Origin of the sequence: Limnohabitans sp. (assembly GCF_034680285.1) — a bacterium.
Classification (GTDB): Bacteria; Pseudomonadota; Gammaproteobacteria; order Burkholderiales; family Burkholderiaceae_C; genus Limnohabitans_A.
In genome coordinates, this window is sequence record NZ_JAXITC010000001.1 from 1 (window position 1) to 113,610 (window position 113,610).

Genomic DNA, 113,610 nt, shown 5'->3' on the forward strand with positions numbered 1-113,610 from the left:
ACAGAAGCTGCAAGATACGAACGCGACGCCGCCTACCGAAGCGTGTTTTCAAACAACCTCGGCTGAGGAGCCGCCCAATGAAGATGCGCCAACGTTGGTGTGAACCTCAATATTTGCAGGCCAACTCAGGGGAGACGTCAGTCGGCCCAGGGTTTCGCATGCTTCCAATGGCTAAGTAGCCCTCGCATTCGGGAGTGCTTGAGTGGTTGGTCGACGAGCGCGGTCGTTAAGATCGGCGAATGTCGTCAACAGCACTTTCCCATCAGCCTGTATTGCCTAAAGATGCTCAAAGCATTTTGAATCTGGCCGCCAAGTCTTTGTTTGATGTCTTTGCAAATGCCAGCGAAGGCATGTTGTTGGTCGATCGATCAGGCAGTGTGGTTTGGATCAATGACCAGTACCGCCGGTACCTACCAGCCTTGGGTTTTGCCAGTGAGGCTGACTTTGTGGGGCAACCGGTGGCCGCGGTGGTGCAAAACACACAAATGCAACGCGTGTTGGAGACGGGAAAACCCATCTTGATCGACCTGCTCACCAACAAGGCGGGCACCTTTGTGGTGAGCCGTTTTCCTTTGCGCGACGATGCGGGGCAGGTGATCGGGGCATTGGGCGTGGTGTTGTTTGACCAGCCGCAATCGAATTTGCAGCCGTTTTTGGCGAAGTTTTCCTTGATGCAGCGTGAGTTGGATGAAGCGCGTGACGCTTTGGCTGTCCAGCGTCGCTCGGGCGTTGGGCTGCGACAAGCTCGGCACAGTTTTGCCAGCTTCATTGGCTCAAGTTCGGTCGTGGTCGACCTCAAGCGCCAAGCGCGCAGGGCAGCCCAGTCCAGCAGCCCCGTGCTTTTGCTGGGTGAGACGGGTACGGGCAAAGAGTTGTTGGCCCATGCCATCCATGCTTCCTCGCCCCGAGCCAAAGGCCCGCTGGTCAGCGTGAACATCGCGGCGGTGCCCGAGACTTTGCTGGAAGCCGAGTTCTTTGGGGTGGCTCCAGGCGCTTATACCGGTGCAGACCGCAAGGGGCGCGATGGTAAATTCAAATTGGCCGATGGCGGCACCTTGTTTCTGGATGAAATTGGTGACATGCCCTTGGGTTTGCAAGCCAAGCTGTTGCGCGCATTGCAAGAAGGCGAGATGGAGCCCTTGGGTTCTAACCGATTGGTTCCGTTTGATGCCCGCATCATCGCCGCCACATCGCGAGACTTGGTCAAGCTGGTGCAGTCGGGCCAGTTCCGGGAGGACTTGTTTTACCGCCTGAATGTCTTGCCCCTGCGTTTGCCCCCTTTGCGTGAGCGGGCATCTGATGTTCCGGCTTTGATCGAGGTGCTGGCCGAAGACCTGGCCTTGCGCAGCGATTTGCCGCAACCCGAATTCAGCCCGCAAGCGGTGGCTTTGTTGTCAGCGCAATACTGGCGCGGCAATGTGCGTGAGTTGCGCAACGTTTTAGAGCAATTGCTGCTGCGCAGTGACACGGGCATGGTGGATGTGTCCGAAGTGGAGTTGGTTTTGCGGGAGTCTGGCTTGAGTCAAATTTCACCGGCCCCTGCGACACGTCAGTCCCTCTTGCCTGTGATGGCCCAAGATGCGAATGCCTGGTTGGCACCCCTGTCTGAACAGGTGGAGGCCTTGGAGCGTTTGGCCGTGGCCAAAGCATTGGAGGTCACCCAAGGCAACAAGGTGGCTGCCGCCAAAATGCTGGGCGTTTCGCGTGCGAAGCTTTATCTTCGTTTGCCGTGAAGTGTATTTATTTTGATCATGTGTATTTTTATTGATCAATAGAGTTGTATTTTAAAAATACAGTTTTGCAGTCTCTGATCTGACTGATTGGAAATATCCAGTATTGACAAGGGTTTAGGATGGGGGTGGTGCTGGATGTTTCTGGCACGGCTTGTGCAAACATTTTGTGTGACAAGCGCATGACCATTCCAACAGGAGACCCCTATGTTCCGTCGACACCTCATCTCTTTGGCCGCCTTGGCGGTTGCATCTTCCTTGGCCCCCGCCGCCATGGCCCAGGGCAAAGACATCAAAATCGCCCACATCTACAGCAAGACCGGCCCCCTGGAGGCCTACGGCAAGCAGACCCAAACCGGTTTGATGATGGGTTTGAGCTACGCCACAGGTGGCACCATGGAAGTGGCTGGCCGCAAGATTGTGGTGATTGAGAAAGACGACCAAGGCAAGCCCGACCTGGGCAAAAACCTGCTGGCCGCTGCTTATGGCGACGACAAAGTGGACTTGGCCGTGGGTCCCACCGCATCGCCTGTGGCCTTGGCCATGCTGCCTGTGGCTGAAGAGTACAAAAAAATTCTGCTGGTCGAGCCCGCCGTGGCCGACTCCATCACGGGTGAGAAGTGGAACAAATACATCTTCCGCACCGGCCGCAACAGCAGCCAGGACGCGATTGCCAACGCCGTGGCGGTGGACAAGGACGGCGTGAGCATCGTCACCATGGCGCAAGACTCGGCTTTTGGCCGGGATGGCGTGAAGGCCTTCAAGGACTCGGTCAAGAAAGCCAAGCTGGTGCACGAAGAGTACCTGCCGCCCGCCACCACCGACTTCACCGCCGGTGCGCAGCGCATGATCGACAAGCTCAAGGCGTTGCCTGGCCGCAAGATCATCTTCATCATCTGGGCCGGTGGCAACCCGTTCAAGATCGCCGACATGGACTTGAAGCGCTACGGCATCGAGATCGCTACGGGTGGCAACATCCTGCCCGCCATGGTGGCTTACAAGCAGTTCCCAGGTATGGAAGGCGCGGCTTACTATTACTTCGGCATGCCCAAGAACCCGGTGAACGATGCCTTGGTGGCCTCGCACTACCAGCAATTCAAATCGCCCCCAGACTTCTTCACCGCTGGCGGTTTCTCGTCGGCCATGGCTTTGGTGACGGCGCTGAAAAAGACCAACGGTGACACCAACACCAACAAGCTGATCAGCACCATGGAAGGCATGAGCTTTGACACGCCCAAGGGCAAGATGACCTTCCGCAAGGAAGACCACCAGGCCATGCAAAGCATGTACCACTTCAAGATCAAAATCGATCCGGCTTTCGCTTGGGGTGTGCCCGAGCTGATCCGCGAGATCAAGCCTGAAGAAATGAACGTGCCGATCCGCAACAAGCGCTGATCGAAACAACTTTGTGGGAGCCCCGCCCTCGGGGCGATGGCTTGTGAGCTGCGAGCGCTTTTTCGCGGCGAGGGCGCCGCTCCCACAAGGGCCGCTCCCACAAGGGCCTCTCACAGTAAGCTTTGACGGATGGATGGAATGCTTAAAACCCAAAACCTGACTGTGCGGTTTGGCGGTCATGTGGCGGTCAATGCGGTCTCGTGCCGCTTTGAACCCGGCACGCTGACCGCCATCGTCGGCCCCAATGGGGCTGGCAAAACCACCTACTTCAACCTGATCTCGGGGCAGTTACCCGCCACCGAGGGCACGGTGCATCTGAACGGGCGCGAGCTGACAGGCTTGTCAGCATCCGCTCGGACCCGTGCAGGCTTGGGCCGTGCGTTTCAGCTGACCAACCTGTTTCCGAATTTGTCGGTGCTGGAGAACGTGCGTTTGGCGGTGCAGGCGACGAAGGAGGGTGCCCACCGCCGGGGCCTGAACCTGTGGAGCATCTGGAGCGACCACACGGCATTGACGAACCGTGCTTTGGAGATTTTGCAATCCGTGTCGATGACCGCGCAGCAGGACGCTCCGGTGGCCAGCCTGCCGCATGGTGACCAACGCAAGCTCGAAGTGGCGCTGTTGATGGCGCTCGAACCCGCTGTCTACATGTTTGACGAACCCACTGCGGGCATGAGCCATGACGAAGCGCCGGTGATCCTGGACCTGATCCGCCAGCTCAAAAAAGACAAGACCAAAACCATTTTGTTGGTGGAGCACAAGATGGACGTGGTGCGCGAGTTGGCCGACCGCATCATCGTGCTGCACAACGGCCAGTTGGTGGCCGATGGCGAGCCGAACGAGGTGATCGCGTCGCCCATCGTGCAAGAGGCTTACCTGGGTAAAGCGAAGGTGACCGCATGAGCACGCCAAACATGGACAAAAATTTGTTGACCCTCGAAGGCGTGCACACGCACATCGGGGCGTACCACATCCTGCACGGGGTGGACTTGGTGGTGCCGCGTGGCGAGCTCACCATGTTGCTGGGCCGCAACGGCGCGGGCAAGACCACCACGCTGCGCACCATCATGGGTCTGTGGCAAGCCTCTCAAGGGCGCATCACTTTTGGCTGCGAAGACATCACCACACTCAACACGCCGGCCATTGCGCAAAAAAACATCGCCTATGTGCCCGAAAACATGGGCATTTTCTCGGACTTGACGGTGAAAGAAAACATGCTTCTGGCCGCCCGCAACGCCCAAAACGCCGGGCAGATGGACGAGGCGCGGCTGCAGTGGATTTTCAAACTCTTCCCCGCCGTAGAGAAGTTTTGGAGTCACCCGGCAGGCAAATTGTCTGGAGGGCAAAAGCAGATGCTGGCGGTGTCGCGGGCGATTGTGGAGCCGCGTGATTTGCTGATCATCGACGAGCCCAGCAAGGGCCTGGCCCCGGCCATCATCCAGAACATGATCGAGGCCTTTCAGCAACTCAAGGCCAGCGGCGTGACCATCTTGTTGGTCGAGCAAAACATCCACTTCGCCCAACAACTGGGCGACACCGTGGCCGTGATGGACAACGGCCGCGTGGTGTACGCAGGCCGCATGCAGGCGCTGGCCGAAGACACGGCTTTGCAGCAATCCTTGTTGGGACTGGCTTTATGAAATTCCTGCAAGACATCGATACCCGGCCTTTGCTGCTGGTGCCTGTGTTGGCGCTGTTGGCTTGGCCCATGATCGGCTCGGGTTCCACCTGGCTCACGCTGACTGTGGCGGGCCTGGCCATGGGCATGATCATCTTCATCATGGCCTCAGGCCTGACGCTGGTGTTTGGCTTGATGGACGTGCTGAACTTTGGCCATGGCCTGTTCATCGCGCTGGGTGCTTTTGTGGCCACCAGCGTGCTGGGCGCCATGGGCGACTGGACCGGCTCGGGCGAGTGGTGGCGCAACATGGTGGCGGTGCTGCCCGCCATGGTTGTTGCGATGGCTGTGGCCGCCGCCGTGGGGCTGGCGTTTGAGCGCTTCATCGTGCGGCCTGTGTATGGCCAGCACCTCAAGCAAATCCTCATCACCATGGGTGGCATGATCATTGGCGAGGAACTCATCAAGGTGATTTGGGGCCCGCTGCAGATCGCTTTGCCTTTGCCCGAAGCCATGCGAGGCGCGGTGCTGGTGGGTGATGCCGCGATTGAAAAGTACCGATTGCTGGCCGTGGCCGTGGGCCTGGCCGTGTTTGCCTTGCAAATGTGGGTGCTGGGCCGCACCAAGATCGGCTTACTCATCCGCGCGGGTGTGCAAGACCGCGAGATGGTCGAGTCGCTCGGTTACCGCATTCGCCGCCTGTTTGTGGGTGTGTTTGTGGTGGGCAGCGCATTGGCCGGATTGGGCGGTGTCATGTGGGGCCTGTACCAGCAAAACGTGGTGCCGCAAATGGGCGCGCAGGTCAACGTGCTGATCTTCATCGTCATCATCATCGGCGGGCTGGGCTCCACGGGTGGAGCGCTGATCGGGGCTTTGCTGGTGGGCCTGATGGCCAACTACACCGGCTTTTTGGCCCCCAAACTGGCGCTGTTCTCCAACATCGCGCTGATGGCGGGTGTGTTGTTGTGGCGTCCGCAGGGCGTGTACCCCGTGGCCAATCGTTGAAAGTCCGGACATGTTCAACCGTCTCATTTCCAACGACCAGCCCCGCAGCCGCCTGCTGGCCATCTTGCTGGTCCTCACCTTGCTGGGTTTGGCCTTTGCACCTTTTTTGTTCCCGGGCGTCAAGGCCTTGTCGGTCGCCGCCAAGGTGCTGATTTTTGTGGTCCTGGTGGCCGGTTTTGACCTGCTGCTGGGCTACACCGGCATCGTGAGCTTTGCGCACACCATGTTCTTTGGCATCGGGGCCTATGGCATCGCCATCTCGTCCAACACCTGGGGTCCGACTTGGGGCGCTTTGGCCGCCGGCTTTGCGCTGTCGCTGGCGCTCACGCTGGTGCTCTCGCTGGCCATTGGTCTGTTTTCGCTGCGGGTGCGTGCCATCTTTTTCGCCATGATCACCTTGGCCGTGGCTGCGGCTTTTCAGACGCTGGCTTCGCAATTGTCCGACTTCACGGGCGGCGAGGACGGCCTGAGCTTCAAGCTGCCCGAGCTGCTCTTGCCCAGCACCGAGTTCAGCGAAGAGCCGTTCCTCGGCGTATCGCTGGACGGGCGTTTGCTGTGCTACTACCTGTTGTTTGTGCTGGCTGTGGGGATGCTTTTGTCGCTCCTGCGCATCGTGAATTCGCCGTTTGGCCGCGTGCTGCAGGCCATCCGCGAAAACGAGTTCCGCGCCGAGGCCATTGGCTACCGCGTGGTGGTGTACCGCACGCTGTCGAGCGTGTTGTCGGCGCTTTACGCTTGTGTGGCCGGGGCCATGCTGGCGCTTTGGCTGCGCTACAACGGGCCAGACACCTCGCTGAGCTTTGAAATCATGATGGACGTGTTGCTGATCGTGGTGATTGGAGGCATGGGCACCATCTATGGCGCGGCCATCGGCTCGGTGCTGTTCTTGTTGGCGCAAAGCTATTTGCAGGATTTGCTGCGATTGGCCAGCGAGGCCACTGCTGCCGTGCCTTTGCTGTCGTCGCTCCTCTCGCCCGACCGCTGGCTGCTTTGGTTGGGTCTGCTGTTTGTGCTGTCGGTGTATTACTTCCCGACTGGGGTGGTGGGGCGTTTGCGCACCCGGGCCGCGCTGCGGGCGCTGGTCTCAGAGAAACCGGCTTCCTCCAAGATCTGAGGTCCCTATGGCTTTCATATCCAACTACATAACTTGCGCCGGACTGGAAATCCATTACACCGACTGGGGCAAGGCCGAACAAGGCACCGTGATCGCCTGGCACGGCCTGGCCCGCACCGGGCGCGACATGGACGAGCTGGCCGCGCACCTGAGTGCACGGGGTTACCGGGTCATTTGCCCAGACACGGTTGGCCGTGGCCTGTCGCAATGGAGCAGCGCGCCTGAGCAGGAGTATTGCCTGGCGTTTTATGCCCGCATCGCCCGCGAGCTGATGGATGGCCTGCAACTGCGTGCCGTGCATTGGGTAGGCACCTCCATGGGGGGCGCGATCGGCACCCTGTGCGCGGCCGGGCTGGTTGAGCCCACCTTGAAGCACCGCATCCTGAGCCTCACACTCAACGACAATGCGCCTGAATTGGCTCAAGTCGCTATTGACCGCATCAAGGCCTATGCCGGCACGCCCCCCGCTTTTTCGACGGTGTCTGAACTCGAAGCATTTTTGCGTCAGGTCTACAAACCTTATGGTTGGCTGAGCGATGCCCAGTGGCGACGCCTGGCCGAAACATCCACCCGGCGCTTGCCCGATGGACGCGTGACGCCGCACTACGACCCGGCCATGGTGGCGCAGTTCACCGCGCACCCCCATGACTACCTGATCTGGGAGCACTACGATGCCTTGAAGTTACCAGTATTGCTGCTGCGCGGTGTCAATTCCGATCTGGTCTTGCCAGCCACCGCCGCTGAAATGCGCCGCCGTGGGCCGGGTGCCCGTGGCCTGCTCAAGCACATCGAAGTGCCAGGTTGTGGCCATGCGCCAGCTTTGAACGTCTTGCAGCAACTGGAGTGGGTGACCGATTTCATCGGGTCCGTTTGAGAAGTCAAATGGCGAGATGACCCGTGGATGTTTGAAAAACGAACCTCATGTGATGAGCCAAGATGTGGTCTGTCTTTTCAGTTCACTGTAGGCTAGTACAGTTGATTGTTTGAACAGGGTTCCGTGCTACTAAAGTTAGCCACTGGCCCATACCTCAGGTCCATAAATATGACAACTGATGCTTTGAATGTGTTCGGAAAACCACTGACGGCTTGCTCATTTGACCCGCTGACAGGTTATTTCCGGGACGGGTGCTGCAATACACGAGAGGACGATACGGGCTCTCATGTGATCTGTGCAAGGATGACGGCTGAATTTCTGCAGTTTTCCTTGTCACGCGGGAACGACTTGATCAGCGCACGACCAGAATACCGTTTTCACGGGCTAAAGGCCGGGGATAGATGGTGCCTTTGCGCCATGCGTTGGAAAGAGGCCTTTGATGCGGGCGTTGCACCACCCGTGGTTCTGTCGTCCACGCACATGAAAGCTTTGGAATATGTGACGCTGGAACAGTTGCAATCCTGCGAATTCACCCCTTAATTCATTCGGGGTCATTTCACCTCAATGCTTGGCCCCATGAGCCAAGGCTCTTTCACGACTCGCCGCCATTGCCTTTTGATCCGGCGCTGACAAATCCCAAGCTTGCATGTGATCCAGGCTGATGTCGGTCAATGCCTCAATCCACTGAGCGTTGTTGTTCAGGCAAGGGATGTAGTTGAAGCCTTCTCCGCCTGCGTGCAGAAAAGCTTCTTGGGCTTCCTGTTGGATTTCCTCCAGTGTTTCCAGGCAATCGCTGGTGAAGCCCGGGCAGATCACGTCGACTTTTTTCACGCCTTGCTGAGCCAGTGCGATCAGCGTGGGCTCGGTGTAGGGCTCTAGCCACTTGGCTTTGCCAAAGCGGGACTGGAATGTGAGTTTGTACTGGTCTTTGGACAGGCCCAGTGCCTCGGCCAGCAGGCGGCCGGTTTTCATGCACTCGCAGTGGTAGGGGTCACCCAGTTGCAAGGTGCGCTCGGGCACGCCGTGAAAGCTCATCACCAATTTTTCGGCCTGGCCGTGGGTGGCCCAGTGATCGCGCACGGTTTGAGCCAGTGCCGCGATGTAACGGGGGACATCGTGGTAACGATTGACAAAGCGCAGCTCGGGGATGAGCCGGGTTTTGAGGCCCCAGCGGTACACCGCGTCGAACACGCTGGCTGTGGTGGTGCCGCTGTACTGCGGGTAGGCGGGCACGATCAGCACGCGCTGCACACCTTCAGCCTTCAGGGCGTTGAGTTGCTCGGGGACAGACGGCTGGCCATAACGCATGGCGTAACGCACCGCCACATGGTGGCCACGCTCTTGGAGGGCTGTGCCCAGTGACTGGGCTTGTTGTTCGGTGAAGGCTTTGAGGGGGGAGCCTTGTTCGGTCCAAATGCTGGCGTATTTCGCAGCCGATTTGGCCGGACGAACACGCAAGATGATGCCGTGCAGGATCAGCCACCAGATGGGTTTGGGGATCTCGACGACGCGGCTGTCGCCCAGAAACTCGGCCAAGTATTTGCGAAGGGCAGGGGCCGTGGGCGCGCTGGGGGTGCCCAAGTTGCAATACAAGACAGCCGTTTTGGCGGCCTGACCATGCTGGAAGGAGGGTTCTTTTTGAAATGCCATGTCGGGTATTCTCCCTCACCATGATTGACATTTCCCGAATCAAAGCCATTACCCTCGATCTGGACGACACTTTGTGGCCTGTTTGGCCCACGATTGGCCGTGCCGAGGTGGTTTTGCAGACTTGGCTAAGCGCCCATGCCCCTGCAGCAGCAGTGATGTCCGCAGATGCCGAAGTTAAAAAAGCGGTTCGTGCAGAAATCAACGCCCGCCATGCTGATCGGGCGCACGATTTGTCCTTTCTGCGCCGGGAGTCGATCCGCGCGCTTTTAGAACAAGCCGGGGAGCCTGGGCATCTGGCCGAAGCAGCTTTTGAGGTGTTTTTTGCTGAGCGCCAACGGGTGGATTTGTTTGACGATGCGCTGCCCGCACTGGCGTTTTGGAGCCAGCGCATGCCGGTGGTGGCGCTGTCCAATGGCAACGCCGACGTGCACCGTGTGGGCATAGGGCAGCACTTTCATGCCAGCGTGAGCGCCCAGTCCCTGGGCGTGGCCAAGCCGGACTTGCGCATTTTTGCGGCGGGAGCGGTAGCAGCGGGCGTCCAGCCCCACGAGGTGCTGCACATTGGTGACGACGCACACGCCGACTGTGTAGGCGCTTTGGCCGCCGGCATGCAAGTGGCCTGGCTCAACCGCGACGGCCACGAATGGACCCATGGCGACATTCGCCCACATTTGGACGTGCGAGACCTGCACGCGCTGTGCGCCAGCTGGCCAGATTACCAACCCTGAGGAGACCGACATGACTTTGAAAATTTACGGCATAGGCCCATCGCGCGCTGCGCGCCCCATCTGGACGGCTTTGGAGTTGGGTGTGCCGTTTGATCTCATTTCCACACCCTATGCGGGTGGGGCGACACGCACGCCCGAGTTTTTGGCGATCAACCCGAATGGCCACATTCCAGTCTTGATCGACGAGCGGGCAGAGGGTGCCGTCACTGTGTGGGAAAGCATGGCTTGCGCCTTGTACATCGCCCGTGTGCATGGCAAAGCCGACGGCCAAACCATTGCACCCGCCACCCCCCGCGAAGAAGCCGAGGCCTTGCGTTGGAGCTTTTGGACAGTGTCTGAGTTGGAGGCGGATGCGCTAACGGTGCTGATGCACCGCATGGCCATGCTCGAAGACCAGCGCAAGCCCGAGCTGGCGGATAAGGCCGAGAGCCGCCTGAAAGTGCCACTGGCCGTGCTGGAGAAACACCTGCAAGCCCAGCACGCCAAAGGCGAGACTTACTTGGCCGCCAACCGTTTCACCGTGGCCGATGTGTGTGTGGCCAGCGTGGCCAGCTGGGTGCGCCCGGCGGCTGCGTTGTTGGCCCAGTACCCGGCGGTGTCGGCTTGGCTCAAAGTTTGTCTGGATCGGCCTGCACAGGCTCAGGCACGGGCCATGAAGTGATCAGAAACGCCCGAGCGCCTGCATCTTCCACGCCAGCCACAGCTTGCGCAGCGGCGTGAGTGCAATGCGCTGGTGCAGCACCTGAAAGCCCGAGGCTTCTATTTCGCGCAGCAAGGTGCGGTAGATGCTGGCCATCATCAGACCGGGTTTTTGGGCGCGGCGGTCGGCCTCAGGCAGCAGGGCCAGCGCTTCGTCGTAGAGGGCGTGTGCGCGGTCGGTCTGGAACTTCATCAGCGCGGTGAAGTTGTCTGAATAAGTGCGCTGGATCAACTCATTGGCTTTGACACCAAAACGTTGCTGCTCGTCCAGCGGCAGGTAGATGCGCCCGCGCATGGCGTCTTCGCCCACGTCACGGATGATGTTGGTCATCTGAAAAGCCAAGCCCAGCTTGTGGGCGTACTGGGTGGTGGCCTCGTCGGTCTGGCCAAAGATGCGGGCGGCGACTTCACCCACCACGCCAGCCACCAGGTGGCAGTACGTCGTCAAGCCCACAAAGTCCAGGTAACGGGTCTGGTTCAGGTCCATCTGACAGCCTTCGATCACAGCCATCAAGTGGCGGCTTTCGATGCCGAAGGTGGGGGCCAGGGGCATGAGGGCGTGCATGACCGGGTGGCTGGGCTGGCCTGCGTAGGCTTGTTGCACTTCTTTTCGCCACCAGGCGAGTTTGGTCGCGGCCACGCCGGGGTCTTTGATTTCGTCTACCACGTCGTCCACTTCGCGGCAAAACGCATAAAAAGCGGTGATGGCCGCACGCCGCTCAGGAGGCAAAAACAAAAAGGCGTAATAGAAACTGCTGCCCGAGGCGGCGGCTTTTTGCTGGACGTAGTCTTGCGGGCTCATGGGCTGAGATTCTCGCATTCAAAGCGCGTGATCACGCCCTTGGTTCGCCGGACAGACGGAGAAATTCTTTTTGCAATACGGCTGCTGACCCCAAGCCCAAAGTGATGCGCCACAGCAGGGCGTGGACTTCGTGGCGCGGCATTTTGACGCGCTGGTTCAGGGCCGCAGGCCCGGCCTGGCGCAGCAGTGCGACGGTGCGCGCACCGATCAAGGCGGGCAAGGCGCTGGCCAGCCGCAGGCGCATTGGCTTGAGCGCCAAGGCGTAGCGCATGCCATCGGCCAGTTGGGCTTGGGTGTGGTCCAGCCATTGGGTGTAGAGCGTGGCCAAGGCGTGCAGGGTATCTGTATGTGGGGTTTGGGCCGCTGGCGCCAGCTTGGCCGGGGTCAGGCCCGCCTGCGCCAAGATTTCCACAGGCCAGTAACAACGACCGGCAGCCAGGTCGGCCCCAGCGTCGCGGATGATGTTCAGGCGCTGCAAGCCCATGCCGTATTCCCGCCCGATGCGCATCATCTCGGGCTGCGGCAGCAGGCTGTAGCCGGGCAGGTGGCGGCCGCACAGCTCAGTCCAGAACTCGCCCACACAACCGGCCACCAGCCAGGTGTAGTCGGTCAGTTCGGCTTCGGTTTGCAGGGCGTTCAGACCCGGACCAAAGCGGGTCATGTCCAGCTGTTGGCCCCGCGTGATGTGAGCCAGAACCTTCCGCACGCTGCTCTGGTCTTCCTGCCCCAAGCTGTGCAGGAGAGGCAGGCATTGGGGCAAGGCTTGCATCAGGGCGCGTTCGTGCTGGTCGGTTTGTTGCGCGGCAAAAGCCTGGGCCAGTTGGGAAAGCTCTTGGATTTGTTCGGTCGACGATGCCAAGTCTGCGATGCACTGCGTCATGCGTTCCAGCAAGACTTGGCGCTGTGCGACGGGCAAAGCGGTGGTGTCTGCGACCGTGTCGGTGGCGCGTGCCAGCAAATAACCAATCGCCACCGGCGCTTGTAAAGCAGAAGGCAGCAGCTGTATGGACAGGTGAAACGAGCGCGAGACACCGCGCAAGATGCGACGGAGTTGGGCGCTGATGGCTAGGCCGTGGGTGCGATTGAAAAAGGGGCTAATGGGCATGGTCAATGCCTATTGTCGCTTGACAAATTGGGCACCATTGCGTAGATTACTAACCAGTCAGTCATTACCTTTCCCTGGGATTTCCATGCCAAGCTCTTCTTTACTCGCCAATCGGCGAGTATTTCATTTCATAGCCACAGCTGTTTTTTTGACTACTTTGGCAGCATGTTCTAAAAAAGAAGCACCTCAAGAGCCTTTGCGGTCCGTAAAGCTGCTCACTGTAGCGGGCACAGATTTGAACATCACGGGTGACTACTCGGGGGAAGTGCGAGCGCAGGTGGAGTCACGATTGGGGTTTCAGGTGGCTGGCAAGCTGGTGCAGCGGCCTGCTGAACAGGGGCAGCGCGTAACAGCAGGGCAGTTGTTGGCCTTGATCGACGCCAAGGACTACCAATTGTCTGCACAAGCTGCAGCCGCACAAGTCCTGTCGGCGCAAAGTCAGCGTGATTTGGCGCTGGCAGACTTCAAGCGCTTTGAAGTCCTGAAGGCGCAAAACTTCATCAGCGGTGCCGAGTTGGAGCGTCGCGAAGCGGCCCTGAAAGCTGCCGATGCGCAGCTGAACCAAGCCAAAGCCCAAGCACAAGCCCAAACCAACCAAGCGGGTTACGCCCGTTTGACGGCCAGCCAGTCGGGCGTGATCACGGGTGTGGATGCGGAAGTCGGCCAAGTGGTTTCCGCAGGCCAGCCTGTGGTGCGATTGGCCCACGATGGACCCCGCGATGCGGTCTTTGCCGTCCCTGAGGCGATGGCCTTGACCCTGAAAGTAGGTCAAAAAATGAAGGCCACTTTGGTCAGCACTGGCCAACCCTTGCAAGGCAAAGTGCGTGAATTGGCCGCCAGTGCCGACCCGGTCACGCGCACCTACGCGGTCAAGTTGGCCTTGGAAGCGTCCGAGCGATTGCCTTTGGGCAGCACTGTGAATGTGCAGGCTTTGCAATTGCCGGGCAGCCAAGCGGGCGTGATCAAGTTGCCCACCAGCGCTTTGCGCCAAGAGGGTGCTGGCAATGCGGTGTGGGTGCTCGATACAGCCAGCATGACGGTCCGTAGCCAGTCGGTTCAGGTGGGTGTGGTCGATGGCAACGAGGTGGTGATCACCTCGGGCCTCCAACCCGGTCAGCAGGTGGTCAGCGCGGGTGTGCATGTGTTGTCGCCCGGTCAGAAGGTGACGATCTACAACGCGACAGGCAAAGCGGCCAGTGCATCACCGGCTTCCGCGTCTGTTTCGGCCGAATCGGCTGCTCCCGCCCAAGATGGCGCATCTGCAGCGCAGCGGTGATTGCATGAGCCAAACTGAGAACACCCGATTCAACCTCTCGCGCTGGGCGCTTGATCACCCGGCCCTGACCCGCTACCTGATGGTGGTGCTGATGGTCTTGGGCATGGCCGCTTACTTTCAGCTGGGTCAAGACGAAGACCCGCCTTTCACTTTCAGGGCCATGGTGGTGCGCGCCTATTGGCCAGGCGCCACAGCGGCACAAGTGGCCGAGCAAGTGACCGACAAGATCGAGCGAACGCTGCAAGAAGTGCCCTATGCCGACAAGATCCGCAGCTACTCCAAGCCGGGTGAGGCGCAGATCATTTTTCAGATCAAAGACAACTCCAAGCCTGGCGATGTGCCGCAGGTTTGGTATGCCGTGCGCAAAAAGATCGGTGACATGCGCGGCAGTTTGCCGCCGGGCGTGTTGGGGCCGTTTTTCAACGACGAGTTTGGCGATGTGTACGGCGTGATTTACGCCTTGGGTGGGCAGGGCTTTACCCCGGCTGAGGTCAAGGTACAAGCTGACAGCTTACGCCAGCAGTTGCTGCGCGTGCCCGATGTGGCCAAAGTCGAGTTGTTTGGTGTGCAAGACGAAAAAGTCTTTGTCGAGGTCTCTCAAAAGAAACTCGCTCAGATGGGCCTCGACATGGGTGCGGTGTTGGCCCAGTTGGGCCAACAAAATGCGGTGGAGTCGGCTGGTGCCGTGCAGTCGCCTGCCGATGTGGTGCAGGTCCGTGTGGGCGGTCAGTTTCAGACACTTGAAGACCTGCAAGCCATGCCGATCCGTGGTTCATCGGGTGCGCAGATTCGCTTGTCGGACATTGCCAAGGTGACGCGGGGCTATGCCGATCCAGCCAGCGTGAAAGTGCGCCATGACGGACTAGAGGTCATCGCCTTGGGGGTATCCATGGCCAAAGGCGGTGACATCATTGCCTTGGGCAAGTCTTTGCGTTCAACGATCGACGCCATCCAGGCTGACTTGCCTGCTGGCATGGCTTTGACCCAAGTGCAGGACCAGCCGAGCGCGGTGTCCAGTTCGGTCAACGAATTCATCAAAGTGCTGATCGAGGCGGTGGTGATCGTGTTGGCGGTGAGTTTCTTGGCGCTGGGTCTGCACAAGCGGCCTGGCGTTAACCCCCTGTGGCGGCGCTGGACACTGGACATTCGCCCCGGTTTGGTCGTGGGCATCACCATCCCGCTGGTGCTGGCCGTCACGTTCTTGGCCATGCATTACTTGGGCATTGGCCTGCACAAAATTTCGCTGGGCTCCCTCATCATCGCCTTGGGTTTGCTGGTGGATGACGCCATCATTGCGGTGGAAATGATGGTGCGCAAGATGGAAGAGGGCTATGACAAAGTCCGTGCCGCGACTTTTGCCTATGAGCTGACGGCCATGCCCATGCTCACCGGCACACTTATCACGGCGGCCGGCTTTTTGCCGATTGGCATGGCCAAGTCCATGACGGGCGAATACACCTTCGCGATTTTTGCAGTCACGGTGGTGGCGCTCTTGGTCAGTTGGGTGGCTTCGGTTTACTTCGTGCCGTATTTGGGCGCTTGGTTGCTCAAGCCCCCGACGTACGCGCTGACGGCCGAACAACTCGACTCGTCCGAGATGTACAACACCCCGTTTTACAAGCACTTTCGTGCTTGGGTGACGTGGTGTGTCACGCACCGCTGGAAGACGATTGGCATCACGGTGTTCTTGTTTGCCATGGGGATGGTGGGGATGGGCAAGGTGCAGCAGCAGTTCTTCCCGGACTCTTCGCGCCCGGAAATCATGGTGGACCTGTGGCTGCCCGAGGGTTCGCCCGTCAAAGCCAGTGAGGACATCACCCGCCGTGTGGAGCATCGATTGGTGCAAGAAGCGGGTGTGAAATCGGTCACGGCTTGGATCGGTTCAGGCGTCCCGCGCTTTTATTTGCCACTCGACCAGGTCTTTCCGCAGACCAACGTGTCGCAGCTGATTGTTTTGCCCGATGACCTGAAAACCCGCGAAGTGCTGCGGGCCAAACTGCCCGCTTTGCTGGCGCAGGAGTTCCCCGAAGTGCGTGGTCGGGTGAAGTTATTGCCCAACGGCCCACCCGTGCCTTACCCGGTGCAGTTCCGCGTGGTGGGCTCAGACCCCCAAGTTCTGCGCCAAAAGGCGGACGAGATCAAAGCCCAAATGCGACTGAACCCCAACACCCGGGGCGTGAACGACAACTGGAACGAATCGGTCAAGTCGGTACGGCTCGAGGTGGACCAAGCCAAAGCCAGGGCTTTGGGTGTGACCAGCCAATCCATCGCGCAAGCTTCGCGTACTTTGTTGTCGGGTGCCCCAGTGGGGCAGTTCCGCGAGGGTGACAAACTGATCGACATTGTGTTGCGCCAACCTTTGGCCGAGCGGGATGCCTTGTCGGATTTGAGCCATGCTTACGTGCCCACAGCCTCTGGCCGCTCGATTCCATTGCTTCAAGTGGCCAACCCGGTGTTTGCTTGGGAGCCTGGCGTCATGTGGCGCGAGGGACGGCAGTACGCCATCACCGTGCAGGCAGACATTGCCGAGGGTCTGCAAGGCGCGACCGTCACGGCGCAGCTGCTGCCGGACCTCAAAAAGACCGAAGCCACTTGGCAAGGTCAGGGTTTGAATGGTTACCGGATTGAAGTGGCCGGCGCTGTGGAGGAGAGTTCCAAAGGTTCCGCCTCGATTGCGGCAGGTGTGCCCGTCATGCTGTTCATCACATTCACCTTGCTCATGCTTCAGCTGCAAAGCTTCAGCCGTGCGATGCTGGTTTTCTTGACCGGACCTCTGGGTATGGCGGGCGTGGCAGGCGCTTTGTTGGTCCTGGACAGGCCGTTTGGATTTGTGGCGCTGCTGGGTGTGATCGCCCTGATGGGCATGATTCAGCGCAACTCGGTGATCTTGATCGACCAGATCGAGCAAGACAGAGCGGCCGGTATGCCCCCATGGCAGGCGATTGTGGAGTCGGCCGTGCGGCGCTTGCGCCCCATTGTGCTGACAGCAGCGGCTGCCGTTTTGGCCATGATTCCGCTCTCACGCAGCATCTTTTGGGGCCCGATGGCGGTGGCCATCATGGGGGGGCTGATTGTGGCCACAGCTTTGACTTTGCTGGCGCTGCCAGCCATGTACGCGGCTTGGTTCCGAATTGAGAGGCCAAATCAAGCCCGGGCCTGAAATTGCCTATTTGAAGCGGCTAAAATAGAAAGTTGACCGATTTCAAGCGGGCGGTCAGGTGAGTCACAGGGCTTTTGAGTCCTTTTGCGCACCTGTCGCCCTTTTTGTTTGGACATGCGCGGGTGGCGAAATTGGTAGACGCACCAGGTTTAGGTCCTGACGGTGGCAACACTGTGCGGGTTCGAGTCCCGCCCCGCGCACCAACCGACTTGTGGCCGATGGGATAACCAGCGGCCTGTGAGACATTCAATTAACCGAGAACGACGATGACTGTGACTGTTGAAACCCTGGAAAAGCTGGAACGCAAGATCAACCTGACTGTGCCTGTGGCGGCCATTCAGTCCGAAGTGGATGCGCGCCTGAAGAAAATGGCCCGCACGGTCAAGATGGACGGTTTCCGTCCAGGTAAAGTGCCTATGAACGTGGTTGCTCAGCGTTACGGTTACTCGGTTCAGTACGAAGTTCTGAACGACAAAGTGGGCCAGGCTTTTGCCGTGGCGGCCAACGAAGCCCAGGTTCGCGTGGCAGGTCAGCCCCGCATTTCCGAAAAAGAAGGCGCGCCTGAGGGCGAACTGAACTTTGAAGCCATCTTCGAGGTGTACCCCGAAGTCAAGCTGGGCAACCTGGCCGAGACCGAAGTTGAAAAATTGACGGCTGAAGTGTCTGACGCCGCCATCGACAAGACCGTGGAGATCCTGCGCAAACAGCGCCGCACCTTCGCCCAACGTGCGCAAGACGCCGCGGCTCAAGACGGTGACCGCGCCACCATCGACTTCGAAGGCAAGATCGACGGTGAAGTGTTTTCTGGCGGCAATGCCGAAGACTTCCAGTTCATTCTGGGCGATGGCCAGATGCTCAAGGAATTCGAAGACGCAGTGCGCGGCATGAAGTCCGGCGAAAGCAAGACTTTCCCATTGGCTTTCCCTGCCGATTACCACGGTCAAGACGTCGCTGGCAAAACGGCCGACTTCATGGTCACCGTCAAGAAAATCGAAGCGGCCAACCTCCCTGAAGTCAACGAGGCCTTGGCCAAGTCCTTGGGTATTGCCGACGCCACCGTGGATGGTTTGCGCGCCGACATCCGCAAAAACCTCGAGCGTGAAGTGAAATTCCGCCTGTTGGCCCGCAACAAGCAAGCGGCCATGGACGCTTTGGTTGCCAAGGCCGAGTTGGATCTGCCTCAGTCGATCGTGCAAAACGAGATCGAGCGCCTGAAAGAGGGTGCCCGCGCCGACCTGAAGCAGCGCGGCGTGAAAGATGCTGACAAGGCCCCGATCCCTGACGACATCTTCCGTCCTCAAGCCGAGCAGCGCGTGCGCTTGGGTCTGGTGGTGGCCGAAGTGGTGCGTGGCAACACCCTGCACGCCAAGCCCGAGCAGATCAAAGCCCACATCGAAGAGCTGGCCGCCAGCTACGAGCGTCCGGACGACGTGGTGCGTTGGTACAACAGCGACAACCAACGCATGGCTGAAGTCGAAGCCGTGGTCATCGAGAGCAATGTGTCCGATTTCGTCTTGGCGCAGGCCAAAGTGGTCGAAAAAGCCATTTCTTTTGAAGAACTGATGGGTCAACAGGCCTGATCGGTCTTTTGAATCCATGAAGAATGGGGCTTGTGCCGGGCTTGTAGTCTGGCTGACAAGCCCCATCTCATTGGTGGGGTTGAAAACCCGGTTAAAGTCATCCATGAATTTTCTGGAGAAAAGATGAGCACACTGGACATCACAAATTTGGGCATGGTCCCCATGGTCGTCGAGCAGTCGGGCCGCGGCGAGCGCGCCTACGACATTTACTCGCGTTTGCTCAAGGAGCGTGTGATCTTTTTGGTGGGTGAGGTCAACGACCACATGGCCAATCTGATCGTGGCCCAGCTGCTGTTCTTGGAGAGCGAAAACCCTGAAAAGGACATCTCGCTCTACATCAACTCACCCGGCGGTTCGGTGAGTGCTGGCATGGCCATTTATGACACGATGAACTTCATCAAACCCGATGTCTCAACGCTGTGCAACGGCATGGCCGCGAGCATGGGGGCGTTTTTGTTGTCTTCCGGTGCCAAGGGCAAGCGTTTTTCCTTGCCTAACTCCAAGATCATGATTCACCAGCCTTTGGGCGGTGCTCGTGGTCAGGCCACTGAGATTGAAATTGCAGCTCGCGAAATCGTAAAGACCCGCGCGCATTTGAACCGCATCTTGTCTGAGAACACGGGTCAACCGCTTTCTAAGATCGAAATTGACACAGAACGCGACTATTACCTGTCTGCGACCGAAGCCAAAGACTACGGTTTGGTGGACGAAGTCATTTCCAAACGCGCTTGAGCGTGGCCGGGCTGACCGGCACCCAAGCTGACGGCGTTTACCTCCAAAGGGTGAGCGCCGTTTTTCTTTCGTTATCATTGACGAATTCCGGATACCGAGGCGACATTTATGGCCGATAAAAAAGGCTCAACGACTGAGAAAAACCTGTTCTGCTCCTTTTGCGGCAAAAGCCAGCACGAGGTTAAAAAGCTGATCGCAGGTCCATCGGTGTTCATATGCGATGAATGCATTGATTTGTGCAATGACATCGTGCGCGATGAATTGGCCACCATCACCGTAGCCGAAGGCAACAAAGAAGGATTACCGACGCCTTTGGACATCAAAACCAACCTTGACAACTATGTGATTGGCCAGGAAAAGGCCAAGCGCAGCTTGGCTGTGGCGGTGTACAACCATTACAAACGACTCAAGCACAAAGAGACAGCCAAAAAAGACGAAGTGGAATTGGCCAAGAGCAACATCTTGCTCATCGGACCCACGGGGTCGGGCAAGACCCTTCTGGCCCAAACCATGGCCCGCATGCTGGATGTGCCTTTTGTCATGGCCGACGCCACCACCTTGACCGAAGCCGGTTATGTGGGCGAAGACGTCGAAAACATTGTGGCCAAGCTGCTCCAGACCTGCAATTACGACGTGGAGCGCGCTCAGCGCGGCATTGTCTACATCGACGAGATCGACAAAATCACCCGCAAATCGGACAACCCTTCGATCACCCGCGACGTGTCGGGCGAGGGCGTACAACAGGCCTTGCTCAAGCTGGTCGAAGGCACCATGGCCAGCGTGCCTCCTCAGGGTGGCCGTAAGCACCCCAACCAAGATTTCCTGCAAATCGACACGACCAACATCTTGTTCATTTGCGGCGGCGCTTTCGCAGGGCTTGAAAAAGTCATCGAGAACCGCACCGAATCCGGCGGCATTGGGTTTGGCGCTTCCGTCAAAAGCAAAAAACAGCGCTCACTGACAGATGTGTTCAACGATGTTGAACCTGAAGACTTGATCAAGTTCGGTTTGATTCCCGAGTTGGTGGGCCGTTTGCCAGTGATTGCCACTTTGGCCGAGTTGACTGAAGAGGCCTTGGTGCAAATTCTCACCGAGCCCAAAAACGCCGTCGTCAAACAATTCACCAAATTGTTGGCCATGGAAGGCGTTGAACTGGAAGTTCGCCCCAATGCATTGACTGCGATGGCACGCAAGGCTTTGGCAAGAAAGACTGGTGCCCGCGGACTGCGATCCATCATGGAGCAGGCGCTGATTGATACCATGTTTGAACTTCCCAACCAAGCGAATGTCGAAAAAGTGGTGGTTGACGAGTCCGTCATCGACGACAACAAGCCACCGTTGCTGGTTTACCGCGAGTCGGCCAAGCAGGCCTGACCCACATGCGCTGCTCTTTGCTATTTACCCCTTGCACTGGCCGGGTTGAAATTGCGAGAACAGCAACCATGTGTAGCTGAATTGACACGAGGGACACACCATGTCTGGACACACACCTTTGCCGCCCACCTTGATTGAACTGCCCATGTTGCCTCTGCGCGATGTGGTGGTGTTCCCCCACATGGTGATTCCTTTGTTTGTCGGGCGCCCGAAAAGCATCAAAGCCCTCGAGTCGGCCATGGCTGCCGAGCGCCGCATCATGCTGGTGGCTCAGAAAACCGCAGCCAAAGACGAACCTGCTGTCGACGACATGTTTGACGTGGGTTGTGTTTCGACCATTTTGCAGATGCTGAAACTGCCCGACGGCACGGTGAAGGTCTTGGTGGAAGGCCAGCAACGCGCCTTGGTCAAGTCCATCGTGGATGGCGAGGCACATTTTGTGGCTTCCGTGACCCCAGTGGACCCTGTGTCCGAGTTGTCCGATGACAGCAGCGAAATCGAAGCGCTGCGCCGCGCCGTGATGCAGCAGTTTGATCAGTACGTCAAACTCAACAAGAAAATTCCGCCCGAAATTCTGACCTCTATTTCCAGCATCGACGACCCCGGTCGTTTGGCCGACACGATTGCGGCCCACTTGCCGCTCAAGCTGGAAAACAAGCAACAGGTCTTGGATCTGGCCAACATCAAGTCACGTCTGGAAAACCTGTTTGCCCAGTTGGAGCATGAGGTTGACATCCTAAATGTGGACAAACGCATCCGTGGTCGCGTCAAGCGCCAGATGGAAAAGAACCAGCGCGACTTCTACCTGAACGAGCAGGTCAAAGCCATCCAAAAAGAACTGGGTGATGGCGAAGAGGGCGCCGACATTGAGGAGCTTGAAAAGAAGATCAAGGCTGCCAAGATGTCGGCTGAGGCCCGCAAAAAGGCCGAAGGGGAGCTGAAAAAGCTCAAGCTCATGTCGCCCATGTCGGCCGAAGCCTCTGTGGTACGCAATTACCTGGATGTGTTGATTGGTCTGCCTTGGGGCAAAAAGACCAAGCTCAAGCACGACTTGGCCAATGCTGAAGATGTTTTGAACCAAGACCACTTTGGTTTGGACAAAGTCAAAGACCGCATTTTGGAATACCTCGCAGTTCAACAACGCGTGGACAAAGTCAAAGCACCGATTTTGTGCTTGGTCGGCCCACCGGGCGTGGGCAAGACCTCGCTGGGACAGTCGATTGCCAAGGCCACGGGTCGGAAATACGTGCGCATGGCGCTCGGTGGTATGCGTGATGAGGCCGAAATTCGTGGTCACCGCCGCACCTACATCGGCGCTTTGCCTGGCAAAGTGCTTCAGAACCTCAACAAAGTAGGCACCAAGAACCCCTTGTTCTTGCTGGACGAAATCGACAAGTTGGGCACGGATTTTCGGGGTGATCCTTCGAGCGCATTGCTCGAAGTGTTGGATCCCGAGCAAAACCACACCTTCGGTGACCATTACGTCGAGGTGGACTTTGACCTGAGCGATGTGATGTTCGTGGCGACCTCCAACTCGATGAACATCCCATCGGCCTTGTTGGACCGGATGGAAGTGATCCGTTTGTCCGGTTACACGGAAGATGAGAAAACCAGCATCGCCATGAAGTATTTGCTGCCCAAGCAAATGACCAACAACGGCGTCAAAGACACCGAGCTGCAAGTGACGGAAGCTGCCGTGCGCGACGTGGTGCGTTACTACACCCGTGAAGCCGGTGTGCGGTCGCTTGAGCGTGAACTGGGCAAGATCTGCCGCAAGGTGGTCAAGGCCTTGCTGCTCAAGCAGATGACCCCGCAAGTGGTGGTGAACGCCGATAACTTGAATGACTTTTTGGGTGTTCGCAAGTACACCTACGGCCGTGCGGAGCAGAAAAACCAAGTGGGCCAGGTCGTCGGTCTGGCGTGGACGGAAGTGGGCGGCGATTTGCTGACCATCGAAGCCGCTCTCATGCCTGGTAAGGGTGTCATCACCCGCACGGGCTCCTTGGGCGATGTGATGAAAGAGTCTGTTGAAGCTGCCCGCACCGTGGTGCGCAGCCGCTCTCGACTTTTGGGCATCAAGGACGAGGTCTTTGAAAAGAAAGACCTGCACATCCACGTGCCCGATGGCGCAACCCCCAAAGACGGTCCGAGCGCAGGCGCGGCCATGACCACGGCCATGGTCTCGGCCATGACGGGTATACCTGTCCGAGCCGATGTGGCCATGACGGGTGAGATCACGCTGCGCGGCGAAGTCACAGCCATCGGTGGCTTGAAAGAAAAGCTGCTGGCGGCTCTGCGTGGTGGTATCAAAACCGTGTTGATTCCTGAAGACAACGTCAAAGACCTGCAGGATATTCCCGAGAATGTCAAAAACGGTTTGGAAATTGTCCCTGTCAAATGGATCGACCAGGTTTTGGATGTGGCTTTGGAGGCCAAGCCTACGCCCTTGAGTGACGAAGAGGTGGCTGCCGCCGCTTTGTCCGCGGCGACAGCGACGGCCAAGCCTGAGGCGGTGAAACATTGATGCAAAATTTTCGGAGGGAGTTCAAAGCCCCCCTGAAATTGCATTACAATTTGGGCATTCCATAAAACAAAGCATAGAATGCTGAGTTTTGTGAAATACGCGGGAATAGCTCAGTTGGTAGAGCGCAACCTTGCCAAGGTTGAGGTCGCGAGTTCGAATCTCGTTTCCCGCTCCAGATTTTGAAAGAGGCACCAAACTCTTTCATGTGATTTTTCCAGTTTGCGGGAATAGCTCAGTTGGTAGAGCGCAACCTTGCCAAGGTTGAGGTCGCGAGTTCGAATCTCGTTTCCCGCTCCAAACATGTGAAAAACAGTTTGTTTTTCAGAAAAATGGGAAGCAGCAGCTTCCCTTTTTTGTCAGTCATCAACGGTTTTGGCGCGATAGCAAAGCGGTTATGCAACGGATTGCAAATCCGTCTAGCCCAGTTCGACTCTGGGTCGCGCCTCCAAACAAATACCCCTGCGGTTCATGCCTCAGGGGTATTTTTTTGATCTCACACTACTTCGGCGTTTGATCAGTTGGCCCGAGCCACCCACACAGTGGCCCCTTCTGGGCCGTACAACTCGGCGTGGGGGATGTTGCGAGCTAACCGGAAATCGTCGCCCGCTTTCAGGTGTTGCACCTTTTCGCCCACCGTCAGCCAATACTCGCCAAGAACGACATGGGCGCTGACATCAAAGGGGTGGGTGTGCATTTCCAGTTTCAAGTGGGCATCCCACTCACGGACGATGATTTCGTCAAAGCCCTCATCCAAGGATTGGGCGGTGAATGCTTCGAGTGTGAGCTGGGTCATGATCAGAACCTGACAATCAAAACCCCATCCTAACGTTGCAGAAATAAGTTGCCAGTCGCCAACCCGTCAGCCTTTCAGGACATAAGGGGTCATGCTGGCGCAATACAGCACGGCAGGAAAACTGCTGACCCAGGCCCAGAAAAATCGGTTGAGTCCTAGAAACCAAAAAACCAGAAAGTGGAAGAGGGCGGCGCCAGCGCACCAAATCATGGCCAGTCGAAGATCGAGCAGAGCCAAAGGGAAGAGCCCCTCCCAAAGTGTGAACGACCATGAACACACCCATGCGACCCAGCGGTTCCGGAAAATGCTGCGGCTGGGCAGTGGACCGTACACCCCCGTGTCCAGAAACATGGGCAGCGCGCGACCTGAGCGCCATTCGGGGCGCAGGAGCTTGACCCACCCCGACACAAAGTAAGAGCTGACGGTTTGCAGACTGATGTACCAAAAGCCAGCCTGCCAGCCCAAAGTCGTGTCGGTGAATGAGCCCACCAGGTGCGACAGCAGCAAGCCTGAGATGCCAACCAGGGTCATGAAGTCACTGCCCCCGTTGAAGGCCCCTCGCCAGCGCAAAAGCAGCAGCAGCGCCATCACAAACAACAATGCGGCACCCACCAAGCCGACTTGCCCCAGCATCAGCCCCATCGCCAAAACACCCCGCAAGCACAGCCAAGCCGTGTAAGTTTTGGTTTGGAACAATTGATTGAGCAAGGCTTTGAGCCACGCGGGACGAGCCGGAATTTCTTGAAGCAAGGTGGGCCATCGGGTGAGCTTGTCCAGCGATGGCAGGCGAAGGTACTCCAGGGTTTGAACAAGCAAACTCCAGCCGAGCAGAATTTCAAAGGCACGAATAGCCCAAGTCAAGGTCATCGATCTACCACCGGGGATTGCAGCATCAATTGACTGTTTTGGGCATCGGGCATCTCCATGCGTACTTGAAACTGGAAGGCGGACAGATTGGACTTGAGTGGATGGGGCAGCATGGCCTGATCGCCCCAGCATGCCCCTGAGATGGCTTGCCTGGCCAGTTGCTCGACCAGTTGGTAGGTCACGCGGTCCCGGATGTCTTCCCCGTCCGCCATGTCGTTGATGTCGTTGGCCAAGTGGTCCACCAGGTTTTGGTGTGCCAAAGCCAAATTCACGTCAGGGTTGTGAAAAAGGTGAAGTGCTTTGCGGGTCAATCGGGGGTAAATCAACTGCCAATCGGTCCAATTGGCGGTGTCGGATTGACCCCGAACATACAGTCTGGGCGACAGTTGGATGCCATGGTAGAACTTCCAGTTCGGGAAAAAAGCCCGAAAGAAAAACAGCCAAGGACCGTCGATGACGCCCCAGCGTTTGCGCAGGTTGATCGCCAGCATGGCGAAATAGGCCACGATCAGCCAGGTGGTGAAGTCCATATCGGCAGTTTATCGCCTTCATCGCGTGCCATTTGAATCAACTGCTGATCAACTTGGCGCTTTGCCCTGTCAAAACAGCCCATTCTTGTGGCCTAATATCGCTTTGCATTATTTATCTGGAGCCGTAGATGGGCAACAAAATCGTTACCGAAGCAGATCGTAAATTCACCCCACCTTTGCCCGCATTGCCAGGCGTGACCCTGCGCACAGCCGGCCGCGGTCAGCGCGTGAGTCTTGAGCGTGGTGTGGCCACCCGCAGCAAGAAGAACCCAGGCAAGCGCTCCAAAAAAGGCGGTTGATCCCCATGCGCTCGGTCATGCGCCGAGCCAGTGAATGGCCACTGATGATCTCAGTGGCTTTTTTTTGTGTTGATGCTGGCCCATTGCGCGAAGGCTGGAAAATCTAGGAGCTGTGAATGCTGATTTCTTACGGTGCTTTGTTGGTGGCAGGTCTCATGCCTGTGGTGTGTGCGGGCATTGCCAAATCGGGGTTCAAAGGCTATGACAACAGCGATCCGCGAGCTTGGTTGGCTCGTCAGACAGGCTTTCGGGCCAGGGCCAACGCCGCTCAGGCCAACTGTTTTGAGGCTTTCCCCTTCTTTGCGGTGGGCGTCATCTTGGCCTTGCTGACTGGGGTCGACCCCAGCATCGTGGATGCCGCATCTGTGTTTTTCGTGGTCATGCGCGTGGCCTATGTGTTTTGCTATGTCAGCGACAAGGCCAAGTGGCGCACCATGGTGTGGTCGGCCGCCTATTTGACCGTGGTTGCTCTGTATGCTTTGGCCATGCTCAATTTGCAGATGGATTGAGGTCAAAACACCGTTGAATCAAGGCACAATAAGAGCTCTGCCCCGGTGGTGAAACTGGTAGACACACCGGACTTAAAATCCGTTGCTTCGTTCATAGCGGGCGTACCGGTTCGATTCCGGTTCGGGGCACCAATCTGTGGAAACACCATCATGAAAAACGACAACGCACCGCTTGAAATTCATGTGCATGGTGATGTGCCCATCAAACCTGGTACGGACATCAAATCCATTCAGGAAGCACTCAAACCCCTTTGGCGTTACGCTGGCGCTCGCAATTTGAGCGATGGTTCCTCGAGCCTCTACGAAGAAGAACCAGGCATTCGTTTTGACAGCGATCTGAGCCGTTTGCAGATGTGCTGGACTGTCCGTGGCGACGATGATTTCCGCATGGTCATGGAAGACCTGTGCATGAACATCAATGATTTGTCGGCTGCAGGTGCACAGATTGAAGTTACCTTTTACGACACCGAATTTGACGACGAAGACGAAGCCAGCGGTAACGAATCACGCGACGATTTTGTCATGCTGTTTGTGGGGCCTGATCCTGGTGCCATCATGCAGGCGCAGCGTGACCTCTTGATTCACGATGTTGTGAACATGATGGAGCGCCATTTTGATGGCTCCGAGTTGTCGGGTGTTGTCGCTGAAATCGACAAGCTGTTTAGCCAGCGCTTTGACAACCTCGTCAGCTCATTGGAACTGGGCAAGCCCCCCCGGGGTTCAGGCGGGAATGGCGGCAGCAGCGGCCATGGCGGTGGACGCCGACCCCGACACCTTCACTGAAAATTTTCCCCCATGGCCAATTTGATCTCTCGCGCAGCCCTCAATCCCGGCGTTCGAAAGCGCGAGGTCTTTGGTTGGGCCATGTATGACTTTGCCAACTCGGGCTATACGACAGTGGTCATCACGGCCGTGTTCGCAGCCTATTTTGTGGGTGGCTTGGCAGGCGGAGCCGATTGGGCCACCTTGGCTTGGACATCCGGTTTGAGTGTGTCTTACCTGATCGTGATGTTGACCATGCCCGGCTTGGGCGCCCGCGCTGACCGTGTGGCGGGTAAAAAACGCATGCTCATGTGGGTCACGGCAGGGTGTGTCCTCAGCACAGCCGCCTTGGCTTTCGTCGGACCGGGGCAGGTCGCTTTGGCCCTGTGCATCTTGGTGGTATCCAACACTTTCTTTTCGTACGGCGAGTCGCTCACTGCGTCTTTTCTGCCGGAGTTGGCGAAACCCGAAGCCATGGGCCGTGTCAGTGGCTGGGGCTGGTCTTTGGGCTACATCGGCGGCATGCTCACCTTGGGTATTTGCCTGGCCTATGTGTTGTCCGCCCAGGCTCGCGGCGAAACAGGCAGCCAGTTTGTGCCCGTGACCATGCTGATCACGGCTGTGATCTACGGTGCAGCGGCGCTGGTGACTTTCGCTCTTTTGAAAGAGCACTCGGTCGCTCAACCCAATTTACCCGCCCGCACTTTTTTGCAAAGTTTGCGTGGCCTGCGACAAACCTTGCGTGATGCCAAGCCTTACCCCGATTTCTTGCGTCTGCTGGCGTGCACTGTGACCTACCAAGGAGGCGTGGCCGTGGCCATCACGCTGGCGGCCATTTATGCCGAGCAGGTGATCGGCTTTCAGCCCCAGGAGACCATGGTGCTGATCTTTGTATTGAACATCGCTGCTTTTGTTGGCGCATTCTTACTCGGTCATTTGCAAGACCGTTTCGGGCACAAGCTGACTTTGTCTTTGACCTTGTGGGGTTGGGTGGCGACTTGCATCATCGCTGCTGTGTCCAGCAGCAAGGACATGTTCTGGTGGGCGGCAGCCATTGCCGGTTTTTGCATGGGATCGAGCCAATCTTCAGGCCGTGCCATGGCGGCGTTGATGGTGCCCCCACAGCGTCTGGGTGAGTTTTTTGGCTTGTGGACATTTGCCATTCGCTTGGCGAGCATCTTGGGCCCGCTCACCTACGGACTGATCACTTGGCTGAGCGATGGCAACCAGCGTTTGGCAATTGGCTCCACCTCGCTGTTGTTCATCCTGGGTTGGGTGCTCTTGCTGCCGGTGGACGTGGAGCGCGGTCGTTTGGCAGCGCAATCATCCGACTGATCAACCAAGGGTAAGCGACGCAGGCACTGCATGGCAGACTTCGGGTGGCAAGCTCAACCAGCGCTGGGCAGCCGCTTGCAGCCCCTGCAAGTCGCCGGTGGTTAACAAGCGAATGGGCTGTGCAATCTCATTGGTCATTTCTGGGTTCAACAGTTCGGCGGCAGCCAGCAAGCGGTGTGTTTGACGCGCCACGGGTTCTCCGGTCGAGACCAGTTGCACTTGTGGCCCCAACAACTGTCGCAAAACCTGTTCGACAAACACATAGTGGGTGCAGCCCAAAACCAAGGTGTCGATTTCTCCCGGTGCTGATCCAAATGGGCCCATGGCGTGGGTATAGGTCTGCACCAACTGCGCAATCTGCGCTTGCGCGGCCACAGCCTGATCGGGCAGGGCGCATTGTTCAATGGCCAAGGCCAAGCCATTGCAGGCTTGCACCTCAAACTGCGCTTCATGTTTCACGCTGGCCAACAGGCGTGCAAATTTCTCGCTACTCACTGTGCCGCGCGTTGCTATCACCCCGATGCGGCGGGTGTGGCTGAGCGCCAGAGCTGGCTTGAGCGCAGGTTCTAAACCCACGACGGGCAGGGATGGGTGCTGCAAGCGCAGTTCATGGATGGCTGCTGCAGTGGCTGTATTGCAGGCCACCACCAAGGCTTTGATCTGATGACGTGCCAGCAAATACTCGGCGGCCGCATGGGTGCGCTGGCTGACAAACGCTTCGCTTTTTTCGCCGTAGGGCGCGTGGGCGTTGTCGGCCAAGTACACAAAGTGTTCGTGCGGCAGCTCTTTTTGCAAGGCCTGCAGCACGCTCAGGCCCCCGATGCCACTGTCAAAAACGCCGATGGGCGTGTGCATGCTCAGCCTGCGCTGACGCCAATGCCTTTGAACTCACCCGTGGCGATGCGTTTTTGCCACTCGGCCGGGCCGGTGATGTGGGCACTGGTGCCGCCTGCATCCACTGCCACCGTCACAGGCATGTCCACCACGTCGAATTCGTAAATGGCTTCCATGCCCATGTCGGCAAAGCCCACCACTTGGGCGTGCTTGATGGCTTTGGACACAAGGTAAGCCGCGCCGCCCACGGCCATCAGGTAGGCACTCTTGTGCTTCTTGATGGCTTCGATGGCGACGGGGCCGCGCTCGGCCTTGCCAATCATGGCGATCAGGCCGGTATTGGCCAGCATCATTTCGGTGAAGCCGTCCATGCGGGTGGCCGTGGTGGGGCCGGCAGGGCCGACGGCCTCGTCGCCGACCGGGTCCACAGGGCCCACGTAATAAATGACGCGGTTGGTGAAGTCCACCGGAAGTTTCTCGCCCTTGGCCAGCATGTCTTGGATGCGCTTGTGCGCCGCATCACGGCCTGTGAGCATTTTGCCGTTGAGCAAGAGCGTTTGCCCGGGTTTCCAGGCGGCAACCTGCTCGGGTGTCAAGGTGTTCAGGTCCACGCGCTGGCTTTTCTCGGTGTCTGCCGTCCAGCCCACGTTGGGCCAGAGGTCGAGCGAAGGCGCTTCCAAATAAGTGGGGCCAGAACCGTCGAGCACAAAGTGCGCATGGCGGGTGGCTGCGCAGTTGGGGATCATGGCCACGGGCTTGGAGGCCGCGTGGGTGGGGTACATCTTGATCTTCACGTCCAGCACGGTGGTCAGGCCGCCCAAGCCTTGAGCGCCAATGCCCAGGGCGTTGACCTTGTGGTAGAGCTCCAAGCGCATCTCTTCGACTTGGTCGAGCTTCTCGCCTTGGCTTGATTTTTCGAGCAACTGATACATGTCCAGGTCGTCCATCAGGCTTTCTTTGGCCAACAAGACTGCTTTTTCGGCGGTGCCTCCAATGCCGATGCCCAACATGCCGGGCGGGCACCAGCCCGCGCCCATGGTGGGCACGGTTTTGAGCACCCAGTCGACGATGCTGTCGCCGGGGTTGAGCATGATCATCTTGGACTTGTTCTCGCTGCCGCCACCTTTGGCCGCCACGGTCACATGCACATGGTGGCCGGGCACGATCTTGGTGAAGATCACGGCAGGTGTGTTGTCTTTGGTGTTTTTGCGGTTGAAGTGCGGATCAGAAACCACCGACGCACGCAGCATGTTGTCCGATTGGTTGTAACCCCGGCGCACGCCTTCGTTGATGGCGTCTTCCAGGCTGCCCGTGAAACCATCAAATTTCACGTCCATACCGACTTCAAGGAAGACGTTGACGATGCCGGTGTCCTGGCAAATTGGGCGGTGGCCGATGGCGCTCATCTTGCTGTTGGTCAGGATTTGCGCAATCGCATCCTTGGCGGCAGGGCTTTGCTCACGCGCGTAAGCGCTGGCCAGGTGCGAGATGAAGTCGGCTGGATGGTAGTAGCTGATGTACTGCAGGGCGGCGGCGACGGATTCGATCAGGTCGTCTTGTTTGATCAGAGTGGTCATGGTGGTGGAGTCCAGGAAAAATCAAAAACGGTTCGTTGTCAGGCGATCTTAGGCGCTCAATGGGCCTTGTCGTGGTGCGACATCAGGCGGTCTGCATAGGCAATGGCAATCGCGCTGAGCAAGAAAGCCATGTGGATGATGGTTTGCCACATCAGCACTTTTTCATCGTAGTTGGCGGCGTTGATGAAGGTCTTGAGCAGGTGGATGGAGCTGATGCCGATGATGGCCGTGCCCAGTTTGACCTTGAGCACCGAGGCGTTGACATGGTCCAGCCATTCGGGTTGGTCGGGGTGGCCCTCAAGATTGAGGCGTGAGACAAAAGTTTCGTAACCACCCACGATGACCATGATCAGCAAGTTGGAGATCATGACCACATCGATCAGGGCCAAAACGACCAGCATGATCACGGTTTCGTTCAACGAGGTGATGGGCGCGTCGGTTTTGTATCCGATGCTGGTGATCAGGGCCTGCAGGGCGGTTTGGCTGCCAAAGGCAGCTTCTAAGAGGTGCACCAATTCCACCCAGAAGTGAAAAACGTACACAGCCTGAGCGGCGATGAGGCCCAAATAAAGGGGCAATTGCAGCCAACGGCTGGCAAAAATAAAGCTGTTCAAGGGGCTCAATTTGCCTTTTGGGGCGGGCTGCTTGGGGGACATGGTTTTCCTGAATGTTGCTTAAAGGCCTGGCCTTGGGGCGAGACAAGATTTTAGGCGGTAGAAGTGCCATTCCAGCCCATGTCCGTGCAAGTCTGATGTCAGTCAGTGCTTTGTAAGAGCGAAAGCCGACATTTGCACCAGTTTTGAAAACGCCCATGTCCTAGAGGAGACAAATCTGATGAGTTCCAACCTTTACCAACCCAGCGCAGACTTCGTTAAGAACGCCAATGTCTCCGGTATGGCCGCCTATGAAGCCCTGTGCAAAGAGGCAGAAACCGATTACCAGGGTTTCTGGGGCCGTTTGGCCAAAGAGCTGATCACCTGGAAGACCCCATTCACCAAGGTGCTCGACGAGTCCAATGCGCCTTTCTTCAAATGGTTCGAAGACGGCACTTTGAACGCGTCCTACAACTGCCTCGACCGCAACGTCGAAAAAGGCCTGGGCGACAAGACCGCCATCATTTTTGAAGCCGACGGCGGCGAAGTGACCAAGGTCACTTACAACCAGCTGCTGGCCAAGACCTGCCAGTACGCCAACGCCTTGAAGAGCCTGGGCATCAAAAAAGGTGACCGCGTGGTCATCTACATCTCCATGTCCATCGAAGGCGTGGCGGCCATGCAAGCTTGCGCCCGGATTGGCGCGACCCACTCGGTGGTGTTCGGTGGTTTCTCGGCCCAGTCACTGCGCGACCGCATTGAAGACACGGGCGCTGTGGCGGTGATCACCGCTGACAACCAAGTGCGCGGCGGCAAGCTGCTGCCCCTCAAATCCATCGTGGACGAAGCCATCAATTTGGGCGGCTGCGGCTCGATCAAGAATGTGTTGGTCGTCAAGCGCTCCGGCGCCGACATCGCCATGACAGCAGGCCGTGACCAGTGGATGGCCGAGCTGGCTGACGGCCAAGCCACCACCTGCGAGCCCGAGTGGGTGGGTGCCGAGCACCCCCTGTTCTTGCTCTACACCTCTGGCTCCACTGGCAAACCCAAAGGCGTTCAACACAGTACGGGCGGCTATTTGCTCCACGCGGCATTGACCACCAAGTGGACCTTCGATTTGAAGGCTGACGACGTGTTCTGGTGTACCGCCGACATCGGCTGGGTCACAGGCCACACCTACATCACCTATGGCCCCTTGGCTCTGGGCGGTACCGAAATCGTGTTCGAGGGCGTGCCCACTTACCCGGATGCTGGCCGCTTCTGGAAGATGATCCAAGACCACAAAGCCACGATCTTCTACACCGCGCCCACCGCCATCCGCTCGCTCATCAAAGCCGCTGAAGCCAACGACGCGGTGCACCCCAAGAGCTACAACTTGAGCAGCCTGCGCTTGCTGGGCTCGGTCGGCGAGCCCATCAACCCCGCCGCTTGGGAGTGGTACCACCAGCACGTCGGTGGCGGCAATTGCCCCATCGTCGACACCTTCTGGCAGACCGAAACCGGTGGCCACATGATCACCCCACTGCCTGGCGTCACGCCCATGGTGCCCGGCTCTTGCACGCTGCCTTTCCCAGGCATCCAAGCGGCTATCGTGGACGAGACTGGCAAAGACATGCCCAACGGCCAAGGCGGCATTTTGGTGGTCAAGCGCCCATGGCCTTCCATGATCCGCAACATCTGGGGCGACCCCGAGCGCTTCAAGAAGAGCTACTACCCTGAGGACTTCAAGGGCAAGTACTACTTGGCGGGCGACGGCGCGATCCGTGACGAGAAGACCGGTTACTTCACCATCACCGGCCGCATCGACGACGTGCTGAACGTCTCCGGTCACCGCATGGGCACCATGGAAATCGAATCGGCGCTGGTCAGCTGCACCGAGCTGGTGGCCGAAGCCGCCGTGGTGGGCCGTCCTGACGACACCACGGGTGAGGCCATTTGCGCCTTCGTGGTGCTCAAGCGCTCTTTGCCCAACACCGACGAAGGCAAGGCCATTGCCAAGCAATTGCGCGACCACATCGCCAAAGAGATCGGTCCGATCGCCAAGCCCAAAGACATCCGTTTTGGCGAAAACCTGCCCAAGACCCGTTCCGGCAAGATCATGCGCCGCCTGTTGCGTTCGCTGGCCAAAGGCGAAGAGATCACCCAAGACATCTCCACCCTGGAGAACCCTGCCATCTTGGGTCAGCTGGGTCAGGCTTACTGATCGGTTGTGATTTGCAGAGGGCTTTCGGGCCTCTGCAGAGATGCAAAACAAAAGGCAGCCTCGGCTGCCTTTTGTCATGGTGCTGGGGCGTGTCAGGTTTTCATGGCCAGACCCAATCGTTCGATGGTCGCTTTTTCGGACTGGAAGGTGTCGCGGATGAATTTGGTGTATTCCTCCGTGCCCATGTAGATCACCGACTGGTCGTATTTGTCAAAGCTGGCCATGACGGCCGGGTCTTGCAGCGTGCTCTTGAAAGCGTCGTGCAGGCGTTTGACAACGGCCGGGTCCATGCCCTTGGGGCCGCCAATGCCAAAGGGCGAATCGGACACGGTGTCGAAACCGAGTTCGTTGAGCGTGGGCACATTGGGCCAGCGCTTGGTGCGTTTGCTGCCATAGGTGGCCAGCAGGCGCATGGTGCCCGCCTCGACCTGAGGGGCCCAACCGGTGGCGTCGCTGTGCGACATGACATGGCCGCCCAACACCGCTTGCACGCCATCGGCGCTGCCTTTGAAGGGCACATGGGTGACATCGATTTTGGCTTTACTGGCGAATTCGGCAAAGGCCAGGTGCGGCGTGGTGCCGTTCCCTGTGGAGCCGTAGGTGAATTTCCCCGGGTTGGCTTTGGCAAAGGCCACCAAATCCGCAATCGATTTGATGGGGGAGTCGGACCGCACCACCACCCCAAAGGTATAGCCCGTGAGGCAGGCGATGTAGGTGAAGTCTTTGAGCGGGTCGAACTGCATTTTTTGCATGTGCGGCAAACGCGCAACGCCGATGGTGATTTGCGACAGGGTGTAGCCATCGGGCTGGGCACGCACCAGCTCGTTGGGGCCCAGCATGCCGCTGGCGCCCGGTTTGTTTTCGATGACCACTTGAACGCCCAGGGCCTTGGTGGCGCTCTCGGCCAAGGCACGCATCACCGCATCGGAGGAGCCGCCTGCAGGCCAGGGGCAAATCAGTTTGATGGGCTTGGCCGGAAAAGCCTGGGCTTGCGACAAGCTGGGGAAGGCCACCGTGACCGCTGCGGCGGCAGTGGCCTGAACAAATGAGCGGCGGCTGGTGTCTGGGGTGTTCACAAAAATCTCCTGTTGGAATGGGATCACCCATTGCAATAGAAGCAGCGTGACCTGGCAAGAGGGCAAACCTGAGGCCGGGCTTGGGCAAGGTCGCTTTCGCGACTTTTCTCAATCACCCTTGACCAAGCCCTCGCGCCGTGGGTCGGCTCCACCAAACCACCCACTGGGGGTGCGTTCGATGGCCTGCAGACCGCTGGTCATCTCCATTTCGCGCACCTCGTGGCCACGCGCCTTGAGGGTGTCCACGGTTCTGCGCTCAAAGCGTTGGGCTTCCAGCAAAGTGGGGCCGCCCAGCGAGCCGAAGTTGGGCAGGTCAATCGCTTGCTGCGCGTTCAGTCCCCAATGCAGCGTGCCGGTGAGCAGCTTGGCGGTGTAGTGGATGATGGCGGCGCCCCCTGGGCTGCCGCCGCTCAGGAGCAGTTGGCCTGTGGTTTTGTCGAACACCAAAGTGGGCGACATGGACGAGCGCGGGCGTTTGCCGGGTTCGACCCGGTTGGCGATGGGGCGGCCCTGCGCGTCGGCAGGGGCCAGGCTGAAATCGGTCAGCTCGTTGTTGAGCAAAAAGCCGCCGGGGCGAGACGGGTTGGTGCTGACCATGCGGCGTGCGCCAAAAGCGGCTTCGATGGTGGTGGTCATGGCCACGGCGCGGCCTTGTGCATCGACCACGCTGATGTGGCTGGTGCCATATTCGGTTTGTGTGGGCATGGGCGCAAAGCTGGTGGTTTTTCCACCGGGCTGGCCTGCTGTGGCCGCTTTCATGGCCTGGCTGCCGATCAGCTGGCTGCGTTCGCGCAGGTAGCCGGGTGCCATCAGGCTGCGCCAGTCACCAGCAGGCGCTTGCACAAAGTCAGGGTCGGCGACAAATTGCGCTCGGTCGGCAAAGGCCAGGCGCGAAGCCTCGATGTAACGGTGCAAAAAGTCGGGCGAGGGCAGGCCAGCGGTCAGCTCTGGGCCTTGCGCCTGGGTGTTGCCCAGCATGCCCAAAATTTGACCGATGGCGATCTGGCCCGAAGACGGTGGGGGAAAGCCGCAGATGCGGTAAGCCCGCGCTGCCGCTGTGTGGTCAAAACAAAGGGCTTCGCGCATGCGGGGCTGGTAGCTGGCCAGGTCTTGCAGGCTCAGGGTGCCGGGGCGTGGTGCTTGTGCGGTGCGGGCCACCATGGCTGCCGCCACCGGCCCTTCGTGTAGGGCGCGGCTGCCCTGGGCCGCGATCAGGCGCAGCACATGCGCGTACTCAGGGTTGCGCAGCACATGGCCCACGGGCCAGGCTTGGCCATCTGCTTGGTAGAAAAAGCGCAGGGCCAGCGGGTCTTTTTTGAGCAGCGCGTCGGCTTGCAGCAAGGCGTGCAAACGGGGGCTGACCCGAAAGCCTTGCTCGGCCAGCATGATGGCGGGCGCCAACAACTGCGCCCAAGGCAGGCGGCCGTGTTGGCGGTGTGCTGCTTCGAGCATGCGCACCGCGCCGGGTACGCCCACCGAATGGCCGCTTTGCACCGCCTCTAGAAACGGCAGCGGCTTGCCTTGCTCCATGAACATGTCGCCTCGGGCACCTGCGGGTGCGGTTTCGCGCCCGTCGTGCGCCGTGACCTTTTGGCCATCAAAGTGCAACAAAAACGCACCGCCGCCAATGCCGCTGGACTGCGGCTCCACCAGGCCCAGCACCATTTGCACGGCAATGGCGGCATCGAGCGCCGAGCCGCCAGCACGCAAGACCTGGTGGCCCGCGTCGGTGGCCAGTGGGTTGGCAGCTGCCACCGCCTGTCGCGTGAAAGCCCAGCCGGGTTTGGCCGTGTTGCCACTGGCCGCTTCGGGCTGGATGGCTTGATCGGGCACGCTGTAGCGCAGGGCGTTGGCGGGTGGTTGTGTTGTGCAGGCGCTCAACAATGCCAGCAGGGTCAGGCTCAAAGGCAGGTGTGTGTTCATGGGTTCTTTCTTGGGTGAACAGCCGCATGCAAGGGCTAGATGTCGGTATGGGACCGCTTGAATTGAAACTGTATCCAGTTCAGGCAGTCAAGACGGTTCAATCGTTTTCTTGGCGGGTGCTGATGGGGCCGGGCTGGCCTGGGCTTGCGTGGGGCCTTGGGTCAGGGCGGTGTGCATCATGCCCATCAAATAGGGTTCGGCCTGACCTGGCACGCCGGGCGTGAGCACCAGGTGCTGCATGACGTTGGACTGCTGGATGCTGGCCATGCCGTGCAGGGCCGACCAGATGAAGAGGGCTTGCAGCTCCGCTTGGGCCAACAGGGCCAGCATGTCGCTTTGTGGGGCGCTGGCGCGTTGTTGCAAGTGCTGCAGCAACTGGTTTCGCAACAAGTCAAAAGCATGCACCGCATGGCGCACCAGTTCGGGATGGGCCGCTGGTTCGGGCCATGGTGTGCCAAACATCAGGCGGTATTCAAGGGGATGCTGAGCGGCGTAGCCCATGTAGGCCTCGCTCATGCCCAGCAGCGCATCCGTGACGTGCGCTTGGGACGCCTGGTCCAGATGGTTGGCGAAATCCTCAAAGCAGCGCTGCATGATGGCCGCGAGCAAGTGGTCCCGACTCGGGTAGTGCCGGTAGGGGGCTTGGTGTGAAACCCCCAGTTTGCGGGCGACATCGCGCAGGCTCAAGCCCTCTGTGCCTTTTTCTGCAATCACTTCTCGGGCCGCCTGAATGCAGGCTTCTTTCAGGTCCAGCTCGTGAATGTTTTTCACCATATTTCGTTTGACATGGGTCTATGTTGACAGCGTCAACAGTTTAAGTGACACTTGTTGACGGTGTCAACAAGTGGGGAAGTCATGTCATTTTCAGAGGCATTGCCGCGCTTGGCCGATTCGGCTTTGGGCTGGCCCGGACTGAGTACGGCGCAAAAAACCTTGTGTGTTTATGGGCTGGTGATGGCGGCCTTGCTGTTGCCAACTTATGCCCTGTCGTGGTTCGATCTGCGCACGCTGCGCGAGGTGGGCATCTGGGCCAAACCCATGAAGTTCATGGCAGGCACGGCGCTGTTTGCCTTGACCACGGTGTGGTTGAGCACCTTGGTGCCTGGCCAGGTGGGGCATGACCCCAGTTTTCCGTGGATCGCGGCATTGATCATCGTCACTTCCTTGTTTGAGGTGGTCTACATCACCGTCCAAGCGGCCAAAGGCGAAGGCTCACACTACAACACCACGGACCCGCTGCGGGCCATGATGTTTGGGCTGATGGCGTTGGCGGCAGTGGGTTTGGTGGCATCCCAAGCCTGGCTGGCGTGGGTGATCTGGAAAGCCTTGGGGTCAACGGTGCTCACGCCCACCACTTTGGCTGTGCTATTGGGCTTGGCACTGACTTTTGTGCTGTCCACGGTGAGTGGCTTCATGCTGGGGGGCAAGCAGCCGCCTGCTGGTGTGGGCTGGCCGGTGGTGGGGTGGCATACTTGGCAAGACCTGCGGCCCGCGCATTTTTTGGCGGTTCATGCCCAGCAATTCATCCCACTGGCGGGCTTGTTGGCCGAACGGCTGATGGGGCAGGCCGCCATACCCGGTGTGATCGCTTTCACGCTCAGTTATTTGGGGGCATGGGTCGCCTTGATTGTGATGGGCATGGCAGGCTGAGCCCCATTGCCTATTCACAGGCCCATTTTGGAGCCGGTGGGTCAAATCACTTCGGTGCCAAGCGGATCGCGCCGTCCAGTCGGATCACTTCGCCGTTGAGCATGTCGTTTTCGATGATGTGTTTGGCCAATTTGGCGTAGTCCTGCGGGGTACCCAAGCGGCTGGGGAAGGGCACGCCCGCGGCCAGGGCGTCTTGCACTTCTTGGGGCATGCCAAACAGCATAGGGGTGCCGAAGATGCCGGGGGCAATCGTCATGTTGCGGATGCCGTTGCGGGCCAGGTCGCGGGCAATGGGCAGTGTCATGCCGACCACGCCGCCTTTGGATGCGGCATAAGCCGCCTGACCAATCTGGCCATCGTAGGCCGCAACGCTGGCGGTGCTGATCAGCACGCCGCGCTCGCCGGTGGATTCAGGCTCGTTTTTGCACATGGCCTCAGACGCCAGGCGGATCATGTTGAAGGTGCCGACCAAGTTGACCATGATGGTCTTGGTGTAGACGGCCAGGCTGTGCGCACCGTTTTTGCCCACCGTTTTTTCGGCGGGGGCGATGCCCGCGCAGTTGATGAGGCCAGAAAGTCGACCCATGGACACAGCTTGAGCCACCACAGCTTGGCCGTCGGCTTCATTGCTCACATCGCATTTAACAAAGGCGCCGCCCAGTTCTTTGGCGATGGCTTCGCCCTTTTCGGCTTGCATGTCGGCAATGACCACTTTTGCGCCATTGGCCGCCAGCATGCGCGCCGTGCCTTCGCCCAGGCCCGATGCGCCGCCGGTGACGATGAAAACTTTGCCTTGAATGTCCATGTTCAGCTCCAGAATTTGATTGACGTTACGTCAACGTTAATTATGCACATCTGTCATGGTCACCCCGTTGCCGGAGGGAGCCCCGAGCTGATGAGGCCCTTATCCGGGGAAAACAAGTCGGGGGGCATTGACTTGGTGTCACCTCATTCAAAGGAAGGAGACAAACACGTGTTTCAATCCAAGTTGTTCATTGCTTCAGTACTTTCTCGAATTGGGTCCACATGACTTCACCGTCTCAGGGCACTTTGCCCATCATTGCCAAGCTTTTTTTGATTTCAGGGGCGGTCAGTGCCTGCGCCAGTGTGGTGTTCAGTGCCGCTTTTGCCCATTTGCCTGTTTTCTCGGCGGGGGTGCCGGCCATGGTGCAGACGGCATTGACCCAGCAGCACTTCCACGCTTTGGGACTTGTCGGGGTGGGCTTGTCCATCGCGTGCTTAGGTGCTTCGCGTTGGTTGATCAGCTCGGGCTGGCTCATGCTGGCGGGTTTGTTTCTGTTCAGTTTGAACCTTTACGCCCGGTATGTGTTTGGTATGGATACCTTCAGGGCGGCCGTTCCTTGGGGCGGTGGGGCCTGGATCTTGGCTTGGTTGCTTGCTGCTGTGGGTTTCGCCCGTCGGTAAATCCCTTGGGTTCTTTGGCGACACGTCACGACAGATCTGTTGGGCTGGAACGGTTTTCCCTATCGACACGATAGGAACTACTCATGAGTGAAAACCCTAGTTTGTTTTATGATTGCTACCAATGAGTTTTCTCATTCGATAGTTTTTTTAAACCAACCCAAGGAAACACCATGTCCCTGATCAACACACAAGTTCAGCCTTTCAAAAACCAAGCCTTCCACAACGGCAAGTTTGTTGAAATCACCGAAGCGACCCTCAAGGGCAAGTGGAACGTGTTCATCTTCATGCCCGCCGCGTTCACCTTCAATTGCCCTACAGAAATCGAAGACGCTGCTGACAACTATGCAGCTTTCCAAAAAGCCGGCGCTGAGGTTTACATCATCACCACCGACACCCACTTCTCGCACAAAGTTTGGCACGAGACTTCGCCTGCTGTGGGCAAAGCCAAGTTCCCATTGATCGGTGACCCCACACACAAGCTGACCCGCGCTTTTGGCGTGCACATCGAAGAAGACGGCCTGGCTTTGCGCGGCACTTTCGTGATCAACCCAGACGGCATGATCAAGACGATGGAAGTCCATTCCAATGAAATCGCCCGTGACGTGTCTGAGACATTGCGCAAGCTGACCGCCGCTCAGTACACCGCCGCCAACCCCGGCCAAGTTTGCCCAGCCAAGTGGAAAGAAGGCGCCAAGACTTTGGCTCCTTCCATCGACCTGGTCGGCAAGATCTAAATCTTGACTTCTTCGCCCTGCTTGGCAGGGCGTTGAGCACAGCGCAACAAGGCCACAAGCTGGGTGTGCGCTGTCCTCAACGATTCCCCAAAACCCTTTATTTGGGTCCCGCCACAAGCGAGGACTTGAGTTTTTTGCAGCCTGAAACAGGAGAACACCATGCTCGACGACACCCTCAAAGCCCAATTGCAACAGTACTTGGCCTTGCTGCGCCAGCCCATCCGCTTGGTCGCCTCTTTGGACGACAGCGAAACTGGCACAGAGATGAAAGAACTGCTCGAGACCATTGTGGGCTTGTCTGACAAAGTGAGCCTGGACACCACCGGCAACGACGCACGCAAGCCTTCTTTTGAAGTGGTGCGTGAGGGTGAAAGCCAAGGCGTGCGCTTCGCGGGCCTGCCACTCGGTCACGAATTCACCTCTTTGGTGCTGGCACTGCTGTGGACTGGCGGCCACCCGCCCAAGGTGGAGCCCGAAGTGATCGATGCCATCAAAGGCTTGGACGCCGACTCCAGCTTCGAGGTCTACATGTCCCTGAGCTGCCACAACTGCCCGGATGTGGTGCAGGCCTTGTCGCTCATGGCCATCTTCAACCCCAAGGTCAAAACGGTGGTCATCGAAGGCGGTGCTTTCCAGAAAGAAGTTGAAGAGCGCCAGATCATGGCCGTGCCCATGGTTTTCCTGAACGGCCAAGTGTTCGGTTCAGGCCGTATGAGCGTCGAAGAAATCGTGGCCAAGCTGGACACCGGTGCCGCCACCCGTGACGCAGCCAAGCTGGACGCCAAAGACCCGTTTGAAGTTTTGATCGTTGGTGGTGGCCCTGCAGGTGCGGCCGCTGCCGTGTACGCAGCCCGCAAAGGCATCCGAGTGGGTGTAGCCGCAGAGCGCTTTGGCGGCCAAACCAACGACACCATGGCGATTGAAAACTACATCTCGGTGCTGGAAACCGACGGACCCAAATTTGCGGCTGCCTTGGAAGCCCAAGTGCGCCAGTACGGCGTGGACATCATGAACTTGCAACGGGCCGACAAACTGACGCCCGCAGGGGCCGATGGTTTGGTGCACATTCAAATGGAAAACGGCGCAACCCTCAAAGCCAAAACCGTGATCTTGTCGACCGGTGCTCGCTGGCGCAACGTGAATGTGCCCGGCGAAGCCGAGTACAAGAACAAAGGTGTGGCTTACTGCCCGCATTGCGACGGCCCCTTGTTCAAGGGCAAGCGCACGGCCGTCATTGGCGGCGGCAACTCCGGTATTGAAGCTGCCATTGACCTGGCGGGCATCGTCGAGCACGTCACCGTGATCGAGTTCGCCGAGCAACTCAAGGCCGACGCGGTGCTGGTGAAAAAGCTCCACAGCCTGCCCAACGTGACGGTTCACACCAACGCCCAGACGACTGAGATCACTGGCGACGGCAGCAAGGTCAACGGCATCCGTTACAAAGACCGCGCCACCGGTACCGAGCACCATGTCGAATTGGCCGGGGTGTTCGTGCAAATCGGCTTGGTGCCCAACACCGAGTTCTTGAAGGGCACGGTGGAACTCTCCAAGTTTGGCGAGATCGTAGTGGACGCCAAGGGCCACACCAATGTGCCGGGCGTGTTCGCGGCGGGTGACTGCACCACCGTGCCTTACAAGCAGATCGTGATCGCCGCAGGCGAGGGGGCCAAGGCCGCACTCAGCGCCTTTGACCACCTGATCCGTTCCTGATCGCGCCAGTGCAGGCACAAAAAAACCGGACCTTAGGTCCGGTTTTTTCTTGGCAAGCGCCAAATTTGCTGTCTAGATTACTTGAAGCCCACCCGGTCGAGCATCTGCTGCACTTTGATCTGGTTCATGCCCACGGCGCTGATCGGGATCAGCTCGCTTTTGAAGCTGCCGCCCGTCATGGCTTTAAGTGCCGGGTTGTCAAAGCTCACGCCTTTGGCGGCGGGCCATTCGTTGTTGCCATTGGCAAAGTGGTTTTGCGCAGCCGGGCTGGCCAGGTACTCCAAGAACTTCACCGCGTTGTCGGTGTTTTTGGCATGACGGGCGACAGCGCCACCGGCCACGTTCACATGCGTGCCCCAGCTGCTTTGGTTGGGGAAGACCACCCCGATTTTTTCGGTCACAGCTTTGTCGGCCGGGTTGCTTGACCGCATCATGCGGGCCAGGTAATAGGTATTGGTCACGGCCACGCCGCATTCGCCAGATGCCACGCCCTTGATCTGATCGGTGTCACCGCCTTTGGGGCTGCGGGCCATGTTGTCCACCAAGCCTTTGAGCCAGGCTTCGGTTTTTTGCGGGCCCAGGTGCTCGGTCATGGCGCCAAACAGGCTCAGGTTGTAGGGGTGCGAGCCGGAGCGGATACACAGGCTGCCCTTGAACTTGGCATCGGCCAGCTTTTCGTAGCTGTCCACATCAGTTTTGCTGAACTTGAGCTTGTCGTACACAATCACTCGCGCCCGTGTGGACAGGCCAAACCAGGCTGTGCCACCGTTGTCGGTCGCTTTGGCACGCAAGTTGGCGGGAATGGCTTCCTCGAGCTTAGTTGATTTGATCGGTAAAAACAGGCCTTCGACCTCGGCACGCCAAAGGCGGGCGGCATCCACCAGCAAAATCACGTCGGCCGGGGAGGCTGTGCCTTCGGCTTTGAGACGGGCGAGAATACCGGCATCGTCGGCGTCCACGCGGTTGATCTTGATGCCGGTGGATTTGGTGAAGTCGCTGTACATCACCTCGTCAGTGGGGTAGTGGCGGGCTGAGTAGATGTTCAGTGTTTTGTCTTGAGCCCAAGTGGTCAGGGCGACCAGCGTGCAAGTCAAGCCCAAGAAAGTTTTTTTGAAAGTCATGTCGATGTCCAGTGCAGTTGATGAGAGTTTAGTGCAAATGAGAACGATTCTCAACAAGTCCCTCAAAAACCTTGGGAAATACATCCCTGTGCGTCAAATTTTTGAGAGTGGACGCTTCGGCGCGGGCCTTTGTATAGCGATCGCTCTGTCTGGATGCGGCAGCTTGCCAACGACATCACCATCGGTCGACGTGGTCAAAAGCCCTCCAATGGCGGAGCGGCGAGAGCTGAAATTGGGTTTGGCTTTAGGGGGTGGCGCTGCCAGAGGTTTTGCACACCTGGGGGTGATCGAGGTGCTGGAAGAAGCCGGATTGCGCCCGAGCCATGTGGTGGGCACATCCGCAGGGAGTTTGGTGGCTGCGTTGTACGCCAGTGGCAAAAGCACGGCCGAACTGGCCCGCATGGCCGAAACCATGCAGGAGGCGGACATCACAGACTGGATGCTGCCCATCCTGAACCGTGGTGCTTTGCGCGGAGAAGCATTGGCCCGCTACGTCAACACCCAAGTGGGTGGGCGCAATTTGGAGCAAATGAAAATACCGCTCGGCATTGTAGCCACCGACCTGAAAAGTGGCGATGCGATCACGTTCCGGCGCGGCAACACCGGGGCTGCTGTGCGCGCCTCCAGCGCTGTGCCAGCGGTGTTTCAGCCAGTGCGCATTGGAGAGCGCGAATACGTGGACGGTGGTTTGGTGGCCCCTGTTCCGGTACGCCAGACCCGTGAGATGGGCGCCAACTTTGTGATCGCGGTGGATATCTCCAGCGATCCGGAGGGCAATCCTTCTTCGGATACTTTTCAAATCCTGATGCAAACCTTCACGATCATGGGCAAAACCATCAACACCTTGGCTTTGAAAGAAGCCGACTTTGTGGTTCGCCCGACTTTAACTGGCGTAAAAAGTGCTGACTTCAGCGCCCGGATGCGTTCGATAGAGGCCGGACGGGTGGCGATGCGGGCGGCCCTGCCCACATTGAAAGTGCGCATGGCGCAGTTTGAAGAGGGCCGCTGAACCGGTCAGCCCAGAAGAAAAAAAGGGCCAATCTTGCGATCGGCCCTTGAAGGGATCCTTGTTTCCCTGATGAAATTCAAAAGGATCCGAGGAGACAACTTGTCTTGAGATCCGTGCGCCTAAAGTTGCGCGTACGGATCAAAAAAATCACTTCTTTTTGGCAGCTTTGGGAGCGGCAGACTGGGTCACCGAAGCCAGGTTGGATTCGGCCAGGTCAGTGGCTTGCTTGACTGCTTTTTGCACAGACTCGAAAGCGGTGTTGGCGGCATTCACAGCACCCTTCATCATGGCCACGGCTTGCTCAGAGCCGGCTGGGGCGTTTTGAGCGGCGGTGTCCACCAAGGTGGCGAACTGCTTTTGGGCAGCAGCAGCTTGTGATTCGAAGGCTTTGGTGAATTCGTTGCTGGTGCCGGAGGCGATGTCGTACAGGTGGCGGCTGTAAGCAGCGGTTTTTTCGGCCAACGGCTGGAACAGGTTGGCTTGCATGGCCACCAGTTCTTGGGCGTCTTTGACGCTCAGGGCAGATTGGGTGTTGCTGGCGGACTCGTCCAAAGCAGCTTTGGCAGCGGAGAGGTTCAATTCCACCAGTTTTTCCATGCCTTCGAAAGCCTTGGCGGTCAGGCCAAACAGGGTTTCCACATTGGCTTTGTGCGAAGCGACGATTTGTTCAGCGGTCATCATGAGAATCTCCAGATAAAAGTTTGGTTTCAAAGAGACTGCGCCGAAACTGGCCGGGGCCATACAACTTTGTTGCAGTGCAGCATGATTTGAATTTTAGGGTTTCCACGGGGTATTGCAAGGGGATGGACCTGCTCGCTGCTCAGTTTAGAGAGAGCTTTCTAGAATCGCCTTGTGCTTGATCAAGTCACGCACCTTTAAGAATGCACGCCTATTACGCCGACCACTTTGTTTTGCCTTTGCCAGAGGGCCACCGGTTTCCGATGCGCAAGTACAGCCGCTTGCGCGACCGCCTCACCCAAGAGCTTCCTGGTGTGGTCATGCGCGAAGCCCCCGCAGCCAGCGATGGGGAACTGGCCTTGGTGCACACACCCGCCTACATCCAAGGTGTGGTCACAGGGACTCTGGACGCCGCTTTGCAGCGCGAGATCGGTTTCCCATGGAGCCCGGCCATGGCCGAGCGGGCGCGCCGATCGGTGGGGGCCACTGTGGCTGCAGCCCGCGATGCGTTGGTGCAGGGCGTGGCCGGCAACCTGGCGGGCGGCACGCACCACGCCTATGCGCACAAGGGAGGGGGCTTTTGTGTGTTCAACGACATCGCTGTGACTGCACGCCTGATGCAGGCCGAGGCTTGGCGGCACCACCGCCAACACATGAAAGTGGCGGTGATTGATTTGGATGTGCACCAAGGCAATGGGACGGCCCATGTGTTTGCTGGCGACCCGACTGTGTTCACCCTGTCGCTACATGGCGAAAAAAACTTCCCATTTCGCAAAGAGGCCAGTGATTTGGATGTGGGTTTGCCGGACGGCTGCACCGATGAGCCTTATTTGGCGGCCTTGCACCAGTCGCTGCAAACCCTTCAAGATCGGTTTGATCCGGATTTGGTGATTTATCTGGCGGGCGCCGATCCGCACGAGGCAGACCGACTGGGGCGACTCAAGCTCACCTTGGACGGCATGCAAGCCCGTGACCGGGTGGTGCTGGACTGGGCCTGGCAGCGCAGGCTTCCGGTGGTCATGTGCATGGGTGGGGGCTACGGCCATGACATTGAGACCACCGTGCAGGTGCAAATGCAGACCTGGGATGTGGCTTTGGGCTATTGGCAACGCTGGCACAATCTCGGGCCATGAACACCCCAGCCACCCCCTCTGCCAAAGCACAGCCGGACAAACGCAGCAGTTACAAGGCCTTTCGCGCCATCAGCACGCGCTGGATGGACAACGATGTCTATGGCCATGTGAACAACGTGGTGTACTACAGCTGGTTCGACACCGCTGTGAATGCCACCCTGATTGAGCAGGGCGTGCTCGACATCCACGCGGGCAGAACGATTGGTTTGGTGGTGGAAACCCAGTGTTTTTACTTCGCGCCGCTGGCTTTTCCGCAAACCATTGACGCAGGCATCCGTGTGGCCAAGCTGGGCACCTCCAGCGTGCGCTATGAGGTGGGCCTGTTCGCCCAAGGCGAAGAACTGACCGCCGCCCGAGGCCATTTTGTGCATGTGTACGTGGACCGCGAGACCCGCCGCCCGGTGCCATTGCCGGCCGCACTCAAAGCATTTTTGGAGACATTGACATGAGCATTTTGGACATCGGACCCCAGGTCAGCACCCGCGTGAACGACCCCGCCAGCGTGGACGCGGCCATCCTCAGCCGCTTTTCGGCCCGCGCTTATTTGCCCCAAGCGGTGGAGCGCAGCGTTTTGCAAGAAGTGCTGAGCGTTGCGGCCCGCTCGCCCAGCGGCACCAACACCCAGCCCTGGAAGGTCTATGTGCTGCAGGGTGCCAAGCGCGACGAGCTGGTGGCCAAGACCTGCGCCGCACACGACGCCATCAGCGCCAACCCCGCGCTGGCGTCTGAATACGCCGAGTCTTATGACTATTACCCCGAAAAATGGGTCAGCCCCTACATCGACCGCCGCCGCGAGTGCGGTTTTGGCCTGTATGGGGTGCTGGGCATCGGCAAGGGCGACAAGGCCATGATGCACGCTCAGCATCAGAAAAACTTCCGCTTTTTTGATGCGCCTGTGGGCCTGATCTTCACCATCGACAAAGTCATGGGCCGGGGCAGTTTGCTCGACTACGGCATGTTTTTGCAAAGCATCATGGTGGCCGCCCGCTCGCGGGGCCTGCACACCTGCCCGCAAGCGGCTTGGAACGGCTTTTCCAAAATCATCTTGCCGCTGGTGGGCGCGGGTGACAACGAAATGGTGGTCTGCGGCATGTCGCTGGGCTATGCCGACGAGTCAGCGCTGGTCAACACCTTCGAGACCACCCGCGTGCCAGCGCAAGACTTCACCCACTGGGTGGACTGACTATTTATCTCAACGCGCTTCAATAAAGACAAGGGCCTGGTTTGGGATTCGAAGCACTGGCGCTGCAACTGCTCAATGGCCTGAGCCACGCCACCACCTTGTTCTTGATGGCCTCCGGGCTGACGCTGATTTTTGGCGTGACCCGAATCGTGAACTTTGCGCACGGCAGCTTCTTCATGCTGGGCGCTTTGTGGTCTGCGCATGCGGTGACGAACTGGTGGCCCGGCATGGCGGACACCGCTTGGGGCTATGGCGCAGTGATCTTGATGGGCGCGTTTATGGCGGCCTTGCTGGGGGCGTTGACCGAAGTCTTGCTGCTCAAGCGCATGCGCCACGCGCCGCAGCTCTACCAACTGGTGGCCACCTTTGGCTTGACGCTGGCGCTGCACGACGCGATGCGCTGGTTTTTTGGCCCCGAAGAGGTCTTTGCGCCGCGCTTTCCGGGCCTCAAAGGCGCGATCGAGCTGGGCGAGTCGTTTTTCCCGACCTGGCAATTGTTCACCCTGGTGCTGGGCCCGCTGGTCTGGCTGGGCTTGCACCTCTTGCTCACCCGCACGCTGTGGGGTCAGCGCGTGAAAGCCGCTACGCAAGACCGCGAGATGCTGGACGCCCTGGGCGTGAACCCCGCGCCCCTCATGTTGGGGGTGGTCATGCTGGGCTGCGGCCTGGCGGGGCTTGCTGGGGCGCTGCAACTGCCGCGCGAGCCGGCGCACTTGCAAATGGACGTGAACGTGGTGGTCGAGACCTTTGTGGTGGTGGTCACGGGTGGGCTGGGCAGCATTGGCGGGGCATTTGTGGCGGCGGTTTTGATAGGCGTTATCCATGCGCTGGGCCTGAGCTTCTTCCCGCAAGCGACTTTGGTGCTGGTGTTTTTGACCATGGCCGTGGTGCTGGTGTGGCGGCCGCAGGGCCTGGCCGGGTCGGCCGCACATGGGGAGTTGCGCGAGAGCGTGCCGGTGTTTGCCCTGTGGCCGGTGGCGGGCTGGGGACGGGCGCTGTTAGTAGCCGTCTTTGTGGGCTTGACACTGCTGGCCTGGGGGCAGGGCGATTACGGCCGCAGCCTGGCAGAAGACGTCATGGTGATGATGCTGTTTGGCCTGAGCCTGCAGTGGATGATGGCTTTGGGCGGTCTGGTCAGTTTTGGCCATGCGGCGTTTTTTGCGTTGGGTGCTTATGGCGCGGCGCTGTCGCACTTGCACTGGGGTGCGGGTTTGCCAACGGCATTGGCCGCGGGCATGGCGCTGGCGCTGGCCGTGGCTGTGGCGTTTGGTGCTTTGGTGGTGCGCAGCAGCGGGGTGTACCTGGCCATGCTGTCTCTGGCGCTGGCGCAAATGATTTGGGCGGGAGCCACGCAGTGGGTGGGATTGACGGGCGGTGACAACGGCTTGATCGGCCTGCGTTTGATCGCCCCCGAGTCGCGTGCTTTGGCCGATACGCTGCTGTGCGGCTTCATGCTTTTGGCCATTGTGGGCATGGCCCGCGTGGTTCGGTCCAGCCGTGGCGCGGCTTTGCAGGGGCTGCGTGATGCGCCGCTGCGTGCTGCGGCCAGTGGTTTGCCGGTGCAGGCTTTGCGCTACCAGGTGTTTGTCGGCAGCGCCACCTTGGCGGGTTTGGCTGGGGGCTTGTGGGCCGCTTTCAAAGGGGCGGTGTTTCCGTCGGTGGCCTCGGTGGCCATGTCGGTGGACGCTTTGTTGGTCATCTTGCTGGGCGGTGTGCACCAGCTGTGGGGCGCGGCTGTAGGCAGTGCGCTATTGGTCTGGGGCGGGGCCGAGCTTGGGCAGGGCCTGGATTATTGGCGCGGTGTTTTGGGCTTGGTGATCATGCTGGTGATGGTGCTGGCGCCCAGTGGTGTGCTGGGCGGGCTGCAAATGGGGATGAGCCGTTTTTCTTCTCCCAAGGGGAGCCGCGCATGAGCCTTCAAACAGTTTTGCAGGTCAACGGTTTGGCCAAGCATTTTGGTGGTGTCCGGGCGCTGGACGGTGTGAACTTCTCTGTGCCCGCAGGCCAATGCGTGGCCCTGATCGGGCCCAACGGCGCGGGCAAGTCGACCAGTTTTGCCTGCTTGGCGGGCCAGCAAGTACCCACGGCGGGCGAAGTGCTGTGGCAAGGTCAATCGCTTTTGGGCAAGCCACCCGCCGAGCGCCAGCGCCTGGGCGTGGCCCGCACCTTTCAGGTGGCGCAAACCTTCGAGGCCCTCACTGTTCTGCAAAACATCCAGCTGGTGCTGCGCGGCGCTGCGCCACTGGCCTGGTGGGACCGTCTGGATAGCCGCCAGCCTGAGCGGGCGATGCGGCTCGCCGACCAAGCAGGCTTGCAAGACCAAGCCCACGCCACCGTGGCCGATTTGCCTTATGGCGCGAAAAAACGCTTGGAGCTGGCCATGGCACTGGCGGGCTTGCCCGACGCTGTGACTGATGCTGTGGCAGACCAAGGTGCACACTCAGCCCAGTCATTGCTGCTTCTGGACGAGCCCGCTGCCGGGCTGGCGCTCGCCGAGCGGGCCGACATGATGGCGCTGGTGCGGCAGGTGGCCTCGCAAGGCGTGACGGTGCTTTACACCGAGCACAACATGGACGCCGTGTTTGGCGTGGCAGACAGGGTGCTGGTGCTGATGCAAGGCCGCTTGGTGGCCGACGGCCTGCCCGAGGTGGTGGCGCAAGACCCGCAGGTGCGCGAGCGCTATCTGGGGCTGGATTTTGATCCGAATGCCAAGGAGATTACCGATGCGAAAGGCCTGCGCGATGCTGACCGTTGAAGGCCTGAACGCCTGGTATGGCCAAGCCCAAGCCTTGTTCGACGTGAGTTTGTCGGTGGGCGAGGGCGAGCTGGTCGTCATTCAGGGCTTGAATGGCGCTGGTAAATCCACACTGCTGCAAAGCCTGATCGGCTTTGGCCCCCGGGCGCAAGGCCGAATTACTTGGCAAAACGAACCCATCCAAGCCTGGCCCGCGCACCGCCGCGCCCAAGCGGGGCTGGGTTTTGTGGCCGAAGACCGGCGTTTGTTCACGGCTTTGACGGTCAAAGAAAACCTGTGGATCGCTGCACCCTCGGGTTCAAGCGCTCTGGACACGCCCGCGCAGCGCTTTGACCGGGTGATGGCCTTGTTCCCGCAGCTCCAGACCATGCTGCACCGCCCGGCCAGCCAAATGAGCGGGGGTGAACAGCAAATGCTGGCGCTGGCCCGCACCCTGATGACCGGCCCGCGCCTGCTGCTGCTGGACGAACCTTGTGAGGGTATTTCACCGGTGCTCGTGGCGGCCATGCGCGACGCCCTGCTGCAGCTGGCGCGTGAGGGCGTGGCCATGCTGGTGGCCGAGCAAAACAACATCTTGGCCCGGCATGCGCAACGGGTTTTGGTGTTGACCAGTGGGCGGATGGCTGGGGCGGCTTGACCCTTGACGGACCCGGATGTGCGGGGTATGCATCCCTTACACTGCCTGACAACAACGAGCGGCCTCAGCCGCCAGAGACAATACACCATGATCATCACCAGTCTGCTCGATACCGACCTGTACAAATTCACCATGATGCAGGTGGTGCTGCACCAGTTTCCTGGTGCGCAGGTGGACTACAAGTTCAAATGCCGCAATCCGGGCGTGCCTTTGGCACCTTTTGTCGACGAGATTCGGCAAGAGATCCGCTCTCTGTGTTCTTTGAGCTTCAAGGAAACCGAGCTGCAGTACCTGCGCTCTCTGCGTTTCATTAAAAGTGATTTTGTTGATTTTTTGGGGCTGTTCAAGCTCAATGAAAAATGCATCCAGGTCACCGCGCTGCCTTCCGGTGAAATCGACATCACCATTCAAGGACCGTGGCTGCACACGATTCTTTTTGAAATCCCGGTGCTGGCCATCGTGAACGAGGTCTTTTTCCGCAACACCCAAAAAGTGCCCGACCTGATGGAAGGCCGCCATCGCCTCGACACCAAAATTGCCCAGCTCAAAGCGCCGGGCCTTGAAACCCTCAAGATTGCCGATTACGGCACCCGCCGACGCTTTTCCCGTGCCTGGCACGAAGAAGTGTTGCGCGTGTTGTCCGCGCGTTTGGGCACAGGCCCCAGTGGCCAGTTTGCGGGTACCAGCAATGTGTATTTCGCTTATTTGTTGGGGCTGACCCCGCTGGGCACCATGGCGCACGAGTACCTCCAGGCCTGCCAAGCTTTGGGGCCGCGCTTGAGGGACAGCCAAATTTTTGCCTTCGAGTCGTGGGCCAAAGAATACCGAGGGGACTTGGGCATCGCCTTGAGTGATGTGTACGGGTTCAATGCCTTTTTGCGCGACTTTGACCTGTACTTCTGCAAATTGTTCGACGGTGCCCGCCACGACAGTGGTGACCCATTCAGTTGGGGCGAGCGCATGATCGCGCACTACCAGCAAAACCGGGTGGACCCGAAAACCAAGACACTGATTTACAGCGACGGCTTGACGATTCCTCGAACCATCGAATTGTTCGAGCAATTCAGAGGGCGGTGCCAGCTCGCTTTTGGCGTGGGCACCAACCTGACGAATGACCTGGGCTATGAGCCGTTGCAAATTGTCATCAAGATGACCCGCTGCAACGGCCAGCCTGTGGCCAAACTGTCAGACACACCTGGTAAGGGTATGTGTGATGACGAAAAGTATCTGGCCTATTTGCGCCAGGTTTTTGAGATCAACCCAAGCACCTGAACGGTGCAGCTGCCCCGTTAACATACGGCAGCTATAAATAGGAGATTTGAACGATGACGCGATGGGGTATGCGGTGGACCGCTTGGCTGGCTTTGCCGCTTTTTTTGGGGTCAGGCGGCGCTTTTGCCGCTGATTTAGATGGTGCTCAGTTGTCGGTGATGTGGGGAGTGCCCTTTGCAGGCATTTTGCTGTCCATTGCTTTGATGCCTTTGCTGGTGCCCCATTTCTGGCACCACCATTACGGCAAAGTGGCCGCGGCCTGGGGCTTGGCGTTCCTCGTGCCATTTGCGCTGATGTTCGGCCCCGCTGCAGCAGGCGTGAGCACAGTGCATGCTCTGTTTGCCGAATACATCCCCTTCATCATCTTGCTGACGGCTTTGTTCACCGTGTCGGGTGGCATTTTTATCCGTGGCAATCTGCACGGCAGCCCGGGCCTGAACACTGCCATTTTGGCCATTGGGGCCGTGCTCGCCAGCTTCATGGGGACCACGGGTGCGTCCATGCTGCTGATTCGGCCGCTGATCCGCGCCAACGACAACCGCAAACATGTGGCGCATGTGGTGGTGTTTTTCATCTTCATCGTCTCCAACGCGGGTGGCTCGTTGACGCCTTTGGGCGACCCCCCCTTGTTTTTGGGCTTCTTGAAGGGCGTTGACTTCTTCTGGACCATCAAAACCATCTTCCCCGAGACACTGTTCTTGGTGGGCAGCTTGCTGGCCATCTTCTTTGCACTGGATTCCTGGTTCTACCACCGCCGCGAAGAGTTGTTGCCACAAGACCCGACCCCCGATTCCAAAGCGATTGGCTTTGACGGGGCCATCAACTTCTGGCTGTTGGCTGCGGTGGTGGGCTTGGTGTTGATGAGTGGCTTCTGGAAATCGCCTGTGTCGTTCAACATCTACGGCACCGAAGTCGGTTTGCCTGGTGTCTTGCGCGATGTTGGCTTGCTGGCCGTGACGTTCTTGTCCCTCAAGATCACGCCCACGCAGGTACATGCAGACAACCAATTCAGCTGGGGGCCCATGGCCGAAGTGGCCAAGTTGTTCGCGGGCATTTTCCTGACCATCATCCCGGTCATCGCCATGCTCAAGGCGGGCGTGAATGGCCCATTCGGCGCGGTCGTCCAAGCGGTCACCAAACCCGATGGCGGTCCGGATGTGATGATGTATTTCTGGATCACAGGCTTGCTCAGCTCCTTCTTGGACAATGCACCCACTTATTTGGTGTTCTTCAACACCGCTGGTGGTGACCCGCAGGTTTTGATGACCACACTGGCCCCGACGCTCGCCGCCATTTCTGCAGGTGCCGTGTTCATGGGCGCCAACAGCTACATTGGCAATGCGCCCAACCTGATGGTCAAGGCGATTGCCGAAGATCGTGGCGTGAAAATGCCCAGCTTCTTTGGCTACATGCTCTGGTCGGGATGCATTCTGGTGCCCCTGTTTGTTGTCATGAGTTTCATCTGGTTCCGATAATGACTAAACCTGCCATTCTGGTGGCCCGCGCCATCTTCCCCGAGGTCCTGCAGTCTTTGGCGCAGGTGTTCGAAGTCGAGAGCAATCAGGCCGACGAGGTCTGGTCTGCTGCAGAGCTGACCCGCCGCATGCAGGGCAAAGTGGGGGCCCTGACCACAGGCAGCGAGCGCATCGACGCGGCGCTCCTGCAGGCCAACCCCCAGCTGAAAATCGTGGCCAACATGGCGGTGGGCTTCAACAACTTTGACGTGCCCGCCATGACCGCCGCAGGTGTGCAGGCAAGCAACACCCCCGATGTGCTGACCGAAACCACCGCTGACTTTGGTTTTGCCCTGCTCATGGCCACGGCCCGTCGCGTGACCGAGAGCGAGCACTATTTGCGTGCCGGTTTGTGGAAAAAGTGGAGTTACGACATGTTCGCCGGGGCCGAGGTGCATGGCTCAACCCTTGGCATCATGGGCATGGGCCGCATCGGTCAGGGCATTGCCCGCCGGGCGGCGCATGGCTTTGGCATGAAGGTGATTTATCACAACCGCAGCCGTCTGAGTGCCGATTTGGAAGCCGAGTGCAAGGCCACTTATGTGTCCAAGCAAGAGCTGCTGCAAACCGCGGACCACGTCATGCTGGTCGTGCCCTACAGCGCCGAGTCGCACCACACCATCGGTGCGGCCGAACTGGCGCAGATGAAACCCACAGCCACCTTGGTCAATATTGCACGCGGCGGCATTGTGGACGACGCGGCCTTGGCCAAGGCCTTGGCTGCAGGCCAAATTGCGGCCGCAGGTCTGGATGTGTTTGAGGGCGAGCCCTCGGTGCCCCCCGACTTGCTGAAAGTCCCGAATGTGGTGCTCACGCCCCACATTGCCAGCAGCACGGTCAAAACCCGCAAGGCCATGGCGCAGCTCGCGGCGGACAACTTGATGGCTTACTTGACCCGTGGCCAAGCCCTGACACCTCTGAACACCTTGACAGGCCCGGCTGCATGAGCGATTGGGTGTTGCCAGCGCTTCTGGCCCTCGGCGGTCTGAATCTGTTTGTTTTGGTGTTTTTGTGGCTTCGTTTCAAAGCGGCACCGGCGCGTCAGACGGAAGAAGTGGCCGCACAGGCCGCTTGGCAGCAACAGCAGTTTGCTGCACTGCTGTCCCAGACTGAGCGTTTGGAGCGCGAACTTCGCACCGAGATTGCCCAGTCCGGCGTGCAGGGTCGTCAAGAAGCCATGCAAACGCTCACGCTCTTCCAGCAATCACTGCTGCAGCAAAGTGCCGAAGCCACCCGCACCCAAAACCAGCAAATTGACGCACTGGCCCAGCAGCTGGCCTTGCTGCAAAAAAGCCTGACCGACAGCCTGGCCCAGCAGGTCAATGCGCTGTCTGAAGCCAACGCCCGCCGCCTGACCGAGATGCGCGGCACCATGGAAACCCAGCTGTCGCAGCTGCAGCAAAGCAATGCCGCCAAACTGGACGAAATGCGCCAGACGGTGGACGAAAAGTTGCAAGCCACCTTGCAAGCCCGCTTGGGCGAGAGCTTCAAACAAGTGGCCGAGCGCCTGGAGCAAGTGCACAAAGGTTTGGGCGAAATGCACAACCTGGCGCAAGGCGTGGGCGATCTGAAACACCTGCTGACCAACGTCAAAACCCGTGGCATGTTCGGCGAGGCTCAGCTGGCCTCGCTGCTCGAGCAGGTGCTGACGCCCGAGCAATATGCGGTGCAAGTGGCCACCAAGCCAGGCGACAAAAACCGGGTGGACTTTGCGATTCGCCTGCCGGGACGTTCTGACAGTGGCCAGCCCGTGTGGCTGCCGATCGACGCCAAGTTCCCCAACGAGGACTATGAGCGTTTGCTCGAAGCCCAAGGTCGGGCAGACCCGGTGCAAGCCGAGTTGTGCGCCAAGGCCCTCGAGACACGCATCAAGCTTGAAGCCAAATCAATTGCCGAAAAGTACCTGGAGCCGCCGCACACCACCGACTTTGCGGTGATGTTCTTGCCGACTGAAGGGCTTTATGCCGAGGTGCTGCGCCGTCCTGGCCTGATGGAAACGCTGCAGCGCGACCACCGCGTGACGCTGGCGGGGCCCACCAATTTGATGGCCATGCTCAACGCCTTGCAAATGGGCTTCAGAACCTTGGCGCTGGAAAAGCGCTCGAGTGAAGTCTGGCAGGTGCTGGGCGCTGTCAAGACCGAGTTTGGCAAGTTTGGCGATGTGCTTTCCAAAGTACGCAACCAGACGCAGACCGTGCTCAACACACTGGACCAAGCGCAAACCCGTAGCAACGTCATGAGCCGAGCCCTGCGGCAGGTGGACGCTCTGCCTGACTCACAGGCCCAGGCCCTTTTGCCCGGGGGCCCAGACTTGCCCGAAGAGGAAAGCGCGTGACGCCCGATTTGGCCCGCTTGATCGCAGGCCAAATGTTTTTGCACGCTTGCATGGCGGGTGCCCGCATGGCGATCCCCTTGCTCGCCCTTAAACAGGGGTTCAGTGCTGTGGCGGTGGGCGCTTTGTTGGCCTTGTTTGCATTGGCACCCATGTTCTTGGCCTTGCCCGCTGGCCGCTACAGCGACCGCCGCGGCTTGCAAAAACTTCTTCGCATCAGCGTGGTTTTGGCTGCTTCCGGCGTTTTGTTGTCGGCGCTGTGGCCTATTTTTCCGGTGATGTGTTTGAGTGCTTTGGCGGCGGGTGGTGCAACGGGCATGGCCGTGATTGCCCTGCAGCGCCATGTGGGGCGCATGGCCAAAGACCCGGCGGCACTCAAAGTCGCTTTCAGCTGGTTGTCTTTGGGCCCGGCGGTGTCGAATTTCGTCGGCCCGGTGATGGCTGGTTTGCTGATCGACTACGCGGGCCCAGTCGCTGCCGACGAGTTGGGGTTCCGATGGGCTTTTCTACTGATGGCGGTGTTTCCGCTGTTCACCTGGGTCTGTGTGCGACTTGTGCCCGAGTCACCGCTGTCGCATGAGTTGGCCAATGAACCGCCTCGGCGCGCCTTGGATTTGTTGGCCGAACCTCTGATGCGGCGTTTGCTGGGTGTCAATTGGTTGCTGTCATCGTGCTGGGACGTCCACACCTTTGTGGTGCCGGTACTCGGTCATGAGCGGGGTTACAGCGCCTCGGTGGTCGGCGGCATTTTGGGGGCGTTCGCGTTGGCTGCGGCCTTCATCCGGGTGTGTTTGCCCTTCATCTCCCGCCACGTTAAAGAGCACCAGATCATCACCGCCGCGATGCTCTGCACGGGTCTGTTGTTCGCGCTGTACCCCTTGATGCCCACTGCGGGCTCGATGCTGGTGTGCTCGGTTTTGTTGGGTCTGGTTTTGGGCACGGTGCAGCCCATGATCATGAGCACCTTGCATCAGATCACCCCACCGCACAGGCAAGGTGAGGCGCTGGGCCTGCGACTGATGAGCATCAACGCGTCCAGCGTGCTCATGCCCATGCTGTTTGGCGCAGCGGGCGCAGTGGCGGGTGTCGCCCCGGTTTTTTGGGTGGTGGGTGCGGCGGTCGGAACAGGGTCTCGTGCGGCCTGGCACTTGCGGCCGGACCACGCCGCCCAGCATCACGACACCTTGAGCTGATAAAAATCGCAAATCGCTTGCCAAGCCGCTTCGGGTGTGTCCACGTACTTGAACAAATTCACATCGGCGGCAGAGATCATGCCTTCCTCCACCAGCAGGTCCAGGTTGAGCAAGCGCTGCCAGTAATCGCTGCCAAACAACAAAATCGGCACGGGCTTGGATTTGCGGGTTTGGACCAATGTCACCACTTCAAACAACTCGTCGAGAGTGCCAAATCCACCCGGAAATGCCACCAAGGCTTTGGCCCGCATCATGAAGTGCATTTTGCGCAGCGCAAAATAATGGAATTTGAAGCTCAGGCCAGGCGTCACATACGCATTAGGTTGTTGTTCGTGGGGCAGGGCGATGTTCAGGGCCACCGACAAGGCCCCAACCTCTGACGCCCCCCGGTTGGCGGCTTCCATGATGCCGGGGCCGCCGCCTGTGCAGATGAATAGCTGTTCATGCTGAGGCAAACAAGCGCAGGAGCGGGCCACCATTTGGGCAAAAATCCGGGCATTTTCATAATGCTCGGCATTGCGGACCAAGGCTTGCGCTTTGGCAATCGCCTGAGCTTGACCCTTTTGAAGTGCGTCTTTCAGGCTTGCCGCGGCGCTTTCTCGATCGACGAAGCGGGCGCTGCCAAACACCACCACCGTGTGCTCGATACCAGCCTCGGCTTGGGCCAGATCAGGTTTGAGCATTTCCAGCTGGAACCGGATGCCACGGGTTTCCCGGCGCAATAAAAATTCCGGATCGGCAAACGCCAAGCGGTGAGCCTGCGGCTGCATCCAATCGCTGGTGGGGGACTCGTTTTGCAAATCCGCCCAAGCGTGGGCCAAAGTGGAGTCTTGAAGGTTCGGTTTGTTGGGCATGCGTTCATTGTGCATGGGTCATAAAAAAAGCCCCTTGCGGGGCTTTCTCGGGGGGCTCGATCGGAAGATCAGACGCGCTTGCGGTATTCGCCGGTGCGGGTGTCGATCTCGATTTTGTCGCCTTGGCTCACGAACAAAGGCACAGGCACTTCCATGCCGGTGGCGATCTTGGCGGGCTTGAGCACTTTTCCGGAAGTGTCGCCTTTGACGGCTGGCTCGGTCCAAGTGATCTCGCGCACGACGCTGGTGGGCAATTCAACAGAGATGGCTTTCTCGTTGTAGAACACCACTTCGAGTTCCATGCCGTCTTCGAGGTAGTTCAAAGCGTCGCCCATGTTGGTGGCTTCGACTTCGTACTGGTTGAACTCGGTGTCCATGCAAACGTACATGGGGTCTGCGAAGTAAGAGTAGGTGCACTCTTTTTTGTCCAGAATGACCTGGTCCATCTTGTCGTCGGCACGAAAAACCACTTCAGTACCGAAGTTGGCGATCAGGCTTTTGAGCTTCATGCGGACAGTGGACGAGCCACGACCGCCACGCTGATATTCGGTGCGCAGGACGACCATGGGGTCTTTGCCGTGCATGATGACGTTGCCAACGCGGATTTCTTGAGCGGTTTTCATAGGAATAGAGTCTGAAATGAAAGGGGGTGGCTTGAGGCCAAGCCCATTATTCTAACCTGTGGGGCTTGGTTTTCGACCGATGGAGCCTGCGGGCGCTCAGACCCGTTCAGTCCCGCGCTGTCAGGCCATGGGCCAAAGCGCCCAAAACAATGCCGCCCAAGGCCCACAAAATGTCCATATTGCCCGTGCCCAAGGCCGCAATCGCGGGGCCGGGGCACACGCCAGACAATCCCCAGCCTACGCCAAAAATGGCCGAACCGATCACGGTTTGGCGGTTCCAGTTGGCCGGTTGCGTCAGGAACTGACCGCCCAACAAAGGGCGGCGCAGCCAACGCGGAAATCCTTTGTACGCGACCATGGCCAAGCCCGCCGCGCCGCCCATGACCAGCATCAGACCCCAGTCCTGAAAGCGCAAAAAGCTCAAAACCACGTCGGGCTGCACCATGGTGGCTAGCGACAGGCCAAAGCCAAACAAGGCCCCGGCGATCAGGGTGACCAGTGCTTTGGGCAGGGTCAGGGTGTGAGGATTCAGATTGTTCATGCGAGGCTCCAGGCCATCACGTTGGCGGTCATGAAAGCGGTGGCCATGAAGGTGAGCACCGCGCCCAGCGAAGGCAGTTGCAACGAGCCCAGGCCGCAAATGCCGTGGCCCGATGTGCAGCCATTGCCCAAGCGGGCACCGTAGCCCACCAAAAAGCCGCCCACCAGCAGCTGCCAAGCGGGCACGCTGGTGTGCTGCGCCTCGCCGCTCGCCAGCGTGAACCGCCAAACCAGCGCCCCCAGCACCACGCCCAGCGCGTAAACCAGTCGCCAGTTGCGTGTGCTGACAAAGCGCGCTTGCTGGAAAAACGCCCGTTTCGAGACGAACGACCAACTGCTGGAAAAGACGGAACTCATGCCGCCCACCCAGCCGTTGAAAAAATACAGCAGCGCCACGCCAGCGCCAATGGTGAGCCCGCCCAGCAGGTAGTGCTGCCAGCCCAGGGGGAAGAGGGTGTCAATCAGAGTCATGGGTCAGGATTATCAAGGAGGATGTCAGTTCTATATGTGAGGGGCCAGATATGAACATGCCTGGTGATAGCCGTTTAGCCGGATAAGAACCCAGTCAATCTGTGGAGGCGGTGTTTGCCACATGCACTATCAATTGGCGCACCAAGTCGTGCTGCTGAAAAAGCGACTGCCTTGCCGCTTGTGTGGAGGTTGACCAGTCTGCCAGCAAGTTGGAGTCAATTACGGGCCATTCACGGGCTTCGACACCATTCCAAACCCGTTGCGCCTTGCGCAAGCTTTCCGGGGCCTGTATGCAATTCAGAAACGCCTCCAGCTTGGCGTGGTGCGCGTTGTCGTCTTGTGGGTAGATGTGCCAGATAAAGGGCTGGCCTGCCCACAGAGCCCGTACCAGCGAGTCTTCGCCGCGCACAAAGTTGAGGTCGCAGGCCCAGAGCATTTCGTCAAAGCCGTTTTGGTCGGTGTAGGGCAGGGCGCTCCAGTTTGGTTGCTCGGCCATGCTGGCCAGTGCTTGCTGAACCGCCGCCAGTGGGCGGCCCGGGGTGACCAGCAGGTGATGGGGTGTTCCCACCAGTTGGGCCAGCAGCTGGGGCAGGGCGGCGGGTTCGTAGCAGAACAGGCTGATCAGGAGGCCGTTCGGCGGCAGATTAGGGGCATGTTGTTCACGCCATGCCATGCGGTCAAAGCGTTGTTGCCTTGCCAGCAGGTCGGCCTCGCGCAGCAGGCCGCCCGTGTCTGGTGTGAAGCCGGGGTAAAAGAAGGTCTTGGTCCAGCCCTTGGCCGGGCTGCTCATGATGGGCGAAGGCAGCTGGTGCATGCGTGGCACCCAGTCTTCGGCACTCAGGTATTCGAGATTGATCCACCTGGGTTGTTCCGCTCGGGTGGCTACAGCGTGCGCCACCAAGGCTTCAGGGATGTCGCAGCCAAAGGCTTCAACCCAGACATCCGCCGGAGGCAGCGCTTGCAGGGTACTGGCTTGGCTGGCATCGGCCCACGGCCGTACCTCAATGCCAGGCTCTTGGTGGGCGGTGGGGGCCATCCAGGCCAGGGCCGAGGCGTCGTCTACCCACAGGCGCACGCGCTGGCCAGCGTCGCGCAACTGGCGCGTCAGACGCCAGCACACGCCCAGGTCGCCGTGGTTGTCGATGACGGTGCAGAAGATGTCCCAGAGTTGGCCAGTTTGCATGCGGCGATTGTCGCTGGAGATTTCACACACATCTTTTCACAGACAATAGCCGCCATGTCGAACACCCATGATGAAGCCCTGCTCGCGCAAGTTGCCGCGCTGCCCGCCTTGCCGGGGGTGTACCGCTACTTTGATGCGCAGGAGCAGCTGCTGTATGTGGGCAAGGCGCTGAATCTCAAGCGCCGGGTGTTGAGTTATTTCCAGAAGGACCACGGCGGCACCCGCATTGGCCACATGGTCAGCAAGATCACGCGCATGGAAACCACCGTGGTGCGCTCCGAGGCCGAGGCGCTGCTGCTGGAAAACAACCTCATCAAGACGCTGCACCCGCGCTTCAACATCCTGTTTCGGGACGACAAGAGCTACCCCTACCTCAAGCTCACGGGCAACGGCCGCGTGGCGCTGCCCGCTTTGGTCAAAACGCCCGAGGCACAGCATTACCCCCGTGTGGCGTATTACCGAGGCAGCGTGGAGAAAAAGCACCGTTACTTTGGCCCATTTCCCAGCGCTTGGGCGGTCAAGGAGTCGATTCAGCTGATCCAGAAGGTGTTCAGGCTGCGCACCTGCGAGGACACGGTGTTTGCCAACCGCACTCGGCCGTGCTTGCTGTTTCAGATCAAGCGTTGCTCGGGGCCTTGTGTGAACCTGATCAGCCCCGAGGACTACAAGTCCGATGTGCAGCTTGCCGAGCAGTTTTTGCGTGGCGAGACCCAGGCGCTGATGCGCGAGATGGAAGCACGGATGATGCAGCATGCCGACAAGCTCGAATTTGAGCTGGCGGCCGAGGTGCGCAACCAGCTCACGGCGCTGTCGCGGGTCTTGCATCAGCAGTCGGTGGACACGGCAGTGGACACCGATGCCGACATCTTGGTGGCCAAAGTGCAAGGTGGCCGCGCCTGCGTGAACCTGGCCATGGTGCGTGGCGGACGGCATTTGGGTGACCGGCCTTATTTTCCGGTGCATGTGCAAGACGCGCAGGACCTGTTGGGGCTGGAGGAGGGTGAAGGGGAAAGCGAAGTCAAGCGCCCCGTCGAGGTGCAGGTGCTCGAAGCGTTTTTGGCGCAGCACTACATTGGCGTGCCCGTGCCGCCGCTGTTGATTTTGAGCTCGGCTGTGAACAAGGCCTTGATTGAGGCGCTGTCGGCCCAGTCGGGCGTGAAAATCAGCACCGTGACGCAGCCCCGCGAACACCGCCGCGTCTGGCTGGAGATGGCCGAGAAAAACGCCGAGCTGCAATTGGCCCGCTTGCTGGCCGAAGAGGGTTCTCAGCAGGCCCGCACCCGGGCGCTGGCCGAAGCGCTGGACCTGGCGCCAGATGACCTTGATCAGTTGCACATCGAGTGCTTTGACATTTCGCACACGGCAGGTGAGAACACACAGGCCTCTTGCGTGGTGTTCCGACAGCACAAGATGCAAAGCAGCGACTACCGCCGCTACAACATCGAAGGCATCACGCCCGGCGACGATTACGCCGCCATGCGCCAGGTGCTGATGCGCCGATACGGCAAGTTGGCGGAAGCCCTCCGATCGGGCGAAGGCACGGCCAAGTTGCCAGATTTGGTGCTGATCGACGGCGGCAAGGGCCAGGTGAGCATGGCGCGTGAGGTGTTCACCGACCTGGGGTTTGACCTGTCGCGCATCGTGGGTGTCGAAAAAGGCGAGGGCCGCAAAGTGGGTCTGGAAGAGCTTGTGTTTGCCGATGGCCGCGAAAAGGTCTACCTGGGCAAGGACTCGGCCGCGCTCATGTTGGTGGCCCAGATTCGCGACGAGGCGCACCGCTTTGCCATCACCGGCATGCGGGCGCAGCGTGCCAAGGTGCGCATGGGCGGCAGCAAGATTGAAGAAATCCCCGGCATTGGCCCACGCAAACGCGCCAAACTGCTGCAACGCTTTGGCGGTGTGCGGGGTGTTGAAAGTGCCAGTGTGGAAGACTTGCTGGGCGTGGACGGCATATCCAGGGAGCTGGCAGAGGCCATCTACAACGCCCTGCACTGATCTTGAGCACAAGAGACATGGCCAAGACCTATGGACGTGCCACAATTAGCCCATGTTTTTCACGATCCCCACCATCATGACTTGGACGCGCATTGTCGCGATCCCCTTGATCATTGGCGTGTATTACCTCCAAAGCCTGACGGTGGAAACCCAAAACACCATCGCCACCGTCATGTTTGTGCTGTTTGCCATCACCGATTGGCTCGATGGCTTTTTGGCCCGCAAGCTCAACCAAACGTCCGCTTTTGGCGCTTTCTTGGACCCGGTGGCGGACAAATTTTTGGTGTGCGCAGCCCTGCTGATTTTGGTGCACATGAATCGGGTGCATGTGCTGATTGCCTTGGTCATCATTGGCCGTGAAATTGCCATTTCCTCTTTGCGCGAGTGGATGGCGCAAATTGGCGCAGGCAAGAGTGTGGCGGTCCACATGGTGGGCAAGCTCAAAACCACGGTGCAGATGGTGGCGATTCCTTTCCTGCTTTACGACGGGATCTTGTTTGGCCAGATCGACACCCGTGATTGGGGCGCTGTTTTGATCCTGATCGCCGCCGTGTTGACCATCTGGTCCATGGTTTATTACATGCAAAAGGCTTTGCCCGAGATTCGAGCCCGGGTGAAATGATCGCCGTGCGTTCGTCTGACGCATGGGTGAAGGCGACACCCTTGGTGTTTGTGTTGATTTGGGCCACGGGCTTCATCGTGGCCCGGTTTGGCATGCCCCATGCTCCTCCCTTGTCTTTTTTATCGATGCGATACGCATTGTCGATCGCCTGCTTTGGGGTTTGGATTGTTTGGGCCAAGGTGGCTTGGCCCCAAAGTCGCCAGCAATTCCTGCATTTGTCGGTCACGGGCATCCTGATGCACGCAGGCTATCTGGGCGGCGTGTGGGTGGCTGTTAAGGCGGGCATGGGCTCCGGCTTGTCGTCTTTGGTGGTGGGGTTTCAACCCGTTTTGACCGCCATTTGGCTCTCTTACAGCTTGCGCGGCACGGACCAGCCCGGCATCTCGCGCAGGCAGTGGCTCGGTTTATGGCTGGGTTTTGTCGGCTTGCTCATGGTTGTGTGGCGCAAATTGACTTTGGGCACGCCCCTGGACCATGTCACGCCCGCCAACATGGCTTTTGCCGTGACCGCTCTGCTCAGCATCACCGTCGGCACGCTCTACCAAAAGCGTTTTGTCCAAGCCTGCGATGTGCGCTCGGCCAACACCGTGCAGCTGTTCGCCGCTTTGGTGGTCACCTTGCCATTTGCGCTGATGGAGACCGAGTCGATGCGTTGGAATACCGAATTGGTGGGGGCCATGGCCTGGTCGGTGCTCGGATTGACTTTGGGCGGCAGTTCACTGCTTTACATGCTGATCCAGCGTGGCGCTGCCGCTTCGGTCACCAGCCTCATGTATTTGGTGTCCCCCACCACGGCCATGATGGCTTGGCTTTTGTTTGGCGAAACCATCACCCTGGCAACGATCTTGGGCACCGCCCTCACGGCTTTGGGTGTGAGTTTGGTGGTGCGGCCCTCACGTCCCTCATGACGAGGGCTTGGCGTTGTTGCTAAGCTCTCATTATTTACATCCAGCCCCTTTGTTCCATTGATTCAGAAAGTACCTCGTATGAGCAAGCACCGCATCGCTGTCATCCCCGGAGACGGCATTGGCAAAGAAGTCATGCCCGAAGGTCTGCGCGTGATGGATGCAGCAGCCCGCAAGTTCGGGATCGATTTGCACTTTGACCACTTCGACTTTTCCAGCTGGGATTACTGCGAAAAGCACGGCCAAATGCTGCCGGACAACTGGAAAGACCAGATCGGCGGCCATGAAGCCTTGTACTTTGGCGCCGTCGGCTGGCCCGAAAAAATTGCGGACCATGTCTCTTTGTGGGGTTCTTTGCTCTTGTTTCGCCGCGAGTTTGACCAGTACATCAACCTGCGTCCAGCGCGCCTGATGCCTGGCATCATCGCGCCCGTGGTGCGGCGCGACGGCAGCCCACGCCAGCCGGGCGAGATCGACATGTACATCGTGCGTGAAAACACCGAAGGCGAGTACTCCAGCGTCGGCGGCCGCATGTTCCCCGGTACCGATCGCGAAATCGTGATGCAGGAATCCATCATGACCCGCATTGGCGTTGACCGTGTGCTCAAGTTTGCTTTCGAATTGGCCCAGTCCCGTCCCAAAAAGCACCTGACCAGTGCCACCAAATCCAACGGCATCGCCATCACCATGCCTTATTGGGATGAGCGCGTGGCCGAGATGGCCAAGGCCTACCCGGGCATCAACGTCGACAAGTTCCACATCGACATCTTGACCGCTCACTTTGTGCAGCGCCCCGACTTTTTCGATGTGGTGGTCGCCAGCAACCTGTTTGGTGACATCCTGAGTGACCTGGGCCCAGCTTGCACGGGGACGATTGGCATCGCGCCCAGCGCCAACCTGAACCCGGACCGCAAATTCCCGTCCTTGTTTGAGCCCGTGCACGGATCAGCCCCCGACATCGCGGGTCAGGGCATTGCTAACCCCATTGGCCAGATTTGGTGTGGCGCGATGATGCTGGAGTTTTTGGGCCACAAAGACGCACACGATGCAGTTTTGCGTGCCATTGAAAAGGTATTGGCAGCAGGAGCTGATGCACCCCGCACACCTGATTTGGGCGGGACCGCCAAAACGGCAGACGTCGGTAAAGCCATTGCTGAAGCACTCTGAGGCTTCTAAATGCGAAACAAATCAAGGACAGCGTGCAGTTTTCTACTGCGGGCTGTCTGATTTGTGGATTTTTCAAGGATAAAATCAACGCTCTGTTGAGAGTGGCGTCAAAGCCGTTTTTCCCGGGACATGGTCCATCACCCACGAATGAACCATGTTGAACAAGCAGTTTTGACCCCTCGCACCTTCTCGGTGCGATTAAAATCAAAACTGCCCAAGTTCCAAAGCTTCATCTGGCCCAGTCATGGTGAAGTTTTGAATTGAAGATTTTTTATGTGGGGCGCTTAGCTCAGTTGGTAGAGCGGCTCCTTTACACGGAGTAGGTCGGCGGTTCGAGACCGTCAGCGCCCACCACCACATACAAACCAAGGCGAACCCTGTGTTCGCCTTTTTTGTTGATTACACGAGACTTCAAACATGTTTGATTCGATTCGCAACAACTCCAAAATTTTGATGGGTTTGTTGTTCTTGTTGGTGATCCCTTCATTTGTGCTGTTTGGCATTGAGGGCTACAGCCAGTTTGAGGACAAGGGCGCAGTGGTTGCCCGGGTCGATGGCAACAAAATCACCCAATCTGAGTGGGATGCCGCTCACCAACAGGAAGTGGACCGCATCCGTGCCTCTGTCCCGAATATCGATCCCAAGATGCTGGACTCGGCAGAAGCCCGTTATGCGACCTTGGACAAATTGGTGAATGACCGTTTGATTGCTTTGGCCTCTGAAAAGCAATTGCTCGTCACCAGCGACCAGCGATTGGCGCGTTACCTCCAGCAAGACCCGTCCATTGCCAGTTTGCGCGGCGCAGATGGCAAGCTGGACATGGAGCGTTACCGCCAGTTGGCCGCCAGCCAAGGCATGACACCTGAAATGCTCGAAGCCCGTGTTCGCCGAGATTTGTCGAACCAGCAGGTGTTGGCGGGTTTGCAGGCATCTGCCTTCGCCACCCAAAAACAAACCGACACGGCCTTAGACGCCTACTTGCAGCGCCGCGATGTGCAAGTCAAGCGTTGGTCAGCCGCTGACTTTGCTGCCAAAGTGGTGGTGACCGATGCCGACTTGGAGCGCTATTACAAAGACAATTCAGAGCGTTTCCGCTCTGTAGAAAATGCCGATGTGGAATTCCTGGTCTTGGATTTGCCGTCCCTGCAGTCGCGCATCGAATTGCCCGAGCAAGACCTGAAAACCTATTACGAGCAAAACCTGCAGCGCCTGTCTGGCCAAGAACAACGCCGTGCCAGCCACATCTTGGTCAATGCCGCCAAAGATCTGCCTGAGGCCGACAAGGCCAAAGCGCGAGCCAAAGCCGAAGAATTGTTGGCCGCTGTGCGCAAAGCCCCCAAATCGTTTGCCGACGTGGCGCGCAAAAACTCCGACGACACGGGCTCCGCACAAAATGGCGGTGACCTCGACTTTTTTGCTCGTGGTGCCATGGTCAAGCCCTTTGAAGACGCTGCTTTCGCACTGAAAAAGGGCGAAATCAGTGACATCGTGACCTCGGATTTTGGCTTCCACATCATTGTTTTGACCGATGTGAAGCAGCCGCCTGTGCCCACGTTTGAAGCCATGCGTCCTCAGTTGGAAGCCGATTTGCGCAAGCAACAGGCTCAACGCCAGTTCGCCGAATTGGCCGAGACTTTCAGCAACAGCGTGTACGAGCAATCTGACAGCTTGACCCCTGTGGCCGAGCGCATGAAGTTGACCCTTCAAAAAGCGCAAGGTCTGACACGCTCGCCAGTTCCAGGTGCTCAAGGCGTTTTGAACAACCCCAAACTGCTGCAAGCCATCTTCTCGGAAGATGCTGTGGCCAAGCGGCGCAACACAGCCGCGGTTGAAGTGGCTTCCAACACCTTGGTGTCCGCTCGGATCGTCACCCACCGTCCCGCCACGGTGCGCTCTTTTGACGAGGTGAAAACCGAAGCGCGTCAACTCTTCGTTCAGGCCAAATCGGCTGAATTGGCGAAAGCCGAAGGCCAGGCCAGCTTTAGCGCTTGGAAGGCGGAGCCAGCACAGGCCTCCTTGGGCGATGCACTGACTGTTTCGCGCGATCAAGCCGCTGCACAGCCGTCTGCCTTGGTGGATGCAGCCCTTCGCGCAGACCCCGCCAAGCTGCCAGCTTTGGTGGGTGTGGATTTGGGTGTGCAGGGTTACGCTGTGGTCCGGGTGAACAAAATTGTGTCCCGTCCAGAGTCCAATTCCCAGCAAGCAGAACAAAGCCGCACCCAATTTGCCCGCCTGTGGTCTCAGGCAGAGTCCCAGGCTTATTTGGCCAGCCTGAAGTCCCAATTCAAAGTCCAAATGTTGGCTCAAAACCCCAAAAACTTGGGTGATGCTGCAGCCGAAAAACCCTGAGTCTCGGGCTATAATATTGACCTACGGTGGCTGTAGCTCAGTTGGTAGAGTCCAGGATTGTGATTCCTGTTGTCGTGGGTTCGAGCCCCATCAGCCACCCCAAAATCCTGAAAGCCCTTCCGATGTCGGAAGGGCTTTTTTGTTTGTGTGTCACTTTGTTTGTGTGTCCACGTTGTCCCTGATTGATCACCGTTTACACCCCGTTTATCCACAGCTTTATCCCGTGACTCTCTGAGTTTCACGGGCTAACATGGCTTTTTCGTTTGCCTGTACAACATGTCTGCTGTTTTCTCCCCCCATTTGAGCGAATTTCCCGCTGACTTTTCTTCTGACAGTCAAATTGCCAAGTTGCGTGTGCCGCCGCATTCGATCGAAGCCGAGTCGAGCGTGTTGGGGGGCTTGCTGCTCGACAACGGTGCTTGGGACCGTGTGGGCGATTTGCTGGTGGATACGGACTTTTACCGCCACGAGCACAAGTTGATTTATGCAGCCATTGGGGCATTGATCAACACGTCCAAGCCTGCAGACGTGATCACCGTGAGTGAGCAGTTGCAAAACCAAGGCAAAACAGCCGAAATGGGCGGTCTGGGTTACTTGAACTCCTTGGCGCAATACGTGCCCAGTGCCAGCAACATTCGACGTTATGCCGAGATCGTGCGTGAGCGCTCGATTCTGCGCAAGTTGGTGTCGGCCAGCGACGAAATCGCCACCAACGCCTTCAACCCGCAAGGCAAAGCGATCGACCGCATCTTGGACGAGGCCGAGCAAAAAATCTTCAACATCGGTGAAGAAGGCTCGCGCATGAAGCAGGGCTTTCAGTCCATGGACACCCTGGTCGTGGAGTTGCTTGACCGTGTTCAAGAGATGGCCGACAACCCCAACGAAGTCACGGGGGTACCAACCGGTTTTTACGATTTGGACCGCATGACTTCAGGCCTGCAAGCTGGAGACCTGGTGGTGCTGGCCGCGCGTCCATCGATGGGTAAAACCGCTTTCGCGATCAACATTGCTGAGCATGTGGCTTTGAACGAGGGCTTGCCCGTGGCAGTGTTCTCGATGGAAATGGGCGCATCGCAGTTGGCAGTGCGTGTGGTGGGCTCGATTGGTCGAATCGATCAAGGCCATTTGCGCACGGGCAAACTCAGCGACGACGAATGGCCACGTTTGACCGAAGCCATCGAAAAGCTGCGCACCGTGTCTTTGCACATCGATGAAACACCCGGCCTCACGCCGTCAGAGCTGCGTGCCAATGCCCGGCGTTTGTCTCGCCAGTGTGGCAAGTTGGGTTTGATCGTGGTCGACTATTTGCAGCTGATGAGTGGCTCGGGTGGTTCAGGCGGCGACAACCGCGCCACCGAGTTGGGCGAGATTTCGCGGGGCCTGAAAATGCTGGCCAAAGAACTTCAATGCCCTGTGATTGCGCTGTCGCAGCTCAACCGAAGCGTGGAGCAGCGCACCGACAAACGCCCCATGATGAGCGATTTGCGGGAGTCAGGTGCGATTGAGCAGGATGCCGACATCATCATGTTCATTTACCGCGACGATTACTACAACAAGGATTCCAAAGATCCGGGTGTGGCCGAAATCATCATCGGCAAACAACGAAACGGCCCCACAGGCACGGTCCGTTTGACCTTCCTGAAGAACTTGACGCGTTTCGAAAGTTTGGCGTCGGGTCTGAGCGACGATTACTGAGACCCGACTGGCGCTCTTGGCTGACGCTCAGAGAGCGTCGCTGGCAAAGTCTGCCAAGCGCGAACGCTCGCCACGTGCCAAGGTGATGTGGCCGCCGTGTGCCCAGCCTTTGAATCGGTCCACCGCATAGGTCAAGCCCGATGAGCCTTCGGTCAAATAAGGCGTGTCAATTTGGGCCAAATTGCCCATGCAAATGATTTTGGTGCCCGGGCCAGCTCGGGTGATCAAGGTTTTCATTTGCTTGGGCGTCAGGTTCTGGGCCTCGTCAATGATCACGTATTTGTTCATGAAAGTACGGCCGCGCATGAAGTTCATGCTCTTGATCTTGATGCGGCTCTTGATCAGCTCGTTGGTGGCTGCGCGACCCCATTCACCTGAATTGCCGCCATCGCCCTTGGCCAAAAACTCTAAGTTGTCGTCCAGTGCGCCCATCCAGGGGCCCATTTTTTCTTCTTCAGTGCCTGGCAAAAAGCCAATGTCCTCGCCCACGCTCACCGTAGCACGGGTCATGATGATCTCGGTGTAACGGCGGTCGTCCAGCACTTGGGTCAAGCCTGCCGCCAAGGCCATGAGGGTTTTGCCCGTGCCCGCAGTGCCTGCCAATGTCACGAAATCAATGTCTGGGTCGGTGAGCAAATTGACGGCGAAGTTTTGTTCGCGGTTGCGTGCGGTCACGCCCCAAACGGCATTTTTTTGATGGCCGAAATCTTTCAAGGTCCGCAAGACAGCTGTTTTGCCACGGATTTCGGTCACCCGTGCGTACAAACTCGGTTCGCCCGGTGCTTCGAAATACACAAACTGGTTGATGAACAAGCTGGGCACGATGGGGCCAGCAATTCTGTAAAACGTGTGCGTGCCTTGCTGCCAGCTTTCCACCGTTTTGCCGTTTTTGACCCAAAAATCGGCTGGCAATGCCAAAGAACCTGGGTAGAGCAAATCGCCGTCTTCCAGCGTTTTGTCGTTTTGGTAGTCTTCGGCCTGCAGACCCAAGGCGCGGGCCTTGACGCGCATGTTGATGTCCTTGGACACCAGAACCACCTCGCGGGGGGCATGCAGCTGACCCAGCGCTTTCACAACGCCCAAAATTTGGTTGTCGGCCTTGCCTTGTGGCAGGGCCAAGGGCAGGCTCAAGTCGAGCGCTTGGGTTTGGAAAAACAATTGGCCCGTCGCGTCAGAGTGGCCTGTGACGCTCAAAGGCGAGCCTTGGCTCAGGTCTTCCCCTTGCCCAGAGGCCAAAACGTCCAGTGACCGGCTGGCTTGGCGGGCATTGCGTGCCACTTCGGTCATGCCTTTTTTGTGACCATCGAGCTCTTCCAGCACGATCATCGGCAAGAAAACATCGTGCTCTTCAAAGCGGAACAGACTCATGGGGTCGTGCATGAGGACATTGGTGTCCAAAACGAAGAGTTTCTTGGGTCCGTTCTTGCGTTTGGAGCGGTTTGCCGTGGCCTGGGCAGAACCTGGTTTGGCCGCTGTGTTGGCCTTTTCAAGGCCAGATCCTGGGCTTGTTTGCCGTTCTGAACGCGTGGCAGTCGCAGTATCTGCAGATGCGGCAGCGGGTTTGCGAGGGCGGGCGTTGCGTTTGCTGTCCTGTGCTCGGACTGGCACTGCAGCTTCCTCTGAAACCGCGACCGACTTCAAGGACTTGGTTTCGACCTGAATCATGGCTGGGGCGTTTTCTTCCTCCGCACCAGATGAGGCAAAAGCGGCTTGCGTCAAACGGCTGGCACGTTGAGTAGGAGCGGGTGGCAGTGGCATGGGCAATGGTCTCTAAAAGGGAAAAAGATTCAGAAGTCAAAAAATAAAAAGCCGCCTGGATAACCAGGCGGCTTTTTAAGGAGAGGGCTGATTTTCAGCGGCATGAAATCATTATGCACGAGCCAAAAGTCAGAACCGAGACAAGGGCATCAGGCCACTGCCGCGGCTTTTTTCAGGTCTTTGACAGCTTTGAGGACTTCTTCCACATGACCCGGCACTTTCAGGCCGCGCCACTCTTGTTTCAGAGTGCCGTCTGCACCCACCAAGAAAGTGCTGCGCTCGATGCCTTTGACTTTTTTGCCGTACATGATCTTGTTTTTGACCACGCCAAACATGTGGCACATTTTTTCTTCGGTGTCCGCGATCAACTCGAAGGGCAATTCCAACTTGCCTTTGAAGTCATCGTGCGATTTCATGTTGTCACGCGATACACCCAACACCAGCGCGCCTGCTTTGACAAAGTCTTTGTATTTGTCACGGAACTGCATGGCCTCTGTGGTGCAGCCGGGTGTGTTGTCTTTGGGGTAAAAGAACAAAACCACGGGTTGGCCGAGGTGAGAAACGTTGGAAACTTTCAGGCCGCTGGTCGCGTTGGCTTCAAATTCGGGGAGGGGTTTGTTAAGAACGATCGCCATAAAACTTTGAACTCGCTTGACAGGTGGAGCGCCTGGCGACGTGCATGGTCGACAGAAACGCTAAAGGCCTAGGCCTCGGCAACTCTAGATTTTACTCTGAATGCAACCCTATAGACTGATCAGTCCTTCTCATGACCCATATGTCGCCTTCATCCATGCTTTACGCTTCCATCAGCAAGGCGACGACCACCTTGCGGCCTTCACTGGCCAAAATGTTGTAAGTGCGGCAGGCGGCAGGCGTGTCCATGGTTTCCATGCCGATGCCTTTTTGGATCAAACTGGCGAACCAAGCGGGTTGTGGGAAGCGCAGGCGCTGACCGCTGCCAAACAAGACCAGCTCGGCACCGCTTTGTGCCAAAACTTCAAAATCCAGGGGGCTCAGGTCTTCAAAGTGAGCTGCATCCCAGACCAGCGGACTTGAGCCAGCCAGGCTGCTGACGATCAAAGAGCTCGTGAAGCGCTGTCCATTGACCTCGATCCAGCCTGGCCCGTAGGCATTGATGGTCAGGCTGTTGGATTTATCGGGTTGTAATTTCATGGGGATGAGTTTGAAGGCTTGGCCTTGCCAGCTGAACAATAGAGGCGAACCTCTGGAATTTTGGGCTGAGATAGCCTTGAAATGTGGTCAAATTATAGGTTTTCTCCCTCTTGAAACTCCTTTTGGAGGCACTTTGAAGCCCATTCAGAAATCAGCCAAGCTCGCCAACGTTTGTTATGACATACGTGGCCCGATCATGGACCGCGCTCGTCAGATGGAAGAAGACGGTCAGAAAATCATCAAACTGAACATCGGAAACCTGGCGGTTTTTGGCTTTGATGCCCCTGAGGAAATTCAACAGGACATGATCCGCAACCTGCCCAATTCGGCGGGTTATTCAGACAGCAAAGGCATTTTCGCGGCGCGAAAGGCCGTGATGCACGAAACCCAAAAGCAGGGTATTTTGGGCGTCACGCTGGATGACATTTACTTGGGCAACGGTGCCAGCGAATTGATCGTCATGGCCACCAACGCCTTGCTGGACAACGGCGATGAACTGCTCCTGCCTTCCCCAGATTACCCCTTGTGGACGGCCGCGGCCAGTTTGTCGGGCGGCACCCCTGTGCATTACCGCTGCGAAGAGGCCAATGGCTGGATGCCTGATTTGGCCGATATCCGAGCCAAAGTGACTCCGCGCACCAAAGGCATTGTGGTCATCAACCCCAACAATCCCACAGGGGCTTTGTACGCCGATGAGTTGCTCAAAGGCATTGTGGCCATTGCCCGGGAACACGGTTTGGTGATCTTTGCCGATGAGGTGTACGACAAGGTTTTGTACGACGGCGTCAAACACACGCCTTTGGGCAGTTTGTCTCAAGATGTGCTGACCCTGACTTTCAACTCTTTGTCCAAGAGCTACCGATCTTGCGGCTACCGTGCAGGCTGGATGGTGATCTCGGGCGATAAAAAGAGAGCCCGCGATTACATCGAAGGCCTGAACATGCTGTCGAACATGCGCTTGTGTGCCAACGTGCCGGGTCAATGGGCCATTCAAACGGCCTTGGGTGGTCACCAAAGCATCAACGAGTTGGTGGGTGAGGGTGGTCGCTTGCGCAAGCAGCGCGATTTGGCGCACCAGCTGATCACCGCGATCCCAGGTGTCAGTTGCGTCAAGCCGCGTGCTGCGCTGTACATGTTCCCCAAACTGGATCCCCAGATTTACCCTGTACAGGACGACCAGGATTTTTTCTTGCAACTGCTGGAGGAAACCAAGGTCATGTTGGTGCAGGGCACGGGTTTCAACTGGCCCGATCCGGATCACTTCCGCATTGTGTTTTTGCCGCATGAAGACGATTTGCGAGAAGCGATTGCGCGCGTGGCGCGCTTTTTGGAAGGCGCTCGTCAACGCTTTGGCACCGAAGCCTTGGTGGCCTGAATTCAATCCTTGCCCGAGCATTTCGGGCGCACAGCAGTAAAGAAGATAAAAATGAAACCGATCAAAGTGGGCCTTTTGGGCATGGGCACTGTGGGCAGCGGCACTTTCAATGTGCTCAAGCGCAACCAAGAGGAAATCCAGCGCCGAGCCGGTCGTGGCATAGAGATCACCATGGTGGCCGACTTGGACGTTGCGCGCGCCCAGGCCCTGGTGGGTGAGGGCGTTCAGGTGGTGGGCGATGCCCGCGCTGTGATCGCCAACCCCGAGATCGACATCGTGGTTGAGCTGATTGGTGGTTACGGCATTGCCAAGGCCCTGGTCATGGAAGCCATCGCCGCGGGCAAGCATGTGGTCACAGCCAACAAGGCGCTGCTGGCGGTCCATGGGACCGAGATTTTCGCGGCTGCGCAAGCCAAGGGCGTGATGGTGGCTTTTGAAGCCGCCGTGGCCGGGGGTATCCCGATCATCAAGGCGCTGCGCGAGGGCCTGACGGCCAACAGAATCCAGTGGGTGGCGGGCATCATCAACGGCACCACCAACTTCATTTTGTCGGAGATGCGCGATAAGGGGCTGGACTTTGGCGTGGTGCTCCAGGAAGCCCAGCGTCTGGGTTATGCCGAGGCCGACCCGACTTTTGACATTGAAGGCGTGGACGCTGCACACAAGGTGACCTTGATGAGCGCCATTGCCTTTGGTATTCCTGTTCAGTTTGACAAGGCTTATGTCGAAGGCATCACGAAACTGGGTGCGGCCGACATCAAGTACGCCGAGCAATTGGGCTACCGCATCAAGCTGCTCGGTATCACCAAGCGCACGGCCCAAGGCATTGAGTTGCGAGTGCACCCGAGCCTGGTGCCAACCCAGCGTCTGATTGCCAATGTCGAAGGCGCGATGAACGCCGTGATGGTGCAAGGCGACGCCGTGGGCACCACTTTGTATTACGGCAAAGGCGCAGGTTCCGAGCCCACTGCCAGCGCGGTGATCGCTGATCTGGTGGACATCACCCGTTTGCACACCGCCGACCCTCTGAACCGCGTGCCGCACTTGGCATTCCAACCCGGTTCGATGAGCAATTTGTCGGTGTTGCCAATGTCTGAGGTTGTGACCAGCTATTACCTGCGCCTGCGCGTGGCCGATCAAGCAGGCGTGCTGGCCAAGCTGACTGGTTTGCTCGCAGAGGCAGGCATCAGCATCGATGCCGTTTTGCAGCGCGAAGCCGATCAAGTCAGCCAAGCAGGTGAAAACCAAACCGACGTGATCATCTTGACGCACGATACCCGTGAAGGCACTTTGAACGGCGTACTGGCCCAAATGCAGGCCTTGCCCACCGTGATGGCGCCCATCGTGCGCATTCGCAAAGAAGAGTTGAACTGATGCGCTATTTGTCCACCCGCGGTCATGCTGACCGCAAACAATTTTGTGAAATCCTGCTCGAAGGCTTGGCGCCAGATGGTGGCTTGTACCTCCCTGAGAGCTACCCACAGATCGATGCGACAGCCCTGACCCGGTTGCGCAGTGTCTGGCAAAGTCAAGGGTATGCGGCCTTGGCTTTCGAGGTTCTGTCGCTCTATATCGACGACATTCCTCGCGATGACCTGCAGGCCTTGTGTCGCAAGACGTACACGCCTGAGGTTTTCGGGACGAAAGAAATCGTCCCACTCAAACCTTTGCAGACCGCGGGCCAAGCCCAGCCCGATTTGTATTTGGAAGCCCTGTCCAACGGCCCCACCTTGGCGTTCAAGGACATGGCCATGCAGTTGCTGGGCAACTTGTTTGAGTACGAACTGGCCCGCCGAGGCGAAGAGCTGAACATTTTTGGCGCGACTTCCGGCGATACAGGCAGTGCGGCCGAATATGCCATGCGCGGCAAAAAGGGCGTGCGTGTTTTCATGACGAGCCCCAACGGCCGCATGAGTCCGTTCCAGCAAGCGCAAATGTTCAGTTTGCTCGACGACAACATCCACAACATCGCCGTCGAAGGCGTGTTCGACGACTGCCAGGACATTGTCAAGGCGGTCTCCAACGATCTGGATTTCAAGCGCAAATACAAAATTGGCACCGTGAACTCCATCAACTGGGCGCGTTTGCTGGCCCAGGTGGTGTACTACTTTGCGGGCTACTTTCAAGCCACCCAAAGCAATGACCAGAAGGTCAGCTTCACCGTGCCCAGTGGCAACTTCGGCAACGTCTGCGCTGGACATGTGGCCCGCATGATGGGCTTGCCGATTGACCGCTTGGTGGTCGCGACCAACGAAAACGATGTGCTCGACGAGTTCTTCCGCACTGGCATTTACCGCGTTCGCGGCACGGCAGACACGCACGAAACGTCCAGCCCCTCGATGGACATCTCCAAGGCCAGCAATTTCGAGCGTTTTGTGTTCGACCTGCTCGAACGCGATGCCGCCAAAACCAAAGCCATCTTTGGCGAAGGTTTGAGCCGCCACGGGTTCTTCGATCTGTCGGGCGACGCCCGATTTGGTCAAGCCGCCACGACTTATGGTTTTGACAGTGGCCGCAGTACCCACGCCGACCGCCTGAAAACCATCCAACACGTATTTGCCCACTACGGCGTGATGATCGACACCCACACGGCCGATGGCGTCAAGGTGGCGAAAGAGCATCTGAACCCTCAAGTGCCCATGGTTGTGCTTGAAACCGCTCTGCCCATCAAATTTGCGGCCACCATCGTCGAAGCTTTGGGCCGTCAGCCCGAGCGTCCTCCGCAGTTTGAAGGCATTGAATCTTTGCCCAAACGGGTGCAGGTCATGAAGGCGGATGTGAATTTGATCAAGGCTTACATCACCCAGCACTGCGACTGAACACCATGAGCCACGCCCCCCGCGCTCCGTTGATGTCACTGGACGATGCCTTGCAGGCCTTGTTGAAGCACATTCATCCTTTGACACGGTCAGACACGGTGGCCACTTTGGATGCCGATGGTCGCTTCTTGGCGCAAGACGTGGTCTCAGCTTTGCAGGTGCCGGCTTTCGACAATTCCTCCATGGATGGTTACGCTGTTCGCAGCGCCGACATTCAGCAATCAGGTACCGAATTGACCGTGACGCAACGGATTGCGGCAGGCCACTTTGGTGAGGACTTGCTGCCTGGGCAAACAGCACGCATTTTCACGGGGGCTCCGGTTCCTCCTGGGGCCGATGCCATCGTGATGCAGGAGCAAACCGAGCCAATCAGCGGCCAGGATGCCAACCGGGTGCGATTCTTGACCACCCCCAAGGCGGGTCAGTGGATCCGCCGCAGTGGCGAAGATGTCAGAGCGGGTGACACGGTGCTCAAGCGTGGTCAAAAACTCGGTCCTGCCGAATTGGGTTTGGCAGCGAGCTTGGGTCTGTCGCATCTGCAAGTCATGGCGCGGCCTAAAGTGGCTTTGTTTTCGACGGGTGATGAGTTGGTCATGCCCGGCGATGTGGCCCCAGGGGACATGCGGCCCGGAGCCATTTACAACTCCAACCGTTTCTTCTTGCGGGCTTTGTTGCAGCGAATGGGCTGCGAGGTGAGCGATTTGGGCATCGTTCCTGATCGCCGCGATGCCACAGTGGCCGCACTCCAATCTGCCTCTGAGCAGCATGATTTGATTGTCACCAGCGGCGGCGTGTCGGTGGGTGAGGAAGACCATGTGAAACCCGCGGTGCAAGCCTTGGGCGAGTTAGCACTTTGGCAAATTGCCATGAAACCCGGTAAACCTTTTGCCTTTGGCCATGTGCGGCGAGAGTCCGTGTCGGGTACGGCCCATTTTGTGGGCTTACCCGGTAACCCCGTCTCCAGCTTCATCACCTTCTTGCTTTTGGTGAAACCCTTGATATTTGCGCTGCAGGGTGCTCAAGCTCAGCCGCCCGTAGCGTACCGCTTGCCAGCTCACTTTGACCTGCCCAAAGCCGACAAGCGGCGTGAATTCTTGCGCGTGCGGCGCAATGCCCAAGGCGGCTTGGATTTTTTTCCGAACCAAAGCTCTGGTGTTTTGACATCCGTGGTTTGGGGGGATGGGGTGGTTGACAACCCGGCTGATCAAACCATTGCCCATGGGGATATGCTCAACTTTTGGTCTTTTTCGGAGTGGCTGTCATGAAAATTCAGCTGCGTTATTTCGCGTCCTTGCGTGAAACCATCGGTGTGGGCAGCGAGACCATCGAAACTTCGGCGGCCGATGTGGCGGCCCTGCGGCAATCCTTGATCGCACGCGGTGGTGCACACGCACAGTGCCTGGCCCTGGGTTTGCCTGTCCGTGTGGCCGTCAACCAAGTCATGGCCAGCGACAACACGGCTTTGGTGGGTGATTGCGAAGTGGCATTTTTTCCACCTGTAACCGGAGGCTGAACGCATGCAGCCACAAGTGACGATACAAACCGAAGATTTCGATGTGTCGCAAGAAATCAACTTTCTGCGTGAACAAGACTTGCGCGTAGGGGCAGTTTGCAGTTTTGTGGGGACGGTTCGTGACACCCGCGCTCTCACGGGTCAAGCGGCAGATGAAGTCCAAGCGATGGAGCTGGAGCATTACCCTGGCATGACCGAAAAATCGATCGAAGCCATGATTGAGCAAGCCCATCAGCGCTTTGACTTTTATGCGGCTCGGGTGGTGCACCGTGTTGGTCGTTTGTTGCCTGCAGATCAAATTGTGCTGGTGGCCGTGACCTCTGCACACCGGGGTGAAAGCTTCAAGGCTTGTGAATTTTTGATGGATTACCTCAAAACCCAAGCCCCGTTCTGGAAAAAAGAGCAAACTCCGCAAGGTGCGCAGTGGGTGGACGCCCGAGTTTCAGACGATGCCGCCTTGGCCCGTTGGGGCATTCAGAGCAACAACCGCTGAAAACTTTCGCCGTGACGGGTGTCTTGCTGTGTCATGGGCGCACTGTTGCCGCTCAGTGTTTGTAAGCCGTTGGCCCCATGGGTAATGGGCCTGACGCCTCGTTGTTGAGAGGCCTAGCGGGTGAGCCGATTTCCCACTCGGCTTTGATCAAGGTTTCTTTCAGCAAATGGACCAATCCATGCACCAACTGGGCTTGCAGGTTGAGGTGGCAGGACTGAATGCTGTCACCTTTTTTCTGTTGAAAAACCACCTCCAAGTTGCCTTGGGCTTGCAGTGTCATTTGGACATCTGTGACCAGCAGGGGCTCAGGACCCAAAGGCAAGTGTTGTGCAACAGCAGCATAGGGCGTGGCGAAATCGGCGTTTTGCAAGAAAGCATCTCGCTTGATGTCCGTCAAAATTTGTTGCGTGCTCAGGTCAGTGGCAGCAACACCGGGTTGGGCAGCTTCTAAACGAATCAGAGATTGGTCCAAGGCCGGCAGCAAGCGAAGCGCCAAGCGGCGGGTAAGCCAAAAACGGTATTCGTGTGCTTCTTGTGTGTTCAGGCGCACCAACAAGCGGTCTTGGACCTCTTCGTGGCTGACGGACAGTTGATGGATCTGCATTTCTTGATTTTAGGCAACAAAGCACAGCTTGCGCCGCTTGAAAATGGCCAATCACCCCCAAGCTAGGTCCCATTGGAGAGCTTTCATGCGCTTAGATAAATTGACCACCAAATTCCACGAAGCCCTGTCCGATGCGCAGTCATTGGCGCTGGGTGGAGACCATGCTTACATCGAGCCTGCGCACGTTTTGCTGGCCATGCTCAAACAAGACGATGGCCCCAAATCTTTGCTGCTGCGGGCTGGCGTGCAAGTGCCAGGTTTGCTGTTGGCGGCTGAAACTGCGGTGAACCGCTTGCCCAAGGTGACGGGACAAGACCAAGTTCAGGTGGGGCCTGATTTGGCCAAACTGCTGCAAGCGGCCGAAAAAGAGTCGATCAAACGGGGTGATGCATTCATTGCCAGCGAGCTCTTTTTGTTGGCCTTGGCCGATCAAAAAGGTGAGATTGGGCGTTTGGTCAAAGAGCAGGGCATGAGCCGAAAGAGTCTGGAGTCTGCCATCGATGCCGTGCGCGGCGGTCAAAACGTGGGCAGCGCTGAATCGGAAGGCCAGCGTGAAGCTCTGAAAAAGTACTGCATTGATCTGACGGAACGTGCCCGCATGGGCAAGTTGGACCCTGTGATTGGCCGTGACGATGAGATCCGCCGGGCCATTCAGGTGTTGCAGCGCCGCACCAAAAACAACCCCGTTTTGATTGGCGAGCCTGGCGTGGGCAAAACGGCGATCGTTGAAGGGTTGGCCCAACGCATCGTGGCGGGTGAGGTGCCCGATTCACTCAAGGGCAAGCGGGTGCTGTCACTTGACATGGCTGCATTGCTGGCCGGTGCCAAGTTCCGTGGCGAGTTTGAAGAACGCCTGAAAACCGTGCTCAGTGAGTTGGCCAAAGACGAAGGCATGACCATTGTTTTCATTGACGAGCTGCACACCATGGTGGGCGCTGGCAAGGCCGAAGGCGCCATGGACGCGGGCAACATGCTCAAACCTGCATTGGCCCGTGGCGAACTGCATTGCGTGGGAGCCACCACACTGGATGAGTACCGCAAATACATTGAGAAAGACGCCGCATTGGAGCGCCGCTTCCAGAAAATTCTGGTCAATGAACCTTCTGTTGAGGCCACCATTGCCATTTTGCGAGGCTTGCAAGAGAAGTACGAAATTCACCACGGTGTCGACATCACCGATCCGGCCATTGTGGCCGCGGCCGAACTGAGCCACCGTTACATCACCGACCGTTTTTTGCCCGACAAGGCGATCGACCTGATTGACGAGGCGGCGGCCAAAATCAAAATCGAAATCGACTCCAAGCCCGAGGTCATGGACAAATTGGATCGCCGCCTGATTCAGTTGCAAATTGAGCGCGAGGCCGTGCGCAAAGAAAATGATGAAGCCTCTCAAAAGCGTTTTGAATTGATTGAAGAAGAAATCGTCAAGCTCAAAAAAGAGTCGGCCGACCTCGAGGAAATTTGGCAAGCCGAAAAAGCCCAAGCCCAGGGGGGGCAGCAGGTGCGTGAAGAAATTGACCAGTTGCGCCAGCAAATCGAAGACCTGACGCGCAAGGGCGACTTCAACAAAGTGGCGGAACTGCAGTACGGCAAATTGCCCGCTTTGGAAAAAACACTCAAAGAAGTCCAAGCCAAAGAATCTGCACCGGGTGAAAAGCCTGTGCACCGCTTGTTGCGCACCCAAGTGGGCGCCGAGGAAATTGCCGAGGTGGTCTCGCGGGCCACAGGCATTCCTGTGGCCAAGATGATGCAGGGTGAGCGCGAGAAATTGTTGCAAATGGAAGTCAAACTCCACCAGCGGGTGGTGGGGCAAGACGAGGCCATCGCCGCCGTGGCCAACGCCATCCGCCGCTCGCGCTCAGGTCTGTCTGATCCGAACAGACCCACGGGTTCTTTTCTCTTTTTGGGGCCCACAGGCGTGGGGAAAACCGAATTGTGCAAAGCCTTGGCCGGGTTCTTGTTTGACAGCGAGGACCACCTCATCCGGATGGACATGAGTGAGTTCATGGAAAAGCACTCGGTGGCGCGTCTGATTGGTGCGCCCCCCGGTTATGTGGGTTACGAGGAGGGCGGTTATTTGACAGAGGCTGTGCGCCGCAAACCCTACAGCGTGCTGCTCCTCGACGAAGTGGAAAAGGCCCATCCAGATGTGTTCAATGTCTTGCTTCAGGTCCTCGACGATGGCCGGTTGACCGATGGCCAGGGCCGCACGGTGGATTTCAAAAACACGGTAATTGTGATGACCTCCAATTTGGGCTCACACCTGATCCAGTCCATGGTGGGGCAGCCTGCAGAGGACATCAAAGATGCGGTTTGGGATGAACTCAAAACCCATTTCCGTCCGGAGTTTTTGAACCGCATAGATGAGACGGTGGTCTTCCACGGTTTGGATGCGGAGCACATTGCCAGCATTGCCCAAATTCAGCTGCAAGTCTTGCAAGCCCGTCTGGCCCGCATGGACCTGAACTTGAATGTCAGCCCTGCCGCTTTGTCGGAATTGGCCAAAGTAGGGTTCGATCCGGTGTTTGGTGCCCGTCCCCTGAAGCGAGCCATTCAGCAGCGCTTGGAAAACCCCTTGTCGAAATTGTTGTTGGAAGGCCGTTTCCCTCCCAAATGCACGATCGAAGTGACGGTGGACCCGGTCCGCAACCCCGGGCAATTTGACTTCAAGGTGGTCGAACTGGCGGTTTGATGGCTTCTGAGCGGCACCTCATGTGCGCGGCAGTGACAGTCGGGCAGGACGGTCTTGGGCACAATAAGGCATGACTTCAAAAATTGCCGGCCACCTGCTCGTTGAATGCCTTCTGGCCCAAGGCGTTACCCATGCTTTTGGCGTCCCAGGAGAAAGTTATTTGGCGGTGCTGGATGGCTTTCACTTGCACCGGGGAAGCATTCAGTTTGTCACTTGCCGACAAGAAGGCGGTGCCGCTTTCATGGCCGAAGCGCAAGGCAAGCTCACGGGGCGTCCCGGGATTTGCTTTGTGACCCGCGGCCCCGGTGCCACCAACGCGTCGATTGGCGTGCACACGGCGTTCCAAGACTCGACACCCATGATTTTGTTTGTGGGCGACGTGGCGAGCGACACCCGCGATCGTGAAGCTTTCCAGGAAATGGATTACACCCATTTCTTTGGACCCTCTACCAAAGGCATGGCCAAGCGGGTCGAACGGGTGGACGATCCTGAGCGCTTACCTGAGTACGTCGCTCGTGCATTTGCCACGGCCATGAACGGCCGACCTGGTCCAGTGGTTTTGGTGTTGCCCGAGGACATGCTGACTCAGCCCGTCAACTCGGACCCTTTGCCACGCTTGGAGCCCATACAAGCTTGGAGTGACCCCGGCGCTCTGCGCACCCTGCGCGACATGTTGTTGGCGGCACGCCAGCCATTGGTGATTGCAGGGGGCGGCGGTTGGACGATGCAGTCGGCCCAAGCTCTCCAGCGTTTTGCTGAGAACTGGCAGTTGCCTGTGACCAATGCTTTTCGCTTTCAAGACACCTTTGATAACCACCATCCCCTGTATGCGGGTGATGTAGGCATTGGCATTGGACCCGCCTTGGCTCAGCGTGTTCGTGATGCGGATTTGATCCTGGCCATTGGCCCTCGTCTGGGGGAAATGACCACTGGGGGCTACACCCTGCTGCAAGCCCCGAAAACCCGTCAGAAACTGGTGCACATCCATTCGAGCGCCGAGGAACTCAACCGGGTTTACCAAGCCGATTTGGCCATCCATGCCACCATGAACGCAGCAGCGCGCAGCTTGGAGGTCTTGACTGCTCCTCCCGAGTTACCTTGGACTGAATGGACGAAGTTCGCCCATGCGGACTATCTTGTTAACTTGCAGCCCCAAGCGCTGCCTGGTCCTATCGACATGCCCGCCATCGTCGCGACACTGCAGAAGCATTTACCAGCCGATGCTGTGCTCACCAACGGAGCGGGCAACTTTGCCAGTTGGGTGCACCGCTTTTTCAAGCACCACGGCTTGGTGAAAGGCTATAAAACCCAGTTGGCGCCAACTGTTGGTGCCATGGGTTATGGCGTTCCTGCTGGCATTGCGGCGAACTTATTGACTGGCCGGGTTGCCTTCACCATCGCGGGTGACGGTGACTTTTTGATGAACGGTCAAGAGCTTGCTACCGCAGTCCAGCATGGCGGTAAAAGCATCATTGTTTTGCTCAACAACGGCATGTACGGCACCATCCGCATGCACCAAGAGCGCGAATACCCCGATCATGTGACCGGTTCCAGTCTTCAAAATCCTGATTTTTCGGCGTTGGCCCAAGCCTATGGGTATGTGGGTGTCCGCCTAGAGCAAACCGACGGCTTTGAAGCGGCGCTTCTTGAGGCTCTAGCGCGTCCGCAAGGCACTTTGATTGAGGTGATTCTCGACCCCGAGGTGATCACCACACGCGGAACCTTGAGCGCCATCACCCAAGCTGCTTTGGCGAAGCAAGCCCCCAAAGGCTGACCTTTTTTCATTGGATTCTGAGAGGCCTATTCCCGGAAACAAAAAAACCCGCCAAGGCGGGTTTTTTGATGGGCAAAAACTTTGCTGAATTACTTCAGGTGCTTGCCGATCAAGCCTGCCATTTCGAACATGGTGACTTGAGCTTTGCCAAACACAGCCTTGAGCTTGTCGTCGGCGTTGATGGCACGGCGATTCACGCTGTCTTGCAGGTTGTGCTTTTTGATGTAAACCCACATTTTGCTGACCACTTCAGTGCGCGGCAGCGGTGTGGCGCCGACCACAGCAGCCAATGCGGCACTGGGAGTCAAAGCCTTCATGAACGCAGGGTTAGGCGTGCGTTTTGCTGCAGGCGCAGCTTTTTTGGCTGGGGCTTTTGCCGCAGCTTTAGGAGCGCTTGCAGCCACTTTTTTAGCAGGAGCAGCTTTTTTGGCTGGGGCTGCTTTGGTAGCGGGAGCAGCTTTTTTTGCCGGGGTTTTTTTCGCAGTTGCCATGATGATGTTCCTTTGATCGGAAAAGAGTTCGTCGCTGATTCACAGTTTGTTTTCAGCTGAGTGCATGCTACTGGAGAATCGACCCCTTTCCAACCCGAAATCTCATTTTTCTATAGGGGTTGATCCTGATTTTTTAAGGTGTTGGGCGATTTGTTTGAGCTAAGACATCTCTTTGTTCTCTGTCTTGGCGATGAATTTGCCGTGACGTCATATTGCCTGGCGTGTTGGATGCGCTCTGATTTGAGTTTTAACGCCTTTTTTGATGGACTGGAATCTCATGATTCTTCTGGGCTTTCCGTAATATAAAAATTCAAGCCAATTGATCCCTGAAAATTTTCTCAATATGGAAAAAATAAAATCATATTGTGGAATTTCTATCCTAAGGCAATGATTTTAAACAATAAAAAATAAGTCTTGTATAAGACATAAGAATCGAAATAAGTCTTCTATAAGAGTTAAGATTGAGGCACCGACAAAGCAGAATTCGCTGCCCAAATCGCCCGATTTCAACTTGACTTCAGGAGTCTTCTCATGCCCGCTAACCTCACCGAACAACTGAGCCGTGAACAACAAATCGCAGCCCTCGAAAAAGACTGGGCCACCAACCCGCGCTGGAAAGGCGTGAAGCGTGGTTACTCTGCAGCCGACGTCGTGCGTCTGCGCGGCAGCATGCCCATCGAGCACACCTTGGCCAAGCGCGGTGCAGAAAAGCTCTGGGAAAAAGTCAACGGTGGCGCCAAAAAAGGTTACGTCAATGCATTCGGCGCGATCTCTGCGGGTCAAGCCATGCAACAAGCCAAAGCTGGCTTGGAAGCTGTGTACTTGTCAGGCTGGCAAGTGGCTGCTGACGGCAACACTTCTGAAACCATGTACCCAGACCAATCGCTCTACGCGTATGACTCGGTGCCCACCATGGTTCGCCGCATCAACAACACCTTCAAACGTGCTGATGAAATTCAATGGGGCCGTGGTATCAACCCAGGCGACAAAGAGTTCATCGACTACTTCTTGCCCATCGTCGCTGACGCTGAAGCCGGTTTCGGCGGCGTGTTGAACGCCTTCGAATTGATGAAAAACATGATCGCATCCGGCGCTGCGGGCGTTCACTTCGAAGACCAATTGGCTGCCGTGAAGAAATGCGGTCACATGGGCGGCAAAGTGTTGGTGCCCACCCAAGAAGCTTGCGAGAAATTGATCTCTGCACGTTTCGCTGCTGACGTCATGGGTACATCCACCATCGTGTTGGCCCGTACCGATGCCGAAGCTGCTAACTTGATCACTTCTGACCACGACGCCAACGACAAGCCATTCTTGACGGGCGAGCGCACACAAGAAGGTTTCTACCGCGTCAAAAACGGTTTGGAGCAAGCCATCAGCCGTGGCGTTGCATACGCACCTTACGCTGACTTGGTGTGGTGCGAAACAGGCGTTCCAGACATTGGCTTCGCTCGCGAATTTGCACAAGCTGTGCACGCTGCATGCCCAGGCAAGCTCTTGTCTTACAACTGCTCACCTTCTTTCAACTGGAAGAAGAACCTCAACGACAGCCAAATCGCTTCGTTCCAAGAAGACTTGTCAGCATTGGGCTACAAGTACCAGTTCATCACATTGGCCGGTATCCACATCAACTGGTACAACACATTCCAGTTTGCCAATGCATACGCCAACGGCGAAGGCATGAAGCACTACGTCAACATGGTGCAAGAGCCTGAATTCGCAGCACGCGACAAGGGTTACACCTTCGTGTCACACCAGCAAGAAGTGGGCGCAGGCTACTTCGACGACGTGACCACTGTGATCCAGGGCGGCTCGTCCTCCGTGAAAGCCTTGACCGGTTCGACCGAAGAAGAGCAGTTCCACTGATCAACTTTGGCATGCTGAAGGCGAGGGCGGCGTAAAATCTGTCCTCAGCGTTTAGACATTTCCCCCAAGCGCGGCCTATGCCGCGCTTTTTTACTTGCAAACTCATGGTTCAGATCACACTCCCCGACGGTTCATTGCGCGAATTTCCCGGTCCTGTGACCGTGGCTGACGTGGCCGCCTCCATTGGCGCTGGCCTAGCCAAAGCGGCTTTAGGCGGCAAAGTCAATGGTCAACTCGTGGACACCAGTTTCAGCATGTCGGCCAACGCCAACTTGGCCATCGTGACCGCCAAAGATCCTGAGGGTCTGGAGCTGATCCGTCACTCTACGGCGCACTTGTTGGCCTATGCCGTTAAAGATTTGTTTCCTGAGGCACAGGTCACCATCGGTCCCGTGATCGACAACGGTTTTTATTACGACTTTTCCTACTCCCGTCCGTTCACGCCGGACGACCTGGTCACCATCGAAAAACGCATGACCGAGCTGGCCAACAAAGACGAGCCAGTGGTGCGCCGAGTTCTGCCACGCGACGAAGCGGTGGCCTATTTCAAGGGTCTGGGCGAGCATTACAAGGCCGAAATCATTGCCAGTATTCCTGCCGATCAAGATGTCAGCTTGTACCGCGAAGGCAATTTTGAGGACCTGTGCCGTGGCCCTCATGTGCCCAGCACGGGCAAGCTCAAGCACTTCAAACTCATGAAAGTGGCGGGCGCCTACTGGCGCGGTGACAGCAAAAATGAAATGCTGCAGCGCGTCTACGGCACGGCCTGGGCCAGCAAGGATGACCTGCAGCAGTACTTGGTGCGCCTTGAAGAAGCTGAAAAACGCGACCACCGCAAGCTGGGACGCGAATTGGACCTGTTCCACATCGACGAGCATGCACCGGGTCTGGTGTTTTGGCACCCCAAAGGTTGGACCGTCTGGCAAACCATCGAGCAGTACATGCGTCAGGTTTACCGTGACAACGGGTATCAAGAGGTCAAAGGCCCTCAGATCATCGACAAGAGCCTGTGGGAAAAAACCGGTCACTGGGACAAGTACCGGAACAACATGTTCACGACCGAGTCGGAAAAGCGCGATTACGCCCTCAAGCCGATGAATTGCCCAGGTCACATCCTGATTTTCAAGCAGGGTATCAAGAGTTACCGTGATTTGCCCTTGCGTTACGGCGAGTTCGGCCAGTGCCACCGCAACGAGCCTTCGGGCGGATTGCACGGCATCATGCGGGTGCGCGGTTTCACGCAGGATGATGGGCACATCTTCTGTACCGAAGACCAAATCTTGCCTGAGTGCGACACTTTCACCAAGGTGCTCAAGAAGGTCTATGCCGACTTCGGATTCACCGACATCTTGTACAAAGTCTCGACCCGTCCAGCAGCCCGCATTGGTTCTGATGAGTTGTGGGACAAGGCCGAAAAAGCCTTGATGGACAGTTTGACAGCATCGGGTTGCGAGTACGTTATTTCTGAAGGCGATGGCGCTTTCTATGGTCCCAAGATCGAATACACCCTCAAAGACGCCATTGGTCGTGAGTGGCAGTGCGGCACGATCCAGGTGGACTTCAACCTGTCTGAGCGCCTGGACGCTGAATACACCGCCGAAGACGGCAGCCGTCAACGCCCTGTGATTCTGCACCGCGCCATCGTGGGCAGCATGGAGCGATTCATCGGGATTCTGGTTGAGCAGCATGCGGGCGCCTTGCCCACATGGCTGGCACCCCTGCAAGTGTCTGTGCTGAACATCACGGATGCACAGGCCGATTACTGTCGTGAAATCGCTGCAAAACTGCAAAAATCGGTGTCAAATCAAGGCCTTAGGGTGGATTTGGACCTGCGTAACGAGAAAATCACGTATAAAATACGAGAGCATTCGTTGCAAAAGCTGCCTTATATCCTTGTCGCTGGCGACAAAGAGAAGGCGGCAGGTACCGTCGCAGTGCGCGCCCGAGGCAACAAAGACCTCGGTGTGATGTCGATCGATGCGTTCATTGAACTCATTGCAGCCGACATCGCTTCTAAAGCCTGAAGGTGTTTTTCGCCAGAAGCTTTGGCCCGTGGGCACAAAGACGGATGGGCTGCTTTTTGCAGTTTTGTTCCGTAAAGGATTGAGTCATCGCTACCGAATTTCGTGATCGTCGCCACCGCGAAGAACGTAAACACCGTTTGAACCGTGAAATCATGGCCCCTGAGGTCCGTGTTTCCGGCCCTGAAAATGAGCCGATGGGCATTTTGTCCTTGGCTGAGGCTTTGCGTCTTGCAGGTGAGATGGATGTGGACTTGGTTGAAATTGCCGCCACAGCCACCCCTCCGGTTTGCCGTTTGATGGACTACGGCAAGTTCAAATACCAAGAGCAAAAGCGTGCGGCAGAAGCCAAAGCCAAGCAGACGGTCATTGACATCAAAGAAGTCAAGTTCCGCCCAGGTACCGACGATGGTGACTACAACATCAAGATGCGCAACATCCGCCGCTTTTTGGCAGATGGTGACAAATGCAAGATCACATTGCGTTTCCGCGGTCGCGAGATCACCCACCAAGAGTTGGGCATGGACTTGCTGAACCGGATTCGTGACGAATTGGCCGACTCGATCATCGTGGAGCAGTTTCCAAAACTGGAAGGTCGCCAGATGATCATGATGATCGCACCAGGCCGTAAAAAACCGGTTGCGGGTGGCAAGGCTGCAGATGCGTCTGCACCTGCTGAGACAGCTTAATTAGAATTTGATCGGCCTTCGGGCTGGTTGGGTCGAGAGTCACTTTCGGGTGACTCTTGTTAAAAGTGGCTCGGGGCCAACAAGGCTGCAAATTTTTTGCAGACGCCTCACGAGCACAATTAAAGGAGCATTGATATGCCCAAGATGAAGACCAAAAGCAGTGCTAAAAAGCGCTTCCGTGTTCGTCCCGGTGGAACCGTTAAACGCGGTCAAGCCTTCAAACGTCACATCCTGACCAAGAAGACCACCAAAAACAAGCGTCACCTTCGCGGTGCAGTGGCTGTGCATGAGACCAATATGGGTCACATCGCTCAGATGCTGCCCATGGCTGGCCTGTAATTACTGACGAACAAGGAGAATAAATATGCCTCGCGTTAAACGTGGTGTAACGGCACGCGCCCGTCACAAGAAAGTTTTGGCCCTTGCAAAAGGTTTCCGCGGTCGCCGCGGCAATGTCTTCCGCATCGCCAAACAGGCGGTGATGAAGGCTGGCCAATACGCCTACCGTGACCGCCGCACCAAAAAGCGTGTGTTCCGTCAGTTGTGGATTGCCCGTATCAACGCCGCTGCGCGTGAATGCGGTCTGACCTACAGCCAGTTCGCCAACGGCCTGAAGAAGGCTGCCATCGAAATCGACCGTAAGATGCTGGCGGACATCGCTGTGCACGACAAGGCCGCTTTTGCTGGCATCGTGAACCAAGTCAAAGCCAAACTGGCCGCAGCTTGAGTCCATGGGTGACACGGGCCTTCGGGTCTGTGCCACGCACTCGATCAAAGGGATTGAGGCTCGCAAAAGCTTCAATCCCTTTTTTGTTCTTTCTCACACAGATCAACGATCTCCCACACCATGAACGAGCTGGACACCCTGGTCGAATCCGCCCGCCAGAGTTTTGCGCAGGCACTGACACCTGCTGACCTCGAAAACGCCAAAGCCCTGTTTCTGGGCAAAGCCGGTCGCATCACCGAGCTGATGAAGGGCATGGCCGCTCTGAGCGTGGAAGACAAGAAAACCCGCGGCGCCGCTATCAACATCGCCAAGCAGGCGATCGAGGCTGCATTGAATGACCGCCGCCAGGCCCTCGCCGACGCCGAGTTGCAAGCGCAGCTCAAAGCCGAAGCGCTGGATGTGACGCTGCCTGGCCGCAGCGCCAATGCGGGCGGTTTGCACCCCGTCTCGCTCACGCTCGAGCGCGTCGAAAACATTTTTGGCTCCATGGGATTTGAAGTGGCCCAGGGTCCTGAGATCGAAACCGACTGGTTCAACTTCACCGCCCTTAACACGCCCGAAGACCACCCAGCCCGCTCCATGCACGACACCTTCTACGTCGAAGGCGGTCATTTGCTGCGCACACACACCAGCCCCATGCAAATCCGCCATGCGGTGCAGCACGTCAAGCGCTACAAAAACCAACTCGATGCGGGCCAAGGCATGCCCGAGATCCGCGTCATCGCGCCGGGCCGTACCTACCGCGTGGACTCCGATGCCACCCACTCTCCGATGTTCCACCAGTGTGAAGGCCTGTGGATCGGTGAGAACGTGAGCTTCAAAGACCTCAAAGTCGTGGTCACCGATTTTTGCCGCACCTTCTTCGAAAGCGATGACTTGATCTTGCGCTTCCGTCCCAGCTTTTTCCCCTTCACCGAGCCCAGCGCCGAGATCGACATCCAATTCCAAAACGGCCCTTTGGCGGGTCGCTGGCTTGAAGTCGGTGGCTCCGGTCAAGTCCACCCGAACGTGGTGCGCAACATGGGCTTGGACCCCGAACACTACATTGGTTTTGCCTTCGGCATGGGTATGGACCGTTTCACCATGTTGCGCTATGGCGTCAACGACTTGCGCCTGTTCTTTGACGGCGATGTGCGCTTTCTGAGCCAGTTCCAGTAATTACCTCCCAAGTCCGACACACGAGACCCGAGTCATGCAATTTCCTGAATCCTGGTTGCGCGAGTTCTGCAACCCGTCCCTGACGACCCAGCAACTGGCCGACACCCTGACCATGGCCGGTCTCGAAGTGGAAGAGCTCGAGCCTGTGGCTCCGCCGTTCACCAAAATCGTGGTGGGTGAAATCAAGGAAGCCTTGCAGCACCCCAACGCCGACCGCCTGCGCGTGTGCCAGGTCGATGTGGGGCAGGGCAGTCTGCTGAACATTGTGTGTGGTGCGCCCAATGCCCGTGTCGGCATTCGCGTGCCTTGTGCCATGGTGGGGGCTGAATTACCGCCTGGTGAAGATGGCAAGCCTTTCCTGATCAAAGTCGGCAAGCTGCGCGGTGTCGAAAGCCAGGGCATGCTGTGCTCGGCCAAAGAACTGCAGATCGCCGACGACCACGGTGGCCTGTTGGAGTTGCCCGCAGACGCGCCTCTGGGGCAGGATATTCGCCAGTATTTGAACTTGGACGACACACTGATGACGCTCAAGCTCACGCCCAACTTGGCGCATTGCTTGAGCGTGTACGGCATCGCCCGCGAAGTGTCGGCCTTGACCGGTGCGACTTTGAAGGCACCAACGTTCGCGGCAGTGGCCACGCAGATCAGCGACAAACTGGCAGTGCATGTGCAGGCCCCCGACCTGTGCGGCCGTTTCAGCGGCCGTGTGGTCAAGGGCGTGAACACCCAAGCCCAAACACCGCAGTGGATGGTGGACCGTTTGGCGCGTTGCGGACAGCGCAGCGTGAGCCCCTTGGTGGACATCTCCAACTACGTGATGTTCGAGTTCGGTCGCCCCTCGCACATTTTTGACCTCGACAAGATCCACGGCGGCCTGCAGGTGCGCTGGGGCAAGGCAGGGGAGTCGCTCAAGTTGCTCAATGGCAACACCGTGACCGTGGACGAGAAGGTCGGCGTGATCGCTGACGACAGCCAGGTTGAGTCGCTCGCGGGCATCATGGGTGGCGACGCTACCGCCGTGTCCGACGTCACCCAAAACATCTACATCGAAGCCGCCTTCTGGTGGCCCACGGCCATCGCGGGCCGTTCGCGCCGCTTCAACTTCTCGACCGATGCCGGCCACCGTTTTGAGCGTGGCGTAGACCCTCAGCTCACCGTGGAGCACATCGAGCGCATCACCCAGCTGGTGCTCGATATCTGCGGCACGCCCGAGACCCAAGTCGGCCCCATTGATGACCAGATTCTGAACATTCCAGCCATCCAACCCGTCACACTGCGCGTGGCGCGTGCGGTCAAGGTGATCGGTATGCCGCTGACGCAGCAGCAATGCGCCGATGCCTTGCGCGGCCTGGGTTTGCAAGTCGCCGAAGGCGAAGGGACCGTCACCGTAACGCCGCCCAGCTTCCGTTTTGATTTGCAGATTGAAGAAGATCTGATTGAGGAAGTGGCCCGCATGGTGGGCTACAACAACCTGCCCACAAACCCGCCTCTGGCCCCCATCACTGCCAAGGTGCGCCCTGAGACCGAGCGCAGCCCGTCCGCCGTACGCCGCGCCATTGCGGCTCTGGGTTATCAAGAAACCATCAATTACAGCTTTGTCGAAGAAGCCTGGGAAAAAGAGCTGGCTGGTCACACCAACCCGATTCGCCTGCTCAACCCGATCGCCAGCCAGATGAGCGTGATGCGCTCGAGCCTGATCGGCTCGCTCTTGCAGGTGGTCAAGTTCAATGCCGACCGCAAGGCCGACCGTGTGCGCGTGTTTGAGTTGGGTCGCGTGTTCCTGCGCAATGACACTGTGAAAAGCACAGACACCACGGTGGACGGCTTTGACCAGCCCATGCGCGTGGCAGGGATGGCATGGGGCCCGGTCGAACCCTTGAGCTGGCAAGGCAAAGCCCGTCACGTCGATTTTTACGATGTCAAGGCCGATGTGGAGCAGCTGCTGGCCCCGCGCAAGGCGGAATTTGTCGCAGCAGAGCATCCGGCGTTGCACCCCGGTCGTTCGGCTCGCGTGGTGTTGGATGGCGTGGACATTGGTCATGTTGGCGAGTTGCATCCGCGCTGGCGTCAAACATGGGAACTGAGCAGCGCCCCCGTGGTTTTTGAGTTGTCACTGGACGCTGTTATCGCGCGCAAGGTCCCCGTGTCCAAGAGCGTGGCCAAGCACCAACCAGTTGAGCGCGACATCGCGGTCATCGTGAGCGAGCAGGTCACACATGCCCAACTGATGAACACCATCCACACCGCGCCGACAGAAGGCTTGCTGCGTGACGTCGTTTTGTTTGACATCTACCGACCCAAGGCCGAGTCGACCGGTGGTTTGGCTGTGGGCGAGAAAAGCTTGGCTGTTCGCCTGAATTTGCACAGCGACGAAGCCACGCTGACCGAGGCACAAATCGATGCCGCAATGAATGCCGTGCTGGCCCAGTTGACACAGCAAGTCGCTGCACGACTGCGTTCCTGAGATCGCCATGCAAATCAGTTTTGAATCACTGGAAACACCTGCGCTGACCAAGGCGCACTTGGCCGATTTGTTGTTCGAGCAAATTGGCTTGAACAAGCGCGAGTCGAAGGACATGGTGGATGCCTTTTTTGACCTGGTGGTGGACAGCCTGATTTCTGGCGATGACGTCAAAATTTCCGGTTTTGGCAATTTCCAGATCCGCACCAAGGCAGCTCGTCCGGGTCGCAATCCGCGCACAGGAGAATTGATTCCTATTGATGCACGTCGTGTTGCCACCTTCCATGCAAGCCATAAACTCAAGGCCTTGATTCAGGGCGATGCCGTTGACGACGAAGGTGTGGAGATGGTGGGCCGCTGAATCATTCCTCATTGGAGCCCACCATGCTGTTCAAGTTCAAATCAAAAGCCGCCAGCGATCTCATTATGCTGGAGCCCGACGCTCGGGCCTTGCTTCACATGATGTTGGGCAATGACCCCGTCAAAGGCATTGTGTTGGCCCAAGACATCCCTGCAGCGATTGCCCGTTTGGAGTCCGCGTTGGCGCAAGAGGCTGCCAAACGCCAAGAGCACAAGCAGGCAGCGGGCGCATCAGGAAAAGGCTTCCTGGATGATGAGAAGGATGCCATGGTGCAAATCAGCCAACGGGCAGCACCCATGCTGAAAACGCTCAAAAGATGTCTGGCCGAACAGTCAGACTTGGTTTGGGGTGTGTAAGCCCGTCGGTTTTTCAATTCAGCGCTTGAAAACGGTACCGCTCAATTGATACCCGGCTTTGATTTGCCGTTTGGCGAACCAGCCCACATTCATCTCCAGCACGAAACGTACGGGTTTCTCGGAGCAGTGTGAATCGTCGCTTTGTGGCTTCATGTCCGCGATGTTCACAATGCTTCCATCGTCGGCCACAAAGGCTGCTGAAAGCGGAATCAAGGTGTTGCGCATCCAAAAACACTGCTGAGCGGCTTGTTCAAAGACAAACAACATCCCCTCGTGCTGTGGCATGTCTTTGCGCCACATCAGCCCAATTTGTCGCTGTTCTGGGGTTTGGGCCAACTGAACATCCAAAACATGCATGCCCGCATTCAATTTGGTGCGTGGCAACTGAAGTTGTGGACCCGTCTGCGCCCAAACGTTCAAGGCAAGCCCGCTTGCGAGAAGCAGCAAAGTCCGTAGCCCAGAGCGGAGGCACCCTGCAAGGCTGAAATACGGCAGGTATGAAGTCAACTTGGCCCAAGTCTGAGGCGAAAAAGTTTGGCGGTTCATGGCTCTATCCATCTGTCATGCCAATATTGGCAAAGTGCAGAGGATAAAGCAGTCAGCGGCCGATTTCCGGGGCGGTTGAGGAGGGGGCTTGGACCGAAGTGGTGTTTTCTTCGCTGGGGCGAATGTTCGAGGCCATCACACCCTTGGCCCCTTCTACCAAATCAAACTCCACCCGCGCCCCTTCTTTCAAAGTTTTAAACCCTTCGGCCTGAATGGCCGAGAAGTGCGCAAATGCATCGGGGCCGCCCCCATCGGGCTGGATGAAGCCAAAACCCTTGGCATCGTTGAACCATTTGACCGTACCACTGGGCATACGATGTCTCCATCTTTGTACTTGTCATTTCAGTTTGATGGATGACTGTCAATTTTGTCAATGTGCGGTTTACCCGGGGTGGACCGATTTTGGGCTGTCCAATGCCAAGACTTTTCAAGCGGCAGTCGCAAAGGGCATGAAAGCATCGATAGAATGAATTCATGGCAACGAAGAAACCCACAAATCCCACGCTGCCGACAGAATCACCGAGCACGCCCGATGGCGGCGCAACCGTGGTTCTTGAGCGACGTGCCCAAAAAATAGAACCGCCTCAGATGTACCAGGTGGCGATGCTGAATGACGACTACACCCCCATGGAGTTCGTGGTGATGGTGATTCAGGAGTTCTTCAGCAAAGACCGTGAGGCGGCCACCCAAATCATGCTCAAAATCCACTTGGACGGAAAAGGCGTTTGCGGAGTTTATTCGCGCGACGTGGCGGCCACCAAAGTGGACCAAGTGCTCGATGCTGCCAAACAAGCAGGCCATCCCCTGCAATGTGTCAGCGAACCTATTGAATAGTGGGCAATATGCCCCAACTCTTTTGAATCTCTCTCAGCAAGGCATAAAGGAAATCACATGATTGCCCAGGAATTGGAAGTCAGTTTGCACATGGCCTTTGTTGAAGCCCGTCAGCAACGCCACGAATTCATCACCGTCGAACATTTGCTGTTGGCATTGCTCGATAACCCCAGTGCTGCCGAAGTGTTGCGCGCTTGCGCTGCCAATATTGATGATTTACGCAAAGCCTTGGGCAATTTCATCAAGGACAACACGCCTCAAGTGTCTGGCACAGAAGAGGTCGACACGCAACCCACCTTGGGCTTTCAGCGTGTGATCCAACGCGCCATCATGCATGTGCAGTCCACAGGCAGTGGCAAAAAAGAAGTCACGGGCGCCAATGTGTTGGTCGCCATCTTTGGTGAAAAAGATTCACACGCCGTGTATTACCTCCATCAGCAGGGCATCACCCGCTTGGATGTGGTGAACTTCATCGCCCACGGTATCCGCAAGAGTGACCCCCCAGAGGCGGCCAAATCTGCTGAAAACCCTGCCAACTCGGAGAGCGAAGAGGGCAGCAATGGCGGCGAACGCAACGAAAAAGCCTCGCCGCTCGAGCAATACACCAACAACCTGAATCAAGCTGCCAAAGAAGGCAAGATTGACCCCTTGATTGGCCGTGAGTACGAAGTCGAGCGCACGATCCAAATTCTGTGCCGCCGCCGCAAGAACAACCCGCTTCTGGTGGGCGAGGCGGGCGTGGGTAAAACCGCGATTGCCGAAGGCCTGGCTTGGCGCATCACACAGGGCACAGTGCCCGATATCTTGGCCGAAGCCACGGTGTACTCGCTCGACATGGGCGCATTGCTCGCGGGCACCAAGTACCGGGGTGATTTCGAGCAGCGCCTCAAAGGCGTGCTGAAGTCCCTCAAGGACAAGCCCAACGGGATTTTGTTCATTGACGAAATTCACACCCTGATCGGTGCGGGTGCGGCTTCAGGCGGCACGCTCGACGCGTCCAACCTGCTCAAGCCAGCGCTGTCGAGCGGCCAGCTCAAGTGCATCGGTGCGACCACCTTCACCGAGTACCGTGGCATCTTCGAAAAAGACGCGGCTTTGAGCCGCCGTTTCCAGAAAGTGGACGTGGTCGAGCCCACGGTCTCTGAGACCGTGGACATCCTCAAAGGCCTCAAGAGCCGCTTTGAAGACCACCACAGCGTCAAATACACGATTGCCGCTTTGCAGGCTGCGGCTGAGTTGTCGGCCAAGTTCATCAACGACCGCCAGTTGCCCGACAAGGCGATTGACGTGATCGACGAAGCCGGTGCTGCACAGCGGATCCAGGTGGCGTCCAAGCGTAAGAAAACGATTGGCAAGACTGAGATCGAAGACATCGTCGCCAAGATCGCTCGCATCCCTCCGGCCAACGTCTCCAACGATGACCGCAGCAAGCTGCAGACCATCGAGCGCGATCTCAAATCCGTGGTGTTTGGCCAAGACAAAGCACTCGAAGTGCTGGCTTCCGCTGTCAAGATGGCCCGCTCAGGTCTGGGCAAGACCGACAAACCGATTGGCTCCTTCCTGTTCTCCGGCCCTACAGGCGTTGGAAAGACCGAAGCGGCCAAGCAGTTGGCCTACATTTTGGGCATCGAGCTGATCCGTTTCGACATGTCCGAGTACATGGAGCGCCATGCGGTCAGCCGCCTCATCGGAGCGCCTCCGGGCTACGTGGGTTTTGACCAGGGTGGTTTGTTGACCGAAGCCGTGACCAAAAAGCCCCACTGTGTGCTCTTGCTCGACGAAATCGAAAAAGCCCATCCGGACATCTTCAATGTGCTGCTGCAGGTCATGGACCATGGCACTTTGACCGACAACAACGGTCGCAAGGCCGATTTCCGCAACGTGATCATCATCATGACCACCAATGCGGGCGCGGAGACCATGAACAAGGCCACCATTGGCTTTACCAACCCGCGCCAAGCCGGAGACGAAATGGGCGACATCAAACGCCTGTTCACGCCCGAGTTCCGCAACCGCTTGGATGCCATGGTGAGCTTCAAGCCGCTGGATGAGCAAATCATTTTGCGTGTGGTGGACAAGTTCTTGCTGCAATTGGAAACACAGCTTGGCGAGAAGAAGGTGGAGGTCACTTTCACCGACGCTTTGCGCAAGTTCCTGGGCAAGAAGGGCTTCGACCCGCTCATGGGCGCACGCCCGATGCAGCGCCTCATTCAGGACACGATTCGCAAAGCCTTGGCCGACGAGTTGCTGTTTGGTCGTTTGACCGAAGGTGGTCGCCTCACGGTGGACATCGACGACAAGGACGAGGTTTTGTTGGACATCACGCCTAATCCGAAGAAAGAAAGCCGAGCTTCACGCTCGGAGCCTACCGAGCCTGAAGAGGCAACGGCCAGCTGATCTTGTGGATCTGAAAGTCGAAAAAAAGGAGGCCTGAAAAGGCCTCCTTTTTTGATGGCGTGGCGAAAGATGGGGTCTCGGCCTCAGTTCACCATCACCAGTTTGCCTTTGACACTGCGCGAGCCCATCAAGGTGTAAGCCGCCTTCAACTCGTTCATGGGCAGGGTGCGGTCAATCACGGGCTTGATCTTGCCTTGGCCATACCACTTCGCCAATTCACCCATCATGGCGGTATTGGCCTGGGGCTCGCGTCGGGCAAAGTCACCCCAGAACACGCCCACCAATGAAGCGCCCTTGAGCAAAGGCAAATTCAAGGGCAGCGCGGGGATCGGGCCACCCGCAAAACCGACCACCAAGTAGCGGCCGCGCCAGGCGATGGAGCGGAAAGCTGGCTCGGCCAGGTCACCGCCCACCGGGTCGTAAATCACGTCAGGGCCTTTGCCTTCGGTCAGCGTTTTGAGGGCGTCGCGCAGGTTTTCGGTGCTGTAGTTGATGGTGGCGTCGGCGCCCAGTGTGGTGCACAAGGCGCATTTCTCATCGGTGGATGCGGCTGCGATCACCTTGGCACCCATGGCTTTGGCAATTTGAATGGCTGCGGTCCCCACGCCTCCCGCGGCGCCCAAGACCAGCACGGTCTCGCCGGCTTTCAAGGCGGCACGGTCCACCAAAGCATGGTGTGAGGTGGCATAAGTCATGATGAACGCCGCGCCATCGATGGCCGAAAATCCGTCGGGCAAAGGCATGCACAGTTTGGCAAGTGCCAAGGTGTGTGTTCCAAAGCCGCCAGTTCCTGACAGGCAGGCCACGGTTTGCCCCACTTGCAGGTGGGTAACGCCTTCGCCAACGGCTTCAACCCGCCCTGCATACTCTGAGCCCGGCACAAAGGGCAGCTCGGGTTTCATCTGGTATTTGTTTTGAACAATCAACAGATCTGGGAAATTCAAGCTGGCAGCTTGAATTTGTATCAAAACCTGACCTTTTCCCGGTGTGGGGGTGGGCAGTTCTTTCCAGTTGAGGGCCTCAACACCGACCGGGTTCTCGCAAAGCCAAGCATGCATGCATCTTCTCCTTGTTGATTGCTGCGTTTGTTGGGCTGCATCTTAGGCAAGCGAAGGGACGCATGCATGTCTCAAGAGCGACCTTGGGGCAGCTCATGTCTTTGCATTCGTTTCTGAATTTGATGGCAGCCTGCGCCCTACAATCGATACCCAGACAGGACTCGATATGAAAATTCTCATTTCCAACGACGATGGCTTCCGCGCCGAGGGAATCGTGGCCCTTCACGACGCCCTTCAAAGCATGGCAGACGTCGAGGTGGAGGTCGTTGCACCTGAGCACAACAACAGTGCCAAGTCCAATGCGTTGACCCTGCACACGCCCTTGTATGTTCACCGAGCAGACAACGGTTTTCGTTATGTGAATGGAACTCCCGCCGACTGCGTCCACATTGCCTTGACTGGCTTGCTCGGATACCGCCCCGATTTGGTCATCTCTGGCATCAACAACGGCGCCAACATGGGGGATGACACCCTTTATTCAGGGACAGTGGGTGCGGCCATGGAAGGGTATTTGTTCGGTATACCGGCCATCGCTGTTTCGCAAATTGAAAAAGGCTGGAGCCACTTGGACTCGGCAGCCGCCAAAATCAAAGACTTGGTTCAGCAAATGCGTTCTGGGATTGAGGCAGGGGGCAAGCCTTGGTTGTTGAATGTGAACATCCCGAATTTGCCATTGGCCCAGATCAAAGCGCCCAAATTGTGTCGCTTGGGTCGTCGTCACGCCGCTGAGCCCGTCATCACCCAAGTGGATCCCCGAGGTCAAACCATGTATTGGATTGGCAATGCCGGTGCGGCCATGGATGACAGCGAGGGCACTGATTTCCATGCGGCCGGATTGGGCCATGTGGTGGTCACACCCCTCAAGGTCGATTTGACCGAGCACGCGCATTTGGACGAATGGGCTCAAACTTTTGCCCGCTTGAATCCTCACCAAGCATGACCCAACGCCCCGGTTTCCCAGTCAAGTTGACACCCTCCGGGACCAACCGTCCTGCAGGAAAAACCCCTGTCGGCGGCTCTGGACGCCAAGCACCCTCCCTTTCGCCCAGTTTGAATGCCACCCAGGCAGCGGCCAAAGCTGCGGGTGCGGCCGTAGCTCGTCCCGACAGCCCTGTGTCCGGCTTGGGACTCGATTCGGTCGCCGTGCGTGCCCGCATGGTGCGCAAACTGGCTGAGCAAGGTGTTCAAGACCCACGCGTCTTGGCCGCCATGGGTCAAGTCGAGCGCCACCGATTTGTAGAAAGTGCCTTGGTCAATCAAGCCTACGAGGACACCAGTTTGCCGATTGGCTTAGGCCAGACGATATCCAAACCCAATGTGGTGGCCCGCATGATCGAGTTGCTTTGCCAAAACACACCAGGTAAATTGGGTCGCATTTTGGAAATTGGCACGGGCTGCGGCTACCAAGCGGCCGTCCTCAGCCATGTGGCCAGCGAGGTCTACAGCATCGAGCGCTTGCGTGGCTTGCACGAAAAAGCCAGAACGAATTTGCGTCCATTCAGGCTTCACAATGTCCACCTGATATTTGGCGATGGCATGTTGGGATACCCAAAGGGTGCGCCCTATGCGGGCATCATCTCTGCTGCAGGCGGAGATGCCGTGCCCGAAACCTGGCTCGATCAGTTGGCTGTGGGGGGACGATTGATCGCTCCGACCATCACACCAGCCGGTCATCAGGCCTTGGTGGTCGTCTTGAAAACACCCGAAGGTTTTGAGCGTCAAGTGCTCGAAGCGGTTCATTTTGTCCCACTAAAATCGGGCGTCGCCTGAACACCTGAAAAACCGATGAGATCCTTGTTTCACTTTCGTCCCCTGGTTTTGACGGCACTGTCCGTGGCACTTTTGAGCGCCTGCTCCACTTCGGTTCGGATCCCCGCACCCGTGGAAGACCGCAACCCATCGGGCCGAACCACGACTTCAGCCCCAAGCCCATCTGCAGCTCCGGCGGTTGAAGTGGCCCAACCTATGCCAGGCAGCGAAAACGCAGGCAAGCCGGGTTTCTACACGGTGCAGCGCGGTGATACCTTGACACGCATTGCCTTGGACAACGGTCAGGGTTGGCGAGACTTGGCCCGATGGAACCAGCTGAGCAACCCTGATGTGATTGAAGTGGGCCAGGTTTTGCGTGTCTCGCCCCCCGGCGGTGCGGTTGAAGCGCCCGGCGTGGTGGTCAGGCCCATTGCCCAGTCCACGACACCGTCGAGCCAAGTGACTCCGCCCAAGTCAGAACCTGCGCCCTCAGTCAACCAACCTACGGCCAACGACGATGGTCTGGGCTTCATCTGGCCTGCCAATGGCGTGTTGATTGCTGGGTTTGACGAAGCCAAAAATAAAGGCTTGGACATCGCGGGCAAAGCGGGCGATCCCATCCTGGCGGCCGCCGATGGGCAAGTGGTTTACGCGGGTGCCGGCCTTCGTGGTTATGGCAATTTGATCATCCTCAAGCACAACAACACCTTTCTAACGGCATACGCTCACAATCAAGCCTTGCTGGTCAAAGAAGACCAGAAAGTGCGCAAGGGTCAAAAAATTGCAGAGATGGGCAAATCCGATGCCGATCGCGTCAAACTTCATTTTGAGGTTCGCCGACAAGGCAAGCCCGTCGATCCGGCCAAATTGTTGCCTGCTCGTTGATGGGCATCCCTTGTGCGGGACCCTCTAGCTCGACCTCACATCCTGAGACAATCGGGGTATGAGTGATTTAGACATTTCCCTATCCCAAGCCCACGCCGACGAACCCAGCCACTCCAGTGCTGACTTGCCCGAAGGTTGGTTGCGTGTTGGCTCCCTGGACATGGATGCCCAAGGCATCGCCCGCCGACCTGACGGCAAAGTCGTGTTCATCGAAGGCGCCTTGCCTTTCGAGTTGGTGTCGGTCAACGTGCACCGGAAAAAGAACAACTGGGAGCAGGGCACAGTCACCCAGATCCACCACGAGTCCTCCCAGCGCGTGCGGCCGGGTTGCCCAAATTTCGGTTTGCACGCTGGGGCGTGCGGCGGCTGCAAGATGCAGCACCTGGAAGCTTCGGCACAAGTGGCCATCAAACAACGCGTGCTCGAAGACAACCTTTGGCACTTGGGCAAGGTCAAGCCAGAGACCTTGCTCCGTCCCATTGAAGGTCCAACATGGGGCTACCGGTACCGCGCCCGCTTATCGGTGCGATATGTGATCAAAAAAGGCGAAGTGCTGATCGGCTTCCATGAGCGCAAAAGCCGTTACATCGCTGACATGAAAGTTTGTCCGGTTTTGCCGCCGCATGTCAGCCGTATGCTGTTGCCTTTGCGGGCACTGATTGGCCAAATGGAGGCGCGTGAAACCTTGCCTCAGCTTGAATTGGCTTGTGGTGACGAGGTCACAGCCTTGGTCCTGCGACACATGGCGCCCTTGAGTGAAGGCGACAAAGACTTGCTGAGAGCATTTGCTGCCGAGCACCAAGTTCAGTGGTGGTTACAAGCCAAGGGACCTGACACAGTTCAATTGCTGGACGAGGGTGGTGCCCAACTGAGTTATGGTTTGCCCGACTTTGGCATCACCATGCCTTTCAGACCCACCGATTTCACTCAGGTCAATCCTTTCATCAACAGGGTGTTGGTGGCCCGTGCGCTTCGCCTGTTGCAAGCCCAAAAATCAGAACGCGTGATCGACTGGTTCTGTGGCTTGGGCAACTTCACTTTGCCCCTCGCTACCCAAGCGGGCGAGGTGTTGGGCATTGAAGGCGCCGAGACGCTGGTGGCGCGGTCGCGCGACAACTACGCTTGCAACCAAGCCTCTCGACCCGATGGCCAGGCTTTGGCCCCGACACAATTTGTGGCACGCAATTTGTTCGACATGACCCCTGAGATGCTGGTGGCCGATGGCGTCGCCGACAAATGGCTGGTGGACCCACCCCGAGAAGGCGCCTTTGCCCTGAGCAAGGCGCTGGCCGAATTGAACGAAAACCAGGATCTGCGTCAGGGCTGGACACCACCCCGGCGCATTGTTTATGTGAGTTGCAACCCGGCCACCTTGGCCCGCGATGCGGGCATTTTGGTCCACCGGGCAGGTTACCGTTGTGTGTCAGCAGGGGTGATCAACATGTTTGCGCACACGGCGCATGTGGAAAGCATGGCGGTCTTTGAACTGATTTGATGCTGTGGGCTGTGGATTGCCCATGCAATTCCATGGCCCCTCTGCGCAAAAAAGGCTCCCGAGGGAGCCTTTTTCGATCACGCTGAAGAAGCGGTTTACTCGCGCTCACCACCCATGATGCCCAGCAAGGCCAGCAAGCTTTGGAACACGTTGAAGATGTCCAAGTACAAAGCCAAAGTGGCGCTGATGTAATTGGTCTCGCCTCCGTCGATGATTTGCTTAAGGTCATACAACATGTAGGCACTGAAGATGCCAATGGCCATGACCGAAATCACCATCATGCCCACGGTAGAGCCCACAAACACGTTGATGATGCCGCCAATCATGATGGCCAATGCGCCCACCATGAGCCACTTGGACATGCCCGACAAGTCGCGCTTGATGGTGCTGGCCAAACTGGCCATCACGAAAAACACACCTGCCGTGCCTGCGAAGGCGGTCATGATCAGTTCAGAACCGTTCTTGAAACCCAGCACCATGGCAATCATGCGGGAAAGCATCAGACCCATGAAAAAGGTGAAGGCCAAGAGCACAGGCACGCCTGCCGCTGAATTTTTGGTTTTCTCGATGGCGAACATGAATCCGAAAGCCCCGGCCATGAACACGATCAAACCCACGCCCCCTGAGAGGGAACGGGTGATGCCGGTGGCCACGCCCAGCCAAGCGCCCAAAACGGTGGGCAACAAGCTCAGGGCCAGCAGCCAATAAGTGTTGCGCAGCACACGGTTGCGTGCAGCCGTATCCACATGGCCCCAGTCTGTGGAGTGGAGGGTTTGAAGGTCGCTCATATATATCTCCTGTCATGCCTGGTTAAAGGTGAGGCCATTGTAGGGTGAGCCTCTTCGATTCGAAGGGCGTTAAAGGATTTCCGTTTGCCGATGAGGTTATCCGGGTGCATCACTTTTGCTTTGAAGTGAGCAATCTTCGGTTTGCGCCCGTGTATGCTCTTCGTTTTATTTCCTGACGGAGCCATTTCATGAAAACCCAATCCACCCTTGAGCTGTCCGATGTCAAAGCCATTGCTGCCGCTGCCGAGGCTGAAGCCCTCAAAAACAACTGGGCAGTGAGCATTGCCATCGTTGATGCCGGTGGTCATTTGTTGCACTTTGTCCGTTTGGATGGTGCGGCGCCCGTATCCTCGCACATTGCGCCAGCCAAAGCCCACACCGCTGCTTTGGGCTGCCGTGAATCCAAGGTCTATGAAGACGTTATCAATGGTGGCCGCATGTCATTTTTGTCGGCGCCTGCCATTCAAGGCATGCTCGAAGGCGGTGTGCCGATCATGAAAGATGGCTTCTGCTTGGGGGCTGTGGGTGTGAGCGGTGTCAAATCGACCGAAGACGCACAAATCGCCAAAGCCGGTATTGCTGCGATTGGTCTGTAAGGGCTGTTTGATTGGCCTCGGCCGATCAGCCACAAAAAAGGCGCTGAAAAGCGGCTTTTTTGATGGGCTATGCTTTTTAGGGCATCAGTACAAGTCGAGCACTGCACCTTTGCTGGCGCTCGATGCGTTGAAAGCGAACTTGGCTTGCACGCCGCGCGTGTAACGAGGCTCGGGGGCTTTCCAGCCTTCACGACGCTTGGCCAGTTCAGCTTCGGGCACGTTGAGTTCCAGAATCAGCTTGTGCGCGTCAATGGTGATGCTGTCGCCTTCATTCACAAACGCGATGGTGCCACCTGCTGCGGCTTCAGGGGCGACGTGGCCCACCACCATGCCCCAGGTGCCGCCGGAGAAACGGCCATCGGTGATCAGGCCCACGCTTTCGCCCAAACCTGCACCGATCAACGCGCCCGTGGGGGCCAGCATTTCGGGCATGCCGGGGCCGCCTTTGGGGCCGAGGTAACGCAAAACCATCACATCGCCGGCTTTGATCTTGCCCGCCAAAATGGCTGCCAGGGCCGATTGCTCGTCGTCGAACACACGGGCTGGGCCGGTGATGACCGGGTTTTTCAGGCCAGTGATCTTGGCCACGGCGCCTTCTGGAGATAAATTGCCTTTGAGGATGGCCAAGTGGCCTTCGGCGTACATCGGCTTGTCAATCGGGCGAATCACGTCTTGGTCGGCGCGTGGAACTTCCGGCACGTCTTTCAGGTTTTCGGCAATGGTTTTGCCCGTGATGGTCATGCAATCGCCATGCAGCAAACCTGCCGCCAACAAGGTCTTCATGACTTGCGGAATACCGCCGGCTTGGTGCAGGTCGACCGCCAGGTACTTGCCGCTGGGTTTCAGGTCGCAAATGACCGGGATTTTCTTGCGCATGCGCTCGAAGTCGTCAATGCTCCATTCCACGCCTGCGGTGTGGGCGATGGCCAAAAAGTGCAGCACCGCGTTGGTCGAACCGCCCGTGGCCATGATTACGGCCACAGCGTTTTCAATCGCTTCCTTGGTCACGATGTCACGGGGCTTGAGGTCTTTTTTGATGGCTTCGATCAAGACCTTGGCAGACTCTTTGGCAGAGTTTTGCGTTTCATCATGGGGGTTGGCCATGGTGGATGAGTAGGGCAAGGACATGCCCAAAGCCTCAAACGCCGAGGACATGGTGTTGGCGGTGTACATGCCGCCGCAAGAACCCGTGCCCGGAATGGCGCGCTTTTCGATTTCTTTCAGATCGAAGTCGCTCAATTTGCCCGCAGCGTTTTCACCCACCGCTTCAAACACGCTGACGATGTTCAGGTCTTTGCCCTGGTAGCGGCCTGGCAGGATGGTGCCGCCATAGACATAAATGGCCGGCACGTTGGCGCGCAACATGCCCATCATGCCGCCGGGCATGTTTTTGTCGCAGCCACCGACGACCAAAACGCCATCCATCCATTGACCACCCACGCAGGTCTCGATGCAGTCAGAGATGACTTCGCGGCTGACGAGCGAATATTTCATGCCCTCGGTGCCCATGGCCATGCCGTCCGAGATGGTCGGGGTGCCAAACACTTGGGCGTTGCCGCCAGCTTCTTCGATGCCTTGGATGGCCGCGTCGGCCAACTTTTGCAGGCCGCTGTTACAGGGAGTGATGGTGCTGTGACCATTGGCCACGCCGACCATGGGTTTGACGAAATCCCCCTCTTCATAGCCCATGGCGTAGTACATCGACCGGTTCGGGGCACGGGATTTGCCCTGGGTGATGTTGGCGCTGCGGCGGTTGATGGGGGTGATCGGGATGATTTTATCGCTCATGGTGGTGTCTCAATAGAAGCCCAAAAGAAGGTCGCCACATTCTAACGGGCCAGTGTCCATCTCTCTTGTCCTTTGGGGCGCATGTCCGGTGCACAATCCGGGGATGCTGATTCATCCTCAAATTGACCCTGTCGCCTTGCAATTAGGGCCTTTGGCCGTCCACTGGTATGGCCTGACTTATTTGGCCGCTTTTGGCCTGTTTTTCTGGTTGGGCGTGCGGCGTCTGGGGCATGCGCCCTTTAAAAACCTGCCGCAATGGAAAAAAACCGATGTCGAGGACATTCTTTTTTTAGGCGTTCTTGGCGTCATCTTGGGGGGACGGGTGGGTTACTGCCTGTTTTACAAACCCGCTTACTACCTGTCCAACCCGCTCGAGATCTTGGCCGTGTGGCAAGGCGGCATGAGTTTTCATGGGGGGTTGTTGGGGGTCATATTGGCCATGATGTGGTTTGCCCGCACCCGTCAGCGGCCGTTTTTGCAGGTGATGGATTTTGTGGCCCCTTGTGTCCCCACTGGCTTGGCCGCAGGTCGGGTGGGCAACTTCCTCAATGGTGAGTTGTGGGGCCGTTTGGCCGACCCCTCTCTGCCTTGGGGCATGGTGTTCCGGGGGGCCGGAGATTTGCCGCGTCACCCCTCACAGCTTTACCAGATCGCGCTCGAAGGCTTGTTGCTCTTTGTTCTTTTGTGGTGGTTTGCCCGCAAGGACCGACCCACGGGGCAAGTGTCCGGCGCCTTTTTGCTGGGCTACGGTTTTTTCCGATTCGTGGCTGAATTTTTCCGCGAACCCGATGCGCACCTAGGCCTTTTGAGTCTGGGTATGAGCATGGGGCAGTGGCTGTGCGTGCCCATGGTGCTGGCCGGTATCTGGCTGTTGCGCCGGAAAACATCCTGAAAAATCAGGACAGGAACCTGGCACGCCGATTCTTGTCGCCAGTTGGGGCGCTTTATTGAGCGCGCAAGGTCACAGAGGGCAATTCACCAAACAGGTGTTTGTAGTCCTGAGCAAACTGGCTCAAGTGCCAAAAGCCCCAGTGTGAGGCGATGTCTTGGATGGTCTCGCCCGGCGCAGCCTGGCGCAGGGCACGGCGCACGCTGTTCAGCCGCAGCGAGCGCAGATACTTGATGGGCGTGGTGCCCAGCACATCCTGAAAACAGTAGTTGAGCTTGCGCCGGCTCGTGCCCACGCGGCTGCACACCTCCAGGATCGACAGCGGCTCGTCGGCATGGCCCATCATCAGCTCGCAGGCCCGGTCCACCAGCTTTTTGCGCCGCTCCAAGTTGGGCAGCTCGGACGTGTCCACCTGGGCAGGCAGGGCCTCGAGCCATTCCATCAGGATTTCGTCGCGCAGCTGGCGCAAGGCTTGCGGGTCGTGCTGGCGATGCGCCAAGGCGCTGGCCTGGTCCAGCACGGTCAGCTGCAGGTCGCGCAGGTTCTGCGCTTTGATGTCGGTGGTTTGCAGGACCAGCTGCTTTTCAAGCCAGTGCGCCAGGGGCTTTTGGTACATGCGCTCCCACAGCGGGTTAAGCAGGCTGCGCTCCACCACCACCGCGATCAGGGTGAAGTGCGGCGGCGTGGTCAGGTCCACTTCGTCGCCCTTGCCGCACATGATGGCGTGGGCAGGCACCCGTTGGGCGTTGAAAAACAGATCGGGGGAATCTTGCAAAGCCATGGCAAAGCCGTACACGCTCTCGTCGAGCCGACCGCGCTGACGCAAGGCGATGCTGGTGTCCTCGCGCAGCAGGGTCACCTCGGGCAGCTGCACCTGGTGGATGCGCCCCTTGAACTGGCCAGGCGAGAGCTGCTCGTATTGCAGCGCCCAGCCCTGTTGGGCCAGGGCGTGCTGGTCCATGTCCTGGGTGTCGAGGACCTGGACCCAGGGCGAATCAGTGGCAGGGGTGCTCATCAAGGGCGGAAAACACGTCGCAAATGCATGCCCCTGAGTGTGCCTGCTTCCGAAGCACAGGCTTTTTCGTGAAAACCCGGGGTGCACGGTGCCCAAACTTGATAGTGCTTGGCGAGCCTTGTGCTTAGCATGGCTGTGAGTTTGAAAGAGATTCGATGACCCTGCCGAACCTGCATATCGCTGTTTTGCTGACCAACAACGACACCTCGGCGTTTGCTGCGCATTTCCCAAACGACGGGCAAAAGGTGGTCCAGCTGCTGCAGCCCTTGCGTCCCGACTGGTCTTTCGAGGTTTTACCGGTCAAGGACGGGGTGCTGCCAGCGAGCCCCGCAGACTTTGACGGCTACGTCATCACCGGCAGTCCGGCTTCGGTCAACGACGACAGCCTGCCTTGGGTCGGGCCGTTGCTGGATTTCATCCGCGCCGTCCATGCGGCCCGCCGGCCTCTGATTGGCCTGTGCTTTGGCCACCAGGCCGTGGCCCGGGCGCTGGGCGGGCAGGTGGCGCGCAACGCGGCGGGCTGGGGCTTGGGCACCGCCCCAACGCACTGGCAGGCCGAACGCCACTGGATGCAGCCCGCGCAAAGCACCACCACCTTGATGGCCGCCCACAACGAACAGGTCACCCGCATGCCCGAGGGGGCCGAGTGTCTGGGTGGCAGCGATTTTTGTCCCATCGGCTCGATGCAGATCGGCCAGCACATCTGGACCACCCAGTACCACCCCGAAATGCCGCTGGTGTTCATGCAGGCCCTGCTGGGCTACTTGGCCGACAAGCTGGATACAGACACGATGACCCGTGCCCACGCCAGCCTGCAGCAGGCCGCCGATGTGCCGCTGTTTGGCGAGTGGATGGCGCAATTCATTGACCACGCAAGGAAAACCCACCCATGACCGTCTGGCACCCCACCGACGATGGCCACGCCGACTTGGCGGACCACGACAGCTATGTGAACGGTACGCCGCACAACACCTTCCAGCGCCTGCGCGACGAGGACCCGATGGCCTGGTGCGATTGGTCCGAAGGCAAGGGTTTCTGGTCGGTCACGCGGCATGCCGACATCCTGGAGCTCAACCGCAACCACCAGCGCTTGAGTTCAGCCCAAGGCATCCGCATGGAAGACCAGACGCATGAGGAGTACATGGCGCGGCGCACCTTCCAGGAGACCGACCCACCCGAGCACACCCGCACCCGCATGCTGGTGGCCAAGGCCTTTTCCAAGCCCATGATGGCGCTGTACGAAGACCAGATCCGCGAGCTGTGTGTGGGCATCCTCGACCAAGCGCTGGGGCTGGGTGAGTTTGACGCCACGCACCAGATCGCCCGCCAGCTGCCCATGCGCATGCTGGGGCGCATCGCGGGCTTGCCGGAAGAGGACTTGGACTGGCTGGTGGACAAGGGCGACGCGCTCATGGCCAACACCGACAGCGACTTCACCAGCCATGTGGTCGACAAAATGGACACCGAGGCCTACCGCTTCATGCCATTTCGCTCGCCCGCCGGGGCTGACTTGTTCGACTACGCGGCCCAGATGATGGAGCGCAAACGCGCAGCGGGTGACACCAGCGGCGTGCTGCACCTGATCACCCAGCCCGATGCGCAGGGCAATGTGATCAGCGACACCGAGTTCCGCAATTTCTTTTGCCTGCTGGTGGCGGCGGGCAACGACACCACACGCTATTCGATTGCGGCGGCCTTGCACGCGCTGGCCAACCAGCCGGGACTGATGCAGCAACTCAAGGCGGTGCAGGGCGAGGCCGCCTGGGAAGGCGTGGCCGACGAGTTCATCCGCTGGGCTTCTCCGGCCACGCATTTCCGCCGTACCGCGACCGAGGACTTCGAGTACCACGGCAAACAGGTCAAGGCGGGCGACAAGGTGCTCTTGTGGTTCATCTCGGGCAACCGGGACGAGCGGGCCTTTGAGCAGCCGTTCACCGTCAACCTGAGTCGGGGCGTGAACCGCCACCTGTCGTTTGGGCAAGGCGGGGCACATGCGTGTCTGGGCATGTGGTTGGCGCGGCTGGAGTTGCGGGTCTTGTTGCAAGAGTTGATCCAACGGGTCGATCGCATCGAGCAAACGGGCGAACACGCCTTTTTGCGTTCGAATTTTGTTTGTGGCATCAAACGCCTGCCGGTGCGCATGCACCTCATCTGAACCTAGGGTTGAAAGGAATCACCATGTCCAATGTTCAAGAACGCCTGCGGGTGCTGTTTTGTGACCACCTCGCCATTGCGCGGGGCAAATACGTCACGCTCCAAGCCGGGCAGGGCGGCGGTGCGCGTTTTTGCCGTGGCACCTTCGGTGTGACGTATGAGAAAGAGCTGATCCCCGTGCCCGGTGCCATGGTCATGGAAGGCCTGCCCGACATGGAGGCGGCCTACACCGCCGAAGACATCCGCCCCGGCTGGCAGCCGTTCACGAAGGTGGCCATTGGCGATCTCAAAGCCAACGACGGCTCGCCCCTGCCCATGTGCGGGCGCAGTGCGCTCAAGCGCGCCGTGACCGACTGGCAGGCCATGGGCTACGACCCGATGGTGGGCATTGAGCTCGAAGCCTTTGCTTTCCAGATCGAGCCGGACGGCTCGCTCAAACCCTACGACACGCCTGCGGCCCATGTGTATGCCACCGGCCCCTTTGCCGACCCCAGAGGCTTCACCGATGCCCTGTGGGAAAAGGCCACGGCCGCGGGCTTTCCCATCGACAGCATGAACACCGAATACGACGCACCGCAGTTCGAGTTCACGCTGAAATACGACCGCGCCGTCAAGGCGGTGGACGACATCTTTTTGTTCCGCCTCTTGGCGCGCGAAGTCGCTTTCCAACACGGCATCGTATTGACCTTCATGCCCAAACCCATCCTCACCGTGGGGGGCAGCGGGGTGCACATCAACTTCAGCCTGCGCGATGCTCAGGGCCAAAACGCTATCTCGGGTGGGCATGACGCCAGCCAGTTCAATGCATTGACGCTCGGCTGCACTGCTGGGCTGATGCACCACCACCAGGCTTTGGCGGGTCTGCTGGCGCCCAGCGCCAACTCCTACCAGCGCCTGCAACCGGCCAGCCTCTCGGGCTTTTGGCAAAACTGGGCGGTGGACCACCGGGGCGTCACGGTGCGGCTGTCGGCTGAAAGTGGCCCCGGTGCGCGCATCGAGCACCGCATGGGCGACGCTGCCGCCAACCCCTACACTCACACTGCCGCCGTGCTGCAGGCTGCCCGTTTGGGCGTGGCCAATGCGTACAAGCTGCAGCCCGCAGAGACGGGTGACTGTCTGGAAAACAAGGACGCCACCCACAGCGTGCCTGACACCTTGGCGGGCGCGCTGGATGCGCTCGAAGCCGACACGGCGCTCACGCAAGCGCTGGGCGAAGGCCTGGTGGCCAACCATGTGGGCATCAAGCGCCACGAGATCGAGCGTACCGCTGGCCTGGAAGGCGACGCGCTGCGCGACCAATACATCCGATTCATCTGACCTGAAAGAACCCACCCCATGCCCCAAGTGCACTGGATCATGAGCAACGGCGACCGCGTGAGCGATGACGTGAACGACGGTACCAACCTGATGGACGCCGCGCAGATGAACGGCATCCCCGGCGTGGCGGGCGAATGTGGTGGCTGCCTGTCGTGCGCCACTTGCCATGTTTATGTCGACGAAGCTTGGCTCACTGCCTGCCCACCCATGGACGAGGTGGAAAACGCCATGCTCGACATCGTCACCTCGCCCCGCCAAAGCGGCAGCCGCCTGAGCTGCCAGCTGGTCGCCTCCGCTGCGCTCGACGGCATCGTGTTGCATGTGCCCGACTGAAGGCGGCCCATGAAGCAAGAACAGATCGACGCGCTGCGCCATTTGCCCATCCCCGATCAGGGGCTGCTGATCGACGGGCAGTGGGCTGCGGCAGCGTCTGGCCAGACGCTCCCCGTGGTCTCGCCCATCGACGGGCAACAGCTTTGCACCATTGCAGCAGCTGGGCCGACCGATGTGGACAGCGCCGTGCAGGCGGCCCGCCGCAGCTTCGAGTCCGGCGTGTGGTCGCGCATGGCGCCTGCCGAGCGCAAGAAAATCTTGCACCGCATCGCCGACCGCATCGAGGCGCACCACGCCGAGCTGGCAGTACTGGGCGTGCGTGACAACGGCACCGAGATTGCCATGGCTTGGAAGGCCGAGCCGGGCAGTGCGGCGGGCACCTTCCGCTACTACGCCGAGTGTGTTGACAAGGTCAACGGCGAGATCGCGCCCACACCTGAAGGCACGTTGGGCTTGATCCACAAGGAAGCTGTCGGCGTGGTCGGGGCCATCGTGCCCTGGAACTTCCCGCTGATGATTGGCGCCTGGAAGATCGCTCCGGCGCTGGCAGCGGGCAACTCGGTGGTGCTCAAACCCTCTGAAGACGCCTCGCTGTCTTTGCTGCGTCTGGCGCAGCTGTGTCTGGATGCTGGCTTGCCCTCGGGCGTGCTCAACGTCGTCACGGGCGCCGGCGCAGTGGCGGGTGAGGCGTTGGCGCGGCACATGGACGTGGACATCCTGACCTTCACTGGCTCCGGTCCAGTGGGTCGTTTACTCCTCAAGGCTTCGGCCGAGTCCAACCTCAAGCGGGTGTACCTGGAGCTGGGCGGCAAGTCGCCCAATGTGGTGTTTGACGATGCGCCCGATTTGGCGCAGGCAGCCAAAGTGTCGGCCATGGGCATTTACCGCAACAGCGGTCAGGTGTGCGTAGCGGGCTCGCGCCTCTTGGTGCAGCGCTCGGTGCACGATGAATTCGTGGAGCGTCTGCACAAGATCGCGGCCAGCTTGCGCGTGGGCGACCCGCTGGATGTGACAACCGAGATCGGTGCGGTCAGCAGCGCCCGGCAACTGGCCAAAAACTTGGCAGCGGTGCAGACCGCGCAGCAGCAGGGTGCCCGCCTGCGTGTGGGCGGTGGGGCATTGCAGCCCGTGGCAGGCGGCAGCTACATGGCCCCTGCCTTGTTCGATGGCGTGACGCCCGACATGACGCTCGCCCGCGAGGAAGTCTTTGGCCCGGTGCTGGCGGTCTTGCCTTTCGACGACGAGGCCGATGCGGTGCGCTTGGCCAACGATTCGACCTATGGCTTGGCGTCGGCCGTGTGGACCGGCAGCCTTTCACGCGCCCACCGCATGGTGCGCGCCATCAAGGCCGGGGTGGTGCACGTCAACACCTACGGCGGCCCCGACATCACCGTGCCGTTGGGCGGGGTGCGCCAGTCGGGCAACGGGCACGACAAATCGATGCACGCCTTGGACAAATACCTGGACCTGAAAACGGCCTGGATTCAGCTTTGATTTTGAAAGTAAGCGACATGAACCACGAGCAACTCAAGGCCGACAACGCCCAATACCTGTGGCACCCCATGGCCCACCCGGGAGCGATGAAGAAGTCCACCCCCGACATCATTGCCAAAGGCGAGGGCTGCTGGATATGGGACGTGGACGGCCACAAAATGCTCGACGGCGTGGGGGGCCTGTGGGCCTGCAACCTGGGCCACAGCAACAAGCCGGTGCGCGACGCCATCGTGGCGCAGATGGACGAGCTGCCGTTTTACAACGTGTTCCGTGGCACCACGCATGTGCGGGCCATTGAACTGTCCAAACGCCTGGTGCAGATGATGCAGCCCGAAGACGTGGCCACGGTCATGTTCTCCAACGGCGGCTCGGACGCGGTGGAAGGTGCTTTGAAGGTGGCGCGCCAGTACTGGAAGCTCAAGGGTCAGGCCGACCGCTTCAAGTTCATCAGCCTGCGCCAGGGTTACCACGGCGTGCACTTTGGCGGCATGAGCGTGAACGGCAACACGAACTTCCGCCGCGCCTAC

The 113,610-nt window shown here is 58.3% G+C and carries 105 protein-coding genes and 7 tRNA genes (1 of these 112 only partly in view); 81 read left to right on the plus strand and 31 right to left on the minus strand.

Features of this window, described 5'->3' with window-relative positions:
* Positions 1-239 precede the first annotated feature (239 nt).
* The 8 genes from SWE17_RS00005 to SWE17_RS00040 all read left to right on the plus strand — a co-directional run bounded on the left by SWE17_RS00005 (position 240) and on the right by SWE17_RS00040 (position 8,276).
* Positions 240-1,733 (plus strand): sigma-54 interaction domain-containing protein, encoded by a 1,494-nt coding sequence (locus tag SWE17_RS00005; protein WP_322991096.1) that lies wholly within the window; start codon positions 240-242, stop codon positions 1,731-1,733.
* A 204-nt stretch (positions 1,734-1,937) separates the two neighbouring features.
* A complete protein-coding gene (locus SWE17_RS00010; protein WP_322991097.1) occupies positions 1,938-3,125 on the plus strand; it encodes a substrate-binding domain-containing protein in 1,188 nt (395 codons plus the stop codon).
* A gap of 138 nt (positions 3,126-3,263) precedes the next feature.
* A complete protein-coding gene (locus tag SWE17_RS00015) occupies positions 3,264-4,028 on the plus strand; it encodes an ABC transporter ATP-binding protein (RefSeq protein WP_322991098.1) in 765 nt (254 codons plus the stop codon).
* Complete coding sequence (locus SWE17_RS00020; RefSeq protein ID WP_322991099.1) at positions 4,025-4,765, plus strand: ABC transporter ATP-binding protein; 741 nt, start codon at positions 4,025-4,027, stop codon at positions 4,763-4,765. The genes SWE17_RS00015 and SWE17_RS00020 overlap by 4 nt, the downstream gene beginning before the upstream one ends.
* Entirely contained in the window at positions 4,762-5,748 is a 987-nt protein-coding gene (locus tag SWE17_RS00025; RefSeq protein ID WP_322991100.1) for a branched-chain amino acid ABC transporter permease, read from the plus strand. The genes SWE17_RS00020 and SWE17_RS00025 overlap by 4 nt, the downstream gene beginning before the upstream one ends.
* A 10-nt stretch (positions 5,749-5,758) precedes the next feature.
* The gene (locus tag SWE17_RS00030) at positions 5,759-6,862 is read left to right on the plus strand and encodes a branched-chain amino acid ABC transporter permease (protein ID WP_322991101.1); all 1,104 of its coding nucleotides are present in this window, start codon (positions 5,759-5,761) and stop codon (positions 6,860-6,862) included.
* Between the two features lie 7 nt (positions 6,863-6,869).
* Positions 6,870-7,736, plus strand: coding sequence for an alpha/beta hydrolase (locus SWE17_RS00035; RefSeq protein WP_322991102.1), 867 nt, complete (start codon positions 6,870-6,872; stop codon positions 7,734-7,736).
* Between the two features lie 168 nt (positions 7,737-7,904).
* Positions 7,905-8,276, plus strand: coding sequence for a DUF2237 domain-containing protein (locus tag SWE17_RS00040; protein ID WP_322991103.1), 372 nt, complete (start codon positions 7,905-7,907; stop codon positions 8,274-8,276).
* Between the two features lie 21 nt (positions 8,277-8,297).
* Here SWE17_RS00040 and hemH read toward each other — a convergent pair whose 3' ends face one another.
* Positions 8,298-9,386, minus strand: coding sequence for a ferrochelatase (gene hemH / locus SWE17_RS00045; protein ID WP_322991104.1), 1,089 nt, complete (start codon positions 9,384-9,386; stop codon positions 8,298-8,300).
* A gap of 20 nt (positions 9,387-9,406) precedes the next feature.
* Between hemH and SWE17_RS00050 the strand changes: the two genes are divergently transcribed.
* Positions 9,407-10,114, plus strand: a complete 708-nt coding sequence (locus tag SWE17_RS00050) for an HAD family hydrolase (protein ID WP_322991105.1) — start codon at positions 9,407-9,409, stop codon at positions 10,112-10,114.
* 10 nt (positions 10,115-10,124) lie between these two features.
* Positions 10,125-10,775, plus strand: coding sequence for a glutathione S-transferase family protein (locus SWE17_RS00055; RefSeq protein ID WP_322991106.1), 651 nt, complete (start codon positions 10,125-10,127; stop codon positions 10,773-10,775).
* Here SWE17_RS00055 and hpnD read toward each other — a convergent pair whose 3' ends face one another.
* On the minus strand, positions 10,776-11,615 hold the full coding sequence (gene hpnD, locus SWE17_RS00060) for a presqualene diphosphate synthase HpnD (protein WP_322991107.1): 840 nt from the start codon (positions 11,613-11,615) through the stop codon (positions 10,776-10,778). It abuts the gene before it with no gap.
* A gap of 31 nt (positions 11,616-11,646) precedes the next feature.
* A complete protein-coding gene (locus SWE17_RS00065) occupies positions 11,647-12,720 on the minus strand; it encodes a phytoene/squalene synthase family protein (RefSeq protein ID WP_322991108.1) in 1,074 nt (357 codons plus the stop codon).
* A gap of 85 nt (positions 12,721-12,805) precedes the next feature.
* On the opposite strand from SWE17_RS00065, the gene SWE17_RS00070 reads away from it, so the two are divergent.
* From SWE17_RS00070 to SWE17_RS00115, 10 genes are all read left to right on the plus strand, one after another.
* Positions 12,806-13,996 carry an efflux RND transporter periplasmic adaptor subunit gene (locus tag SWE17_RS00070; RefSeq protein WP_322991109.1) on the plus strand — a complete coding sequence of 397 codons (1,191 nt, stop codon included), beginning with the start codon at positions 12,806-12,808 and terminating at the stop codon, positions 13,994-13,996.
* 4 nt (positions 13,997-14,000) lie between these two features.
* The gene (locus SWE17_RS00075; protein ID WP_322991110.1) at positions 14,001-17,156 is read left to right on the plus strand and encodes an efflux RND transporter permease subunit; all 3,156 of its coding nucleotides are present in this window, start codon (positions 14,001-14,003) and stop codon (positions 17,154-17,156) included.
* A 116-nt stretch (positions 17,157-17,272) separates the two neighbouring features.
* A tRNA-Leu gene (locus tag SWE17_RS00080) sits at positions 17,273-17,359 on the plus strand.
* Positions 17,360-17,422: 63 nt separating this feature from the next.
* Positions 17,423-18,736: a trigger factor gene (gene tig, locus SWE17_RS00085; RefSeq protein ID WP_322991111.1), complete on the plus strand. Its 1,314-nt coding sequence runs from the start codon at positions 17,423-17,425 to the stop codon at positions 18,734-18,736.
* A gap of 123 nt (positions 18,737-18,859) precedes the next feature.
* On the plus strand, positions 18,860-19,468 hold the full coding sequence (gene clpP / locus SWE17_RS00090; protein WP_322991112.1) for an ATP-dependent Clp endopeptidase proteolytic subunit ClpP: 609 nt from the start codon (positions 18,860-18,862) through the stop codon (positions 19,466-19,468).
* A gap of 108 nt (positions 19,469-19,576) precedes the next feature.
* Entirely contained in the window at positions 19,577-20,842 is a 1,266-nt protein-coding gene (clpX, locus tag SWE17_RS00095) for an ATP-dependent Clp protease ATP-binding subunit ClpX (protein WP_322991113.1), read from the plus strand.
* 100 nt (positions 20,843-20,942) lie between these two features.
* On the plus strand, positions 20,943-23,366 hold the full coding sequence (gene lon, locus SWE17_RS00100) for an endopeptidase La (RefSeq protein ID WP_322991114.1): 2,424 nt from the start codon (positions 20,943-20,945) through the stop codon (positions 23,364-23,366).
* A gap of 99 nt (positions 23,367-23,465) precedes the next feature.
* Positions 23,466-23,541 (plus strand) — tRNA-Gly (locus SWE17_RS00105).
* Positions 23,542-23,587: 46 nt separating this feature from the next.
* Positions 23,588-23,663: transfer RNA gene (locus SWE17_RS00110), tRNA-Gly, on the plus strand.
* A gap of 77 nt (positions 23,664-23,740) precedes the next feature.
* A tRNA-Cys gene (locus SWE17_RS00115) sits at positions 23,741-23,814 on the plus strand.
* A gap of 66 nt (positions 23,815-23,880) precedes the next feature.
* On the opposite strand, the gene SWE17_RS00120 is transcribed toward SWE17_RS00115, so the two are convergent.
* The 3 genes from SWE17_RS00120 to SWE17_RS00130 form a co-directional block, all read right to left on the minus strand.
* The gene (locus tag SWE17_RS00120; protein WP_322991115.1) at positions 23,881-24,159 is read right to left on the minus strand and encodes an AraC family transcriptional regulator; all 279 of its coding nucleotides are present in this window, start codon (positions 24,157-24,159) and stop codon (positions 23,881-23,883) included.
* A 66-nt stretch (positions 24,160-24,225) separates the two neighbouring features.
* Positions 24,226-25,026 (minus strand): hypothetical protein, encoded by an 801-nt coding sequence (locus SWE17_RS00125; protein ID WP_322991116.1) that lies wholly within the window; start codon positions 25,024-25,026, stop codon positions 24,226-24,228.
* Entirely contained in the window at positions 25,023-25,556 is a 534-nt protein-coding gene (locus tag SWE17_RS00130; protein WP_322991117.1) for a hypothetical protein, read from the minus strand. The genes SWE17_RS00125 and SWE17_RS00130 overlap by 4 nt, the downstream gene beginning before the upstream one ends.
* Before the next feature lie 128 nt (positions 25,557-25,684).
* On the opposite strand from SWE17_RS00130, the gene SWE17_RS00135 reads away from it, so the two are divergent.
* The 5 genes from SWE17_RS00135 to SWE17_RS00155 all read left to right on the plus strand — a co-directional run bounded on the left by SWE17_RS00135 (position 25,685) and on the right by SWE17_RS00155 (position 28,461).
* Positions 25,685-25,855, plus strand: coding sequence for a hypothetical protein (locus SWE17_RS00135; protein WP_199172540.1), 171 nt, complete (start codon positions 25,685-25,687; stop codon positions 25,853-25,855).
* Positions 25,856-25,971: 116 nt separating this feature from the next.
* Complete coding sequence (locus tag SWE17_RS00140; RefSeq protein ID WP_322991118.1) at positions 25,972-26,364, plus strand: MAPEG family protein; 393 nt, start codon at positions 25,972-25,974, stop codon at positions 26,362-26,364.
* 39 nt (positions 26,365-26,403) lie between these two features.
* Positions 26,404-26,496 (plus strand) — tRNA-Leu (locus tag SWE17_RS00145).
* A gap of 18 nt (positions 26,497-26,514) precedes the next feature.
* Complete coding sequence (locus SWE17_RS00150; protein ID WP_322991119.1) at positions 26,515-27,147, plus strand: DUF6806 family protein; 633 nt, start codon at positions 26,515-26,517, stop codon at positions 27,145-27,147.
* Positions 27,148-27,159: 12 nt separating this feature from the next.
* Positions 27,160-28,461, plus strand: coding sequence for an MFS transporter (locus SWE17_RS00155; RefSeq protein ID WP_322991120.1), 1,302 nt, complete (start codon positions 27,160-27,162; stop codon positions 28,459-28,461).
* Here SWE17_RS00155 and murI read toward each other — a convergent pair whose 3' ends face one another.
* The 3 genes from murI to SWE17_RS00170 are packed head-to-tail and all read right to left on the minus strand — an operon-like array spanning position 28,462 to position 31,528.
* A complete protein-coding gene (gene murI, locus SWE17_RS00160) occupies positions 28,462-29,316 on the minus strand; it encodes a glutamate racemase (protein ID WP_322991121.1) in 855 nt (284 codons plus the stop codon).
* A 2-nt stretch (positions 29,317-29,318) separates the two neighbouring features.
* Positions 29,319-30,872: a fumarate hydratase gene (locus SWE17_RS00165; protein ID WP_322991122.1), complete on the minus strand. Its 1,554-nt coding sequence runs from the start codon at positions 30,870-30,872 to the stop codon at positions 29,319-29,321.
* A gap of 56 nt (positions 30,873-30,928) precedes the next feature.
* A complete protein-coding gene (locus tag SWE17_RS00170) occupies positions 30,929-31,528 on the minus strand; it encodes a TIGR00645 family protein (protein WP_100118973.1) in 600 nt (199 codons plus the stop codon).
* 178 nt (positions 31,529-31,706) lie between these two features.
* Here SWE17_RS00170 and acs point away from each other — a divergent pair, with 178 nt between their 5' ends.
* Positions 31,707-33,668, plus strand: coding sequence for an acetate--CoA ligase (gene acs / locus SWE17_RS00175; protein WP_322991123.1), 1,962 nt, complete (start codon positions 31,707-31,709; stop codon positions 33,666-33,668).
* A 92-nt stretch (positions 33,669-33,760) separates the two neighbouring features.
* On the opposite strand, the gene SWE17_RS00180 is transcribed toward acs, so the two are convergent.
* The 3 genes from SWE17_RS00180 to SWE17_RS00190 all read right to left on the minus strand — a co-directional run bounded on the left by SWE17_RS00180 (position 33,761) and on the right by SWE17_RS00190 (position 37,438).
* Positions 33,761-34,744: a tripartite tricarboxylate transporter substrate binding protein gene (locus SWE17_RS00180; protein ID WP_322991124.1), complete on the minus strand. Its 984-nt coding sequence runs from the start codon at positions 34,742-34,744 to the stop codon at positions 33,761-33,763.
* Between the two features lie 108 nt (positions 34,745-34,852).
* On the minus strand, positions 34,853-36,667 hold the full coding sequence (locus SWE17_RS00185) for a gamma-glutamyltransferase family protein (protein WP_322991125.1): 1,815 nt from the start codon (positions 36,665-36,667) through the stop codon (positions 34,853-34,855).
* Between the two features lie 87 nt (positions 36,668-36,754).
* Positions 36,755-37,438, minus strand: a complete 684-nt coding sequence (locus SWE17_RS00190) for a TetR/AcrR family transcriptional regulator (protein ID WP_322991126.1) — start codon at positions 37,436-37,438, stop codon at positions 36,755-36,757.
* An 84-nt stretch (positions 37,439-37,522) separates the two neighbouring features.
* On the opposite strand from SWE17_RS00190, the gene SWE17_RS00195 reads away from it, so the two are divergent.
* On the plus strand, positions 37,523-38,317 hold the full coding sequence (locus tag SWE17_RS00195) for a hypothetical protein (RefSeq protein WP_322991127.1): 795 nt from the start codon (positions 37,523-37,525) through the stop codon (positions 38,315-38,317).
* Between the two features lie 46 nt (positions 38,318-38,363).
* Here the strand turns inward: SWE17_RS00195 and SWE17_RS00200 are convergent, their stop codons facing one another.
* Positions 38,364-39,122 (minus strand): 3-hydroxyacyl-CoA dehydrogenase, encoded by a 759-nt coding sequence (locus SWE17_RS00200; RefSeq protein ID WP_322991128.1) that lies wholly within the window; start codon positions 39,120-39,122, stop codon positions 38,364-38,366.
* Between the two features lie 221 nt (positions 39,123-39,343).
* Between SWE17_RS00200 and SWE17_RS00205 the strand changes: the two genes are divergently transcribed.
* The 3 genes from SWE17_RS00205 to ahpF all read left to right on the plus strand — a co-directional run bounded on the left by SWE17_RS00205 (position 39,344) and on the right by ahpF (position 42,186).
* Positions 39,344-39,742, plus strand: coding sequence for a DUF423 domain-containing protein (locus tag SWE17_RS00205; protein ID WP_322991129.1), 399 nt, complete (start codon positions 39,344-39,346; stop codon positions 39,740-39,742).
* A gap of 170 nt (positions 39,743-39,912) precedes the next feature.
* Positions 39,913-40,476, plus strand: a complete 564-nt coding sequence (gene ahpC / locus SWE17_RS00210) for an alkyl hydroperoxide reductase subunit C (RefSeq protein WP_100118979.1) — start codon at positions 39,913-39,915, stop codon at positions 40,474-40,476.
* Between the two features lie 159 nt (positions 40,477-40,635).
* Positions 40,636-42,186, plus strand: coding sequence for an alkyl hydroperoxide reductase subunit F (ahpF, locus tag SWE17_RS00215; protein WP_322991130.1), 1,551 nt, complete (start codon positions 40,636-40,638; stop codon positions 42,184-42,186).
* A gap of 77 nt (positions 42,187-42,263) precedes the next feature.
* On the opposite strand, the gene SWE17_RS00220 is transcribed toward ahpF, so the two are convergent.
* Positions 42,264-43,307, minus strand: a complete 1,044-nt coding sequence (locus tag SWE17_RS00220) for an extracellular solute-binding protein (RefSeq protein ID WP_322991131.1) — start codon at positions 43,305-43,307, stop codon at positions 42,264-42,266.
* 163 nt (positions 43,308-43,470) lie between these two features.
* Here SWE17_RS00220 and SWE17_RS00225 point away from each other — a divergent pair, with 163 nt between their 5' ends.
* On the plus strand, positions 43,471-44,316 hold the full coding sequence (locus tag SWE17_RS00225) for a patatin-like phospholipase family protein (RefSeq protein ID WP_416234938.1): 846 nt from the start codon (positions 43,471-43,473) through the stop codon (positions 44,314-44,316).
* Between the two features lie 147 nt (positions 44,317-44,463).
* Here the strand turns inward: SWE17_RS00225 and phaP are convergent, their stop codons facing one another.
* Positions 44,464-44,997 (minus strand): TIGR01841 family phasin, encoded by a 534-nt coding sequence (gene phaP / locus SWE17_RS00230; RefSeq protein ID WP_322991132.1) that lies wholly within the window; start codon positions 44,995-44,997, stop codon positions 44,464-44,466.
* Between the two features lie 200 nt (positions 44,998-45,197).
* Between phaP and SWE17_RS00235 the strand changes: the two genes are divergently transcribed.
* The 11 genes from SWE17_RS00235 (at position 45,198) to SWE17_RS00285 (ending at position 57,013) form a co-directional block, all read left to right on the plus strand.
* Positions 45,198-46,127: a histone deacetylase gene (locus SWE17_RS00235; protein ID WP_322991133.1), complete on the plus strand. Its 930-nt coding sequence runs from the start codon at positions 45,198-45,200 to the stop codon at positions 46,125-46,127.
* Positions 46,124-46,576 carry a thioesterase family protein gene (locus SWE17_RS00240; RefSeq protein WP_322991134.1) on the plus strand — a complete coding sequence of 151 codons (453 nt, stop codon included), beginning with the start codon at positions 46,124-46,126 and terminating at the stop codon, positions 46,574-46,576. Before SWE17_RS00235 ends, SWE17_RS00240 begins: the two co-directional genes overlap by 4 nt.
* Positions 46,573-47,310, plus strand: a complete 738-nt coding sequence (locus SWE17_RS00245) for a nitroreductase (protein WP_322991135.1) — start codon at positions 46,573-46,575, stop codon at positions 47,308-47,310. Before SWE17_RS00240 ends, SWE17_RS00245 begins: the two co-directional genes overlap by 4 nt.
* Before the next feature lie 41 nt (positions 47,311-47,351).
* On the plus strand, positions 47,352-49,223 hold the full coding sequence (locus SWE17_RS00250) for an ABC transporter permease (RefSeq protein ID WP_322991136.1): 1,872 nt from the start codon (positions 47,352-47,354) through the stop codon (positions 49,221-49,223).
* Positions 49,220-50,065 (plus strand): ABC transporter ATP-binding protein, encoded by an 846-nt coding sequence (locus SWE17_RS00255; RefSeq protein ID WP_322991137.1) that lies wholly within the window; start codon positions 49,220-49,222, stop codon positions 50,063-50,065. Before SWE17_RS00250 ends, SWE17_RS00255 begins: the two co-directional genes overlap by 4 nt.
* Positions 50,052-50,702 (plus strand): ABC transporter ATP-binding protein, encoded by a 651-nt coding sequence (locus SWE17_RS00260; RefSeq protein ID WP_322991138.1) that lies wholly within the window; start codon positions 50,052-50,054, stop codon positions 50,700-50,702. The genes SWE17_RS00255 and SWE17_RS00260 overlap by 14 nt, the downstream gene beginning before the upstream one ends.
* 87 nt (positions 50,703-50,789) lie before the next feature.
* Entirely contained in the window at positions 50,790-51,974 is a 1,185-nt protein-coding gene (pncB, locus tag SWE17_RS00265) for a nicotinate phosphoribosyltransferase (protein ID WP_322991139.1), read from the plus strand.
* Positions 51,975-52,027: 53 nt separating this feature from the next.
* Positions 52,028-53,449: a sodium:proton antiporter gene (locus tag SWE17_RS00270; RefSeq protein WP_416234939.1), complete on the plus strand. Its 1,422-nt coding sequence runs from the start codon at positions 52,028-52,030 to the stop codon at positions 53,447-53,449.
* Positions 53,449-54,435, plus strand: coding sequence for a D-glycerate dehydrogenase (locus SWE17_RS00275; protein WP_322991140.1), 987 nt, complete (start codon positions 53,449-53,451; stop codon positions 54,433-54,435). The genes SWE17_RS00270 and SWE17_RS00275 overlap by 1 nt, the downstream gene beginning before the upstream one ends.
* Positions 54,432-55,823: a DNA recombination protein RmuC gene (locus tag SWE17_RS00280; protein WP_322991141.1), complete on the plus strand. Its 1,392-nt coding sequence runs from the start codon at positions 54,432-54,434 to the stop codon at positions 55,821-55,823. The genes SWE17_RS00275 and SWE17_RS00280 overlap by 4 nt, the downstream gene beginning before the upstream one ends.
* Positions 55,824-55,855: 32 nt before the next feature.
* Positions 55,856-57,013 (plus strand): MFS transporter, encoded by a 1,158-nt coding sequence (locus tag SWE17_RS00285; protein ID WP_416234950.1) that lies wholly within the window; start codon positions 55,856-55,858, stop codon positions 57,011-57,013.
* On the opposite strand, the gene SWE17_RS00290 is transcribed toward SWE17_RS00285, so the two are convergent.
* The 5 genes from SWE17_RS00290 to earP all read right to left on the minus strand — a co-directional run bounded on the left by SWE17_RS00290 (position 56,995) and on the right by earP (position 60,684).
* Positions 56,995-57,867 (minus strand): TIGR00730 family Rossman fold protein, encoded by an 873-nt coding sequence (locus SWE17_RS00290; protein ID WP_322991143.1) that lies wholly within the window; start codon positions 57,865-57,867, stop codon positions 56,995-56,997. The genes SWE17_RS00285 and SWE17_RS00290 overlap by 19 nt on opposite strands.
* A gap of 68 nt (positions 57,868-57,935) precedes the next feature.
* The gene (efp, locus tag SWE17_RS00295) at positions 57,936-58,490 is read right to left on the minus strand and encodes an elongation factor P (protein WP_283224114.1); all 555 of its coding nucleotides are present in this window, start codon (positions 58,488-58,490) and stop codon (positions 57,936-57,938) included.
* Positions 58,491-58,596: 106 nt separating this feature from the next.
* Positions 58,597-59,031 carry a DUF6691 family protein gene (locus tag SWE17_RS00300; protein ID WP_322991144.1) on the minus strand — a complete coding sequence of 145 codons (435 nt, stop codon included), beginning with the start codon at positions 59,029-59,031 and terminating at the stop codon, positions 58,597-58,599.
* Positions 59,028-59,501: a YeeE/YedE family protein gene (locus SWE17_RS00305; RefSeq protein ID WP_322991145.1), complete on the minus strand. Its 474-nt coding sequence runs from the start codon at positions 59,499-59,501 to the stop codon at positions 59,028-59,030. The genes SWE17_RS00300 and SWE17_RS00305 overlap by 4 nt, the downstream gene beginning before the upstream one ends.
* Positions 59,502-59,595: 94 nt before the next feature.
* Positions 59,596-60,684 carry an elongation factor P maturation arginine rhamnosyltransferase EarP gene (gene earP, locus SWE17_RS00310; RefSeq protein ID WP_322991146.1) on the minus strand — a complete coding sequence of 363 codons (1,089 nt, stop codon included), beginning with the start codon at positions 60,682-60,684 and terminating at the stop codon, positions 59,596-59,598.
* Between the two features lie 54 nt (positions 60,685-60,738).
* On the opposite strand from earP, the gene uvrC reads away from it, so the two are divergent.
* The 8 genes from uvrC to dnaB all read left to right on the plus strand — a co-directional run bounded on the left by uvrC (position 60,739) and on the right by dnaB (position 69,417).
* A complete protein-coding gene (gene uvrC / locus SWE17_RS00315) occupies positions 60,739-62,679 on the plus strand; it encodes an excinuclease ABC subunit UvrC (RefSeq protein ID WP_322991147.1) in 1,941 nt (646 codons plus the stop codon).
* 52 nt (positions 62,680-62,731) lie between these two features.
* The gene (pgsA, locus tag SWE17_RS00320) at positions 62,732-63,301 is read left to right on the plus strand and encodes a CDP-diacylglycerol--glycerol-3-phosphate 3-phosphatidyltransferase (protein ID WP_322991148.1); all 570 of its coding nucleotides are present in this window, start codon (positions 62,732-62,734) and stop codon (positions 63,299-63,301) included.
* Complete coding sequence (locus SWE17_RS00325; RefSeq protein ID WP_322991149.1) at positions 63,298-64,209, plus strand: DMT family transporter; 912 nt, start codon at positions 63,298-63,300, stop codon at positions 64,207-64,209. Before pgsA ends, SWE17_RS00325 begins: the two co-directional genes overlap by 4 nt.
* A 78-nt stretch (positions 64,210-64,287) precedes the next feature.
* Positions 64,288-65,373 carry a tartrate dehydrogenase gene (locus SWE17_RS00330; protein WP_322991150.1) on the plus strand — a complete coding sequence of 362 codons (1,086 nt, stop codon included), beginning with the start codon at positions 64,288-64,290 and terminating at the stop codon, positions 65,371-65,373.
* A 278-nt stretch (positions 65,374-65,651) separates the two neighbouring features.
* A tRNA-Val gene (locus tag SWE17_RS00335) sits at positions 65,652-65,727 on the plus strand.
* A 63-nt stretch (positions 65,728-65,790) separates the two neighbouring features.
* On the plus strand, positions 65,791-67,722 hold the full coding sequence (locus tag SWE17_RS00340) for a SurA N-terminal domain-containing protein (protein ID WP_322991151.1): 1,932 nt from the start codon (positions 65,791-65,793) through the stop codon (positions 67,720-67,722).
* Positions 67,723-67,748: 26 nt separating this feature from the next.
* Positions 67,749-67,824: transfer RNA gene (locus tag SWE17_RS00345), tRNA-His, on the plus strand.
* A 174-nt stretch (positions 67,825-67,998) separates the two neighbouring features.
* Positions 67,999-69,417, plus strand: coding sequence for a replicative DNA helicase (gene dnaB, locus SWE17_RS00350; protein ID WP_322991152.1), 1,419 nt, complete (start codon positions 67,999-68,001; stop codon positions 69,415-69,417).
* Positions 69,418-69,444: 27 nt separating this feature from the next.
* Here the strand turns inward: dnaB and SWE17_RS00355 are convergent, their stop codons facing one another.
* The 3 genes from SWE17_RS00355 to SWE17_RS00365 all read right to left on the minus strand — a co-directional run bounded on the left by SWE17_RS00355 (position 69,445) and on the right by SWE17_RS00365 (position 72,348).
* The gene (locus SWE17_RS00355) at positions 69,445-71,175 is read right to left on the minus strand and encodes a PhoH family protein (RefSeq protein WP_322991153.1); all 1,731 of its coding nucleotides are present in this window, start codon (positions 71,173-71,175) and stop codon (positions 69,445-69,447) included.
* Between the two features lie 149 nt (positions 71,176-71,324).
* Positions 71,325-71,810, minus strand: a complete 486-nt coding sequence (locus tag SWE17_RS00360) for a peroxiredoxin (protein ID WP_100119004.1) — start codon at positions 71,808-71,810, stop codon at positions 71,325-71,327.
* A 160-nt stretch (positions 71,811-71,970) separates the two neighbouring features.
* Positions 71,971-72,348, minus strand: coding sequence for an Mth938-like domain-containing protein (locus SWE17_RS00365; protein WP_322991154.1), 378 nt, complete (start codon positions 72,346-72,348; stop codon positions 71,971-71,973).
* A 133-nt stretch (positions 72,349-72,481) separates the two neighbouring features.
* Between SWE17_RS00365 and SWE17_RS00370 the strand changes: the two genes are divergently transcribed.
* Genes SWE17_RS00370 through SWE17_RS00395 form a run of 6 tightly spaced genes read left to right on the plus strand, consistent with a single transcriptional unit; the run spans position 72,482 to position 78,548 of the window.
* Complete coding sequence (locus SWE17_RS00370) at positions 72,482-73,723, plus strand: pyridoxal phosphate-dependent aminotransferase (RefSeq protein ID WP_322991155.1); 1,242 nt, start codon at positions 72,482-72,484, stop codon at positions 73,721-73,723.
* A 51-nt stretch (positions 73,724-73,774) separates the two neighbouring features.
* Positions 73,775-75,097 carry a homoserine dehydrogenase gene (locus SWE17_RS00375; protein ID WP_322991156.1) on the plus strand — a complete coding sequence of 441 codons (1,323 nt, stop codon included), beginning with the start codon at positions 73,775-73,777 and terminating at the stop codon, positions 75,095-75,097.
* Positions 75,097-76,542, plus strand: coding sequence for a threonine synthase (thrC, locus tag SWE17_RS00380; RefSeq protein ID WP_322991157.1), 1,446 nt, complete (start codon positions 75,097-75,099; stop codon positions 76,540-76,542). The genes SWE17_RS00375 and thrC overlap by 1 nt, the downstream gene beginning before the upstream one ends.
* 5 nt (positions 76,543-76,547) lie before the next feature.
* Positions 76,548-77,807: a gephyrin-like molybdotransferase Glp gene (gene glp / locus SWE17_RS00385; protein ID WP_322991158.1), complete on the plus strand. Its 1,260-nt coding sequence runs from the start codon at positions 76,548-76,550 to the stop codon at positions 77,805-77,807.
* The gene (moaD, locus tag SWE17_RS00390) at positions 77,804-78,055 is read left to right on the plus strand and encodes a molybdopterin converting factor subunit 1 (RefSeq protein WP_322991159.1); all 252 of its coding nucleotides are present in this window, start codon (positions 77,804-77,806) and stop codon (positions 78,053-78,055) included. The genes glp and moaD overlap by 4 nt, the downstream gene beginning before the upstream one ends.
* Positions 78,056-78,059: 4 nt before the next feature.
* Positions 78,060-78,548, plus strand: a complete 489-nt coding sequence (locus tag SWE17_RS00395) for a molybdenum cofactor biosynthesis protein MoaE (protein ID WP_322991160.1) — start codon at positions 78,060-78,062, stop codon at positions 78,546-78,548.
* A gap of 52 nt (positions 78,549-78,600) precedes the next feature.
* Here the strand turns inward: SWE17_RS00395 and SWE17_RS00400 are convergent, their stop codons facing one another.
* Entirely contained in the window at positions 78,601-79,152 is a 552-nt protein-coding gene (locus tag SWE17_RS00400; protein ID WP_322991161.1) for a hypothetical protein, read from the minus strand.
* Positions 79,153-79,237: 85 nt separating this feature from the next.
* On the opposite strand from SWE17_RS00400, the gene clpB reads away from it, so the two are divergent.
* Positions 79,238-81,844, plus strand: a complete 2,607-nt coding sequence (clpB, locus tag SWE17_RS00405) for an ATP-dependent chaperone ClpB (protein WP_322991162.1) — start codon at positions 79,238-79,240, stop codon at positions 81,842-81,844.
* Between the two features lie 70 nt (positions 81,845-81,914).
* On the plus strand, positions 81,915-83,618 hold the full coding sequence (locus SWE17_RS00410) for a thiamine pyrophosphate-binding protein (protein ID WP_322991163.1): 1,704 nt from the start codon (positions 81,915-81,917) through the stop codon (positions 83,616-83,618).
* Positions 83,619-83,707: 89 nt separating this feature from the next.
* Here the strand turns inward: SWE17_RS00410 and SWE17_RS00415 are convergent, their stop codons facing one another.
* A complete protein-coding gene (locus tag SWE17_RS00415; protein WP_322991164.1) occupies positions 83,708-84,109 on the minus strand; it encodes an SWIB/MDM2 domain-containing protein in 402 nt (133 codons plus the stop codon).
* 531 nt (positions 84,110-84,640) lie between these two features.
* Here SWE17_RS00415 and aceA point away from each other — a divergent pair.
* The 9 genes from aceA to SWE17_RS00460 all read left to right on the plus strand — a co-directional run bounded on the left by aceA (position 84,641) and on the right by SWE17_RS00460 (position 93,745).
* Positions 84,641-85,972: an isocitrate lyase gene (aceA, locus tag SWE17_RS00420; RefSeq protein WP_089958116.1), complete on the plus strand. Its 1,332-nt coding sequence runs from the start codon at positions 84,641-84,643 to the stop codon at positions 85,970-85,972.
* A gap of 104 nt (positions 85,973-86,076) precedes the next feature.
* Positions 86,077-87,996 (plus strand): threonine--tRNA ligase, encoded by a 1,920-nt coding sequence (gene thrS, locus SWE17_RS00425; RefSeq protein WP_322991165.1) that lies wholly within the window; start codon positions 86,077-86,079, stop codon positions 87,994-87,996.
* An 86-nt stretch (positions 87,997-88,082) separates the two neighbouring features.
* Positions 88,083-88,682, plus strand: a complete 600-nt coding sequence (gene infC / locus SWE17_RS00430) for a translation initiation factor IF-3 (protein WP_100119016.1) — start codon at positions 88,083-88,085, stop codon at positions 88,680-88,682.
* A 135-nt stretch (positions 88,683-88,817) separates the two neighbouring features.
* Positions 88,818-89,021, plus strand: coding sequence for a 50S ribosomal protein L35 (gene rpmI / locus SWE17_RS00435; protein WP_019428895.1), 204 nt, complete (start codon positions 88,818-88,820; stop codon positions 89,019-89,021).
* A gap of 25 nt (positions 89,022-89,046) precedes the next feature.
* Positions 89,047-89,409 carry a 50S ribosomal protein L20 gene (gene rplT / locus SWE17_RS00440; protein WP_026036460.1) on the plus strand — a complete coding sequence of 121 codons (363 nt, stop codon included), beginning with the start codon at positions 89,047-89,049 and terminating at the stop codon, positions 89,407-89,409.
* 120 nt (positions 89,410-89,529) lie between these two features.
* Positions 89,530-90,567: a phenylalanine--tRNA ligase subunit alpha gene (gene pheS, locus SWE17_RS00445; protein WP_322991166.1), complete on the plus strand. Its 1,038-nt coding sequence runs from the start codon at positions 89,530-89,532 to the stop codon at positions 90,565-90,567.
* Positions 90,568-90,601: 34 nt separating this feature from the next.
* Entirely contained in the window at positions 90,602-93,031 is a 2,430-nt protein-coding gene (gene pheT, locus SWE17_RS00450) for a phenylalanine--tRNA ligase subunit beta (RefSeq protein ID WP_322991167.1), read from the plus strand.
* A gap of 7 nt (positions 93,032-93,038) precedes the next feature.
* Positions 93,039-93,389 carry an integration host factor subunit alpha gene (locus SWE17_RS00455; RefSeq protein WP_322991168.1) on the plus strand — a complete coding sequence of 117 codons (351 nt, stop codon included), beginning with the start codon at positions 93,039-93,041 and terminating at the stop codon, positions 93,387-93,389.
* A 23-nt stretch (positions 93,390-93,412) separates the two neighbouring features.
* Positions 93,413-93,745, plus strand: coding sequence for a DUF1840 domain-containing protein (locus tag SWE17_RS00460; protein WP_322991169.1), 333 nt, complete (start codon positions 93,413-93,415; stop codon positions 93,743-93,745).
* 18 nt (positions 93,746-93,763) lie between these two features.
* Here the strand turns inward: SWE17_RS00460 and SWE17_RS00465 are convergent, their stop codons facing one another.
* On the minus strand, positions 93,764-94,291 hold the full coding sequence (locus SWE17_RS00465; RefSeq protein ID WP_416234940.1) for a DUF192 domain-containing protein: 528 nt from the start codon (positions 94,289-94,291) through the stop codon (positions 93,764-93,766).
* 52 nt (positions 94,292-94,343) lie between these two features.
* Complete coding sequence (locus tag SWE17_RS00470; RefSeq protein WP_322991170.1) at positions 94,344-94,604, minus strand: cold-shock protein; 261 nt, start codon at positions 94,602-94,604, stop codon at positions 94,344-94,346.
* A gap of 161 nt (positions 94,605-94,765) precedes the next feature.
* Between SWE17_RS00470 and clpS the strand changes: the two genes are divergently transcribed.
* Both clpS and clpA read left to right on the plus strand, forming a co-directional pair.
* On the plus strand, positions 94,766-95,125 hold the full coding sequence (gene clpS, locus SWE17_RS00475; RefSeq protein ID WP_322991171.1) for an ATP-dependent Clp protease adapter ClpS: 360 nt from the start codon (positions 94,766-94,768) through the stop codon (positions 95,123-95,125).
* Between the two features lie 57 nt (positions 95,126-95,182).
* Positions 95,183-97,522 (plus strand): ATP-dependent Clp protease ATP-binding subunit ClpA, encoded by a 2,340-nt coding sequence (gene clpA / locus SWE17_RS00480; RefSeq protein WP_322991172.1) that lies wholly within the window; start codon positions 95,183-95,185, stop codon positions 97,520-97,522.
* An 83-nt stretch (positions 97,523-97,605) separates the two neighbouring features.
* Here the strand turns inward: clpA and SWE17_RS00485 are convergent, their stop codons facing one another.
* On the minus strand, positions 97,606-98,580 hold the full coding sequence (locus SWE17_RS00485) for an NADPH:quinone oxidoreductase family protein (protein WP_322991173.1): 975 nt from the start codon (positions 98,578-98,580) through the stop codon (positions 97,606-97,608).
* A gap of 166 nt (positions 98,581-98,746) precedes the next feature.
* Here SWE17_RS00485 and surE point away from each other — a divergent pair, with 166 nt between their 5' ends.
* The 4 genes from surE to rlmD are packed head-to-tail and all read left to right on the plus strand — an operon-like array spanning position 98,747 to position 102,709.
* Entirely contained in the window at positions 98,747-99,520 is a 774-nt protein-coding gene (gene surE / locus SWE17_RS00490) for a 5'/3'-nucleotidase SurE (protein ID WP_322991174.1), read from the plus strand.
* A complete protein-coding gene (locus tag SWE17_RS00495) occupies positions 99,517-100,350 on the plus strand; it encodes a protein-L-isoaspartate(D-aspartate) O-methyltransferase (protein ID WP_322991175.1) in 834 nt (277 codons plus the stop codon). Before surE ends, SWE17_RS00495 begins: the two co-directional genes overlap by 4 nt.
* 15 nt (positions 100,351-100,365) lie before the next feature.
* Positions 100,366-101,214 carry a peptidoglycan DD-metalloendopeptidase family protein gene (locus SWE17_RS00500; RefSeq protein WP_322991176.1) on the plus strand — a complete coding sequence of 283 codons (849 nt, stop codon included), beginning with the start codon at positions 100,366-100,368 and terminating at the stop codon, positions 101,212-101,214.
* Between the two features lie 58 nt (positions 101,215-101,272).
* A complete protein-coding gene (rlmD, locus tag SWE17_RS00505; protein WP_322991177.1) occupies positions 101,273-102,709 on the plus strand; it encodes a 23S rRNA (uracil(1939)-C(5))-methyltransferase RlmD in 1,437 nt (478 codons plus the stop codon).
* A 95-nt stretch (positions 102,710-102,804) separates the two neighbouring features.
* On the opposite strand, the gene SWE17_RS00510 is transcribed toward rlmD, so the two are convergent.
* The gene (locus SWE17_RS00510) at positions 102,805-103,497 is read right to left on the minus strand and encodes a Bax inhibitor-1/YccA family protein (protein WP_322991178.1); all 693 of its coding nucleotides are present in this window, start codon (positions 103,495-103,497) and stop codon (positions 102,805-102,807) included.
* A 188-nt stretch (positions 103,498-103,685) separates the two neighbouring features.
* Between SWE17_RS00510 and SWE17_RS00515 the strand changes: the two genes are divergently transcribed.
* Positions 103,686-104,093, plus strand: coding sequence for a heme-binding protein (locus SWE17_RS00515; protein ID WP_322991179.1), 408 nt, complete (start codon positions 103,686-103,688; stop codon positions 104,091-104,093).
* A gap of 84 nt (positions 104,094-104,177) precedes the next feature.
* Here SWE17_RS00515 and ilvD read toward each other — a convergent pair whose 3' ends face one another.
* Positions 104,178-105,881 carry a dihydroxy-acid dehydratase gene (ilvD, locus tag SWE17_RS00520; protein ID WP_322991180.1) on the minus strand — a complete coding sequence of 568 codons (1,704 nt, stop codon included), beginning with the start codon at positions 105,879-105,881 and terminating at the stop codon, positions 104,178-104,180.
* Positions 105,882-105,984: 103 nt separating this feature from the next.
* On the opposite strand from ilvD, the gene lgt reads away from it, so the two are divergent.
* The gene (gene lgt, locus SWE17_RS00525) at positions 105,985-106,773 is read left to right on the plus strand and encodes a prolipoprotein diacylglyceryl transferase (protein ID WP_322991181.1); all 789 of its coding nucleotides are present in this window, start codon (positions 105,985-105,987) and stop codon (positions 106,771-106,773) included.
* Between the two features lie 52 nt (positions 106,774-106,825).
* On the opposite strand, the gene SWE17_RS00530 is transcribed toward lgt, so the two are convergent.
* The gene (locus SWE17_RS00530) at positions 106,826-107,785 is read right to left on the minus strand and encodes a helix-turn-helix domain-containing protein (RefSeq protein ID WP_322991182.1); all 960 of its coding nucleotides are present in this window, start codon (positions 107,783-107,785) and stop codon (positions 106,826-106,828) included.
* 155 nt (positions 107,786-107,940) lie between these two features.
* On the opposite strand from SWE17_RS00530, the gene SWE17_RS00535 reads away from it, so the two are divergent.
* The 6 genes in view from SWE17_RS00535 to SWE17_RS00560 are tightly spaced (at most 23 nt apart) and all read left to right on the plus strand, a layout consistent with a single transcriptional unit that may run on beyond the window.
* Complete coding sequence (locus SWE17_RS00535; protein WP_322991183.1) at positions 107,941-108,678, plus strand: type 1 glutamine amidotransferase; 738 nt, start codon at positions 107,941-107,943, stop codon at positions 108,676-108,678.
* Entirely contained in the window at positions 108,675-109,940 is a 1,266-nt protein-coding gene (locus tag SWE17_RS00540) for a cytochrome P450 (protein WP_322991184.1), read from the plus strand. The genes SWE17_RS00535 and SWE17_RS00540 overlap by 4 nt, the downstream gene beginning before the upstream one ends.
* Positions 109,941-109,963: 23 nt before the next feature.
* Complete coding sequence (locus SWE17_RS00545) at positions 109,964-111,256, plus strand: glutamine synthetase family protein (protein WP_322991185.1); 1,293 nt, start codon at positions 109,964-109,966, stop codon at positions 111,254-111,256.
* An 18-nt stretch (positions 111,257-111,274) separates the two neighbouring features.
* The gene (locus SWE17_RS00550; RefSeq protein WP_322991186.1) at positions 111,275-111,589 is read left to right on the plus strand and encodes a 2Fe-2S iron-sulfur cluster-binding protein; all 315 of its coding nucleotides are present in this window, start codon (positions 111,275-111,277) and stop codon (positions 111,587-111,589) included.
* Between the two features lie 9 nt (positions 111,590-111,598).
* Entirely contained in the window at positions 111,599-113,083 is a 1,485-nt protein-coding gene (locus tag SWE17_RS00555; protein ID WP_322991187.1) for an aldehyde dehydrogenase, read from the plus strand.
* A 17-nt stretch (positions 113,084-113,100) separates the two neighbouring features.
* Positions 113,101-113,610, plus strand: partial view of an aminotransferase class III-fold pyridoxal phosphate-dependent enzyme gene (locus tag SWE17_RS00560; RefSeq protein ID WP_322991188.1) — the beginning only. The gene runs 855 nt beyond the window's last position; the window shows 510 of its 1,365 coding nt (coding positions 1-510); the start codon lies at positions 113,101-113,103; its stop codon lies beyond the right edge, outside the window.

Bases quoted from the DNA above. Each gene is read 5' to 3' on its own strand.
- SWE17_RS00005 (WP_322991096.1), top strand. From the start codon at position 240: ATGTCGTCAACAGCACTTTCCCATCAGCCTGTATTGCCTAAAGATGCT.
- SWE17_RS00010 (WP_322991097.1), top strand. From the start codon at position 1,938: ATGTTCCGTCGACACCTCATCTCTTTGGCCGCCTTGGCGGTTGCATCT.
- SWE17_RS00015 (WP_322991098.1), top strand. From the start codon at position 3,264: ATGCTTAAAACCCAAAACCTGACTGTGCGGTTTGGCGGTCATGTGGCG.
- SWE17_RS00020 (WP_322991099.1), top strand. From the start codon at position 4,025: ATGAGCACGCCAAACATGGACAAAAATTTGTTGACCCTCGAAGGCGTG.
- SWE17_RS00025 (WP_322991100.1), top strand. From the start codon at position 4,762: ATGAAATTCCTGCAAGACATCGATACCCGGCCTTTGCTGCTGGTGCCT.
- SWE17_RS00030 (WP_322991101.1), top strand. From the start codon at position 5,759: ATGTTCAACCGTCTCATTTCCAACGACCAGCCCCGCAGCCGCCTGCTG.
- SWE17_RS00035 (WP_322991102.1), top strand. From the start codon at position 6,870: ATGGCTTTCATATCCAACTACATAACTTGCGCCGGACTGGAAATCCAT.
- SWE17_RS00040 (WP_322991103.1), top strand. From the start codon at position 7,905: ATGACAACTGATGCTTTGAATGTGTTCGGAAAACCACTGACGGCTTGC.
- hemH (WP_322991104.1), bottom strand. From the start codon at position 9,386: ATGGCATTTCAAAAAGAACCCTCCTTCCAGCATGGTCAGGCCGCCAAA.
- SWE17_RS00050 (WP_322991105.1), top strand. From the start codon at position 9,407: ATGATTGACATTTCCCGAATCAAAGCCATTACCCTCGATCTGGACGAC.
- SWE17_RS00055 (WP_322991106.1), top strand. From the start codon at position 10,125: ATGACTTTGAAAATTTACGGCATAGGCCCATCGCGCGCTGCGCGCCCC.
- hpnD (WP_322991107.1), bottom strand. From the start codon at position 11,615: ATGAGCCCGCAAGACTACGTCCAGCAAAAAGCCGCCGCCTCGGGCAGC.
- SWE17_RS00065 (WP_322991108.1), bottom strand. From the start codon at position 12,720: ATGCCCATTAGCCCCTTTTTCAATCGCACCCACGGCCTAGCCATCAGC.
- SWE17_RS00070 (WP_322991109.1), top strand. From the start codon at position 12,806: ATGCCAAGCTCTTCTTTACTCGCCAATCGGCGAGTATTTCATTTCATA.
- SWE17_RS00075 (WP_322991110.1), top strand. From the start codon at position 14,001: ATGAGCCAAACTGAGAACACCCGATTCAACCTCTCGCGCTGGGCGCTT.
- tig (WP_322991111.1), top strand. From the start codon at position 17,423: ATGACTGTGACTGTTGAAACCCTGGAAAAGCTGGAACGCAAGATCAAC.
- clpP (WP_322991112.1), top strand. From the start codon at position 18,860: ATGAGCACACTGGACATCACAAATTTGGGCATGGTCCCCATGGTCGTC.
- clpX (WP_322991113.1), top strand. From the start codon at position 19,577: ATGGCCGATAAAAAAGGCTCAACGACTGAGAAAAACCTGTTCTGCTCC.
- lon (WP_322991114.1), top strand. From the start codon at position 20,943: ATGTCTGGACACACACCTTTGCCGCCCACCTTGATTGAACTGCCCATG.
- SWE17_RS00120 (WP_322991115.1), bottom strand. From the start codon at position 24,159: ATGACCCAGCTCACACTCGAAGCATTCACCGCCCAATCCTTGGATGAG.
- SWE17_RS00125 (WP_322991116.1), bottom strand. From the start codon at position 25,026: ATGACCTTGACTTGGGCTATTCGTGCCTTTGAAATTCTGCTCGGCTGG.
- SWE17_RS00130 (WP_322991117.1), bottom strand. From the start codon at position 25,556: ATGGACTTCACCACCTGGCTGATCGTGGCCTATTTCGCCATGCTGGCG.
- SWE17_RS00135 (WP_199172540.1), top strand. From the start codon at position 25,685: ATGGGCAACAAAATCGTTACCGAAGCAGATCGTAAATTCACCCCACCT.
- SWE17_RS00140 (WP_322991118.1), top strand. From the start codon at position 25,972: ATGCTGATTTCTTACGGTGCTTTGTTGGTGGCAGGTCTCATGCCTGTG.
- SWE17_RS00150 (WP_322991119.1), top strand. From the start codon at position 26,515: ATGAAAAACGACAACGCACCGCTTGAAATTCATGTGCATGGTGATGTG.
- SWE17_RS00155 (WP_322991120.1), top strand. From the start codon at position 27,160: ATGGCCAATTTGATCTCTCGCGCAGCCCTCAATCCCGGCGTTCGAAAG.
- murI (WP_322991121.1), bottom strand. From the start codon at position 29,316: ATGCACACGCCCATCGGCGTTTTTGACAGTGGCATCGGGGGCCTGAGC.
- SWE17_RS00165 (WP_322991122.1), bottom strand. From the start codon at position 30,872: ATGACCACTCTGATCAAACAAGACGACCTGATCGAATCCGTCGCCGCC.
- SWE17_RS00170 (WP_100118973.1), bottom strand. From the start codon at position 31,528: ATGTCCCCCAAGCAGCCCGCCCCAAAAGGCAAATTGAGCCCCTTGAAC.
- acs (WP_322991123.1), top strand. From the start codon at position 31,707: ATGAGTTCCAACCTTTACCAACCCAGCGCAGACTTCGTTAAGAACGCC.
- SWE17_RS00185 (WP_322991125.1), bottom strand. From the start codon at position 36,667: ATGAACACACACCTGCCTTTGAGCCTGACCCTGCTGGCATTGTTGAGC.
- SWE17_RS00195 (WP_322991127.1), top strand. From the start codon at position 37,523: ATGTCATTTTCAGAGGCATTGCCGCGCTTGGCCGATTCGGCTTTGGGC.
- SWE17_RS00200 (WP_322991128.1), bottom strand. From the start codon at position 39,122: ATGGACATTCAAGGCAAAGTTTTCATCGTCACCGGCGGCGCATCGGGC.
- SWE17_RS00205 (WP_322991129.1), top strand. From the start codon at position 39,344: ATGACTTCACCGTCTCAGGGCACTTTGCCCATCATTGCCAAGCTTTTT.
- ahpC (WP_100118979.1), top strand. From the start codon at position 39,913: ATGTCCCTGATCAACACACAAGTTCAGCCTTTCAAAAACCAAGCCTTC.
- ahpF (WP_322991130.1), top strand. From the start codon at position 40,636: ATGCTCGACGACACCCTCAAAGCCCAATTGCAACAGTACTTGGCCTTG.
- SWE17_RS00220 (WP_322991131.1), bottom strand. From the start codon at position 43,307: ATGACTTTCAAAAAAACTTTCTTGGGCTTGACTTGCACGCTGGTCGCC.
- phaP (WP_322991132.1), bottom strand. From the start codon at position 44,997: ATGATGACCGCTGAACAAATCGTCGCTTCGCACAAAGCCAATGTGGAA.
- SWE17_RS00235 (WP_322991133.1), top strand. From the start codon at position 45,198: ATGCACGCCTATTACGCCGACCACTTTGTTTTGCCTTTGCCAGAGGGC.
- SWE17_RS00240 (WP_322991134.1), top strand. From the start codon at position 46,124: ATGAACACCCCAGCCACCCCCTCTGCCAAAGCACAGCCGGACAAACGC.
- SWE17_RS00245 (WP_322991135.1), top strand. From the start codon at position 46,573: ATGAGCATTTTGGACATCGGACCCCAGGTCAGCACCCGCGTGAACGAC.
- SWE17_RS00255 (WP_322991137.1), top strand. From the start codon at position 49,220: ATGAGCCTTCAAACAGTTTTGCAGGTCAACGGTTTGGCCAAGCATTTT.
- SWE17_RS00260 (WP_322991138.1), top strand. From the start codon at position 50,052: ATGCTGACCGTTGAAGGCCTGAACGCCTGGTATGGCCAAGCCCAAGCC.
- pncB (WP_322991139.1), top strand. From the start codon at position 50,790: ATGATCATCACCAGTCTGCTCGATACCGACCTGTACAAATTCACCATG.
- SWE17_RS00270 (WP_416234939.1), top strand. From the start codon at position 52,028: ATGACGCGATGGGGTATGCGGTGGACCGCTTGGCTGGCTTTGCCGCTT.
- SWE17_RS00275 (WP_322991140.1), top strand. From the start codon at position 53,449: ATGACTAAACCTGCCATTCTGGTGGCCCGCGCCATCTTCCCCGAGGTC.
- SWE17_RS00280 (WP_322991141.1), top strand. From the start codon at position 54,432: ATGAGCGATTGGGTGTTGCCAGCGCTTCTGGCCCTCGGCGGTCTGAAT.
- SWE17_RS00285 (WP_416234950.1), top strand. From the start codon at position 55,856: ATGTTTTTGCACGCTTGCATGGCGGGTGCCCGCATGGCGATCCCCTTG.
- SWE17_RS00290 (WP_322991143.1), bottom strand. From the start codon at position 57,867: ATGCCCAACAAACCGAACCTTCAAGACTCCACTTTGGCCCACGCTTGG.
- efp (WP_283224114.1), bottom strand. From the start codon at position 58,490: ATGAAAACCGCTCAAGAAATCCGCGTTGGCAACGTCATCATGCACGGC.
- SWE17_RS00300 (WP_322991144.1), bottom strand. From the start codon at position 59,031: ATGAACAATCTGAATCCTCACACCCTGACCCTGCCCAAAGCACTGGTC.
- SWE17_RS00305 (WP_322991145.1), bottom strand. From the start codon at position 59,501: ATGACTCTGATTGACACCCTCTTCCCCCTGGGCTGGCAGCACTACCTG.
- earP (WP_322991146.1), bottom strand. From the start codon at position 60,684: ATGCAAACTGGCCAACTCTGGGACATCTTCTGCACCGTCATCGACAAC.
- uvrC (WP_322991147.1), top strand. From the start codon at position 60,739: ATGTCGAACACCCATGATGAAGCCCTGCTCGCGCAAGTTGCCGCGCTG.
- pgsA (WP_322991148.1), top strand. From the start codon at position 62,732: ATGTTTTTCACGATCCCCACCATCATGACTTGGACGCGCATTGTCGCG.
- SWE17_RS00325 (WP_322991149.1), top strand. From the start codon at position 63,298: ATGATCGCCGTGCGTTCGTCTGACGCATGGGTGAAGGCGACACCCTTG.
- SWE17_RS00330 (WP_322991150.1), top strand. From the start codon at position 64,288: ATGAGCAAGCACCGCATCGCTGTCATCCCCGGAGACGGCATTGGCAAA.
- SWE17_RS00340 (WP_322991151.1), top strand. From the start codon at position 65,791: ATGTTTGATTCGATTCGCAACAACTCCAAAATTTTGATGGGTTTGTTG.
- dnaB (WP_322991152.1), top strand. From the start codon at position 67,999: ATGTCTGCTGTTTTCTCCCCCCATTTGAGCGAATTTCCCGCTGACTTT.
- SWE17_RS00355 (WP_322991153.1), bottom strand. From the start codon at position 71,175: ATGCCACTGCCACCCGCTCCTACTCAACGTGCCAGCCGTTTGACGCAA.
- SWE17_RS00360 (WP_100119004.1), bottom strand. From the start codon at position 71,810: ATGGCGATCGTTCTTAACAAACCCCTCCCCGAATTTGAAGCCAACGCG.
- SWE17_RS00365 (WP_322991154.1), bottom strand. From the start codon at position 72,348: ATGAAATTACAACCCGATAAATCCAACAGCCTGACCATCAATGCCTAC.
- SWE17_RS00375 (WP_322991156.1), top strand. From the start codon at position 73,775: ATGAAACCGATCAAAGTGGGCCTTTTGGGCATGGGCACTGTGGGCAGC.
- thrC (WP_322991157.1), top strand. From the start codon at position 75,097: ATGCGCTATTTGTCCACCCGCGGTCATGCTGACCGCAAACAATTTTGT.
- glp (WP_322991158.1), top strand. From the start codon at position 76,548: ATGAGCCACGCCCCCCGCGCTCCGTTGATGTCACTGGACGATGCCTTG.
- moaD (WP_322991159.1), top strand. From the start codon at position 77,804: ATGAAAATTCAGCTGCGTTATTTCGCGTCCTTGCGTGAAACCATCGGT.
- SWE17_RS00395 (WP_322991160.1), top strand. From the start codon at position 78,060: ATGCAGCCACAAGTGACGATACAAACCGAAGATTTCGATGTGTCGCAA.
- SWE17_RS00400 (WP_322991161.1), bottom strand. From the start codon at position 79,152: ATGCAGATCCATCAACTGTCCGTCAGCCACGAAGAGGTCCAAGACCGC.
- clpB (WP_322991162.1), top strand. From the start codon at position 79,238: ATGCGCTTAGATAAATTGACCACCAAATTCCACGAAGCCCTGTCCGAT.
- SWE17_RS00410 (WP_322991163.1), top strand. From the start codon at position 81,915: ATGACTTCAAAAATTGCCGGCCACCTGCTCGTTGAATGCCTTCTGGCC.
- SWE17_RS00415 (WP_322991164.1), bottom strand. From the start codon at position 84,109: ATGGCAACTGCGAAAAAAACCCCGGCAAAAAAAGCTGCTCCCGCTACC.
- aceA (WP_089958116.1), top strand. From the start codon at position 84,641: ATGCCCGCTAACCTCACCGAACAACTGAGCCGTGAACAACAAATCGCA.
- thrS (WP_322991165.1), top strand. From the start codon at position 86,077: ATGGTTCAGATCACACTCCCCGACGGTTCATTGCGCGAATTTCCCGGT.
- rpmI (WP_019428895.1), top strand. From the start codon at position 88,818: ATGCCCAAGATGAAGACCAAAAGCAGTGCTAAAAAGCGCTTCCGTGTT.
- rplT (WP_026036460.1), top strand. From the start codon at position 89,047: ATGCCTCGCGTTAAACGTGGTGTAACGGCACGCGCCCGTCACAAGAAA.
- pheS (WP_322991166.1), top strand. From the start codon at position 89,530: ATGAACGAGCTGGACACCCTGGTCGAATCCGCCCGCCAGAGTTTTGCG.
- pheT (WP_322991167.1), top strand. From the start codon at position 90,602: ATGCAATTTCCTGAATCCTGGTTGCGCGAGTTCTGCAACCCGTCCCTG.
- SWE17_RS00455 (WP_322991168.1), top strand. From the start codon at position 93,039: ATGCAAATCAGTTTTGAATCACTGGAAACACCTGCGCTGACCAAGGCG.
- SWE17_RS00460 (WP_322991169.1), top strand. From the start codon at position 93,413: ATGCTGTTCAAGTTCAAATCAAAAGCCGCCAGCGATCTCATTATGCTG.
- SWE17_RS00465 (WP_416234940.1), bottom strand. From the start codon at position 94,291: ATGAACCGCCAAACTTTTTCGCCTCAGACTTGGGCCAAGTTGACTTCA.
- SWE17_RS00470 (WP_322991170.1), bottom strand. From the start codon at position 94,604: ATGCCCAGTGGTACGGTCAAATGGTTCAACGATGCCAAGGGTTTTGGC.
- clpS (WP_322991171.1), top strand. From the start codon at position 94,766: ATGGCAACGAAGAAACCCACAAATCCCACGCTGCCGACAGAATCACCG.
- clpA (WP_322991172.1), top strand. From the start codon at position 95,183: ATGATTGCCCAGGAATTGGAAGTCAGTTTGCACATGGCCTTTGTTGAA.
- SWE17_RS00485 (WP_322991173.1), bottom strand. From the start codon at position 98,580: ATGCATGCTTGGCTTTGCGAGAACCCGGTCGGTGTTGAGGCCCTCAAC.
- surE (WP_322991174.1), top strand. From the start codon at position 98,747: ATGAAAATTCTCATTTCCAACGACGATGGCTTCCGCGCCGAGGGAATC.
- SWE17_RS00495 (WP_322991175.1), top strand. From the start codon at position 99,517: ATGACCCAACGCCCCGGTTTCCCAGTCAAGTTGACACCCTCCGGGACC.
- SWE17_RS00500 (WP_322991176.1), top strand. From the start codon at position 100,366: ATGAGATCCTTGTTTCACTTTCGTCCCCTGGTTTTGACGGCACTGTCC.
- rlmD (WP_322991177.1), top strand. From the start codon at position 101,273: ATGAGTGATTTAGACATTTCCCTATCCCAAGCCCACGCCGACGAACCC.
- SWE17_RS00510 (WP_322991178.1), bottom strand. From the start codon at position 103,497: ATGAGCGACCTTCAAACCCTCCACTCCACAGACTGGGGCCATGTGGAT.
- SWE17_RS00515 (WP_322991179.1), top strand. From the start codon at position 103,686: ATGAAAACCCAATCCACCCTTGAGCTGTCCGATGTCAAAGCCATTGCT.
- ilvD (WP_322991180.1), bottom strand. From the start codon at position 105,881: ATGAGCGATAAAATCATCCCGATCACCCCCATCAACCGCCGCAGCGCC.
- lgt (WP_322991181.1), top strand. From the start codon at position 105,985: ATGCTGATTCATCCTCAAATTGACCCTGTCGCCTTGCAATTAGGGCCT.
- SWE17_RS00530 (WP_322991182.1), bottom strand. From the start codon at position 107,785: ATGAGCACCCCTGCCACTGATTCGCCCTGGGTCCAGGTCCTCGACACC.
- SWE17_RS00535 (WP_322991183.1), top strand. From the start codon at position 107,941: ATGACCCTGCCGAACCTGCATATCGCTGTTTTGCTGACCAACAACGAC.
- SWE17_RS00540 (WP_322991184.1), top strand. From the start codon at position 108,675: ATGACCGTCTGGCACCCCACCGACGATGGCCACGCCGACTTGGCGGAC.
- SWE17_RS00545 (WP_322991185.1), top strand. From the start codon at position 109,964: ATGTCCAATGTTCAAGAACGCCTGCGGGTGCTGTTTTGTGACCACCTC.
- SWE17_RS00550 (WP_322991186.1), top strand. From the start codon at position 111,275: ATGCCCCAAGTGCACTGGATCATGAGCAACGGCGACCGCGTGAGCGAT.
- SWE17_RS00555 (WP_322991187.1), top strand. From the start codon at position 111,599: ATGAAGCAAGAACAGATCGACGCGCTGCGCCATTTGCCCATCCCCGAT.